The sequence below is a fragment of the Aliiglaciecola lipolytica E3 genome, from assembly GCF_000314975.1.
GTDB lineage: Bacteria > Pseudomonadota > Gammaproteobacteria > Enterobacterales > Alteromonadaceae > Aliiglaciecola > Aliiglaciecola lipolytica.
Genome location: NZ_BAEN01000035.1, coordinates 172045 through 261705, shown reverse-complemented (window position 1 = coordinate 261705; position 89661 = coordinate 172045). Strand labels below are relative to the sequence as shown.

Annotated in this window: 63 protein-coding genes and 1 pseudogene; 26 read left to right on the top strand and 38 right to left on the bottom strand. The window is 40.4% G+C overall.

The window, feature by feature from the left end; genetic code table 11:
- Window positions 1-220: 220 nt before the first annotated feature.
- Window positions 221-1690, bottom strand: coding sequence for a TIGR03503 family protein (locus GLIP_RS08220; RefSeq protein WP_008844148.1), 1470 nt, complete (start codon window positions 1688-1690; stop codon window positions 221-223).
- Entirely contained in the window at window positions 1659-2375 is a 717-nt protein-coding gene (dnaQ, locus tag GLIP_RS08215) for a DNA polymerase III subunit epsilon (protein WP_008844147.1), read from the bottom strand. The genes GLIP_RS08220 and dnaQ overlap by 32 nt, the downstream gene beginning before the upstream one ends.
- Before the next feature lie 78 nt (window positions 2376-2453).
- On the opposite strand from dnaQ, the gene rnhA reads away from it, so the two are divergent.
- Window positions 2454-2912 (top strand): ribonuclease HI, encoded by a 459-nt coding sequence (rnhA, locus tag GLIP_RS08210; protein ID WP_008844146.1) that lies wholly within the window; start codon window positions 2454-2456, stop codon window positions 2910-2912.
- 30 nt (window positions 2913-2942) lie between these two features.
- Here the strand turns inward: rnhA and GLIP_RS08205 are convergent, their stop codons facing one another.
- On the bottom strand, window positions 2943-3917 hold the full coding sequence (locus tag GLIP_RS08205) for an NAD(P)H-quinone oxidoreductase (RefSeq protein WP_040522422.1): 975 nt from the start codon (window positions 3915-3917) through the stop codon (window positions 2943-2945).
- Between the two features lie 132 nt (window positions 3918-4049).
- Here GLIP_RS08205 and GLIP_RS08200 point away from each other — a divergent pair, with 132 nt between their 5' ends.
- Window positions 4050-5237, top strand: coding sequence for a class I SAM-dependent rRNA methyltransferase (locus GLIP_RS08200; protein ID WP_008844144.1), 1188 nt, complete (start codon window positions 4050-4052; stop codon window positions 5235-5237).
- Window positions 5238-5299: 62 nt separating this feature from the next.
- On the opposite strand, the gene GLIP_RS08195 is transcribed toward GLIP_RS08200, so the two are convergent.
- From GLIP_RS08195 to GLIP_RS08185, 3 genes are all read right to left on the bottom strand, one after another.
- Window positions 5300-5602, bottom strand: coding sequence for a PilZ domain-containing protein (locus GLIP_RS08195; protein WP_008844143.1), 303 nt, complete (start codon window positions 5600-5602; stop codon window positions 5300-5302).
- 74 nt (window positions 5603-5676) lie between these two features.
- Window positions 5677-9579 carry an ATP-dependent RNA helicase HrpA gene (gene hrpA, locus GLIP_RS08190; RefSeq protein WP_008844142.1) on the bottom strand — a complete coding sequence of 1301 codons (3903 nt, stop codon included), beginning with the start codon at window positions 9577-9579 and terminating at the stop codon, window positions 5677-5679.
- An 89-nt stretch (window positions 9580-9668) separates the two neighbouring features.
- On the bottom strand, window positions 9669-10085 hold the full coding sequence (locus GLIP_RS08185; RefSeq protein ID WP_008844141.1) for a CBS domain-containing protein: 417 nt from the start codon (window positions 10083-10085) through the stop codon (window positions 9669-9671).
- A 617-nt stretch (window positions 10086-10702) separates the two neighbouring features.
- On the opposite strand from GLIP_RS08185, the gene sbcB reads away from it, so the two are divergent.
- Together sbcB and GLIP_RS08175 are read left to right on the top strand one after the other, a co-directional pair.
- Complete coding sequence (sbcB, locus tag GLIP_RS08180) at window positions 10703-12145, top strand: exodeoxyribonuclease I (protein WP_008844139.1); 1443 nt, start codon at window positions 10703-10705, stop codon at window positions 12143-12145.
- A gap of 202 nt (window positions 12146-12347) precedes the next feature.
- Window positions 12348-14003 carry a DUF342 domain-containing protein gene (locus tag GLIP_RS08175; protein WP_008844138.1) on the top strand — a complete coding sequence of 552 codons (1656 nt, stop codon included), beginning with the start codon at window positions 12348-12350 and terminating at the stop codon, window positions 14001-14003.
- A gap of 280 nt (window positions 14004-14283) precedes the next feature.
- Here the strand turns inward: GLIP_RS08175 and GLIP_RS21900 are convergent, their stop codons facing one another.
- The 4 genes from GLIP_RS21900 to GLIP_RS08160 all read right to left on the bottom strand — a co-directional run bounded on the left by GLIP_RS21900 (window position 14284) and on the right by GLIP_RS08160 (window position 18846).
- Window positions 14284-14421, bottom strand: a complete 138-nt coding sequence (locus GLIP_RS21900) for a hypothetical protein (RefSeq protein ID WP_153886296.1) — start codon at window positions 14419-14421, stop codon at window positions 14284-14286.
- Window positions 14422-14496: 75 nt separating this feature from the next.
- A complete protein-coding gene (locus tag GLIP_RS08170; protein ID WP_040522346.1) occupies window positions 14497-15729 on the bottom strand; it encodes a sensor histidine kinase in 1233 nt (410 codons plus the stop codon).
- 2 nt (window positions 15730-15731) lie between these two features.
- Entirely contained in the window at window positions 15732-16433 is a 702-nt protein-coding gene (locus GLIP_RS08165; RefSeq protein WP_008844136.1) for a response regulator transcription factor, read from the bottom strand.
- A gap of 25 nt (window positions 16434-16458) precedes the next feature.
- Window positions 16459-18846, bottom strand: coding sequence for a carboxypeptidase regulatory-like domain-containing protein (locus tag GLIP_RS08160; RefSeq protein WP_008844135.1), 2388 nt, complete (start codon window positions 18844-18846; stop codon window positions 16459-16461).
- Window positions 18847-19401: 555 nt separating this feature from the next.
- On the opposite strand from GLIP_RS08160, the gene GLIP_RS08155 reads away from it, so the two are divergent.
- Window positions 19402-19884, top strand: coding sequence for a glutathione peroxidase (locus GLIP_RS08155; protein ID WP_040522343.1), 483 nt, complete (start codon window positions 19402-19404; stop codon window positions 19882-19884).
- Between the two features lie 44 nt (window positions 19885-19928).
- Window positions 19929-20918 (top strand): 2-hydroxyacid dehydrogenase, encoded by a 990-nt coding sequence (locus GLIP_RS08150; RefSeq protein ID WP_008844133.1) that lies wholly within the window; start codon window positions 19929-19931, stop codon window positions 20916-20918.
- A 26-nt stretch (window positions 20919-20944) separates the two neighbouring features.
- Here the strand turns inward: GLIP_RS08150 and GLIP_RS08145 are convergent, their stop codons facing one another.
- A complete protein-coding gene (locus tag GLIP_RS08145; protein WP_008844132.1) occupies window positions 20945-21700 on the bottom strand; it encodes a methyltransferase domain-containing protein in 756 nt (251 codons plus the stop codon).
- A gap of 67 nt (window positions 21701-21767) precedes the next feature.
- On the opposite strand from GLIP_RS08145, the gene elyC reads away from it, so the two are divergent.
- A complete protein-coding gene (elyC, locus tag GLIP_RS08140; protein WP_008844131.1) occupies window positions 21768-22526 on the top strand; it encodes an envelope biogenesis factor ElyC in 759 nt (252 codons plus the stop codon).
- On the opposite strand, the gene GLIP_RS08135 is transcribed toward elyC, so the two are convergent.
- Complete coding sequence (locus GLIP_RS08135) at window positions 22523-23284, bottom strand: Nif3-like dinuclear metal center hexameric protein (RefSeq protein ID WP_008844130.1); 762 nt, start codon at window positions 23282-23284, stop codon at window positions 22523-22525. The two genes, elyC and GLIP_RS08135, sit on opposite strands and share 4 nt — an antisense overlap.
- Before the next feature lie 131 nt (window positions 23285-23415).
- Between GLIP_RS08135 and GLIP_RS08130 the strand changes: the two genes are divergently transcribed.
- Window positions 23416-23763 (top strand): hypothetical protein, encoded by a 348-nt coding sequence (locus GLIP_RS08130; protein WP_008844129.1) that lies wholly within the window; start codon window positions 23416-23418, stop codon window positions 23761-23763.
- Window positions 23764-23842: 79 nt separating this feature from the next.
- On the top strand, window positions 23843-25672 hold the full coding sequence (locus GLIP_RS08125) for a M2 family metallopeptidase (RefSeq protein WP_008844128.1): 1830 nt from the start codon (window positions 23843-23845) through the stop codon (window positions 25670-25672).
- 70 nt (window positions 25673-25742) lie between these two features.
- Here GLIP_RS08125 and sohB read toward each other — a convergent pair whose 3' ends face one another.
- Together sohB and GLIP_RS08115 are read right to left on the bottom strand one after the other, a co-directional pair.
- Entirely contained in the window at window positions 25743-26765 is a 1023-nt protein-coding gene (gene sohB, locus GLIP_RS08120) for a protease SohB (protein WP_008844127.1), read from the bottom strand.
- A 249-nt stretch (window positions 26766-27014) separates the two neighbouring features.
- A complete protein-coding gene (locus GLIP_RS08115; RefSeq protein ID WP_008844126.1) occupies window positions 27015-29591 on the bottom strand; it encodes a VolA/Pla-1 family phospholipase in 2577 nt (858 codons plus the stop codon).
- A gap of 334 nt (window positions 29592-29925) precedes the next feature.
- Between GLIP_RS08115 and GLIP_RS08110 the strand changes: the two genes are divergently transcribed.
- A complete protein-coding gene (locus tag GLIP_RS08110; RefSeq protein WP_040522410.1) occupies window positions 29926-30672 on the top strand; it encodes a YciK family oxidoreductase in 747 nt (248 codons plus the stop codon).
- Window positions 30673-30738: 66 nt separating this feature from the next.
- Here GLIP_RS08110 and glnS read toward each other — a convergent pair whose 3' ends face one another.
- The gene (gene glnS / locus GLIP_RS08105; RefSeq protein WP_008844124.1) at window positions 30739-32403 is read right to left on the bottom strand and encodes a glutamine--tRNA ligase; all 1665 of its coding nucleotides are present in this window, start codon (window positions 32401-32403) and stop codon (window positions 30739-30741) included.
- A 189-nt stretch (window positions 32404-32592) separates the two neighbouring features.
- Between glnS and GLIP_RS08100 the strand changes: the two genes are divergently transcribed.
- Window positions 32593-33618 carry a LacI family DNA-binding transcriptional regulator gene (locus GLIP_RS08100; protein WP_008844123.1) on the top strand — a complete coding sequence of 342 codons (1026 nt, stop codon included), beginning with the start codon at window positions 32593-32595 and terminating at the stop codon, window positions 33616-33618.
- A 5-nt stretch (window positions 33619-33623) separates the two neighbouring features.
- Here the strand turns inward: GLIP_RS08100 and GLIP_RS08095 are convergent, their stop codons facing one another.
- Window positions 33624-35507: a glycoside hydrolase family 13 protein gene (locus GLIP_RS08095; protein WP_008844122.1), complete on the bottom strand. Its 1884-nt coding sequence runs from the start codon at window positions 35505-35507 to the stop codon at window positions 33624-33626.
- Window positions 35508-35706: 199 nt separating this feature from the next.
- Between GLIP_RS08095 and GLIP_RS22480 the strand changes: the two are divergent.
- Window positions 35707-37217, top strand: a pseudogene (locus tag GLIP_RS22480) (tryptophan halogenase family protein).
- On the opposite strand, the gene GLIP_RS22460 reads toward GLIP_RS22480, so the two are convergent.
- Genes GLIP_RS22460 through GLIP_RS08080 form a run of 3 tightly spaced genes read right to left on the bottom strand, consistent with a single transcriptional unit; the run spans window position 37188 to window position 39677 of the window.
- Window positions 37188-37340 carry a DUF5989 family protein gene (locus tag GLIP_RS22460; RefSeq protein WP_008844121.1) on the bottom strand — a complete coding sequence of 51 codons (153 nt, stop codon included), beginning with the start codon at window positions 37338-37340 and terminating at the stop codon, window positions 37188-37190. The pseudogene GLIP_RS22480 and the gene GLIP_RS22460 overlap by 30 nt on opposite strands.
- Complete coding sequence (locus GLIP_RS08085; RefSeq protein ID WP_008844120.1) at window positions 37340-37747, bottom strand: SxtJ family membrane protein; 408 nt, start codon at window positions 37745-37747, stop codon at window positions 37340-37342. Before GLIP_RS08085 ends, GLIP_RS22460 begins: the two co-directional genes overlap by 1 nt.
- A 40-nt stretch (window positions 37748-37787) precedes the next feature.
- A complete protein-coding gene (locus GLIP_RS08080) occupies window positions 37788-39677 on the bottom strand; it encodes a carbamoyltransferase family protein (RefSeq protein ID WP_008844119.1) in 1890 nt (629 codons plus the stop codon).
- Between the two features lie 264 nt (window positions 39678-39941).
- Between GLIP_RS08080 and GLIP_RS08075 the strand changes: the two genes are divergently transcribed.
- Entirely contained in the window at window positions 39942-41549 is a 1608-nt protein-coding gene (locus GLIP_RS08075; RefSeq protein WP_052154952.1) for an SGNH/GDSL hydrolase family protein, read from the top strand.
- 5 nt (window positions 41550-41554) lie between these two features.
- Here the strand turns inward: GLIP_RS08075 and GLIP_RS08070 are convergent, their stop codons facing one another.
- From GLIP_RS08070 to sdhC, 12 genes are all read right to left on the bottom strand, one after another.
- The gene (locus GLIP_RS08070) at window positions 41555-43405 is read right to left on the bottom strand and encodes a GSCFA domain-containing protein (protein ID WP_008844117.1); all 1851 of its coding nucleotides are present in this window, start codon (window positions 43403-43405) and stop codon (window positions 41555-41557) included.
- Between the two features lie 103 nt (window positions 43406-43508).
- Entirely contained in the window at window positions 43509-47831 is a 4323-nt protein-coding gene (locus GLIP_RS08065) for an alpha-1,6-glucosidase domain-containing protein (protein ID WP_040522406.1), read from the bottom strand.
- A 65-nt stretch (window positions 47832-47896) separates the two neighbouring features.
- Complete coding sequence (locus tag GLIP_RS08060) at window positions 47897-50989, bottom strand: TonB-dependent receptor (protein WP_008844115.1); 3093 nt, start codon at window positions 50987-50989, stop codon at window positions 47897-47899.
- A gap of 426 nt (window positions 50990-51415) precedes the next feature.
- Window positions 51416-52909 carry a tryptophan halogenase family protein gene (locus tag GLIP_RS08055; protein WP_040522341.1) on the bottom strand — a complete coding sequence of 498 codons (1494 nt, stop codon included), beginning with the start codon at window positions 52907-52909 and terminating at the stop codon, window positions 51416-51418.
- A 171-nt stretch (window positions 52910-53080) separates the two neighbouring features.
- The gene (gene sucD / locus GLIP_RS08050) at window positions 53081-53953 is read right to left on the bottom strand and encodes a succinate--CoA ligase subunit alpha (RefSeq protein ID WP_008844113.1); all 873 of its coding nucleotides are present in this window, start codon (window positions 53951-53953) and stop codon (window positions 53081-53083) included.
- The gene (sucC, locus tag GLIP_RS08045) at window positions 53953-55119 is read right to left on the bottom strand and encodes an ADP-forming succinate--CoA ligase subunit beta (RefSeq protein WP_008844112.1); all 1167 of its coding nucleotides are present in this window, start codon (window positions 55117-55119) and stop codon (window positions 53953-53955) included. The genes sucD and sucC overlap by 1 nt, the downstream gene beginning before the upstream one ends.
- Before the next feature lie 134 nt (window positions 55120-55253).
- Complete coding sequence (odhB, locus tag GLIP_RS08040; RefSeq protein ID WP_008844111.1) at window positions 55254-56741, bottom strand: 2-oxoglutarate dehydrogenase complex dihydrolipoyllysine-residue succinyltransferase; 1488 nt, start codon at window positions 56739-56741, stop codon at window positions 55254-55256.
- Between the two features lie 12 nt (window positions 56742-56753).
- Window positions 56754-59576: a 2-oxoglutarate dehydrogenase E1 component gene (sucA, locus tag GLIP_RS08035; RefSeq protein WP_008844110.1), complete on the bottom strand. Its 2823-nt coding sequence runs from the start codon at window positions 59574-59576 to the stop codon at window positions 56754-56756.
- Between the two features lie 174 nt (window positions 59577-59750).
- Window positions 59751-60461, bottom strand: a complete 711-nt coding sequence (locus tag GLIP_RS08030; RefSeq protein WP_008844109.1) for a succinate dehydrogenase iron-sulfur subunit — start codon at window positions 60459-60461, stop codon at window positions 59751-59753.
- A 14-nt stretch (window positions 60462-60475) separates the two neighbouring features.
- Entirely contained in the window at window positions 60476-62245 is a 1770-nt protein-coding gene (gene sdhA / locus GLIP_RS08025; RefSeq protein WP_008844108.1) for a succinate dehydrogenase flavoprotein subunit, read from the bottom strand.
- Window positions 62242-62592 (bottom strand): succinate dehydrogenase, hydrophobic membrane anchor protein, encoded by a 351-nt coding sequence (gene sdhD, locus GLIP_RS08020; RefSeq protein WP_008844107.1) that lies wholly within the window; start codon window positions 62590-62592, stop codon window positions 62242-62244. Before sdhD ends, sdhA begins: the two co-directional genes overlap by 4 nt.
- Window positions 62586-62960, bottom strand: a complete 375-nt coding sequence (gene sdhC / locus GLIP_RS08015; protein WP_008844106.1) for a succinate dehydrogenase, cytochrome b556 subunit — start codon at window positions 62958-62960, stop codon at window positions 62586-62588. Before sdhC ends, sdhD begins: the two co-directional genes overlap by 7 nt.
- A gap of 398 nt (window positions 62961-63358) precedes the next feature.
- On the opposite strand from sdhC, the gene gltA reads away from it, so the two are divergent.
- Together gltA and GLIP_RS08005 are read left to right on the top strand one after the other, a co-directional pair.
- Complete coding sequence (gltA, locus tag GLIP_RS08010) at window positions 63359-64639, top strand: citrate synthase (RefSeq protein ID WP_008844105.1); 1281 nt, start codon at window positions 63359-63361, stop codon at window positions 64637-64639.
- A gap of 136 nt (window positions 64640-64775) precedes the next feature.
- Window positions 64776-65198 carry a DUF3429 domain-containing protein gene (locus tag GLIP_RS08005; RefSeq protein ID WP_040522339.1) on the top strand — a complete coding sequence of 141 codons (423 nt, stop codon included), beginning with the start codon at window positions 64776-64778 and terminating at the stop codon, window positions 65196-65198.
- Window positions 65199-65294: 96 nt separating this feature from the next.
- On the opposite strand, the gene GLIP_RS08000 is transcribed toward GLIP_RS08005, so the two are convergent.
- Window positions 65295-66746, bottom strand: coding sequence for a phosphohexomutase domain-containing protein (locus GLIP_RS08000; RefSeq protein ID WP_008844103.1), 1452 nt, complete (start codon window positions 66744-66746; stop codon window positions 65295-65297).
- 13 nt (window positions 66747-66759) lie between these two features.
- On the bottom strand, window positions 66760-68178 hold the full coding sequence (locus tag GLIP_RS07995) for a mannose-1-phosphate guanylyltransferase/mannose-6-phosphate isomerase (RefSeq protein WP_008844102.1): 1419 nt from the start codon (window positions 68176-68178) through the stop codon (window positions 66760-66762).
- Between the two features lie 311 nt (window positions 68179-68489).
- Between GLIP_RS07995 and tcdA the strand changes: the two genes are divergently transcribed.
- Window positions 68490-69266, top strand: coding sequence for a tRNA cyclic N6-threonylcarbamoyladenosine(37) synthase TcdA (tcdA, locus tag GLIP_RS07990; protein WP_008844101.1), 777 nt, complete (start codon window positions 68490-68492; stop codon window positions 69264-69266).
- A gap of 29 nt (window positions 69267-69295) precedes the next feature.
- Here the strand turns inward: tcdA and GLIP_RS07985 are convergent, their stop codons facing one another.
- Window positions 69296-69931: a hypothetical protein gene (locus tag GLIP_RS07985; RefSeq protein WP_008844100.1), complete on the bottom strand. Its 636-nt coding sequence runs from the start codon at window positions 69929-69931 to the stop codon at window positions 69296-69298.
- 175 nt (window positions 69932-70106) lie between these two features.
- On the opposite strand from GLIP_RS07985, the gene GLIP_RS07980 reads away from it, so the two are divergent.
- Window positions 70107-70520 carry a hypothetical protein gene (locus GLIP_RS07980; protein ID WP_008844099.1) on the top strand — a complete coding sequence of 138 codons (414 nt, stop codon included), beginning with the start codon at window positions 70107-70109 and terminating at the stop codon, window positions 70518-70520.
- A 14-nt stretch (window positions 70521-70534) separates the two neighbouring features.
- On the opposite strand, the gene GLIP_RS07975 is transcribed toward GLIP_RS07980, so the two are convergent.
- Window positions 70535-71011: a DUF2919 domain-containing protein gene (locus GLIP_RS07975; RefSeq protein ID WP_040522337.1), complete on the bottom strand. Its 477-nt coding sequence runs from the start codon at window positions 71009-71011 to the stop codon at window positions 70535-70537.
- 52 nt (window positions 71012-71063) lie between these two features.
- Window positions 71064-72854, bottom strand: a complete 1791-nt coding sequence (locus GLIP_RS07970; RefSeq protein WP_008844097.1) for a GGDEF domain-containing protein — start codon at window positions 72852-72854, stop codon at window positions 71064-71066.
- Window positions 72855-73232: 378 nt separating this feature from the next.
- Here GLIP_RS07970 and rimO point away from each other — a divergent pair, with 378 nt between their 5' ends.
- The 9 genes from rimO to GLIP_RS07925 all read left to right on the top strand — a co-directional run bounded on the left by rimO (window position 73233) and on the right by GLIP_RS07925 (window position 86451).
- A complete protein-coding gene (gene rimO, locus GLIP_RS07965) occupies window positions 73233-74639 on the top strand; it encodes a 30S ribosomal protein S12 methylthiotransferase RimO (protein ID WP_008844096.1) in 1407 nt (468 codons plus the stop codon).
- Window positions 74640-75111: 472 nt separating this feature from the next.
- Window positions 75112-76740, top strand: coding sequence for a TldD/PmbA family protein (locus GLIP_RS07960; protein WP_008844095.1), 1629 nt, complete (start codon window positions 75112-75114; stop codon window positions 76738-76740).
- Between the two features lie 32 nt (window positions 76741-76772).
- Window positions 76773-78107 (top strand): TldD/PmbA family protein, encoded by a 1335-nt coding sequence (locus GLIP_RS07955; RefSeq protein ID WP_008844094.1) that lies wholly within the window; start codon window positions 76773-76775, stop codon window positions 78105-78107.
- Between the two features lie 135 nt (window positions 78108-78242).
- Entirely contained in the window at window positions 78243-78875 is a 633-nt protein-coding gene (locus GLIP_RS07950) for a DUF4159 domain-containing protein (protein ID WP_226992198.1), read from the top strand.
- Between the two features lie 42 nt (window positions 78876-78917).
- Complete coding sequence (locus tag GLIP_RS07945) at window positions 78918-79931, top strand: AAA family ATPase (protein WP_008844092.1); 1014 nt, start codon at window positions 78918-78920, stop codon at window positions 79929-79931.
- Window positions 79932-79941: 10 nt separating this feature from the next.
- Window positions 79942-80847, top strand: coding sequence for a DUF58 domain-containing protein (locus tag GLIP_RS07940; RefSeq protein WP_008844091.1), 906 nt, complete (start codon window positions 79942-79944; stop codon window positions 80845-80847).
- 43 nt (window positions 80848-80890) lie between these two features.
- Complete coding sequence (locus tag GLIP_RS07935; protein WP_040522333.1) at window positions 80891-82066, top strand: BatA domain-containing protein; 1176 nt, start codon at window positions 80891-80893, stop codon at window positions 82064-82066.
- Complete coding sequence (locus GLIP_RS07930; protein WP_008844088.1) at window positions 82067-84463, top strand: hypothetical protein; 2397 nt, start codon at window positions 82067-82069, stop codon at window positions 84461-84463.
- The gene (locus tag GLIP_RS07925) at window positions 84463-86451 is read left to right on the top strand and encodes a hypothetical protein (RefSeq protein WP_008844087.1); all 1989 of its coding nucleotides are present in this window, start codon (window positions 84463-84465) and stop codon (window positions 86449-86451) included. The genes GLIP_RS07930 and GLIP_RS07925 overlap by 1 nt, the downstream gene beginning before the upstream one ends.
- Before the next feature lie 10 nt (window positions 86452-86461).
- Here GLIP_RS07925 and rmuC read toward each other — a convergent pair whose 3' ends face one another.
- Window positions 86462-87940, bottom strand: coding sequence for a DNA recombination protein RmuC (rmuC, locus tag GLIP_RS07920; RefSeq protein ID WP_008844086.1), 1479 nt, complete (start codon window positions 87938-87940; stop codon window positions 86462-86464).
- A gap of 97 nt (window positions 87941-88037) precedes the next feature.
- Window positions 88038-89570, bottom strand: a complete 1533-nt coding sequence (locus GLIP_RS07915; protein ID WP_008844085.1) for a fumarate hydratase — start codon at window positions 89568-89570, stop codon at window positions 88038-88040.
- Window positions 89571-89661: the final 91 nt, after the last annotated feature.

Here is an 89661-nt window from a genome sequence, read left to right as displayed (position 1 = left end):
TGACCTATTGAAACGCTGCTAACTAGATTGAAATAACCCCCTAGCCAACCGCGGCGCAGATAATAAGGGTTCACTATTGGTGAGTCAACCAGTTTTTTCGTATATCCGAAGCTTATGTATCTATTTGATTTAATTTTGTGCAAATACAGCATTTTTAGCGCGAAAAAAGATGAAATTACTTTTCGTAAAGCGGCTTTGTAAAAAAACCAAAATGAAATATCTATTTCTTTTTCGGCAGTGACAAATCCAGAATACCGTTAACGTCAACCTGATTAACAGACGTATTAATCTCAACTGGCTGGCTAGTTTTTTTTCTAAATAAATCTTTTAGTTTGTCAATTAAACTTGGGGTTTTATCTTTTATTTGAGAAACATCAGATTCTTTAAACTTTTTCGTGGGTTTCAAATACATCCAAAGGGCCAAACTGCCAATCACTAAGATGGCTAAATTAATGCCGATAATTAATCCCCAAAATAAAGTTGAAGACATGGATTCCTTTTCTGGAGGATTAGGGAGGTCCGTACTTAGCGATTCTTCACGCTCAGAATTTAATTGTGTCAGTTGATCATCAACTTCACCTTGTTGCTGAACGAGCGCTACTTCAGGCTCTTCTACCAAATACGTATATTCAGGAACGTCTAAAATAAAATCACGACCGCTTTTTGTATTACCATATGCAGTTAATTTTATTCGGTAAACACCCGATTCATAATTAACTATCAAGTATTCTCTCGCGTCAGCAGTTTGCTCTGTGAGTGAGAAGTTTTGCACATCCCCATTTGGAAAACGCACTTTGCCATCGATTAACAGCGTTTTCATATCTACGTATTCGCGTTGGGCATCAATAATTAATTTGTGATAACCGTCCCCTCCTCCATCTTCGATCATGCTTATCTTAATCGGATTAGGGTACAGCATTAACGGTGGATCAACCTGCTCTCTGGTTAACATAGGCGTATTCACAACAAAAACCGGACGCCATTCACCGTTTGCCACAGACAAATTGAATTGACCTGTAAAGATACCATCCAAAGGGGTTTCATCCATACCCCGACCGTTATCTTCAAAAGTCGCGATGGTTGCTACTTCTGCGCCGAAGTTGTTGTAGTTGGGGTTATTTGTACTGACAAATTTAATTTCTAATGAAACTACATCCCTAAACTCTGCATTGTTTATCGGTGCTCCGCCATTGGTCAGCTTTGCACTTTGCTTGAGTATTTCTCCGGAAAATAAAACCTCAGGTAACGGACTGGCATGCAGTTCAATATCACTGATTACCATCACTCTGCTATCAGGTAATATTTGGCCTACTGCTTGCCAAGGCCCAGGAGTGGGATTTTTTATATTGATAAGATCATAGGTACTTGCGTCATACCAAAAAATATTTTCGCCATCTGCATCAGCTTCAAAAATTTTCGAACCATCCGGTTTCACCAACACCACAGGCGCACTTCCGAACTCACGAAAAAACACCATGGTAATCTCGTCAACTTTGTAGTCTATTCGAAAGCGGTTTTGTAATAATTTAATGCTGTTGTGATACTCATCACCTAATGTTTGAATAGGCTGTTTAGCGTCTTCCAAGGGCGCTTGAGCATAAACAGGGTTTACACTAAGCGAAAACAGCAAAACAAGTGCCGTTAAAATGGTGTTGAAGTTAATGTGGCTGGCGCCAGATGCAAGAACCACTACTGTCCTCTATTAGCTTTAATCGTGCATTATGTTGTTCTAATTCATCGGCAGATGCTTGTATAATCTTGAATGCTTTTCGGTTTGAATCTAAACGTTGTATAGAAGTAGACTGGTCTTCATTATTTTCACTGGCTTTCTTACCGCTCAAATTAAGATCGGTTTGCCCCCCAGTCATTAACAAATAAACATCTGCTAAGATTTCTGAATCCAGTAATGCGCCATGCAGCTCACGATGTGAGTTGTCGATTCCATACCTTTTACACAAAGCATCAAGGTTGTTTTTCTGCCCTGGATGGAGCTCTCTGGCCAAGGTCAGCGTATCTAGTACAGTGCAAATCTCGTGGGTTTTTACCGGGTTGATACTATTTACTAATTGAAATTCATGATCCATAAACCCTACGTCGAATGGTGCATTATGGATAACTAATTGAGCCCCTTTAATAAAATTAATAAAGCCTTCTTGCACTTCTCTAAATTTAGGTTTGTCCGCCAAATACTCATTGGTAATCCCATGCACTTCAATCGCTTCCGCTTCTACTATACGTTCCGGGTTGATGTACACATGAAAGTGATTACCGGTTAGCTTTCTGTTGATTAACTCAACACAACCAATCTCAATTATTCTGTGCCCCTGTTTGGGATCAATTCCGGTAGTTTCCGTATCTAGAACGATTTGACGCATTTAATTTAACTCAACTCAAGTGCAATTAGTATTTGCAATCATTATACTTGCCTACAACATTAAATCACGAATATTTCCATGAAGCATATTACAATTTTTACAGACGGTTCTTGCCTAGGTAATCCGGGGCCCGGTGGCTATGGCGCAGTATTAAAATTTAACCAACATAATAAAGAAATTAGTCAAGGGTTTAAGCACACAACTAACAATAGAATGGAATTGTTGGCCGCAATCGAGGCTTTGAATACCTTAACTGAAGCCTGTCAGGTGACGTTAACAACTGACAGCCAATATGTAAAAAACGGAATTAATCAGTGGATTAAAAACTGGAAGAAAAACGGCTGGCGCACTTCTGATAAAAAAGCCGTGAAAAATGCCGATCTATGGAAACGATTAGATGCATTAGCTGAAAAACACAAAATTGACTGGCAATGGGTTAAAGGTCATTCAGGCCACCCTGAAAATGAACGTTGCGACGAATTAGCCAGAACTGCGGCCGAATCGAAAAATCTACTCGAAGACAGCGGCTTTGTATAACCTATTCCGTAGTTGGTAGTGTTCTTTGAGCTACCAACTACAGATCAATTTACCAATAGTGTCATTTTCTTCCATTCTGGCGTGGGCTTTAGCAACGTCATGCACAGGGTAAACCGTATCAATTACTGCAGTAAGATTTTTTGATTTGAACTCACCTAAAAAACGCGTGGTAAAATTGCTTATAAGTTGGCTTTTATATTCGTCACTTCGGTTTCGCAATGTGGAACCTTGAATTTTTGCCCGCTTTCCTAACAATAATCCCATGTCTAAATTATCACCGTAGCGACCATTTAACATGGCAAGTTGAATTATACATCCATCAATATTAAGCAGTTTAAGACTTCGATTAGTATATTCAGAGCCAATAAAATCGAGCACGACATCAGCTTGAAAACCTTTCGAGGTCAAAAAGTCGGCAAAATCCTGTTGTTGATAATTAACCAGATATTTAGCGCCGCGTTCAGCACACACCTGCAATTTTTGCTGCGAAGATGCTGTAACCGCAATAGTTGCTCCAATCAGATTTGCCAATTGAATAGCTGCAAGTCCAACACCACTTGCTCCCGCATGAATTAACGCCCCCTGCCCTTGCTTAAGTTGCCCTATTTCACACAAACTTTGATACGCAGTTAAAAATACTTCAGCAATGCCAGCCGCTTCAATGCAACTTATATTAGATGGGGTTTTAATAACGTGATGGCTTAGAATTTTCGCGTATTGTGCATATCCACCTCCAGCGACTAACCCAAACACCCTATCACCTTTGTTGATTGATGAAACATTTTCACCAACATCCTCTACAACGCCTGCAATTTCTAACCCTAAAATCTCGCTTTCACCTTTTGGCGGTGGATAACGTCCTTGGCGTTGCAAAGTGTCCGCACGGTTAATACCAAAAGCATTCACTTTTACTAACACTTCATTGGCCGTAATTGAAGGAATTTTCGTTTTACTTAGATTGAGTGATTGAGCAGATTCACCTTTAACAAAATCTACAAATGTCATCGATTGTTGATAGTCCAAATGAAACTCCTAAGCATTTTTGTATTTGAAAAGAAACGCGAGGTAAAAATCCAGTTTAGCTATCATATAGTGACTATTGTACAATCTCAAAATTACTCCCATTTTGGAAAATTCATGAGCGCTTCCGTTATCCTTCACCCAAACCGTGAAAAATCATTATTACGCAAACATCCTTGGATTTTTGCTAGTGCGATAAACGAATGTAAAGGGATTGCGCGCAATGGCGATACCGTTGATATCTTGAGTGATAGCGGAGAATTCTTAGCTAAAGGTGCTTGGTCTGCACAATCTCAAATACAAGTTAGAGTGTGGTCTTTTGAGCAAACTGAAGTTATCGATAATGGCTTCTTTTTACGTAAAATCGATCAAGCAATTGCCCTGCGTCAGCCGATAATTGCCAAACACGGATTGACTGGATTTAGACTTGTTGCCGCAGAGTCCGACGGCTTGCCAGGCATTACTATTGATAAATATGCAAACGTCATCGTTTGCCAATTGCTCTCAGCCGGTGCTGAAAAACATCGCAAAAAAATTGTATGGGCATTAATTAAACGATTTCCTGAGTGCAGTATTTTAGAACGTAGTGATGTTGCAGTTAGAGCGAAAGAAGGGCTGCCAGAAATCGTCCAAACCTTGCATGGAGAGGTTCCCGACGAAGTCGTTATAGAGGAAAACGACGTAAAGATTATTGTCGACTTAAAGCAGGGACACAAAACTGGATTTTATTTAGATCAACGAGATAATCGAGCGGTTGCAGCGAGCTATGCAAAAGGGAATAGTGTTTTAAATTGTTTTAGTTATACCGGTACATTTGCCTGTTATGCACTAAAAGCTGGCGCAGCTAGAGTGGTTAATATGGATGTGTCAGAAAACGCATTGGCAACGGCAAAACGTAATCTTGAAATTAATAATTTAGACGTGGGTAAAGCCGACTTTATAAAGAAAGATGTTTTTGAAGCGCTTAGAGAATACCGAGATAACGGTACAACATTTGACATGATCGTGCTTGATCCACCCAAATTCGTTGATTCAAAGGCATCTCTTAATCGAGCTTGTCGCGGTTATAAAGATATCAATATGCTCGCAATGAAGATTCTAAATCCAGGTGGTACGCTACTGACTTTTAGCTGCTCAGGATTGATGTCGTCTGATTTGTTTCAAAAAGTGGTCGCCGATGCGGCACTGGATGCGAATAAAACCGTGCACTTTCTAGAGAAGTTAGGTCAATCAGCAGATCATCCAGTGGCGAGTAACTACCCCGAAGGATTTTATTTAAAAGGGTTAGTGTGCAAAGTGAGTTAACTTAAAAACAAAGAATCAATAGATACCAAGTTGTTATTCACCACTTGGTATCTATTCTGAGGCTAATTCATTTCGCTAATTTCTACGCCAATAATACAACTGCTGTCCGTACTACTGTCGCATCTAACCACTTTTGCTTTGGCATTTAGAGATGGAATTTGGCTACTCGTTGATTCGATAGCAACATCAACACGCGTTCCAATTTCAACAGACTCTTCTTCTACTTCAAATGACATACCGGTGGCGCTAATATCCTTACAAACAGCAGGTATGGAGCGCGTTGACTCGTCATCATGAACGGTTAATTCACAGGGTGAATTCAACATCATCCGAAAAAAGTTGCGCTTATCATCGTATCCCAACATCTTCTACCTCTTCCTAACAAAAAACACCTATGACTTTTATAGGGTGCATCGCTAATAAAGTCAACGAACATTGTTCAAAATGATAGCAATTGATTATCTATACGCTTAATAGAAATTGGCATTGGGGTACCTAATTGTTGAGCAAAAAAGGAAATACGCAATTCTTCAATCATCCAACGAACTTGGGCAAGCTCAGCCGGTACTGATTTTCCCTCTGGTATTTTATTCAAAGCGGCAACATATTTCGTTTGTACTTTTTCAATATTAATTTGATGCAAACGATCTTTATTGGGATCAATGGGTAACTTTTCTAAACGCCTTGCAATCCCTTTTATATAACGATTCCAATCATCAATTTTAGCAATCCCAAATTGGGCCACAAAACCTGGAAAGACCAACGCATTTAAATGCTGTTTAATATCGCCATGCGCACTAATCATAGTTAATGGAACATTCCCTTTTAACTTTTTCTGAATTTGATGTGCTTGGGTTAAACCCACCTCAACTTTCTTAGCAATTTCTAGTACCACATCATTTATTTCTTTTCTGACGTAATCTCTTGCTTGTTCAAATAACTCGGGCGAACGAATAGTGGTTTTGTGTTCGGCTTCAAAAACGTCGATTAAATGGTCAACCCCTGCCTCGATACAATCATTGATTAATGCTTGTATTTGCCCAAATGGATTAAAATACAAACCTAGCTTAGCTTTATTTGGTAACTTTTCTTTTAAATAACTAAGTGGAGAAGGAATATTTAGCATCAATAATCGTCGAACGCCCAGGCGATGCACACTTTGCGCTTTTTCTGGTGTTTCAAATAATTTTATGGCAACACTTTTTTTATCATCTACCAGCGCTGGATACGCTTTAACTTCATAGCCTTGAGAATTATCGATGTACTCATTTTCAAGAGAATTAAAATCCCATTGTGTCAATCCGGCTTTTTCGATTTCTGGTGTGGCAGCTTTTTGCAAAGTAGAACTAATTTTTTCCTGCAAACCGTACTTTAATACATATAAATCTCTACCCTGCTTAAGTAAATTCCCTTTTCCATCTACCACCTTGAAATTGAACTTCAGATGATCAGGTAAAGATTGCCATTGCCACTCCTGTTCTTCTACTGTGACACCGGTCATTTTTAGCAATTTTTTACTTAAAGCTTCCAGAAATGACAGAGCATTGCCCTTAGTATCTTTAACTGGCATATCTAACATGCAGGCATCTGCAAAATTCGGTGCAGGTACAAAATTACGCCTTAACCGTTTCGGCAGAGACTTTATTAAGGTCACTATCAATTCATGACGAAATCCCGGTATAAGCCAATCAAAACCTGTTTCATCCAGTTGATTCAAAATGGGCAAAGGAATAATCAAGCTCACACCATCATCAACCTGATTGGGTTCAAAACAATAACTAAGTGATAAGTTTAAATTGTTTTGCTGCCAACTATCTGGAAAGTTGAGCTCATTTACTTGTTCAGCTTGGTGTTTTTTAAGCTTTTCAGGATCATACTTTAAACTTTCCTGAACTGTTTTATCTGCCTTGTTCCACCACTTTTTAAAACTACTTTCACTACACACATGAGCAGGTATGATTTGTTCATAAAAAGACACTAACTCTTGTTCATCAACTAACACATCACGACGTCGTGATTTTTCTTCTAGAAGCTGAATATCTTCAATAAGTGATTGGTTATAATGAATAAACTCATAACTTAGTTTAGTGTCTGCGTTAACCAGCGCGTCAGTTATAAAAATTTCACGGCTTATGATTGGGTCAATTTGACTGTAGTTTACCTGTCGATTATTGACGATGCTCAAACCAAAAAGTAACACTTTTTCTAGGGCTTGTACTGCACCACGTTTTTTAGACCAAGTCGGCTCACTGTACTGATATTTGGTTAGGTGTTTGGCTAAGGGTTCAATCCATTCAGGTTCTATTTTTGCTGCAACCCGACCGAATAAACGTGAAGTTTCAACCAACTCAGCGACCATAGTCCACTTAGGTGGTTTTTTAGCAAGGTTGGAACCCGGAAAAATCATAAATTTCGAGCCCCGAGCCCCATCAAACTCACGCTCTTTATCTTTAAAGCCTACATGCGACAATAGACCCGATAATATGGCTTTATGAACATCTTCAAAGCTGGCTTCCTGACTATTCAACCTAAATCCAATTTCAACAATGGATTTTTTAAGTTGACTAACGACGTCTTGCCATTCTCGCATTCTCAAATAGTTAATAAAATGATTGCGACACCATTTACGAAGTTGATTCGCGGTTAACGCTTTTTGTTGCTGCTTAAAGTCTTGCCATAGGTTTAACAAAGCTATGAAATCAGACTGTTTATTCGCATAAATCTCGTGTTGTTGATCTGCTGCAGCACGTTTGTCTTGTGGACGTTCTCTGGGATCTTGAATACTTAAACCAGCAGCAATAATGATTAATTCAGACACACAATTATTGCGACCGCCTTCGACTACCATTCGAGCGTAACGCGGGTCTACTGGTAATTTAGCAATTTGACGTCCTGTCTCGGTTAAGCTGAGTTTACCCTGTTGTTTTTCAACAGCAGTTAATTCTTCCAGTAAACGGAAGCCGTCATTGATAAAGCGATTATCGGGAGGTTGTACAAATGGAAAGTCTTGAATACTGCCTAACTTTAAGGACAACATTTGTAAAATGACAGACGCCAGATTTGTTCTTAAAATTTCCGGATCCGTAAATTCTGGACGACTAAGAAAGTCATCTTCCGAGTACAAGCGAATACAAATCCCTTCTGAGACACGTCCGCAACGACCAGCCCTTTGGTTGGCAGAAGCTTGCGATATTGCTTCTATAGGAAGCCGTTGTACTTTACTTCGATAGCTATAACGAGAAAGCCTAGCAAATCCTGGATCAATAACATATTTAATTCCCGGTACCGTCAACGACGTTTCTGCCACGTTGGTTGCCAATACAATACGCCGACTGCCGTGCGATTGGAAAATACGGTTTTGTTCGGCTACGGATAATCTGGCATAGAGAGGAAGTACTTCCGTCCCCTTAAATTTCTGTTTAATTAACGCATCAGCGGTATCACGAATTTCGCGTTCACCACTTAGAAAAACCAATATATCACCACGTTTTTCACGCTCTAATTCTTTGACCGCGTCGATAATACCTTGTATTTGATCGCTGTCTTCATCACTTTCTTGCAGGGGTTTATAGCGTACCTCTACTGGATAGCTACGGCCACTAACCTGAATAATCGGGGCATTGTTAAAGTGCTTGGAAAACCGTTCCGGATCAATAGTTGCTGAGGTGATGATGAGCTTTAAGTCTGGTCTTTTTGGTAATAATTGCTTTAAATAACCAAGGATAAAATCGATATTGAGGCTGCGTTCGTGGGCTTCATCTATGATCAAAGTGTCATATTGATTTAAGTATCTGTCCGCTTGGATTTCTGCAAGCAGAATGCCGTCTGTCATCAATTTTACGTAGGTATCATCACCTACCTGATCTGAAAACCTGACTTTAAAACCGACTTTTTGCCCTACCGTCGTATCTAGTTCTTCAGCAATACGCCCTGCGACTGTTCTGGCAGCTAAACGCCTTGGTTGAGTGTGCCCAATAAGTCCATCCACACCTCTTCCCAATTGCAAACATATTTTAGGAATTTGGGTCGTTTTACCGGAACCAGTTTCTCCAGCAATAATAACCACCTGATTATTTGCGATAGCGTCTTGTATATCCTGCCGGTGTTCACTGACAGGTAAATCGGGGTAGTTAATTTCAGGAATATTTTGCTGTTTTGTTTGACGCTGCAAAATAGATTGCTCGATCGCTACAGCAATAGATAACCTCTGGGAATCTGAAGCGTCAGCTTTAAGCCGAGTGAGCCGTTTTTGAAGGCGAAACTTATCACTACCAAGGCAATTTTTTAATTGCTTTTGGAGCTCATCACGACTGGGTATTACATTATTCAAGGTGTTAGACAAAATACTCTCTAAAATACGAAGCGTTAAAACGCAACGGATCCTAGAAGAAACGCTAACAAATTTCCAGCAATGTAATAAATTAGGCTATTTTAAGCGCGTTTATAGCCGTCTCGCAGTTGTACATCGATTGCATACAATACATCTGCTCGGCTAATTGTTCCTAAAAAGTAACCGTCATCATCTACCACTGGATACAATTTTGTACCTTCATTTAAAAACCGTTGTGCCACCTCAATAATTGAATCGTACGGCTTCACTGCCATTACATCTGTCTTCATTATATCTTTCACGCGGGCAACTTGCTCTCGATAATAACTAGATGTAATCATGCGTGCGATACAATCTTTTTCTGATAAAAATCCAACGACTTTTTTACGTGGATTTAGAACCGCACCACCAGATTGATTACCGGTTAATAGTCGCTCTACGGCCTCTGCTACCGGCATCTCGTCTGTGAATGTTACGGGTCTCCGATTCATATAATTATTAACTTGTAATGATTCCACCCTTTCTCCTTAGCTTCGAACGTGTATTGCTTTTTTGATTATTTAATAGATACACACAATCGCTTATATTAAAGATAGTCGTAACCAATTAAAAAACATAACTTTTTTAATAAATTTTCTTTATATTTAAAGAGATTAATCAAACTTCCATCATCCGCTCAGCAGAACCTATTGGTTTCTCTATAAAAAATGAGTAAGACGTTGATACGTCATGCTATACAACACGCCTTTATCCAGCGCGTAGAAGTCGCTCTATATATAGGTAAAAGCAACCAGCCGCTTATCAGTGGCTTTTTCGGTATAGTCAAAGTTCACTTTGGTTGCATCCTGTTTTATCAGTTTTAGCAAATGTTTTTATTTACTGAAACGCATACACTGAATGAATCTCGATCTGACAGCTCAAAGGGTTTACTATGTATTTTATTTTTATGCATTTATAAAATGCTATCGTTAAAACCCATATTTAACATTTTCATCATCATTTTTAATAGGCGTAAACTTGTATTCTAAAACCATAACACCGTCAAACTGAGCCAAATAAATTTGAACATTTTTAGACGTTTTCAACACTATTTCATCAACAAAAACAACGCCAAGTGGACAATTAAAAAATAGCTATGAATAATAATAAACACCAATCAATCCTTTGGCATGATTATGAAACTTGGGGAGTGAACCCACAAAAAGATTTTCCTTGTCAATTTGCCGGGATAAGAACGGACCTCGATTTGAATATCATTGAGAAACCAGTGAAATGGTACTCGCAAATTCCAAATGATTACCTGCCTAATCCTTATGCCGCTTTAGTCACTGGCATCACACCACAATTGACTTTGCGAGATGGTTTAGTTGAAGCTGAATTTATCAAAAAAATACTTGAGCAAATGGCAAAACCGGGAACCTGCAGTGCGGGTTACAATAGCATTCGGTTTGACGATGAAGTGACACGAAATACGCTTTATCGCAATTTACATGATCCATATGCGCGTGAATGGCAAAATGGCAATAGCAGATGGGATATTATTGACTTAGTGCGTGCATGCTACGCACTTAGACCCGAAGGAATTAATTGGGTATATAAAGATGATGGAACACCCAGTTTTAAACTTGAAGATCTTACACAAGCGAATCAAATTTCCCACGCTGACGCTCATGACGCGTTATCAGATGTTTATGCCACCATCGCCATTGCAAAATTGGTAAAACAAACGCAACCCAAACTTTATGACTATATCTTTAACCTCAGAACAAAGCGTAATGTAGCTGAACAAATAAATCTCGAAAGTCAGATCCCGTTGGTCCACATTTCGTCAAAACTACCCGCTATTAACGGCTGTTGTACTTGGATTTTACCCATTGCCTATCACCCGATTAACAAAAATGCGGTGATTTGTCTTAACTTGGCTTTAGATCCGCAACCATTATTTGACTTAGATATAGAACAAATAAAAACCAGACTATATCAACCGAATTCTGAATTAGAAGAAGGTCAGCAACGATTACCGATTAAATTACTACATTTAAACAAGTGCCCTATCGTTGCCCCAGCAAAAACCTTAACAGAAGAAAATGCGCAGCGATTAGGAATTGATCGTAATCAATGTTTGCAAAATTTGGCCTTATTGAAGAGCCAAGTCAGCCTAGCCGATAAACTGATTTCACTATATTCACAAGAAAGAAAATCAGAAGATTCTATTGATCCAGATTACGCTCTATATTCTGGCGGTTTTCTTAGTGATTCAGATCGAAGTAAATTAACTCAAATTCATCAGATGGATCCTACTAATTTAGGCAGCAAAGATTGGGGATTTTCTGACCCTAGATTAAATACATTGTTGTTTCGTTATCGTGCCAGAAACTATCCATTAAGTTTAAGTGAAGAAGAAGTTATTAAATGGCAACGACACAGGCAGTATCGATTAACCGATCCAGATTCGCCGGCCAGTATACGGCTTCCCGAATACTTAGGTTTGCTTGAAGAACTGACTTTTGAGTACCAAAACAATCCAGATAAAAGAGCAATTATTAGAGCCTTGCATCAATACGCAGAAAGTCTCTAGCAATAGAAGATAAGGCCGTTAGTATTTGGGTAAATAATGTGACGTCAAACTGGCTTAAATATGATATAAGGTTTATAGCGTACTTACTAACGTAAGCCATTGGTTAGTAAGTAATCTGCTAAGTAATTATTAAATTAATATATTTATCTTTATTGTCGATAAAACAGTAAGCAGTAAATCAGATTAATTTCAGGTGGTAGTAATGAAGGGCATTGATTTTCAACTTGATGAAAGTGGCGTATATTTAAATTTGCTTATTCAACCAAGCGAAGTAGACGCTAAAGTTGATGCAAAAGCATTGATTAGTGAATTTGAAAACAGTCAATTCGCTAACTTATATTTGTCAGATGAAAACGTCATTAATGCCGTCGAACTTTTAGTGAAAGCCCGCAAAGAAAATAGCGAACACGTTATCAAGGAAGTGGTCGCAGAAAAAAAAGACGCGGTTGTAAGGTTTCGTGTCGAAGATAACGACATGGTCGCGTTTATTTCCATCAGTTCAGCATATGGCGGTCACTCCCCTTCCCCAAAAGAATTAATGAATCTAGCCACTGAAAAAGGTGTGACTAGAGGGATCAGCAAAAAAATACTTAAAAAAGTGGCTATTTCAGCTAAGAAATCCCAACCAGGCACCATTGTTGACGATCTATTTGCTAAGGGGCTTCCAGTAAAAAATGGCAAAGATTCCAAATTAAAGCCACTTGTACCTAATGCACTGGAAAGGATTTTAAGGCCGCAAAGTAGCAGTTCAACACGTGTAGATATGCGCAACTTAGGTGATGTTATATGTGTTAAAGCAAATACAGAAGTACTGCGCAGAGAACCACCTACCAAAGGACGCAGTGGTTTTACAGTCAAAGGTGATGTCATTGCCCCAAAACCTGGCAGTTGGATCAAATTCCGACCGGGTGATGGCATTAAAAGCAGTGATAAAGATGAAAATTTATATCTAGCAGCTATTACTGGTATGCCGAAGTTTCAAAATGAAAAAATGTGGGTCGATGACACCTTTATATGCAAGGGCGTAAATGTTGGTACAGGTAATATTAAGTACGATGGCGCGGTACTAGTTAATGGCGATGTAACTGAAAAAATGGAGATCACCGCCAGCGGTGATGTCACTATCAATGGATTTGTTGAGTCGGCCACCATCAAAGCTGGCGGAGACATAATAATCACAGAAGGTGCTATGGGTAAAGTAAACGAACATAGTACAGAGTTCAGCACTAAACTTACCGCCGAAGGCAGCATTCATGTGCAGCATGGACAAGGTCTTAATATTCAATGTAACGGCAACGTAACCATAGGACGGCAGTTAGCTTATAGCAAAATAGTGTGTGGCGGCGGCGTAACAGTAGGTCCGGTTGATAAACCCAACGGCAACCTTTTCGCTTGTGATATACAGTGTAAAGCAAGCATCACCGCAGGCACGTTAGGAGCGGTATCTGGCAGTCATCTCAATATTGACTTTAGTCAGGGCTTCAACAACCTGTTGGAAAGGCGAGATACGGTAGAGGAGTTATTGCAACAGTTACGTAATAACAACTCTCGACACAAAGATAAGTTTGAATTAATTCGTAGCAAAAAAATTCATCCTGAACTTAAACGTAAATTGGCAGAAGCTGAAGAAATGTTTAAAAGTGAGTCTCAGCTCTTAGCTTGGTTGGAAGAAAAAGCAGTCAAACTGAAATTAGCTAAAGAAACATATCAGCAAGAAATTAAGTTAATCGCTAATAAACGTTTATATGCAGGTGTCGTGGTAAAACTGAACAATAGAACTTGGCGAGCTGAACGAGAATACGCAAAAGCTAAAATTCATTATGAAGGCCACCAATGGAATTACGAGCCTCTCATTTAAGATGTAGTAGCTTAAGCTCATGGTCAAATGCTTTAGACCTAATCTGACAGTCAGAAATGTGCCAAACTCGGACGTAAGTGCTTTTTGTAAAAACACTATATTAGAAGAGAAAATATAAAATTAATAGAGAACCATTTCCTCAGCGAATACGTTACCTAGCTATATAACATCCCATATAATAAATTGAATTAGTCTTATAGAAAAATTATATATTTAGCCGTTTTATGGCTCATACGATTTACCTTTAGTAACGCAGTATTAGCACAATAAAAAATCTGTTTTAGTTCCCTTCCACCTGTTGATGATTTAACCAAGGGTGAAGAAGACCGAGAAGAAAGTGACTATGACGATGGCAGGTTAGATGGCCTTGGTAATCAAGAAGAAGGATTTGTACTTGTTTTACAAGCTCGCCGCTCATTAACTCCTGATTGGCGTTATTGGTTAGTTAGTCGTGTCGTTGCTAGTGATGAAGGGGATTAGCTAAGAAAAAAGCTTACCATGATAACTGAGCAACCATACTGCCATCTTCTAAATTCAATGAAAATGACCATTCATTGCGTTCACATAATCTTTGCACAATACCTAATCCTAATCCATACCCCTGAGCTAAAGCTGGCTCAATGAACATATTACTCTCATTATTTTTAATGGTGAGTTGATTAGTGATTAAAAGCTCATTTTCCTTAACCAAAATAGAGATTTTGGCCTGTTCTAATAGTGTGTGCTCAAATGCATTTCGAATGAGGTTATTGACCGTAATAAAAAATGCCGGGGGATGGCCATAAATTTTAGGATTGGCAAGTTTTTCAATATCTAACTCTATACTTTTGCGGTTTAACAAATGACGCTGTTGCTCAACTGCTTTATTTACCAGAGGCATCACAAAAAACAGCTCATTATATAAACCTTCATCTGTTTCACGGGCAAGGCACAAAAACATTTCAATGGTGGTTTTCATATCGAGGTTTGCACGTCTGAGGCGATCTAGTATTTTTTTATCCTCATCTGAGAGCTCAATCAATTCAAGTAATTCTATCGCACCAGTTATTACTGTAATTGGCGTTCGCAACTCATGACTGGCAGCAGCTGTAAAATAGCGCTCTCTTTCAACAAATGCTCCAACCCGCTCTAAAGTTTGCTCTAATGTTCTAGCAAGAACGCCTACCTCATCATCACCAAAATTTTTGGCTTCAATGCGTTTATGGTCTTCATCTGTTAATTGTTCTGGATTTATCTTTGACACAGTTTTTGCAAGTTGTGTCACCGGTGCCACGGCTCTGCGCATCACAATAACGCCAAGCCCAAACCCTAGTGTTCCAAGCGTTCCCACCACAATAGTAATACCAAGTAGCCACAACCAGTCCTCAGATGATTCAGCCTCAATACCTTCAACATCGAAAACAACAAATACATTATGAGAAGAATTGACAGGCTGAATAACAGCGACATGCAACTCAGCGCTTTCAAACTCGTATACGCCGACTTTAGGACGAGCCTGCGCCCACAACTTCAGCGATTCAGGTAAGTTATCGACATTCTCATAAACAACAATATTTGCAGGCATAATTGGATAGCCTTCAACCGCATGTTCAAGTTGACGTGTTAATACACGGTCTTCACTGAGTTTGATTGCTGTAAAAAAAGCAAAGCCCCAAACCACACTGAGCATTGCAACACATACGGCAAATGCAATTGCGACTCGCTTTCGTAAACTGTACCTATACATGACTACACTTCTTCAGTAAGTCGGTAACCAACTCGGTGTATGGTATGAATAAGCGGTTTTTTAAAGGGTTTGTCAATGGCCTGCCTAAGCTTGTACATATGAGATCGAAGCGCATCACCATCAGGGTGTTCATCTGCCCACAGCAAAGTTTCAAGTGTATTACGAGCTACAACAGACGGTGACTCTTCCATTAATCGTTGTAAGAGTTTCATACTTATAGGACTCAAGTCGATACGTTTTCCTGCACGGTGCACTGTTAATGTTGAGCGATTAAGGGTTAATTCGCCAACTTCTAATAGCTTGTCTTTCTTACCAAGGCTACGTTTGTATAGTGCTTGAAGTCGAGCATGAAGCTCTTGCAATGCAAAGGGCTTGATCAAGTAGTCATCAGCCCCTGCTTCAAATCCTTTTAGTTTGTCTTCGAGAGTGTCTTTGGCGGTTAAAATGAGAACAGGCGTTTCAACTTCAGCCTCAGTGCGTAAATTTTGGCAAAAGCGTAAACCATCCATGCCTGGAAGCATTAGGTCTAAAACAATCACATCAAACGTATTCGTTTTTGCTAGATGCATTGCGCTGATACCATCGTAAGCAAAATCTAGAATGAAGCGATACTTTTCAAGGTATGCAGAAATGTTTTCACAAATGTCACGATTGTCTTCTACAATCAATGCTCGAATTGCTGGATAATCAAGCGCTTGTGCCATGCTAACCCCCCTTTAATTTCTGCTCCTACCAAGCGTAATCTAGCCGTAAACCAATAAGCGGCTCAGCTTCGCTGTCATCTTTAACAACAACACCACGACGGTAGTCAAACTCACTTTCATCATTTGAGGAAGCAGCTGTGACATTAATGATATCAAGAAACGCTGTCATATCGATCGGGCCGAAAGCTCTGCGATAATCAACACGTACGTTAAATATTCCAGCGCCACTTTTACGGCTAACATTACGTTCAATGATTTCTTTGGAATAACGTAACGGTTGTCCATCACCCAATACATTTTCGTGAATTATAAACTCATCATCAGGCAAACCAGAAAGGTACTTGTAACGACCAGCAACTTTCCAACGGTCGTTAATTTCCCATGTCAGCCCAACAGTCGCAACGTGCTCCCGACTGAATTCAGCACTAACATCACCACGGCCATCTTTGCGATCAACAACCGCATCATTGTAAGAATAGGTAGTGGTTGCGTAAAGCCCTTCAAAAATAGTGGCATTTACGACAATGTCTACTCCATATGACGTTCCATCCCCGACATTGGCATACGTACCACTAGCTCGGTCAAAGTCAACCACAAGATCATCAAGGCTTTGGTAATAAGCCTCCGTTAACACAGACCAATTACTATTCGAAAAATATTGAAAGCCAATGCTGCTATGGGTGATTTTTTCATTCTTTAAATCATTAGTTTCATTAGCAGCAATATCTAAATAACGTGGTGACTGATGAAAAATCCCCGCCGTGGCAAAATATTTAACGGAGTCATTTGGCATCCAGTTAATGTTAAGTCGAGGTGAAACCAAACTTTCGTCAGCAAAGCCGTCCTGTTCAAAGCGCACCCCCGTTCCAAAGTTCCAGCTATCAAATTCAAATACTTGATTTACATAGCCAGCATAGTTAGTTTCCTTTTGACGTTTTGAAGAATCCATATTTTCCGGTGTTAGTACAATATAATGCTGTGTGGAATCGGGTCTAAAATCATCGTCATCATAAACAAACCGAATCCAATCACCATCTAAAACCGTGCTGTAATCCAATTCAATTTGACTGACTCTAACACCTGTGCTGAACATACCCCATTGATTTTCAGTTTCAAAATCACTTCTCCAGCCAAGTTCTTTTTCACCTTCACTGATGGCAATAATACCTTCACGTACAGGAAAGTCTGAGGCAGGTGTTCCCTCTGGGACGAGATCAGGGAATGCTTCTCCTTCTGAGCTGAGTTTATCACTTTCACGATAGTATACTTTATTAGTCCAAACCGATGCCTCGCCAACAAATGAACGCAAGGTTAAACCATATAAATCACTATCTTGTTCAGCATTTTGAAGAGCAACATCCTCAAAGTTAGGGGATGCAAAAACATGAGTCACATCGCGGGTATAATCTTCATGTGTATCGATTAACAAAACTTCTACGGTGTGCTTCTGATTTATCGGTATTACTGACTTTAAAATGACATCTCTTAAAATTGGGTTACCTATATCTAATTCTTCTATAGTTTCAAATAATTGACCGAAATCTAATCGGCGAGCAGAAAACAGTAAAGTCGCGTCTTCTGTTTTGCCCATAGGGCCATCGTAACCCACTTCGTAGCCTGCGAGATCGTAACGGAAGCTTGCAGATGGACTTGGATTCCCATCGGCAACATCAAGCTTAAGTAATGATGCAGCGCGTCCCCCATATGCTGGTCCCCAACCACCGGGAGAAAACTCAGCACCACCGATAACATTAGGCGCAAATATGGAGAATCGACCACCACCGCCAACATCTTCCTCTTCTCCTAAAGTTGCATCAAAGTGGACAGCCTTATCGAAAGGGAAATCATCCACAAATACCAAATTATCTCTTGGTCCGCGCCCTCGAACACTGAAGCTAGCGAATTCACTTGAAGATGCTAAACCCGGCAATCCATCTAATGAAAGTAAAGGATCAGCACCACCACCGACAGCACCACGTAATGCTTCTCTATCTAGATAGGTGTTTGAACCTGAACCAGCTTTATCTGCTTGTTGTGCTCGTACCTCGATCACCTCAATAATTTGTTCGTTTAGCTCGAGCTCTACTTTCATATTCTTGCGAGTAACTACACGAATACTCGGCTCATAAAGTAGAGCAAAGCCATCTTTCTTTAGTGTTAAGGCGTATAAACCCGGATCTAGCGAATCAACAACAATGCGCCCCTGTTTATCAGTAGTTAGTGTTTGAATTGACGCGGTTTCTCGCTCTTTAAGAATAACTTGTACGTTGGAAAGTGGTCGTTCCGTTTTTTGCGACGTTACGATAATAGTTAGTGCACCAGGAGCCTCTGCTGCGTAGGAAAACAGTGGGACGCTAAAAATGACTACCCACAAAACCAGCAGCCACGATAGTTTATCACCTTGCCAGCTCATAATGACGCTCCTCTATTTGATAGCCATAACACTCGTTTCAATTGCTTGCTCATATCGTCTTCCTCCAACATTCAAGCGAATTTAATTGATGAGATGATGGGATACTAGCAAAACCAATGTGACTAAAATGTCACCAAAATGTGGAAGTCACTAGACCAATAAATAGTAGGATATTAATAGAGGAAATATAATTTAAACACATCGGTTTGGTTAACAATTAGGTGTCATTATCAAGCTAATATGATTTGGACATTTTTATGATCATCAATGTCCTTTCTTCGCTCTTTTGCGACTGTCAGATTTTTTCTAAGCCTAAATAGATTGAGTTAGGAGTCATTCACTTAAGAACCCTTAGATGGTTTACCAACTTATCTACGCCGCCTATTTTTTCAAACCAACTAAATCCTAGGTAAGTATTACCAACACTTATTGACCTCTATCCTGACTAGCCCCATTATGTATCTTTCAATGCGAATAAATTGAACAAGTTTGGTTTTTATCTATAACAATAGAAATCGTTCAATCGCCTTACAACACCTATATCGAGTTTACCCTATGTCGAACACAATTTACGATTTTCAAATGCCTCTAAATAATGGTGAATTAAAACCATTATCGGACTATCAAGGAAAAGTGCTGTTAATTGTCAATACCGCAAGTAAGTGTGGTTTCACTCCACAATATGATGGTTTACAAGCGCTGTATACAAAATACAAGGCGCAAGGACTAGAAGTGCTCGGCTTTCCATGCGATCAATTTGGTCACCAAGAGCCAGGCTCAGATTCTGAAATAGAACAATTTTGTAGTTTAAATTTCAATTTGGATTTTCCTCTTTTCAAAAAATCAGATGTGAACGGTAAAAACGCCTCACCTTTGTATGAATTTTTAAAAAATCAGGCACCTGGGTTACTTGGCAGTAAGAGTGTTAAGTGGAATTTCACAAAATTTCTCGTTAACAAAGAAGGAAAAGTGGTAGGAAGATATGCACCTAAAACTAAACCTGGTGCGATTGAAAAAGATATTGAAGCATTGTTGTAGTGGTTATCCTTATAATCCCAAACTAACATGAAGAGACTAACTCGATGAAAACACTTTTTTTAAGCAGTAAATCTCATGATGTTGAGTACTTCACTAAACAAAATATTCAATATGATTTCAATTTGGATTTCCAGGAAGCCAGATTGTCAGCAGAAACTGTCGCTTTGTGTGAAGGGTATGATGCGATTTGTGTGTTTGTGAATGACTGTGTTGACAGTCAAGTTATTTCACGGCTGAGTGATTTGGGAGTTAAACATATTGCGTTACGATGCGCTGGATTTAACAATGTCGATTTACAACAAGCCAAGCAGTTGGGGATAAAGGTGTCTCGAGTGCCTGCGTATTCACCTGAAGCAGTCGCTGAGCATACGATTGCGTTAATGATGACGTTAAATAGAAAGCTCCACAAAGCTTATAATCGTGTTCGTGAAAACAACTTTAGTCTCGACGGTTTAATCGGGTTCAATTTCTATGCTAAAACGGTTGGTATCGTTGGCTTTGGGAAGATAGGCAAATGTGTTATCAACATCTTGTTGGGACTAGGCTGTAAGGTAATTGTCTATGATCCGATTTGCCAAGACAAAGAAAACTTAGATGTCGAGTTTGTTGAATTTCCTCAACTTTTAGCACAAGCGGATATCATAAGTTTGCATTGTCCATTAACCGAACAAAGCCAACATATGATTAATGACGAAACCATTAGTAAAATGAAATGCGGGGTAATGCTAATTAACACCTCGCGGGGCGGACTAATAGACAGTAAAGCGGTTATTAGAGGCTTAAAAGAGCGTAAAATCGGGCTTTTAGGATTAGATGTGTATGAAATGGAGTCGGAACTATTTTTCGAAGATAAATCCTGGGAGATTATGCAAGACGATATTTTTGACAGATTAGTGGGTTTTCCGAATGTTTTGGTGACCGGTCATCAAGGTTTTTTTACCCATGAAGCGTTACAACAAATCGCCTCGACAACACTCAATAACTTAGCTCTAGCAGAGCAAAGCAAGACCGACCCAAATACGTTTCTAGTTTAGTGATAAACAATAATCCAGTGATAAAGTCAGCACTGAATAACCACTTGGAAATATTTACCTAACCACTTATATGGCTCCAAATGACCATATTTTATTTCTGCCGCTTTAATTTTTTCGTATTCACTGGTTTGTTTAGAAATATCTCGAAGATAATCGTGAAAACAACGGATACCGTAGGTATTTAAAACGTTAACCGGTAGCTCCTCCAGATGTGCTAATACTTGTTTTGGTTCAAGAGCATTATTGGGGTTAAGACGTACGGTATTTTTATTTTTCATATCTGCTTCAACGTAATCGAAGTTTCCATACAATAAATTACCAAAACGATGTGCATCTTTATTAAAAAAGCTAAGCGATATGATTCCACCTGGCTTAACTAAGTCTATCAAGCTAGTAATAGCGTCAAATGGTGAACTTAGCCATTCCAATACTGCATGACATATCACCATATCAAACTGCTTTGAATCATTGAGCGCATTTAGTGAACCACAATGAAACGTCACATTTTGATAATCAGCTAGGTTCTGTTTAGCCATGGTAACCGCATCAGCGGATAAATCGTTAAATGTAAGTGTATGCCCCAACTCCAGCAGAGTTTTACACATTATTCCGGTGCCTCCACCTACATCGATTATTTCAAGCGGTTCACCTTCAGGCTTGATATACTGCCATAAATTATTGACTAATAATTCGTGACGCAATTTTCCTTTGCTAGAACCATAAATATTGTGTGCAAATTTATGCATCAAGGTATCAAAACTTTGATCTGTATTTTTACTCATAATGAAACTAAAAACGGGTGAAGCAAACGCTACCACTTTAGATGACGGTTAATGGAGGTCAGTTTACGTGGATTTATTTGTAATTAAAAAGTTTATTGGTGTGTTTTTAATGCCCATGCCGATAATCATATTTTTCTTGCTAGCTGCGTGCTTTTTTATTTGGCGAAAAAAATATCGTAAGGCAAACATATTTTTAAGCGTTGGGGTTGTTGGGCTATTAGCTGTCTCCTTTGCACCTCTGCCTAGTAACCTATTGTATTCCTTGGAGCGTCAACACCCACAGTTCGATCTTTCTCAAAAAGTAAAATACATTGTAGTGTTGGGATGCAGTCACGTTAATGATAGAGCTGTCCCAGTAACGTCTCAGTTGTCTCCCTGTTCGCTAATCCGGGCAACTGAGGCTATTAGAATATTGCAATATAATCCGCAAGCATCAATTATCACTTCAGGTAATGTGGGTAGACAAACATTTAGTAATGCCTATATGAATGCGCAATTTTTAATTGCTATGGGAATACCAAAACATCGCATTATTGAAGTTTCATTATCTCAGGATACGGAAGAAGAAGCGGAAAATTTACGCGCTACAATAGCAGACCAACCTTTTGCACTAGTGACGTCAGCGTCGCACATGAAGCGAGCTGTTTTGCTATTTGAACAACAGAAATTAAACCCTATCCCCGCACCGACTGAGCATTTGATACGTGACTCGGACGACGAAGGGAGTGGTTATTTTTTACCAAGTTCAAAAAACATTTATCATTTTGAACGTTGGTGGTACGAGTGGATGGGCAATACTTGGGTGAAAATTAAAAGTTGGTTTTAAACTGGATTATCAATATCGATAAACATGACATCTAAATCAAAGTTGCTGGCTAAATGTTCACCTACAGCCTTAGCACCATAGCGCTCAGTCGCATGATGGCCAGCAGCAATATAATGAATCCCCATTTCTCTGGCGGTATGTACCGTTTGTTCCGATATTTCACCACTTATAAACGCATCAATCCCCTGCTCTGCTGCCATTTCAATATAACTTTGACCGCCGCCGGTACACCATGCAACCGTTTTTATCTTATGCTCACCGCCACTTATACAAAGGGGTTTACGACTTAATGTACTTTCAATATTTTGTGCAACTTCAATCAACGTTAAAGGAGATGAGAAATGCCCTTGCATGGCTACACTAAACGGGTTGCTGCGCTCTAAACCACCACTGGTTTCAATTTTCAAAAGCTTTGCCAGTTGCGCGTTATTGCCTAACTCGGGGTGTATATCCAAAGGCAAATGATAGCCAAAAAGATTGATATCATTAGCAATTAAATCCTTTATTCGTTGACGTTTCATGCCGGTAATACAAGGATTTTCACCACGCCAAAAATAACCATGGTGAACGAAAATGGCATCTGCTTTAACTTCTATAGCGCGATTAATTAGTTCCTGGCAGGCAGTTACTCCTGTAACGATTTTTTTAATTTCAGCTTTACCCTCAACTTGTAAACCGTTAGGGCAATAATCCTTAATTTTTTCAGGTTTTAGCAACTGATTTAAATGGCTCAACAATTCTTGATTATTGATAGTCATATACCCTCTTAACAATTTAGTATCAATTTATACACAAAAATGTCGAAATTAGACATTAATCTAAAAACACGGTATAAAAGCTATCGCACTATATCAAACTTTTAATAAATCAATAAGGTGAAGACCAAACGATGAGCACACAGGATAAAGATCAAATTATTGAACAATTTACTAAAGCATACAAATCTGCAAACGGCAAAGAGCCGTCGATTGAAGCTAAAGGTGGTTGGTATAGTATCGATGGTGCTAAAAATGTTCGTTTAGCGGCGCTTGAAGAAATGACGGCTGAGTTAGAAGCCAACGCTGGTGCTAAGTCCAAGACGACAAAGTCTGAAAAGGCAGCCCCTAGCAAGACCAAAAAAGCAGCAGCAAAACCTAAAGCAACTAAAAAGGCTAAAAGCAAAAGCGATTTTTCAGTGAAAGCTTATTGGGAAGAGCAAATTATGGCGAGAAATCCTGGTTCAAAACTGCCTCGTTAATTTGTACAATGCACTGCGATAGACGATTAAAGCGGCTTATTGGCCGCTTTTTTATTTCTGTTTTTATGAGGAAAACAACATGATTTTCAAACGCACTCAAAGTGCACTATTTGTTATTGCTGCCCTTGGCTTGGTTGCATGTGGGGACAAACAAGAAAAAACCACCACGACTGAGCCGCAAGCATTAACTAAAAAAGATGCGCAGCAGTTTGTTGAAAAAGCCCAACAAGATATTGGCGAATTACTTATCCCAGCGGCTCAGGCAGAATGGGCATATCAAACCTATATAAACCAAGACACAGCGGCGTTAAGTGCTTATTTTAATGAAAAATTAACTGCTAAAGCGACTAACTATGCAAAAGAGTCTGCCAAGTTTAATTCAGTTGAAGTAGATGCGGACACGAGACGAAAGCTGAATCTTATGACCAACGGCTTGGTTATGCCTGCCCCGGAAGATCCAGAAAAATCAGCCCGTTTAGCTAAGATTGGTTCAGAGTTAGGTGGTATGTACGGCGCAGGGAAATACTGTCGAAATGAAGATGAGTGTTTTAGCCTAACTGACATGTCTAATATGATGGCCACTGAACGCGACCCTAAACTTTTATTAGAGTTGTGGGAAGGCTGGCGTCAAGTATCTCCTCCTATGAAAGCTCTATATGCAGAACAAACCGAACTTGCGAACTTAGGCGCTCAAGAATTAGGTAAAAAAGATCTGAGTGAAATGTGGCGTGGCAGTTATGATATGGAAGCGGATGCATTTGCACAAGAACTTGACCGGTTATGGGGACAAGTAAAACCGTTTTATGAAGCGTTACACTGTCATGTTCGTGCTGAGTTAGGTGAACAATACGGTGAAGATATCGTACCACAAGACAAACCTATTCCAGCGCACTTACTTGGAAATATGTGGGGGCAATCTTGGGGCAATATCTACGATGTAGTAAAACCCCAACAAGAGATGCAAGTCATCGATGTGACAGAAGCGTTGAAAGTGCATAACTACGATGAAGTTAAGATGGTTAAACAAGCTGAATCATTCTTTTCTTCGTTAGGTTTTGAGCCCCTACCTGATACCTTTTGGGAACGCTCCATGTTCACCAAACCAAGTGAACGAGATGCGGTTTGTCACGCTTCAGCATGGAATCTTGATAACGTTGATGACCTGCGCATAAAAATGTGTATCCAGAAAAATGGAGAGGACTTTGCCACTATCCATCATGAACTTGGTCACAATTATTATCAACGCGCATATAATAAACAACCAACGATATATCAAGGCTCTGCTAACGATGGTTTCCATGAAGCGATAGGCGATACTATTTCACTATCGATTACGCCTAAATATTTAAAAGAAATTGGTTTGGCCGATACCATTCCTGATGCCTCCAACGATATCGGTATGTTATTGAAATTAGCATTAGACAAAATTGCATTTGTGCCGTTTGGTTTGATGGTTGACCAATGGCGTTGGAAAGTATTTTCTGGTGAGATTACACCTGAGCAGTACAATACAGGTTGGTGGGAACTACGTGAAAAATATCAAGGTTTGAGGGCTCCGGTAGACCGTCCAGCTGACGCATTCGATCCAGGCGCTAAGTACCACGTACCCGCAAATACGCCTTATACACGTTATTTCCTAGCACACATATTACAATTCCAGTTCCATAGAACGTTATGTGAAATTGCTGGCGATGAAGGACCTGTCCACCGTTGTTCTATCTACGGCAGCAAAGAAGCAGGTACGGCATTAAATAACATGTTGGAAATGGGTCAAAGTAAACCATGGCAAGAAGCGCTAGAATCTCTTACAGGTAAGCCTGAAATGGATGCCACAGCAATCCTAGATTACTTTGCACCTCTTAAAACTTGGTTAGATGAGCAAAACCAAGGTAGACAATGTGGTTGGTAAAAACTAACTAATAACGATAAAAAAGAGCGACTTAAGTCGCTCTTTTTATTTAATTTATATTCTTAGAAAATTATTTGAACAACGTCTGACTTTTTGACCATAACTTCACAAAAGCAGATTCAATCCCAGTGGATGCCGCTTTACCCAACTTTTCGGCAATGCCTTTTTTCTTACTATATTTAACTGAATAGATTTTATGACTGTCTAATTTACTAAGTAAAAAGTCATCAGAGGTTTGAATAACGTCGACTAAACCTAATTCTTGAGCTCGGCTGCCATACCAATACTCTCCGGTCGCGACTTTATCAATATCCAACTCACTGCGATGGGAAGAAACGAAATCCTTAAACATAACGTGGACTTCTTCTAGTTCTTGTTTAAATTTCTCTCTACCTTGATCGGTATTCTCTCCAAACAAGGTTAATGTGCGCTTAAAATCACCAGCGGTATGCTGCTCAAACTCAATGTCGTTTTTCTTTAATACTTTATTGAAGTTGGGCATTTGTGCAATAACACCGATAGACCCTATGATCGCAAATTTCGCACTTAACACTTTGTCAGCAACACATGCCATCATATAACCACCACTTGCAGCCACTTTATCAACAGCAGCAGTCAAATGAATATTTTTATCTTTTAAGCGTTGTAATTGTGATGCAGCAAGTCCATATCCATGTACTACTCCGCCACCACTTTCCAAGCGAACTAACACTTCATCCTGCTCTTGTGCAGTACATAAAATCGCGGTAATTTCTTCGCGTAAACTATCTACTTCATGGGCATCCATTGAGCCTTTAAAGTCGACCACAAACAGATTAGATTTATCATCTGCTTTGTCTTTCTTTTTATCCGCTTTATCCGCTTTCTTCTGTTCTTTTTGTTTTTTCTTAAGTTGTTCTTTGCTCAAAAGGAGTTGTTGCGCGTGATGCTTTAACTCTTCAAATTGATCAGTCATGGATTTTATTTCTAAATGTCCACTCCCCGGTTTTTGCTTAGATGCAAGCGCAACTATTCCGCCTACTGTTAGCAGAATCGCAATCACAATGGTGACAGCCTTGGCTACAAACAAACCATATTGAAATAAAAATTCCAAGCGTTACTCCTTTATCTTGATACGAATATCAAATTTTATGATTAATTGTTTATGAAAAAAGCTGAAAACTAATCACAGCCTAATCCCTCTATGTGGGGACACTTTGTGAGATTAAAAGCATTTTTACAAGTCAAATCAATAGTTCACGTTAATGTAAAAGACAATTATGAAATAAATTATCTATCTGATGACAAAATTCTAGACAAAAAAAAGCCAAGTCCAAGACTTGGCTTTTTAAAAACTTACAGGTTAGTTTGCCACTACCGTAGAATCCGTTACGACAATTGTGCCACCCGTTGCCAAGAATGCAGCAGCTTGCCTTTGCATTTCTGTGGTGACTGCAGCACTAGGCGAAGGACTCAACAAACTAGAATGTGCTCCAGCTATAAAGCGCACCAATCCATTACCCGGCGTTGTACTTGATACACCCGATAAGCCAGCAAAGCTTGCTAATGGTTCCGTACCAGCAAAGGTAGATGAGTTTTCAGTGGTGTTGGGGATAACTTGATCCGGTAACGCTGTCGAACCGTCATCATTTGTACCACCACCAATTACTTCTTGGAACATAAAGCTAGAATTACTTGCCAACATTGCCGCGAAGTTATTTGGATCAGCAGCATCTGTAATTGTTTGTGCTGCAAATACAAAGCTTGCAAACGTCGCATTAATCGTCGCTAAACCGGCTGCGTCAAGTTGAGCTTCGTACGCAATAAATGCAGGTACAATCGCCTGATCTGCAGGAATTTGATTTTCAGTTGCATAGTTTACCAAGAATGCCTGGAACTCAGCTGAAGAAGAAGCTAACAACGACCCCTTAATCAAATTACTAAAGCTTGGAGATTCGATTAGGAAACCACCTGTTCCGCCACCTGGCACATTGAATACTGCGGTATCGAATGCATACATAGAATCAAATGCAGACAATGGGTTTGTTTCCCCAAATGACTGGTTAGATGTTGCGACCGTAGGAATTCCGGTAATTGAACCTAAGCTCTGACCAATATATGAAACTTTACTAGCGTCTAAATCGACCGAACCGCCAGTTAAATCTACAACTGCGTTAAGGCCAAGACGCAATCCCATAGCATCTACAATACTTTGACGATTGTTGTCACGCGTCGTAAGCAAAGAGGCTAAGTTTAAGTAATCAGTAGTCGAGCCACCAAATCCTGTGGATGTATTCACAATCTGTCCATCAACTGTAAAGCCACGACTTCCATGCAATGGGTGATCGATTGCCACAGTGGCATATCCAGCTACAGACAATGCGCCAGTTACCGCTAAGAAGTCTTCTTTCTTAGAGGTAATTCCGTGCTGCAATATTACAACAGGCCAGCCTCCATCGGGTTTAGTGATAGGAGATACACCTGAACCTGGAAGCGCGGCTAATACAGCAACAACAGCAGGATCTGGCACAGTTACTTGCACAGCTAATGTTTCAGTACCGTCGTCATTAGAACCTTGACGTGCGGGAATCGGACTATAACGGGTTACGTGACGTAAATCGTTAATCCCTAGGTTTGTCAGATCTAAATCAAGCAGTTGGCCGCCAGAAGCCGCCTGACACAGTTCATTATTAGGGCCAGCCGTAATTGTACCGTTAGCTAGTAAAGCTCCAATTTGCTCGCCGCCTATGGTTTGCAATGCTAAACCATTAGTACAAGCTGCCTTCCAACGACCGTTTAACGGATCAACAGGATCACTGTAGTACGGTAAATTGATGGTGCCTGATTTTAAATCGGCAGCGCAAAAGGCTCCGACTTGTGGAAACACACTCGCAGCGGTAGGGAATAGCGGCGATTCAGGATTTGAAATTGCAGCAATCATACCATCACAAGTATTTAAGCCCACTGCCGTAAGCGCAGCTAATTGATCGCTACCTAACAATGACGGTGCCAAAATATCAAAAGAGGTATCTGCAACTCCTTCACTAGCAACAATCGCTGGTAAATATTGAGCAGCGACTTCAGGCGAAGCTCCTGCTTGTAACGCTTGCGCAAATGGTGCGATTTGAAGTTGTTTTACGGTATTAATAATTTGCGTAGTGGATTGAGTTGTAAACGTGTAACTAAAAATAATTTCGTCTTGGCTCAGTCCTGCTTGACTGGTTAATACTGCCTCATAGGAATTAATAATACCTTGAAGCGCCAACTGTGATTCTGTTGCCAATGGTAACGACGTAATATCTTGTCTAACTAACTCGTAAGTCGACGACGGTTTCAACGGTTGTCCGCCAGCAGTCAGTTTGTCCGTCACAACCACATAATACGATGTGGATTCTTTTAGCGGCTTAAGCGGTACTATTGCCACATCATTACCCGAAGCTTGAGTAATAAAATCGACACCAAAGGTTAGCTCAGCCCCTACTTTACACCCACTAATAGGTGGTGCAGTAGTACAGTCAGGATCATTTAAATCGCCACCTATTGCGCCTTCAAAAATACGCACAGCACCGGGTGCTCCGGCAGATGCATCAAGTGTTACACCATCAGGGTGCGATGTTGAAAAGGTAAATGGATGTTGTGTTGACCAACCATCCAATGCCCCCAATGCAGCTGAAGGATTTCCAAAATCTGGTGTACCCCCCCCTGCTTGACCAGCAATTTCATCAGGCATTTCTAAGGTGCCGTCATCACTTTGTTCCACTAAGGCGAAAAATAGGTCACTCGGGACATTCAATAGACCATTGGAGGGGTCAAATACAATACGCGAAGCAGGAACTGTTTTTGTTGTGTCTTGTTGAATTTGTTTCAGTTCGTCGCCACTACCGCAACCAGCGAGCACAAACACTGCAGCGATACTTGTGCTGATTAACAGTTTTTTCATTATTTCTCCCAAATACGGTTAAATCATTGATACACCTGTAAAAAGAGTGTTTTTTAAGCAACCTTTGTGTAAAGGTTAACCACACCCAAATTTAACAAGTATGACCAGTTGTCATTACCTCCATAGTATTGGCTTTGTTACTTTTTTGCAAATAGGTTTGTTAAAATTTTGTTAGGTGGGTTGAATGACAGTTAGAGGTACTTGCTAAATTATAATTAATAATAAAATTCAGTTGGTTAAGTTTAGTGTTAGCAAAATGATTGCAAAAATTAATATATCAGAAAGCGTCTAAATGATAGAATTAGCCATCTTTTTTTCAAAAATAACCTTTAAAATGCTCAAATTTGTTCCCGCTAAAAACGCCCTTCAAAACAAAACAATTTTAATAACTGGTGCCGGATCGGGTATTGGCAAAACGGCTGCTATCGAATTTGCTAAATACGGAGCAACGGTGATTTTACTTGGGCGAACAGTGAAAAAATTGGAGTCTGTATATGATGAAATTGTCAATGCAGGTTTTCCAGAACCCGCTATCGTTCCGTTAGATATGCAAGGTGCAACTAAAAAGCACTACCAAGATATGGCCGATACCATCACTAATCAGTTTGGTAAATTAGATGGGTTATTACAAAATGCCAGTATTCTTGGACATTTAGAACCTTTTAAACAAATAGATGAAGATATTTTTAATCAGGTCATGCAGGTCAATGTCACAAGTCAGTTCTTAATGACTCAAGCCTTATTAAAACCTCTTGAACTAGCCCCAAATGCGTCTGTTATTTTTACAACATCAACGGTTGGTAGCCAAGGCCGTGCGTACTGGGGAAGTTATTCTATTTCTAAGTTTGCAACTGAAGGCATGATGCAAGTTTTGGCAGATGAATACGCTGAAACTTCTATCCGATTTAACTGTATTAACCCCGGCGCAACGCGTACTTCAATGCGCGCTAAAGCGTTTCCTGCGGAAGATGCAAGTACCTTGAAAACCCCTCAAGAAATTATGCCTCTTTACTTATATTTAATGTCAGATGAAAGCAGTAAAGAAAATGGCAATACCTTTGCTGCTCAACCTAAATCATAAACTTTAAAATATAATCTTTTAAGCTTTTAAATGGTAAGTGCGGCTGATTAAAGCCGCACTACATTATTATTCACCCATTTTCGCCCAAGTATCTCTTAATCCAACCGTACGATTAAACACTAAGTTTGAAGCGTCGCTATTTTTGTCTTTACAGAAATATCCTGTACGTTCAAATTGCACCGGCAGATTAACTTCAGCATTTTGTAAACTTGGTTCAACCCACCCGCTCTTCACAACTAGTGAATCAGGATTAATACTTTCAACAAAATTTTCTTCTGCGGCTGGATTAGGTACCGTAAACAAACGATCATAAAGCCTGATCTCTGCTGGCAATCCTTTGGTAGCACTAACCCAGTGAATGACTCCTTTCACTTTACGTCCATCAGCAGGATCTTTACCCAAAGTATCAGCATCGTAACTACAGAAAATGGTGGTAACGTCACCCGCTTCATTTTTCTCAATTCGTTCCGCTTTGATCACGTAAGCATTACGTAAACGAACTTCTTTGCCTAATACTAATCGTTTAAACTTTTTATTAGCTTCTTCTCTAAAGTCTTCAGCTTCAATCCAGATTTCACGCGTAAATGGCAGAATACGTGTACCTTTAGCCTCATCATTAGGATGATTAGCTGCGTTAAGCTCTTCGACTTGGTCTTGAGGGTAATTTTCAATAACGATTTTAACTGGATCTAACACTGCCATTGCGCGATTTGCATTTTCATTTAAATCGTCACGGATACAGGCTTCTAACATGCTCATTTCAACCATGTTATCCATTTTCGTAACGCCAATGCGTTTACAAAATTCACGCACTGAACCTGGGGTGTATCCTCTTCTTCGCAAACCAGCAATGGTAGGCATTCGAGGATCATCCCAACCTTCAACAAACTTTTCGTCTACCAATTGAATCAATTTGCGTTTACTAAGCACAGTATATTCAAGGTTGAGCCTTGAGAATTCGTATTGACGAGGTTGTGATTCAATATCGATATTGTCGATAACCCAATCATACAAGCGACGGTTATCTTGAAACTCTAATGTACATAGAGAATGTGTAATCCCCTCAATTGCATCAGAAATACAATGGGTAAAATCATACATTGGATATACACACCATTTATCGCCTGTTTGATGGTGATGAGCAAATTTAACGCGATAAATGACAGGATCACGCATACACATAAATGCAGAAGTCATATCAATCTTAGCACGTAAGACACAATGCCCTTCGGTGTACTCACCAGCGGTCATTTTGTTAAATTCAGCTATATTCTGCTCCACTGACGTATCGCGATAAGGACTGTTTTGGCCCGGTTGCGTCAAGGTTCCGCGCATTTCACGCATCGCTTCTTGAGTAGAGAAATCGACATAAGCCAATCCTTTCTCTATCAATTGTTTTGCATACGCATGTAACTGATCAAAATAATTTGATGAATAGCGCGCTTCACCTTCCCATTCAAACCCTAACCACTGCACATCATTTTTTATGGAGTTGACGAAGTCGATATCTTCTTTATCAGGATTGGTATCATCAAATCTAAGATTACACGTACCTTGATAATCTTGTGCTATACCAAAATTAAGACAAATCGATTTCGCATGGCCAATATGTAAATATCCATTGGGTTCTGGTGGAAAACGCGTATGTATTCGTTGATGTAGACCTGCTTGCAAGTCTTTATCAATAATTTGACGTATAAAGTTGGTCGGACGAATGTCTGTCTCGGCCATTAATTAAATCCCCTGTAACACGTGTATCTGAAACGAAAAAAGAACGCATTATAGCACTTTGCTCTCGCGGCAAAATGCTTTTAAGCAAATAAAATTATAAAGATTTAAGTCTAAAGCTCGTGTATAAACGTAAGAAAAGTAAGTTCTTTGTCTAAACAAAATCGTTATATAAGCAGTAAAGCCATCATTATGAAAGTAAAAGCGACATCATTTGATATTGCCCACTTAGCCGGAGTGTCTCAATCAACCGTGTCCAGAGCCTTAAGAGACAGCCCTCTGGTTAATCAGGAAACCCGTGATAGAGTCAAAGCAATTGCGGCTGAATTAAATTACAAAGTTGATAAAAATGCGAGTAATTTACGCCAACAACAAAGTAGAACATTAGCCCTCTTGTTGTTTGAAGACTTAACCACAGACGACTCGCTAATAAATCCGTTTTTTTTATCGATGATAGGCAGTATCACCAAAGCCAGTTCTTTAGCGGGATACGATTTGCTAATTTCATTTCAAAATATGAGTGATGATTGGCATGCCGAATTTGAAGATACCAACAAAGCTGATGGCATAATTTTGCTCGGCTACGGTGACTTTGTTGATTATCAGGACAAATTATCCCAATTGGAAGAACAACAAACCCACTTTGTGAGATGGGGAGCGGAAGACAAAAATCATCCGGGCTTATCAATTGGTTGTGATAATTTCCAAGGTGGATTCGATATTACTCAGCATTTAATTAGTACCGGTCGTAAAACCTTTGCTTTCGTAGGGGGAGCTGATGACCATGCGCCTGAATTTCAAGCGCGTTATTTAGGTCATTGCAAAGCCATTTCAGAAGCAGGGCTTAAAATTAATAAGCATTACCAAGTGGAAGCATTTTCCACCGAAAATTCAGGCTATGACGCTGCCAAATCCTTGATAAGCCAACACGCTGAGATTGATGCAATTTGCTGTGCAAGCGATTTAATCGCGATAGGCGTAATGCAAGCATGTAAAGATCTTGGCAAGCGAATCCCTGACGATATAGCGGTTGTGGGTTACGACAACATTCCTGTTTCGCGCTTCACAAATCCAGCGTTAACCACTGTTGCACAAGATACTATTCGTGCCGGTGAATTGCTTGTTACAAGTTTGCTGGCATTGATAAATGGTGAACAAATCACCCACCAATCGATGCAAGTTGAAGTTGTACAACGCCAATCTTGTGGTCATAAATAATCATATTATCGAAGTTCTAATATTGTTGCACTCATCGACTCAAGCTTAACTTTGTCAGTGAGTGCAACTTCAGTTTTGCGCAAAATATCCGTTCCTTGTTTTGCATTACCAAGCATTTCTGAAAAACGACCTAGCGATAACTCCATGGACTTGTCATTTTTGTTTAAAATCACCATGACCGTTTGTTTTTGCGTATAGCGAAAATAGACATAAACACCATTTTGCGGCGCATAGTGTTTTAATTTACCTTCGGTGATCGCTGAACTTGTTTTACGCCAGTTAAGCAGTGTTTTAAATAATGTTTGTATTTCTAATTGCGACTTAGTCAATCCAACTCGGGTAAACGCATTGACCTTATCTCCTTGCCAACCACCGGGAAAATCAGAGCGAATGACACCATGGTCATCTGTGCCTCGATTCGCCATTAATACTTCGGTACCATAAAAAACCTGAGGAATCCCTCTGGTTGTTAATATGTATGTCATCGCCATTTTAAACAGTGCTTCGTTCTCGTTTAATTGAGAATAAATTCGGCTCATGTCATGGTTGTCTGCAAAAACCACTAAGTTATACGGATCGCCATATAGAAAATCATTGGTCAATGTTTCGTATAATTTTAATAGCCCCGTTGACCATGTTTCGAGACCTGTAAGTGCTTTAATCAAGTTTGCTTGCGTAGGGAAATCCATAACGCTGGGTAACCATGATTGATAATCGCTATGACGCTCACTACCTTGCTGCCAAAAAGAAACGATAGCGGGATTGACCGACCACTCTTCGCCGACAATATTCAAATTTGGATATTCAAGCATCACTCTTTTTGTCCAGTCTGACAAAAATGCCATGTCAGAGTATGAATAGGTATCCACTCTTAAACCTGATAAGTTTGCATACTCAATCCACCAAATCGAATTTTGAATTAGATAATTGGCAAGCAATGGATTTTTTTGATTTAAATCTGGCATGGTCGGCACAAACCAACCGTCATTAAAACCTGTTACATCGCTTTCAACGGCGTGAGGATCGTGTAACGCTTCGCGACGATGGCTAGTTGGTGAAAATTTTCCATCGTTGTTTATCCAATCTTGACTAGGTTTATCATTCATCCACCAATGTTCAGAACCGATATGATTTAGTATCACATCTTGAATGATGCCAATTCCTCGTTTTGCTGCACGTTGAGACAACTCAGCATATAACGCATTAGATCCGAAGCGTGGATCAACTTGATAATAATCTGTGGTTGAATAACCATGATAAGAATAGTTTGGCATGTCATTGAGCATGATTGGCATGGTCCAAATCTGGGTAAATCCCATGTCTTCAATGTAATCTAAATTCGCAAGAATGCCCTGCAAGTCACCGCCATGTCGGCCTCCTACTTTGTTTCTATTCTGCTGTTCTTTTAATGTTGTTATTGAATCGTTGTTTGGATCGCCGTTGGCAAACCTGTCAGGCGTTATTAAATAAATTACGTCTTTACTGCCAAACCCTTCACGCTTAGCAGAATTTGCTTTTCGTGACTTGAGTTGATACTGGAAACTTGTCAGTAACCTATTTTCCGCAAAGAACTGAATATCAAACCTTCCCGCTTCGGTGTTTTTGGCTATGCTGAGGTTAATGAATAGGTAGTTAGGGTTATCTGTACGCTCAACGCTTTTCACACTAATCCCAGGATATTGAATTTGCGGACGTGTTAAGCCAAGATTGTCACCATGAACGAGTATTTGTAATTCAGGGTGATGCATTCCAACCCACCAAAATGCCGGCTCTAAATGCTCAATCAAATCCGTTTTTTTGGTCTCGGCAGCATGAGCATCCGACTGGCCAGTTAAAAACTCGAATACCATTAACGTGTAGAATAAAGCAAAACTCAAGCGTTTAATCATAAATAGTCCTTGAATACATATACTTGGAAGCTGATTGTTTCCATTTTCGTATGTATCATTTTTCCGAGCTCTGATATTAATCCCAGTAGATATTGTTAACAAATTGTTGCATACGTATTCAGCATAACTTCTTATTTCGCTAGCGCTTGCACGCTTTGTTAATCGTTGCAGCAGTGATAGCATTCTTTTTGTGATTTAGATGCAACTTGGCAAATGTAAAATAGTGAATAAATCTATAATAATTTTAGGTGGCGGAACGGCCGGTTGGATGTGCGCCAATTTACTACAGCACGCATTAGGTAAGTTCGGATTTAATATTACCCTGATCGAATCACCTGAAATCGGCATTATTGGTGTAGGGGAAGGTTCGACGCCCCACCTGCGTAATTTTTTTAGTATTTTGGGAATTTCAGAATCTCAATGGATGCCTAAATGTAATGCCACTTATAAAAACGGAATCAGTTTCGATGGTTGGTCACAACAGCAAGGATACGATAATTATTTCCACCCTTTTCCTTCTTTGCCTGACCGACAAACAGCAGGTGGCTTTTTAATTAATTGCCACCTTAGACGCCAAGGTCATCAGGTCGACAGTCACCCTAACCAGTACTTTCTTGCGGCACATTTATCAAAAAATAATTTGAGTCCTAAACCTAAGGGTCATTCTCCTATTAGAATAAATTATGGCTATCATTTTGATTCAGCCCTACTTGGGAGTTTTCTTAAAGATTTCGCGATAAAACAAGGTGTGACTCATGTAACAGCTAAAATTGAACATGTTGAACAACATTTAAGTGGTGATATTGCGCACCTTATGTCCGATCAGGGTGAAACGTTTAGTGCCAACTGGTTTGTTGATTGTTCAGGATTTACTAGCAAACTTTTACAACAGACTCTAAAGAGTTTACAAGTAACTTGTTTAACAATGCCGCAGTAGCCATGCCTAGCAAGCAAAGTGAAGTAATCGCCGTGCAAACCAAAGCCTCCGCATTATCCAATGGCTGGAAATGGCAAATACCACTCACTAACCGCATCGGTAACGGCTACGTGTATAGTAACGACTATATCAACAGCGAACAGGCAGAAACAGAACTCAGACGTAATTTAGGTTTACTTGATAGTGATATACAAGCGAAGCATTTGAAAATGCGGGTTGGACAAGTAAGCGAACATTGGCATAAAAACTGTCTTGCTGTGGGCTTATCACAAGGTTTTATTGAGCCTTTAGAAGCCACTGCCCTGCATTTAGTACAAGACACCATTGAAAGCTTTATATCGGCTTTTGAAGCAGGCAGATTTACAACCCAACATCAACACGAATTTAATCAACGGATTAGCGCTAAATTCGAGGGAATTCGTGACTATATTGTCTGTCATTACAAAGTTAGCTCCCGCACCGACAGTCAATATTGGCTGGACAACGCAGAAAATAACCACCTATCCGATTCATTACAATTAATTTTAGACTGTTGGGATAAAGGTGCTGATTTAAGTCAAGAAATTCAACGGCAGAATATTCAGCATTATTATCCAGCTGTCTCTTGGCATTGTTTGCTTGCAGGCTACGGTCGTTTTGGAAATTTAGGCGCAGTTAATGCGCCTAGCCATGAAGTGAATACTCAAGAAATTAGCCGCTACATTAAGCAATGTGCAAACCAATTTTTAACTCACAATAAAGCATTAGAACAAAGTATAAATAAAAGTCGCTAATGAAGATTGTTGTGTTGCCACAACCAGTGCACCCAATAAAGCCAACACTAAAATAATCGGCATTAACCATATTTTTTTACGGACTCTTAAAAAAGCCCATAAATCTTGTAGAAACTCGACCACTAAAATGGCTCCTCTAAATTTTTTGCTGTTTTGCCATCATGGCTTTTTTGCCAAAAGCTTTTATTTTTATCCGGCTTTGTTTGATATTGAAGCTTTCCAAATAACCGCAGCACTAGTCCAATTGGCAAAATTAAAGCAAAAAATGCTAAGCCTAAAATCAGACGGGTGTTTACCCAACCCAAAACGCCTGCGATCGCCATCCACCCACGATAAGGGAAATACAAACCTTTTGGATAAACAAAATATAAAATAGCCAAACAGCCTGAAAAAGCGGCTGGCCACCAAGGTATTGAACGCTCGAATACCCACGGCAAAAATAACATAAATACCAATGGAAAAACCCACATCATAGTCACAGAGAACTCTCTTAAGCCGTGAATGTCTTTTCTTTTTAGCAATTTAAGCATGGTCAAGAACCTGAGTATTCAATACAAAAAGCCTCTAAATTTAATCTTTTGCAAACGTTATTTTTTTCGCATTTTGAATATGCTTTTGCTGTTGTTGTGATTTATATAACACGCAATTTTCAATCACTAACATATCCATATCGGTAGCCCAAAAACATCTCAACGCATCGGCGGGTGTGCAAACTGGCGGTTCTCCTCGTACATTAAACGACGTATTGATCAGCACAGATGTGCCTGTTAGCGCTTTAAATTGGCTGATTAATTTATGCAATCGTGGATTCGTTTGTTGTTCTACGGTTTGTACCCTAGCGGAATAATCTACATGGGTCACAGCCGGAATAGTAGAGCGTGCTTGATTTAATTTGTCTAAACCGAAAGTGTTGGACTGCCCTTGTTGAATGCGAATATCTTTTTTGACCTGAGCAACCAACAACATGTATGGACTTGCCACCTCAAGGTCAAAATAGTCATCCACATCTTCAAACAAAACAACGGGGGCAAATGGCCTAAACGATTCCCGTTGTTTAATTTTCAAATTCATGACACTTTGCATAGTCTGATTGCGCGGATCACCCAAAATAGATCGGTTTCCTAAGGCCCTTGGGCCAAATTCCATCGCCCCCTGGAACCAACCTATCACATTCCCCTGATCTAGTTTTTTGGCAACCAAATCAAATAAATTTTCATCAGTACATTGCTCGAAAGAGATATTTTCTTGCTGTAGATAGGATTGTACGTCTTTATCGTCAAACTTCGGACCTAAATAAGTCCCAGACATGCCATCTAGATTAGGGCTAACTTTACGAGGTTCGTCAAAATACTCATGATAGGCAATTAAGCCACATCCAAGTGCACCGCCCGCATCACCAGCGGCTGGTTGAATCCAAATCTGCTTGAAAGGCCCTTCACGCAAAATACGACCATTCGCCACACAATTGAGTGCAACCCCTCCCGCTAAACACAGGTTTTCACACTTCGTTTGCGCATAGGCGTAATGTGCGATTTTTAATACAATTTTTTCCGTTACTTCTTGGATAGAACGGGCTAAATCCATTTCTTTTTGGGTAATCTGAGTATCAGCGTCTTTTGCAGGGCCGCCAAATAAGGCATCAAACTTAGCGTTTGTCATGCGCTCACCTGCTGGATAATCAAAATACGTCATATTTAAGGCGAAGCTACCATCTTCATTTACTTCAACTAAATGCTCTAAGATTTGCTCGACATATTTAGGCTCACCATAGGGTGCTAACCCCATGAGTTTGTATTCTCCAGAATTGACCTTAAAACCACAATAATAGGTAAACGCTGAATATAGGAGTCCTAATGAGTGGGGAAATTGAATTTCCCACAAGGGTTTTAAACTTGCGTTTTCCCCTAACCAAGCTGAAGACGTGGCCCACTCTCCCACACCATCTAGACATAACACCACAGCCTTATCAAAAGGACTAGGGTAGAACGCCGAAGCTGCATGAGAGTGATGATGTTCACTAAAGAGTAATTGCGGTAATTTAGGGCGTTTTTCTTGCTTTCTTTCGTACCCTATTGTCGTAGCATTTACTTCACTACGTCGTGCAAAGATTAAATCTCGTAACTCCTGTCGTAGCACGCTTTTTAAATACAGCTTTTCTTTCAACCAAATTGGCATAGCGTTTAAAAACGATAAGAATCCTCGTGGAGCGTGAGCTAAATAGGTTTCTAACAAACGCTCAAATTTAAGCATAGGTTTGTCATAAAATATTATCGCGTCTAGCTCTTCTAATTGGCAATTCGCTGTCTTTAAGCAAAACTGAATAGCGAGTTTTGGAAAACTTGGATCGTGCTTAATACGAGTAAAACGTTCTTCTTGCGCAGCAGCAATGACTTTACCATCAATAATCAGTGCAGCCGCACTGTCGTGATAGTAAGCAGATATACCAAGAATTCGTTTCATTAAGTGACGACATCCTAACGTTTAAAATTAAAAACAATCCAGTTGAATCGATTCTAACAAATAAGTCATTAAACCGTTAAACAGCCTAAAAATCAGTATTTTTAATCAATGAATACGAATGCAAACTTGAACGCATGGTAGCCTTACTATAGGTTAACAAGGTTGTATTTTGATTGTTTCAAAAGGTGAAAAATGAAGGTTTGGCTGTTTAGAATAATTGCGCTGTGTATCCCAATTCTATTTTTCGTCATATTGGAGTATTCGTTGAGACTAGCCAATTACGGCCAAAGCTATCCTTTGTTCATCGAAAACCCCGCAGATACTGCCTATAAACTGCCTCGTCCTGATATTGTAAAACGCTATTTCCCCAGGAATGGAGATGTTCCTTCTGTCAGTATTGAAGCTAACTTTTTCCGTGCTCAAAAACCGCAAAATGGTATAAGGTTTGTCGTTCAAGGTGGCTCAACCGCTGCCGGATTCCCGTATGGTTTTGGTGCATCCATTGCCGGTATGTTAGATCCACGACTAAAACAAACCTTTCCTAACCATTATGTTGAAACCGTTAATACCTCATTAGCGGCTGTAAATTCTTATACTAATCTTGATATGGTTGATGAAATTATCGAGCAGCAACCAGATGCCGTGCTTATTTACATGGGCCACAATGAATTTTTAGGCATTTTAGGTGTTGGCTCAAATTATACTGCCGCAAATTCTCGGTCATCGACTCTACTATTCTTAACCCTTAAAAATTTGCGTATCTTCCAATTAATGCAAAATATTTATCACGACGTTAAACATACTGATCGTGATGAAACCTCAAATAGCCAACAAGGTCATTCGAATACTTTTATGGCCAAAGTTGCAAAACATAAATCTATTCCGTTCGAATCTGATTTATACCATGCAGGACTCGACCAGTTCTCTGGTAATTTAGACCTCATATTGGAAAAATATCGCTGGGCAAACATACCTGTCTTTATCTCGACATTAACCAGTAATCTATTAGATCAAGCCCCATTTTCCAGTGCTCCCATGCCAGAGAATATTCGCTTGTCACTCGAGCAGCTTATCGAAAGTATTAAGCAGGGAAAACAAGTTCAACAACGTCTGTTACAAGTGTCAAAAACAGTGGAAGAAAGTCAAAATGCCTTTGCTAATTTCCAGCTCGGCCGGATTTTTTATTCTCTGAATGACGCAAAAAACGCTAAAAAACATTTATTACTTGCCAAAGATCATGACCTTCTGCGATTTAGAGCCCCCGAAGCGATAAACAAAATAATACTCGCCAAAGCGTTAAAATATGACGCCGTTATCATTGATGCCCAGAAAAGATTTGAACTGCGCTCAAAACACGGCATCGTTGGCAACAATCTCATGTTGGAACATTTGCATCCCAATGTAGAGGGGTACTTCTTATTGTCTGATGCTTTTTATCAAGGCATAAAAAACGCGAAAATATTTTCCGAGTGGCAAAATGTCGAACCTCAACAAGCATGGCAACAAAAGTTATTATTACCCGCCGAAGAGTATTTTGGATTCGCTAAAATACTGCAATTAAAAACGGATTTTCCATTTGTTAAAAATCGTACACAGTTAACACTTCCTGCGCCACAAAATTGGGAGCAACAATTAGGACTTGATCTATTTGAAAAGAAAAATGACTGGCTGAACATGGTTCAAAAAAGCCAGCAAGGTTATATGAATGAAAATAACATACAACAATTACTCAAAACCCAACTCATAATTGCAGATGCCCTTCCCTACAATTTCGAAGCAAATAATAAAGCAGCTGAATTACTTGAAACATTAGGACAAAAAAAGCGCGCTTCAACATATCATCAGCGGCAAAAATGGGCGTTACAAAATTGATAACTTCATTGATTTTGCTGCGACACTTTCAACTGCGAGACTAAATGCAAAAACCGGTCAACATCCGGATGATTAGGCGCAATTCGTTTCACTGCATTCAATTGGTTAAGACTTTTTTCAGGCTGTTGAGTTAAATAATAATTCTGCGCTAACGATAATCTGGCTTGAATATTATTCGGCTCTAGATTAATTGCTCGATGTAAATGGTGAATTGACAGAGGAAGGTCATTTTTCCGTTTAAATAACATACCTGCAATGAAGGTTAGTTGTGGGTTATTAGGAATTGCATCTGCCATTAATCCTGCAACTAAGGCTGCCTGCTCAACGTTGTTTTGTTGTTGATAACCTTCAAACAGCGTTTGATTCACTGACAACCAATCTTTGCCCTTAACGCGCTCAACCAAAGCTTGATTTTCCAATGAATTGGCAGAGGGTAATTCGACTTTTATAGGACTTAAAGTAAACGGATAATCAGCCACAAGGTTAGCGATTTTAAATTCTCCATAAGCAGCATCTGCTAAACTAACAGGCTGCGATGCCCAGCTATCTTGTATATATAAATTTGTCAGGCCAGGAAGTAAGTTGTTATCAAGCAACGCTTGCAAATAAGCGGTCGATAAAACGAAATACCCACGGACTGTGGGATGCAAATGTTCCAACATGTGCTGGTTTCCTATGATCCCATTCTCGCTGTCTTTTGCGAACGCGTCTTGCACACTGGCCAAATAAACACCTTGCTGTTGGCTCAACTGAGCAATTACCCGATTAAATTCTGAAGGTGCTCGAAAACGCAAAGCGTCAAAGTCTGTTGCTTGCACAAACGCGGATTGTGCTAATTTAAATTGTTTATTTTTAAGTAAGTTTTGGCCCAATAAAAAATTGCGCCCTGCCAGCTTATCAGCAGGTCCCGCCTTGATATCTTTTTGGAGCTTAATGATATTGCTCTGCCATTGTGAAAAAGGGGCATTTTCAATTTCCTGTAGCATGCTAGGACTGACATCGTTTAACGCACTAAAAGGAATTAAATCTTTTTGGTTACTGACCAAATCGCCAAGTATGACTGGAATATTCGCGTGACGATATTTATCCAGAATCAGCTCCATATTGCCTTCAAACTGCTCAATTCCTAACTGATACGCTTCACTATTGAATGGAATATTTTTGTTTTTTGCCATCTGAGCCATCAAGGTACGATCATCAAGCTGTGATGTATCTTTTTCCTCTGCGTCTTGCGTAAATAAAGCATAATAAATGGATTCAACTAAGCGATATATTTTTAGATCCTTGAACTTTAAATATACTAGGTTTGCTGCCCTTCCTCCTCGTGAAGCATAGGCCGAACCTACTCCCATAATGCCTAAATATTCATTATGTCCTGCATAAATTAGAACTATGTCAGGTTTAATCGCAATAATTTCATCTACAAAATCCAACAAGGTGTAAGAGTTTACCGACGCCATTGCCGTGTTGATGACTTCGATGTGTTTTTCTGGATATAAACGCTTAAATTGTTGCTGCAGCATTCCAGATAATGAGCCCCATCTCCCATAGGGAAATCCTGCGGCGGTCGATCCCCCTTGCACAACTATACGTAAGGTGTCTTTAGGAGGCTGTTGCAAAAAGTATTGACTATCAGGACTTACATTGGGTGCCATTTCAGCAGATGGAAAAAAACGCTGAACAACGTCCAGATTAGGTTTCATGTAGCCCGGCATTTCATCGGCTTGAATAAATAATTCAGGTTCCGGATGATAATTTATCGCACGCAGTCCCCATTCAAGCCCCAATAAAACAACTAAAGGTATTGTTAGTGCAATGAAATAGAAACTAAGTTTTCTATAGGGATGTTTAAACATAGGTGAAATCAACGTTTACGATGATGGTTATTAAATTGTGGCTACGACTGTAGCACAAATAAAAAAGCCGCTCTAAAAGAGCGGCTAAGTTCAAGATATTAAATTATTCAACTGCAGTAACTGTGACTTCCGCCTCATTCGGGTTTGGTCCGGTTACTTTGAATTCATACGTTCCCGTAGCAGGAATATCTAACAGTAAATTACTACCATTTTGTACCATGCCAACAGGAGTATCTAATTCGGCAGTCACGCCATCTTCGGCTCCACCAAGGTTAAAGGTAGACCAATCAGCTGAGGCAACTTTGAATTCGTAACTTCCAGCATCGATACTAATTTGCGTCGAATACTCTCCACCACCATCATAGTTAACTTCATCTACCTCTCCCCAACCGTTCATTCCGCCACGAATAAACACGGGAGTATCGCCAAAGAACTGGGCGGAGAACACAGAAACTGTAGGTTCATCTAGATTGCCCGCATTGAAGATAAAGCTATACTCACCATCAGTCGCAATATCGATGGCTAGATTACCGCCTCCGGAGGTCACAAACTTCTCTTCACCTACCGAGATTGAATTATCCGCATCTGCGCTACCATAATCGACAGTCGACCAGTCAGCTGAAGCCACTTTGAACTCGTAAGAACCGGCAGTCACGTCTAATTTAGCTGTGTATATGCCTCCCACTTCATATGACATTGGATCCGCTTCACCCCAGCCATTCATACCGCCGCGTACGAATACTGTTGTACCAAAGAAAGGTTCTTCGTTGTCTACACTAAATATCGGCGCTTCTGTATCACTTGCGTCGATCACAAACTTCAGGGTTGCATCTTCAGTAAGGGTTAATTGTAGATTTGAACCGCCTCTGCTTAAGGTTTTCTCTTCGTCCAATACAACCACTTGATCTGCAGAGCCAAAGTCAACTGTCGACCAATCTGCTGAAGCCACTTTAAACTCATATGAACCAGCGGATACTTCGATAACCGCTTCGTAAATGCCATCACCGGCATATTCCATCGCGTTGCTTTCACCCCAATCGTTAAAGCCACCACGTACAAATACTGTGGTACTTCCGTAAGGCACTACATCGGGCGCACCAGACGTTGCATACGCTGATAGACCTTCACCTTGTGCTCCCATTTGAGGTTTCACAAACACAGCCGTTGTTAGTGCAGGCACAGTGAATGTCCCCTCGCCTTCACCGGCAGTGAAATAAGCCCCTCTAACGACCGGATCGGTAGAAGACATTTGAGTACTATGTAATTCAAAACCTGCTGCAGTTGGTACTGAATGGCTCTGTTCTTCATAGCTTGTGTTGATCACGACAACCAATGCATCAAGCATCGGATCCAAATCCGCTCTAGGCATTTCAGCATCCGCTGAGACACCATCATCGATACTCATCACTATTAAACCATTAGTTTGACGGCGACCAATGTTATGGAAACCTAAGCGGTCAATAATCTGCTCAGCAGTAGTCAGTCGAAACAACGGACTAGCCGTACGTATTAACAGCATTTCATCAAAAATAGCTGAAGCGAATTCGATTTCAGTCATGCTTGCTGCGCGCTCAGGTGCAGTGAAATAAGCATGAATCAATTCCCAGTTACCTTGATTATCTTGCGCTAGTGGCAATCCAACATTCCAATTATTGGTCTGCATAGTAAAATCAACGTAATTAAACCAATCACCTGCATCATAGGTATTACGATCCATTGATTTTGAGCGTAAGAAATCCCCGCCCATCTGCAAGAAAGGAATACCTTGTGACATTAATGGTATGGTTGCACCGACGTTTTGAGCACGTACGCGCTGCGCTAAAGTAAGATCTACCGGCAACGTGTATTGGAATTGATCCCACAAGGATTCATTATCATGTTTTGACACGTAGTTAATGATATCCGCAGGATCTTGGGCATAACCACCAATACTACTCGTAGTTGAAGCAACACCGTTAAAATCCTCTAAAACATAATCAGTTAACGTTCCAGCCAACGACATTTTCACACGATCCTGATCGCTCATTGATGCATTGCTGGCTTCACGAGCAAAGATATTACCCTGACGCACCGCTTCGCGAATTCGGTCATTGAATGTACCGATTTCGGTGCCTGCCATATTGGACTGATTTGCTTGCTCGTAGCCTCGGTCTTCTTTTGTCCAACCTTCACCATAGAAATAGGTATCTTCATCAACAGCTTTAACTGCTTCAAATAAACGCACCATTGAATCTTTTGTTGCCTGACTCATGATATCGAAACGGAATGAATCAAATTTATATTCAGATGCCCACAACGTAAGCGAATCTTTCATTAATTTTTCCATCATCACATTACGTGGTTCAGTATCATCGCAACAGGTTTCGCGAATAATTGCACCAGTATCAACTGCATATCTGTGATAGTAACCGGGTACCACTTTATCCAGCACTGACTTAGTACTTAATTCGGATGCATTGGTATGGTTGTAAACAACGTCAAGTGCAACTCGCAGCCCTAAACCATGCAAAGCCATATTCATTGCACGCATTTCTTTAATTCGCGCGACACCTTCAGCATCAGAAGAATAACTTCCTTCAGGAGCATTGAAATGGAATGGATCGTAACCCCAATTAAATTGGTCATGGTTACGCATTGCTTGCAACAACTCTTGAGCTTTAACCTCTTCACCAACACCATAGCTTTGATACAAGGCTAACAGGGTCATATCATCACTAATAGAGTTGTCCTGACAAATATCGTCATTTGCATTCAATTTACAAAGATCAGCAAATGTGCTGTTTAAATCAACCACTTTACTGGTATCTTCTTCGATTGAAGCTATATCGTTAGCAGGTAGAATATGAAAGTGAGTAACACCTGTTTCTGCTAATTTACGCAGATGTTCTACAGGCACACTACCGTCTTCTGTAAAGGCAAGATACTTCCCACGATTCGCTGCTGAGGTACTTTCATCGCGCACACTAAAATCACGTATGTGACCTTCGTAAATCACTGCGTCTTCAAAATTTTCGATAGTAGGTATATCGTGTGAATCCCAACCTTCAGGTTTAAGATCTTCATCCATTAGATTCACAAACTGTGAGAATCGACTGTTAGTGGAAAGACTAACAGAATACGGGTCTGTCACATTTAGAACCTGTATACCATCTGCCTTAGGATGATAAACCGTTACTTCAAAACGATACAATTGACGGTCTAGTTCCATACCCCCAGTGTAAGACCAAACACCAGAATCGGCATTGACTGTCATAGGAATAGTAGACGCTAACGTTTTGTCAGTATTGTAAAGTTTAAGCTGCACATTTTGCGCGGTTGGTGCCCAAACAGCTGCAGTGATAGAATCGCCATCATAGATAGGACCCAGCATAGCTTCATCGGCATCATCTTCACCTGTGGTATAGACTTGGTCAATCGCATTGGCCATTTGAATGCCTGTGGCAGCGACTAATAAACCATCTGCGTTATATCCCGCTAAAACGGCTTGCGTTTTAAACACGGCTTTCGCGTCGTCTACAGTCCAATCACCATAAAAGGCAGTTAAACCAGAAAGATGAGGCGCAATCGCCATTTGTTCATCAGTTAGGTCGGTTTCCATTAAATCTAAAGCAGTACCATTAAGTCCGTCTTCTAAAGAAGCGACCAAATCAGCGTCGGCAGAATAATGTAATTTAACCGTAGCAACTGCATCACCCGCATCCCAGAGCAACGTATTCATATCTAACCAATGTGCTGCTTGTCCTTCAATTTTAACTGGCTGTGGACCGAGAGAAACAATTGGGAATTCAAATACGGTTTCTTCGCCTGAAAAGGTAAAGTTCATACGAGCGAAATCAGGGTCATCTTGAGACAGTGGCATTCTTTTGTCACCACCGCCCATTTCTTTTCCAGCATCGTCAGTGCCAATGTGGATAATGAAATTTCCGCAAGCTCCCGGAGTACCTGCATAACCTGCAATTAAATCAACAATCCAGTAAGCGCCATAGTTTGGATCAACACCATCATGTACTCGACCGTTTGCCCAATCTGTATCTGAGTCGGCGTAAGCGCTACATGCATCGTTATTCCATGTATGCAAACGATAACCTTCATAAGACGGGTCATTTGAGGAGTTATCCGCTCCCACTGCCGCGCGGTTGTAATACAACACGGCTTGATCAGCGGTTGGTGTGACGACAGGTGCAGGAGCCGTAGGATCAGCGCCTACTACACAGGCATCATTGGTTTCATTTGGTACTGTAGGCGCATCACATTGAATTGGAGGCGGCGCCACACATTCAGTTCCTGTTGAATTCGGCACATTAGGTACACTACAGGTTAACAATTTATTGTTACCAGATTTCACGTCTGCGCCACCGCAACCGGCAAGTACCAGTGCGATAGTAACAAGCATCATTTTTAATAATGCTCTTGGATAATTAAACATAGGTAAATACTCCAATGTTATTTTTTCTTGAGAGCGACGATTCGTTGTAAAAAAATTCATTATTTTCATAGCGAGTACGTCACCCCAAGGAAGTATTGGGTTCCAAAGTATTGAATTGTGCCCGTTTGAGATTCGCGACCAAAATAGCTCTTGGTAGGCGCATCGGTCAGGTTATTAATCTGAAACAACACACCTAAATTGTCGTTAATGTCATAAGACGCTTGATAATCAATAATCATCTCGTCATCAAAGTTAACGATCTGTTCATTAACCGCCACTTGTTTAGACACAAACGCATCTCGCCAACGCACATTGACACGGGTTTCAAAATCTTCGTATTCCCAGAAAAGCGTACCGTTGATAACGGTTTCAGATAAACCAGGTAATTGTTGTGGAACACTTGTTCCGCCCAAATTCGTCTGGAATTGAATTTCACTTTCGGTATATGAATAACTGGCACTTACGCCCAAACCATCCCAAGGAGCAGGTAAAAAGCTATAGACTTGGGTATAAGCCAACTCTATCCCGCGAATGTAACCACCTTCGCGATTGTTTACTGCGGTTGTGTAAGGTCCATTCGTAGTAGGAACAGTGATAAATAACGGATCTCCGTTATCGTCTGTTGCCTGAACAGCTTCTGCACCAGGATCATCAGAATCTAGGAACACAGGCACATCTATTGAAGATGGAGTCTGGAAGCCGTTACCAGCAAAATCAAATGGATCGATAGTAAAATCATTTATAAACGATTTGATATCTTTATAGAAAAGCGCAACAACTATCGCTCCATCAGTTTCATCAAAATAACGTTCGTAAGAAATATCATATTGATTAGCATAAAACGGGCGTAAATATGGACTGTTGGTTGAACTACCCGACAATTCAGCTTCTCGGTCGACAGTTATCTCTCCAGAGTCTGGATTCATAGTGGCATTGACGTCAGCAACGCGCACATTTGAATTCGCAAACAACCGGTTAATTGGTGGTCTACCCATAACTTTAGCCGCAGCAAAACGTAATTGGTCTTGGTCGGTTAACTTAAAGTTTAAGTTTAAAGAAGGTAGATAATCAGTGTATTTATCCACTAACAGTTCTGGACGGAAAAAGTTGTTGATTAATCCAGCGTCGTCAGTAATCAACTGCGCTCCTAGTTCAGGATCTCCCATTATCACTTCTACCACGGTGGTTTCACCTGTTTCAGGATCAACGCCTTCGACTTCTACGGTTCGACTTACATCTTGTAAAAATGTAGACGCTTGCTCTGTTTCCACACGACGTACACCAATATTACCGGTAATAGGTAAACCGCCAATTTCAGTGTCGATATTTGCCATAATATAAGCAGACAACACTTTTTCGTAAACTTCGCCACTTTCTAATACAGACCAAGCGGTATTAGTCGTGCCACCAGGACTATTAACTACACCCGGGTGACCTGCTCCCCAAGTCTGTACTGGTTGTGGTGTTCCTTCTGGAAACCAAGCAGATAAAGCGCTATCAAGATCAATTGATAAATAACTTGGGAAATAACCGAAATCACCTTCCCAGTTAACTACTGATGCCATTTGATCGTTTAAAGCCAGAGGCGGTTGACTGGACGAAAATGAAGAATCGCTACCATATTCAAACACTGAACGATCATTTGAGTATTCGCGGTCTGAATAACGTACGCCAAATTCAAATGAAGAAATAAATGGGTTATCTACTTCGTATTTCAAATCAAGGCGATAAGCAAATAATTCATCCTCATTTTCAAAAGGATAAATGCCGTACTTAGTCACATAAACATTGTTTATATCCGAAAAATCGTCGAATTGGCTAAATCCGATATCCGGTAAGTCTAAGCCATTTAATAAATAGGATACTGACACATCAGTATCAAAACGCGGTGTACCGTTTTCATCTTCCGCACCAACTAGCGACCAAAGCAATCCATTTCTAAATTCACTCTTGGCTTTAGAGTAGGAAAAATCAGCCTTGATGCTTAACATATCTGTCGCTTGCCAATCGGCATTGATACCAAAATTCTGAATTTCATCAAAATCTTGGTTATCATCATTAACCAGTTCAACTCGCGTAAACGAGTCTGGTCCACGACTGAATGTTCCGCCAATGACAGTGTTATTATCTACCACTGGATTTGAGATAACTGCAGTGCCCGGTTCTAATTTAACCCGAAAGCCCCTAGCAAACTCTTTTGAATCAAAGCGAGAGTAAAACGCATCTGTTTTCAATACGAAATTATCGGTAGGTGCCCACTCGAGTGCAGCCATGTAACCGTCTCGAGTTTCTTCCCCGCCTTTGTGCTGCATTTCGAAGCCTTCGCTGACGAATTCACACTCAATACATTGCTGGTCTTTTGGAACATCAGAGGTCGGATCGTAGTTGTCTTCATCCCCTTCAAGGAAGTCTACGTCTCTTTCGGTATTGTAAGCTAAACCAATAAACTGAGTAGATACACTGGGTTGAAACAAACGTGCATAACCTAGTGCTAAGCCCAACGTATCATCTAGCATTTTAGTTTGAAATGAGAAGCTTATACGATGTCCGTATTCTTCCGCATCTGACACTTCACCCGCTCGATCGTTGTACATTCCGCGAACATTCATATTGAATTTATAGTCTTCGGAAATAGATAGCGGGCTGGCCGTTTGGAGTTCAACCGTACCGGCAACACCACCTTCAATCAAAGATGCTTTAGGTGATTTATAGACCGCCGCGGAAGAAATCAATTCAGAGGGATATTGATCAAACTCAATTGAACGAGATCCACTTGTGGAAACTTGTTCTCTACCGTTAAGTGTTGAAAATACGAAGTCTCCGGATAAACCACGAATGTTAATTTCCGCTGCTTGTCCACCGGTTCTTACTGCGGATATACCGGGTAGTCGTGTCAATGCATCTGCCATTGAAACGTCTGGTAAACCGCCTAAGTCATCAGCAGATAATTGTTCAGAGACTGTATCGCTGAAACGTTTTTGATTAAGGGATTTAATTAAACTGGTTCTAAATCCTTTAACCTCGATTTTTTCAATTTGATCTTTAGCGGTTTCAGTCTGCTCTTCGGCAGTTTCTTGTGCATAGGAATTTGTTCCTATTAACGCCATCCCACTTGCCAAAAAGGCAGCTGTGATCAAACTGGGTCTGAATTTTTTCATGTGTATGTCCCGTTCCCGTTTGTAGTTTTAATTTGGAAATCTTATCGGTAACCCTTCCTTTGATAACCAACAATACAAAAAATTAACGATCATCCAATGTTACATCTGTGTTAACACTTCACTCAATGCTGTGCATACGTATTCAAAGCAAGGTTTAACGAAATATTAGAAAGAAAAGACAAAAATACATAATTCATGGCAGTCCATGTTTACATATATAGCGTAATCATTAGAACAAGGTAATTAAACGAGGAGTTAGGTTATATAGCTGCAATCTTGTCGTTGCGAATACGTGGGCCGACAACAAACCAATAACAACATAATTTACAAATGGCTTACAAGTATCACTATCATAACCGTTGAAATGTTATTAAGTTGTTACCCACAGAACTGAAGATTAGAGCGTGCAATAGTCAAAAATACCGGTTACGACTGTAACCTTTGTAGATTAATTTTGTGGCTAGAAAAGTTTAATCCGCAGCGTCGGTTAAACTCTGCGATACCTTGTTCTTTATATAAATCTCCGGTACCAGGCTGCTTTTCAGCAAGAGGCGGAAAGGCACCATAGCCGGCTAACAGACAATGCCAAGACAAACTATCGAAATGGTGATTAATTTGTTGACGGTGAATTTCTGCATTTAGATCGTTACGTTGATACCAACAATTTAGCAATTGAATTAGCGAATCAGATAAATGTTCGTTGTTACGATTAGCACGCCAGTATTCGCTATCGTCACGCGTATTCAATTTATAATGCGCGACAATATAATCCCGTACCTTTTCAAACCTTTCACTTATCAAGCGATTAAATGACTGTTGATGTTGATTACTGAATTGGCCTTTTTCGAACTCAGTAATGAACATTTCTATGCAGACTTGCACAAGATGCAGTGCCGTTGCCTCCAACGGTTCAATAAATCCTTGTGACAAGCCGAGACCTAAACAGTTTTTATGCCAATGCTTTTCCAACTGCCCTACTCGCATTTTTAAATGACGACCAGACTCGGCACTTTCTTGTAAACCTAAATGCTGACGTAATTCGATTTCCGCTTCTTCTGGACTGATAAAGTCAGAGCTATATACATAACCGTTACCATAGCGATTGGTTAACGGAATTTTCCATGCCCAGCCATTTGACAGTGCCGTGGATGTGGTTTCTACCGGAATATTTTCATCGTGCATTGGCGTTGGCATAACAACAGCAGCATCGTTAAATAAGTTTTGATTAAAGTTAGTAAATGACACGCCTAATGTTTTTTGCATCAACACGCTTGCAAAACCAGTGCAATCGACAAAAAAATCACCGTGAATACTATCCCCATTACTCGCAACTAATGATGCAATTTCACCATTATTGTGAGTAATGACATCCTGTATTTTTACTTGCTGGTGCTCTACTCCTAACGTTTTAGCATGCTCGCTCAAAAACGAACCTAAGAGATGAGAGTCAAAGTGATATCCGTATTCCATCGTAAAAGGAAAGTTTTCTGTCGCGATGGGTCCTTTACCTTGCGCTGCCAAAAGTCCGTTTATAAAAAAGTCTTCAGGGGTTACGTGAGTATCTAATCCTAGCCTACGAGTTTGGCAATTTACCAAGAACGACTTTTGCGTAAAAGTATCTGTTTGACAGCTAAAAGGATGACTGTAGTGCTCAATCCCCGACCTTGGACTCCAACCAGCAAAACGAATATTCGTTTTATAAGTCGCGTTGCAACGAGGCATCCAACTGGATTCAGGTATATTTAAAATGTTAAAAAAACGTTTTAGTGTAGGAGTAGATCCCTCGCCCACACCAACAATCCCAATTTCTGGAGACTCAACTAAGGTGATTTTAATCCCTTTGTTTGACCACTGATTAGCAAACAAATTAGCCGCCATCCAGCCAGCGGTGCCACCACCTAAAATAACAATATGCTTAATAACAAGTTCTCCTTGGTAAACTTCACTGACCTAACCGCTAAAAAGATACGCAAATAAGATTAGAATTCAATAACAAATGATAAGATTATTAAAGCGTTTTGCAGAAGTTAAATTAGCTTGCATAAAAAAACCCGCCTTTCGGCGGGTTTAATCTAGTAATAACTAAACGAATTACCAACCAGTAATTTCGCGTAATCCTTTACCGATATCAGCTAGTGAACGAACTGTTTTAACACCTGCATCTTCAAGTGCTTTGAACTTCTCATCCGCAGTTCCTTTACCGCCGGCGATAATCGCACCAGCGTGACCCATGCGCTTACCTGGAGGAGCAGTAACACCTGCAATATAAGACACAACAGGCTTAGTCACGTTAGCTTTGATAAATTCTGCCGCTTCTTCTTCTGCAGAACCACCAATTTCACCGATCATGACAATCGCTTCAGTTTCAGGATCGTCTTGGAACAAACGCAAGATATCAATGAAGTTTGAGCCAGGGATTGGATCACCACCAATACCAACACAAGTAGATTGACCAAAACCTTCATCTGTAGTTTGTTTAACCGCTTCGTAGGTTAATGTACCTGAGCGAGAAACAATACCAACTTTACCAGGCTTATGAATATGACCAGGCATGATTCCGATTTTACACTCACCCGGAGTGATAACACCTGGGCAGTTTGGACCAATCATACGAACGCCTTTCACATTCAAGTATTCTTTAACAAACAACATGTCGATTGTTGGAATACCTTCAGTGATACAAATGATAAGTTCAATTCCCGCATCAGCGGCTTCAACAATTGAATCTTTACAAAATGCTGCAGGTACATAAATGACAGAAGCAGTTGCTCCTGTTGCTTCAACAGCTTCACGTACTGTGTTAAATACAGGCAAATCTAAGTGAGTAGTACCACCTTTACCAGGTGTAACACCGCCCACCATTTGCGTACCATAGGCAATGGCTTGTTCAGAGTGGAAAGTACCTTGACCACCAGTAAAACCTTGGCAGATAACTTTGGTATGCTTATTAATTAATACAGACATTATTTGCCCTCCGCAGCTTTAACAACTTGCTGAGCAGCATCAGTCAGACTGCTTGCAGCTATGATATCTAGGCCAGAAGCAGCTAATACTTCACGTCCTAATTCAGCGTTTGTACCTTCAAGACGCACAACAACAGGTACGTTTACACCGACTTCTTTAACTGCGCCGATAATACCTTCCGCGATCATGTCACAACGTACAATTCCACCAAAAATATTAACTAAAACTGCACTAACGTTACTGTCAGAAAGGATGATTTTGAATGCTTCTGCTACGCGTTCTTTAGTTGCACCGCCACCAACGTCTAGGAAGTTAGCTGGTTTACCACCATGCAGGTTAACTATATCCATAGTTCCCATTGCAAGACCGGCACCGTTAACCATACAACCTACGTTACCGTCTAGAGCAACATAGTTCAGTTCCCACTTAGCCGCTTCTGCTTCACGAGCATCATCTTGAGATGGATCGTGCATCGCTTTTACTTTAGGTTGACGATATGCCGCGTTACCATCGATAGCAACTTTAGCATCAAGACAATGAATATCACCGTCTTCTTTGATTACTAGAGGATTGATTTCGATAAGAGCGATATCAAGGTCAACAAACATTTTTGCTAAACCTAAGAATATTTGCGTGAATTGTTTAATTTGCACGCCTTTAAGGCCCAATTTAAACGCCATTTCACGAGCTTGGTAAGGCTGTGCGCCTACGATAGGATCAATTTCTGCTTTTAAAATCTTTTCAGGTGTTTCTTCAGCAACAGTTTCAATCTCAACGCCACCTTCTGTAGACGCCATGAAAACGATACGGCGAGAAGTACGATCTACAACAGCACCCAAATAAAGCTCATCAGCAATATCAGTACAAGATTCTACTAAAATCTTACTTACTGGTTGGCCATTTTCGTCGGTTTGGAAAGTAACTAAGTTTTTACCTAACCATTTTTCAGCGAAAGCTTTAATTTCATCTTTAGATTTAACTAATTTAACACCGCCGGCTTTACCTCGACCACCTGCGTGTACTTGGCATTTAACCACCCACTCGCTTCCGCCAATTTTATCAGCCGCTGCTGCAGCTTCTTCTGGAGAATCTGTAGCAAACCCTTCAGACACTGGCAAGCCATATTCTTTGAATAATTGCTTGCCTTGATATTCATGCAAATTCATGGTGTTTCTATCCGTTTAATTTAATTTAAAAGCCGCATTTTTTAGCGACTTGATTTAAGGTGCCGATAAGATATCGACATTCGAATAGGTGATAACCTGAGCTATCACCTATCAATTCGATTTAGACCTAGGAATTACACATCTAATAATAAACGTGTTGGGTCTTCTAGCATTTCTTTTACTGTGACCAAGAAGCCAACAGATTCTTTACCATCGACTATGCGGTGATCATAAGACAATGCTAAATACATCATAGGTAAAATTTCTACCTTTCCATTGACCGCCATAGGACGATCTTGGATTTTGTGCATACCGAGAATTGCACTTTGCGGAGGATTAATGATTGGCGTTGACAACAACGAACCAAAAACACCACCATTGGTAATCGTGAAATTACCACCTTGTAAGTCATCCATGGCTAACTTTCCATCGCGACCTTTCAATGCTAGAGATTTAATACCACTTTCAATCCCAGCCATACCCAACGCATCACAATCTCTCAAAACAGGTGTAACTAATCCACGAGGAGTAGATACCGCAATAGAGATATCGAAGTAGTTGTGATAAACGATGTCATCGCCATCGATAGACGCATTTACTTCTGGGAAACGTTTTAAGGCTTCAGTCACAGCTTTTACATAAAACGACATGAAACCTAAACGGATACCATGACGTTTTTCGAAGCTTTCTTGATATTGCTTGCGCAAATCCATTATTGGCTTCATGTTGATTTCATTAAATGTGGTCAACATCGCCGTCGAGTTTTTGGCTTCTAGCAAACGCGTTGCAATGGTTTTACGTAAACGTGTCATAGGTACACGTTTTTCAGTACGCTCACCCACTAGAGCCGCAGGTGCTTCAGGCGCTTCTTTAGAAGCAGGCTTAGCGTCACCACCTTTAAGGTGTTTTTCAACATCTTCTTTGGTGATTCTTCCGCCTTTACCAGAACCTTTAATATTCGCAGCATCAACGCCTTTTTCAGCTAATAAGCGTCTTACTGAAGGGCTCAGAGCGTCATTTTCATCCGCTGAATCTGTATCAGAAGCTTCTTTTTCTGCCGGTGCAGCAGCGCCTGCGCCTTCTGAAAAATTAGCGATAACTTGTTCAGCTGTTACCGTATCACCTTCTTGAGCCAACAGTTCACTAATCGAACCATCAGCAGGTGCAACGACTTCTAACACAACTTTGTCAGTTTCGATGTCCACTAGATTCTGATCCCGAGAAACGGCTTCTCCAGGTTGTACGTGCCATGTTGCGATTGTTGCGTCAGCTACCGATTCTGGCAGCACAGGAACTTTAATTTCCACTGATTTACCCTTTGTACTTGAAGTAGATGGTTGACTAGGTGCTTTGGTAGCGGTTTCTTTGCTACTACTTGCGCCATCGCCTTGTTCTAATTTTGCGATTATTTGTTCACCAAGGACTGTATCACCCTCAGCATCCATAATTTCTGTAATTGTACCTTCTTCAGGTGATACAACTTCTAACACTACTTTATCAGTTTCGATATCAACAAGATTTTGATCTCGACTGACTTTGTCACCAACTTTGACATGCCATGTGGCAATCGAAGCATCTGCTACTGATTCTGGTAGCACCGGTACTTTAATTTCTATTGTCATACTGGTTCCTAATTATAGAGTGAGTGCATCATCAACCAGCGCTTTTTGCTGCTGATTGTGAACTGCGTTATAACCAACTGCAGGAGAAGCAGATGCAGTTCTACCCGCATAGGTTAGTTTTGCGCCATCTGGAATCGATCCCCAGAAATGATGCTGGCTACAATACCAAGCGCCCTGATTTTGAGGCTCTTCCTGACACCATACCCAATCTTTTACATGTTTATATTTATTAGTAATGTTTGCGGCCATTTCCTCATGTGGGAACGGATACAATTGTTCAATTCTAATAATAGCAATGTCAGATTGTTCATTTTTACGACGTTGTTCTAGCAAATCGTAGTACACTTTACCTGAACACATAATAACGCGTTTAACATCTTCGCTCTTAATATCATCGATTTCATCAATCACATTATGGAAGATACCGTCAGTTAATTCATCAAAACTTGATATTGCTAAAGGATGACGAAGTAATGATTTAGGCGACATTACGATTAGCGGTTTACGCATTGGACGTATAGCCTGACGTCTAATCATATTGTAAACCTGTGCCGGAGTAGACGGCACACATACTTGCCAATTATGATCTGCACACAACTGCAAGAAACGCTCTAATCTGGCTGAACTGTGCTCAGGACCTTGTCCTTCATAACCATGTGGAAGTAACAAGGTTAAACCACATAAACGCCCCCATTTTGCTTCACCAGAACTTAAAAATTGGTCAATTACAACTTGCGCGCCGTTAGCGAAATCACCAAATTGCGCTTCCCAAATCGTCAAAGTACCGGGCTCTGCTGTTGCATAACCAAATTCAAATGCTACCACTGCGGCTTCAGACAACACCGAGTCGTAAATTTCCATTCTCCCTTGGTTTTCACTGACGTGTTGTAACGGCATATACTCCGCACCATCAGATTGACTATGTAAAACCGCATGGCGATGGAAAAAGGTACCACGTCCGGAATCTTGACCGGTCAGGCGAATACTCGTTCCTCTAGATACAATATCAGCATAGGCTAGGTTCTCTGCCATCCCCCAATCCAGTAGTTTTTCTTCTGCAAGCATCGCTTCGCGATCGCCGTAGAGCTTTTTAACTCGCGATTGCAGTTTCACGCTTTCAGGGTAATTAACAATTGAGCGCCCAAGCTCGATTAGCTTATCTTTCTCAATCGTGCCGTCATATTCAGCATCCCAATCATGACCAAGATAAGGTGTCCAATCTACAGAATGTTCTGTCATAGGACGCCACTCTGGCACCACACAAGCGCCATGGTCTAAGGCTGCTCGATATTCACTCACCAATTTTTCGATTTCGTGAGCATCGATTGTCCCTTCTGCGGTAAGTTGGTCAGCATATATAAGACGAGGCACCGGATGTTTTTTAATTTTCTGATACATCAGTGGCTGAGTTGCATTTGGCTCGTCAGCTTCATTGTGACCATGACGTCTGTAGCAGACTAGATCAATCATAACATCGCGTTTGAAAGTGTTGCGGTAATCAAGTGCTAGTTTGGTTACAAATAGTACTGCTTCAGGATCGTCAGCATTGACGTGGAAAATAGGCGCCTGAACCATTTTTGCGATATCAGTACAATATTGTGTCGAACGGGTATCTTCGGTTTTTGAAGTAGTGAAACCAACTTGGTTGTTGATAACGATGCGAACCGTCCCACCTACTTGGAAACCGCGTGTCTGAGACATATTAAATGTCTCTTGCACAACACCTTGACCAGCAATAGCAGAATCACCATGAATGGTAATAGGCAATACTGCTGAACCATCACTACAATTTCTACGGTCTAATCGCGCTCTAACCGAACCAATGACCACAGGGTTTACAATTTCTAAATGTGAAGGGTTAAATGCCAACGCCAAATGTACGTTACCACCACCAGTCGCGAAGTCAGAAGAGAAACCAGCGTGATATTTCACATCACCTGCACCTAATGATTCATCGTGTTTTCCTGAGAATTCATCAAACAACACTGACGGGTTTTTACCTAACACGTTAACCAGAACATTTAATCGTCCACGGTGAGCCATACCGATAACCACTTCTTTGGCACCGCTCTCACCTGCATGATTAATAAGCCCTTTGAGCATAGGCACGAGCGAGTCACCACCTTCTAATGAAAATCGTTTAGCGCCAGGGAATTTAGAGCCTAGGTATTTTTCCATACCATCAGCTGCGACTAACCCTTTAAGAATGTGTATTTTCTCTTCTCGGCTAATCTCAGGTTTTGCCTGAACTGATTCAATACGTTGTTGCAACCAACGCTTTTGTTCAGTATCAGTAATATGCATATATTCTGACCCAATAGAACCACAATATGTTCTATTAAGTGAAGTAAACAGATCTTTCAAGGTCATCGTTTCTTGACCGATTGCATAAGATCCCACATTAAAATGGGTATCAAAATCTTTTTCAGTCAAATTATGATGTGATAACTCTAAATCGCGAACTCGTGGTTGTTTCCACAAATCTAACGGATCAAGATTTGCGTGCTGATGCCCCCTAAAACGGTACGCATTAATCAGCTGAAGAACTTTAACCTGCTTATCATCGCTAGTTGATGTTTTTGAAGGAGCATTACTTGTTGCTCTTGCTGCAGGACCTAAAGCAGCTAAGGCTTTAAATTGTTCTCTTATTGTTGAATGACTGGTATCTAATTCAACACCATCAACTTTGGGAAGACCTTCAAAGATACTTCGCCATTGATCTGACACATTATTGGGGTCTTCCAAAAATGCTTCGTAGAGTTCTTCTATGTAAGCAGCGTTGCCGCCAGCCATGTGAGAAGAGTCCCACCATGCTTTCATCACGCTTTGTTGCATTATTGTCCCTTTAAAAAGTAAGGCTCACAACCGGATATCTAGTGTAAATAAATATCCAAATATTAAATGTAATAAACCCGAAGGTTTGATTTTTTAAGCAAAAAAGCCATCCCGCAGAGGATGGCTATTTAGACTTGCTGTCACGAATAACACCACTGGTGTTATATGACTAAACTAAACAGCCCGCTGCAACAACATCGACTTTATCTGGCCGATGGCTTTAGTTGGGTTAAGTCCTTTCGGGCAAACGCTGACACAATTCATAATTCCGTGACAACGAAACACGCTAAATGCGTCGTCAAGGTCATTAAGTCTAGCATCAGTTGCTGTATCACGACTATCTATCAAAAAACGATAGGCATGTAGTAAACCAGCAGGACCAACAAACTTGTCTGGATTCCACCAAAATGATGGACAAGATGTTGAACAACAAGCACACAGAATACATTCGTACAAACCGTCAAGCTTAGCGCGCTCTTCTGGTGATTGAAGGTGTTCCCGTGCTGGAGGATGTTTATCATCGTTGATTAAGAACGGTTTGATCTTTTCATACTGAGTATAAAACTGGCTCATATCAACGACCAAGTCGCGTACAACCGGTAGCCCTGGCAACGGTCTAACCACTATCTTGCCTTTTCCTAATGCAGAAAGAGGTGTGATACAGGCTAGTCCATTTTTACCATTCATGTTTACGCCGTCAGAGCCGCAAACACCTTCACGACACGAACGACGGAATGACAACGTTGGATCTTGCTCTTTAAGGGCTATTAGTGCATCAAGCACCATCATATCTTGCCCTTCTTCTACTTCCAGCGCGTAATCTTGCATACGTGGCGCGTTATCAACATCCGGGTTGTAACGATAAATTGAGAAATTAAGTTTCATTTTCGTTACTCCAATTAATAAGTTCTAGCTTTAGGTGGAAACGCTTCGCGTAATTTTGGTGTCATATTTACATCACGTTTAATCATTGACTCTGACTCAGGTAAATAAACAGAGTGACATAACCACTGTGAATCATCACGGTCTGGGAAATCGAAACGACTGTGTGCGCCGCGACTTTCGGTTCTAAAGTTTGCAGCTACTGCTGTGCTGTAAGCTGTTTCCATTAGATTGTCTAACTCTAAACATTCGATTCGTTGTGTATTGAAATCGCTGCTCTTGTCATCTAAACGAGCATACTTCAATCTTTCTCTGATTTCTTTCAATTCAGACAGACCTTCGGCCATAGCATCGCCTTCACGGAATACAGAGAAATTAAGTTGCATACATTTTTGCAAATCTTTCTTAATTTGAACTGGGTCTTCACCCTTTCCAACATCCGAGCTTTCCCAACGATTAAATCTGACCAAAGCTTCGTCAACATCAGTTTTAGATGCTTCTTTGGATTCAATTTTATCTATCGCTTCACCAAGGTGTAGGCCTGTCGCACGACCAAATACAACTAAGTCTAACAGTGAGTTTCCACCAAGACGGTTTGCACCATGAACAGATACGCACGCAATTTCACCACATGCGAATAATCCACCGATCGGCTTTTCATTACCATCTTTATCGATGCTAATCGCTTGACCGTCTACATTAGTAGGAATACCGCCCATCATATAGTGACAGGTTGGAATAACAGGAATAGGTTCTTTTACTGGATCAACGTGAGCAAATGTACGCGACAGTTCAAGAATCCCAGGTAATCTAGACTCTAAAACATCTTTACCAAGATGGTCTAGTTTCAATTTAATGTGTGTTCCCCAAGGACCTTCACAACCACGACCTTCACGAATTTCAGTCATCATTGAACGGGCTACCACATCACGACCAGCCAAATCTTTAGCATTAGGAGCGTAACGTTCCATGAAGCGTTCACCATCTTTATTTAAAAGATAGCCACCTTCACCACGACACCCTTCAGTTACTAGGGTACCGGCGCCTGCAATACCTGTTGGATGGAATTGCCACATTTCCATATCTTGTACTGGTGCTCCAGCACGCAATGCCATACCAACACCGTCACCAGTATTAATATGCGCATTAGTAGTAGATGCATAAATTCGCCCTGCACCACCAGTAGCAAGTACAACAGCTTTAGATTTAAAGTAAACGACTTCACCGCTTTCAATGTCTATTGCGGTACATCCGACCACATCACCATCTTGATTTTTTACCAAATCAAGCGCGTACCATTCACTAAACACTTTGGTTTTATTTTTAACATTTTGTTGATACAACAAATGCAATAAAGCATGACCTGTACGGTCAGCAGCCGCAGCAGTACGCGCGCCTTGTTCACCACCAAAATTTTGCGATTGGCCACCAAATGGACGTTGATAAATTTTTCCATTTTCAAATCGAGAGAATGGTAATCCCATATTTTCCATTTCAATAATGGCTTCGGGACCCGTTTTACACATATATTCGATTGCGTCTTGGTCACCGATATAATCGGAACCTTTGACCGTATCGTACATGTGCCATTCCCAATTATCTTCATGTGCATTACCCAATGCTACAGTGATGCCACCTTGTGCAGAAACTGTATGCGAGCGTGTTGGAAACACTTTTGATAGTAACGCACAGGATTTGCCAGATTGAGAAATTTGTAGCGCTGCTCGCATTCCTGCACCGCCAGCGCCAATTACCACCGCGTCGAACTCATGAACCGGAATACTCACTTCACACCCCACAATACAAACAAACCAACCACAACATAAACAAATGCAATAATATTCAATACATATTGAATCGTTGCTCTTAAACCTGGCGCTTTAACGTAGTCAGTTAAAACTTGCCAAAGACCAATTTTCACATGGTACATAATCGCTACCAAGGTAATGAAGGTAAAGACCTTCATAAATATACCTGAAAACAGTGATACCCAGACGTCATAGGTTATTACTGGAGTCGCAATAAAAAAGTACGCCATGTAAAAAGAAAACAGTGTGATGATAAGCGCTGTTGCGCGCAGAGTAACAAAGTCTTGAACTCCATTACGTTTTAAACTTGCCTGTTCAGTTACCACAATATGACTCCTATAACGATAGTTGCCAGTATCCATAAGCCGATAGTTGCTTGCGCACTGACGTTACCTGATTGAATTTCTTCCCAATGTCCCATGTCCATTATCACATGGCGAATTCCGCCAAGAATATGATAAGTCAGTGCCGATAAGGTACCGATTGCTACAAACTTACCAAGTGGTCCTGCCATGACTTCTTTAACCGTATTAAAGCCATCCAGAGATGATACGGAAACAGCCCAAGCCCAGATCACGAAGATAAGAGCAAAGAACATGGCTACACCGGTTATTCGATGTAAAATAGAAACTATAGCGGAAGGTGGAAAACTAATCGTATTGAGTTGCAGATTGACTGGTCTTTGTTTTTTCACTTTATGTGCCTGTAATCATCGTTGAGGTTTGACGCATTTATTTATAGTCATTTTGTTGTATAGTGCATAAACGAAAACTGAGGTGGAAAGCTAACTTGTTAATAAATAGTTAATTAATCTTTAAACCTTTAACAAGTAAGCGTTTTTTCATTTAGTGGCACAAAGTATATCCAGCGTTTTGATTAATTACAATTTTTGTATTCGATTAAAAAACAGATAATTCGTAGTTTTCATTTTTACCATGTATCCTAAAATACCGAATATGAATAAATATTAAACGTCCTTGCATTAAAATTGACTTGCACCAACTTTATAAGTACAAATAGCACACTTTTTTTTCATGGCTGTTTACAATTTAAACGTAACAGCTAACGAACTTAGTCTGAGGAGAACATCTTATGGCAGAAAAGACAGCCATTTTGAAGGTAGGCGACAAAGAAGTAGAACTTCCGATTTTATCGGGCTCTGCTGGGAACGACGTAATAGATGTTCGAGCGTTAGGCTCAAGCGGTTATTTCACTTTTGACCCTGGTTTTATGGCTACCGGTTCTTGCGAATCTTCCATCACGTTCATTGATGGCGCTAAAGGCGTATTGTTGCACAGAGGGTATTCGATAGAAGATTTGGCACGAGACGCCGATTATATCGAAGTCTGTTACATGCTACTGCACAATAAAACTCCAACGTCTGAAGAGTACGCAGATTTTAAAAATACCATCACTCGTCACACCTTAGTACATGACCAACTGACCAATTTCTTTAGAGGCTTCCGCAGAGATGCGCACCCAATGGCCATGCTATGTGGAACGGTAGGGGCATTGTCTAGCTTCTATCATGACGACCTAGATATTTCTGATCCTGAACAACGCTTACGTAGCGCCTATAGATTGGTAGCTAAAATGCCAACGTTGGTTGCGATGTGTTACAAATACAACGTTGGCCAACCGTTTGTTTATCCGCGAAATGATCTAAGTTATGCAGAAAACTTCTTAAATATGATGTTCTCTGTGCCTGCTGAAGACTACGAAATAAGCCCAGCGGTAGCTAGAGCTATGGACCGTATCTTTACTTTACATGCGGATCACGAACAAAATGCGTCAACTTCAACAGTTAGATTAGCCGGCTCTTCAGGTGCTAATCCTTATGCATGTATCGCTGCTGGCGTTGCGTCATTGTGGGGACCTGCTCACGGTGGTGCAAACGAAGCCTGTCTGAACATGTTGGAAGAAATTGGTAGCGTTGACCGTATTCCTGAATTTATTGCCCGTGCAAAAGACAAAAACGACCCATTTAGATTGATGGGATTCGGTCATCGTGTATATAAAAATCACGACCCACGAGCGACAGTAATGCGCGAAAGTTGCCACGAGGTACTTGAGGAAATGAATATCGATGATCCATTGCTAAATGTAGCAATGGAACTGGAAAAAATTGCCTTAAACGACCCGTATTTTGCTGAAAAGAAACTGTTTCCAAATGTAGATTTCTATTCAGGAATTATTCTTAAAGCAATAGGCATCCCAACTAACATGTTTACCTGTATTTTTGCGTTGGCAAGAACGGTAGGTTGGATTTCTCACTGGCATGAAATGCTTAGTCAGCCAGGTCAGAAAATTGGACGTCCTCGTCAATTGTATACCGGTGAAACCTTGAGAAAATACACACCAATTAAGAAATAACAAAATTGTGTTGTACAAAAATAGCGCCTATTGGCGCTATTTTTTTAACTTAATTTGATTGAAAACAGTTTAAAGGCTGTCGCTAACACAGCAAATTTTTACAGCGCGATAACCCAAACCACCGTAAGTGAGCAAAATGCTTAAATTTCACGCCAGATTATTAGGATACATAGGTTTAATGCCTTTTATCATGTTGCCGTTTTTGATGTTATGGGAAACCGTTTCATACTTTGAGGGGATTAGTTTTTTTATTCAATATTCCGCCATTATCTTATCTTTTTTAGGCGGGGTTTTATGGTTTGATGGGATACACAATAACCGAACGCCGCTGTTCTTATATTTATCAATGATACCTTTACTAACAGCTTGGTTAGGTGTCATTTGGCTACCCCCGCTACTATCACTGATTATATTGGCAGCAGCGTTTATTGTGCTTATTGTGTATGAATTTACTCTGTCATCGTTAGCGATTTGGTATCGCTCACTTAGAATAAGGTTAACTGCAATCACAATTGGCTGCCATTTAATGATTATTTGGCTCATTTGTTCGACAAATTAACAGCAAACGCGCCCATTTAGCCAAAAAAATAGCCCATATTAGGGCTATTTTTCTGTTTTTTTATTCACATGTGAAACTAAAAAAGGAGGCTTGATGCTATTTTGCGCGAATAACCTCAAGCAACTCTTCAGTTTTTTGCTCCATGAGTGCAATATCACCCGAAGATTCAACATTTAATCGAATAACCGGCTCTGTATTTGACTTACGTAAGTTAAAACGCCAGTTACCAAACTCTAAGCCGACACCATCAGTATCGTCAACAACTTCAGCAAATGGCTGATACTTTGCAATCACTCTTTCTAACGCCGCATCTGCATCTTCTAACACACTATTGATTTCACCTGAGGATGGAAACGCCGCAATACGTTGTTTTACTAGCTCAGAAAGCGCTTGATCGCTTGTACAAAGTAGCTCAGCAACCAACAACCAAGGGATCATGCCGGAATCACAATAAGCAAAATCGCGGAAATAATGATGAGCACTCATTTCGCCACCGTAAACCGCATCTTCTTTGCGCATTCTTTCTTTGATGAAAGCATGCCCGGTTTTACTCTTAATTGGCGTTCCACCTGCCGTTTTTACGATGTCTTCAGTATTCCAGTAAACTCGTGGATCATAAATTATTTTGCTATCAGCATCTTTGTCTAGAAATGCTTTCGCTAACAAACCAACGATGTAATAACCTTCGACAAATTCACCTTTTTCATCAAACATAAAACAACGATCGAAATCACCGTCCCATGCTATGCCCATATCGGCCTTATTGGCAATCACGGCATCGGCAGTATCTGCTCGACTTTCAGGTAGCAACGGATTAGGAATACCATTTGGAAAATCACCATCAGGTTGGTGATGAACTTTGATAAATTCAATCGGCACATTTAACGCTTTAAAACGTTCCTCAATATTATCAAGTGCATCACCTGCAGCGCCATTTCCTGCATTTACCACAAGTTTTAACGGTTTAATGTTATTTAACTCAATGTAAGAAAGCATATGATCAACATAGTCTTGCATACAGGACTTTTGACTGTATTTTTCTGACTCAGCCAACTTTTGAGAAGTTACGCTACCCTTCCCTTTCAAAAACGCCTCATCTGTGGCCCTTTCTTCCGAGTAATGAGCTAATCGCTGATCGACAATTTCTTGTTCATAACACTCAGCAAGATCTTTAATCGCAAATAATCCGGTATCGCCACTAATTGGACGAGACTCGCTTTTCACTAATTTCATCCCATTATAATCAATCGGATTATGACTAGCTGTTACTTCAATACCGCCATCTACGCCTAAATGTTTTGTGGCAAAATAAATTTCTTCTGTGCCTGTCATACCTAAATCGATAACGTTGGCTCCGCCATCAATTAATCCAGCACTTAGGGCAAGTTTAAGTGGCGCTGACGTATGACGAACATCGCCACCCACTACGACATTTTCGGCATTTAAAAATTCAGCGTATGCGCGTCCGATACGATACGCGACATTTTCATCTAATTGCTCGAGTAACTTGCCGCGAATATCGTACGCTTTAAAACAGCTAATTTGCATTATACGTCCTTAATTATTTCTCAATTCGTCCATATCTATCTGAAAAACGAACGATATCATCTTCGCCTAAATAGCTTCCTGACTGTACTTCAATAAGCTCCAAAGGAACTTTGCCTGGATTTTCTAAGGCATGCACAATACCAATAGGAATATAGGTTGATTCATTTTCTGTTACTAAGAATGTTTCATCGCCATTTGTGACTTTTGCTGTACCAGACACCACTATCCAATGCTCCGCTCGATGATGATGCATTTGAACTGATAGTTTTTCACCTGGATTGACAGTAATTCGTTTGACTTGGAATCTTTCGCCATTATCAATTGAATCGTAACTACCCCATGGACGATACACTTCTCGATGGAACTCAAACTCAGGTCGGTGTTGCGCTTTAAGTTCATTCACCACTTTTTTGATATCTTGAACTTTATGCTTGTTCGCCACCAAGATAGCATCTTTAGTTTCTACCACAACCACATCATCTAATCCCACAACAGCAATTAAACGTTGCTCTGAATTCACATAGCTATTCGTTGTGTTGGTAAGCATTACATCGCCTACACATACATTGCCTGATTCATCTTTGTTGTCAGACGTTTCCCAAAGAGACGACCAGCTACCTACATCATTCCAGCCTGCGTCTAATGGCACCATAGCGGCATCATCTGTTTTTTCCATAACTGCATAATCAACTGAATCATCTGGGCAGGTCGCAAATATTTCCGCATCAACTCTAACAAAATCTAAATCTTTGCTTTCGGTCGAAATCGCTTCTTTACACACCTTAAGCATCTCAGGCGCAAATTTTTCCAGCTCCTGCAAATAACGACTTGCTTTAAACATAAACATGCCGCTATTCCAGAAATAGTCGCCATTGGCAACGTATTTTTCAGCCGTTTCCAGATCAGGCTTTTCAACGAATTGGGATACGGCAAATCCAGTTTCGGCGTGATTGAGCTGCTCACCTCGACGAATATAACCGTAGCCAGTATGAGGGCTATCGGGAACTATCCCAAATGTGACTAGTTTACCCTGCTCCGCTAAAGCATTAGCATGCTGGATTGCTTTGTGAAATGCTTTGTTGTCTTTTATAAGATGATCTGCAGCTAAGACCAAAAGCACAGGATCTTCGCCTTCGGTATGCGCTTGCAATGCAGCTAAGGCAATAGCCGGTGCCGTGTTACGGCCAACAGGTTCAAGTAAGATCCCACCATGTTTTCTACCTTGTTGACGCAATTGTTCGGCAACTAAAAACCGATGAGCTTCATTACATATGTAAATCGCTGGCTCAGACTGTAATCCATCCAGTCTACCGATTGTATTTTGCAACATGGTGTTCTCATCTGTTAACGCCAAAAATTGCTTAGGCAGTGCCGCTCGAGATTTCGGCCACAATCTGCTACCAGACCCGCCTGCTAGTACAACTGGTTTCATGTATTTTTCCTTTTTTATATTTTAATGACTTTACCGACAGATCAAATCCTTGTAAGGATGCTTACAGGTCCGATCAGAACTGGCAATCACACGTTCCACAAATATACCTGACTGCATGCTATAAAAGCTAAGCGTAGTAATCAACAACTGAATACGTATTAAGTAATATTCAGTAATTCAGGCTAAAAAAATCGACATTAATTAACCTCTTATTCGCATTTTATTAACCATTGAACATGTCATAAATTAGCAATATTTTGGGTTATTGATATACTGCGCGCCAGACAATAAATCCCGAAAAAAATTAGGCTATGGCTGAACAAAAATCCCGCTTTGGCGGCACACAAAGACTTTATGGAGTGGACGAAACAAAACGCTTAAATACAGCGCACTTTTGTGTGGTCGGCATAGGCGGAGTTGGCACTTGGGCAGCAGAGGCACTTGCCCGTACAGCGATCGGCAATATTACGCTTATTGACTTGGATGACATCTGTACTACAAATACCAATCGACAAATACACGCCATGACAGACACTGTGGGACAAGCGAAAGTCGACGTAATGGCGCAGCGTATCAAACTCATCAATCCGGATTGCAATGTACATTGCATTGAAGATTTTGTAACGCCAGAAAATTTAGACCAATACATACACGATGGATTTCATTATGTTATTGACGCTATCGATAGTGTTCCCGCTAAAGCGGCTTTAATCGCCCATTGCAAACGCAAAAAAATAAAAATAATCACTACAGGTGGTGCGGGTGGGCAAATTGATCCAAGCAAAATTACCATCGCCGATTTAAGCAAAACTATTCAAGATCCCTTAGCCGCAAAACTAAGAAATCAACTCCGGCGTTTTCATGGGTTTAGTCAAAACCCCAAAAGAAGGTTTGCAGTGGATTGTGTATACTCAACAGAGCAATTGCGTTATCCACAATTTGATGGCAGTGTCGCATGTCAAAAACCTGCTTCTCAGCAAAGTAGTAAGTTGGATTGTAATACCGGTTTTGGCGCTTCAGTATCGGTAACTGCGTGTTTTGGTTTTTTTGCAGCCTCTAGAGCTATTAATAAATTTTTAAATAAGTGAATATTGCAGAGAAACCAGATTAGCTAGGCTTATTCGTTATTTTGACGATACTGTTTAATGTCAAGCAATATGGCAATCACCAACCAAATAGACACAAGAATGAGCATTAACCAGGTGCTTTCTGCAACTTGCATTATCTCCTCACTCAGTAAAGCAGTAGCGGTTATTAGCGCTAAGTAATAGGGTAAATTGAGTAGTCCAGCTAGCCAAATCACTGAAACCGACCTGCTGTTTGCGCCTTGATTAAACATATAAAAGGCTAATGAGTTGATGTGAATCATTGCTAGCAATAAGCTTCCCACCCTAACTTTTTTATTCTTATCGTGTTGTTTTGCAGTCAACTTTCCTAGGTAAAAATTGATTAGTGAGCCGGTTGTAGCGGCAAACACCATTGCAACAGTTAACCACAGGATGTCTTCAGAGGTTGGGTTTGACAATACGACCAAAACCACAGCAAAAAATTGTCCCGGAAAATAGAACCCTATGTAAATAACTGATTCAAGTAAAATAATGCAAAAAATCAGTACAAAAAAGTAATCACCAAATCCTGCTTTTAAGTTCTCAAGAATGCTTATTCCGGGCGGAAGAATTGCATAGTGTACTAGCACTGAAATCAAACTCAGAGCGAACAGCGCGGTAGCAGGTAACATAGAATAATATTTCATATAAACTCTACGTTGTGAATTTGATGAAAGATCAAATAACCAGTAATTAACTTACAATTACAGAGACTTTTGCATTTTTCCCTATGCTTCATCAGCTTAGAAAATTAGACAAACTAGAATTAAGTCGCCACAATCTAATTAATCCGTGAAAAAAATAGATACTAAAGGAAATGCCATGCGCATGACACAAGATGAACTCGACCAATTAATGGCTGACAGTGCCCAAAATGCTATTGAAACAACCTTGGATGAATTCAAGCTTGAATTAGATGGTTCTGTGGAAAGTATTGCATTAGTCGATGATGTTATTTTAGCTTGGATAGATAAATACAAAGATCAGGCTTTAGAAAACGATGCTGTATTTACCATATCCAATATATATGGCGCTTATTTAGGCGAAATATTTAAACAACTAGTTGGCGGTAACTGGCGTTATGATGAATCCGATAAAGATGCACCCTATGTGGTAATGGAATATTCTGGAAAGTCTTATGCGTTTGCCGGTATCTGTTACCAAAGAATGGTTAACGATAGTCAAATTAGTGTGCAAAATTATTTTCAACAGGCTGTAAGCAATAGCGTTCAATAATAAGCTCTAGGTTTTTAGGGCTGTTTATCAGCCCAGTCAGCAATCATGTAACGTAAATGTCGACTTTTTAGAACCCAGTAGAAAATAACAAAATCAAATAAAATTAAAATGGCGGTTGCCCACGAAAAGCGCCAATGCTGGCCTATCAAAATTTGTGATTGATGGAATAAATCTAATAACACAGTTAAAACCAAACAAGGTTTGATTAACCAGCGCAAAAACTGCCACGAACTATCCCACCATTTTTCACGGTATGCGACGAGTGTAATTGCTAATAATGCTCCTGCGCCTATCCCAAAACCTATATACAATTCAGATTGTCGCGGATAAAAAATTTCTAACAACCCATCAGCATCTCGAAAATTACTTAACGACAAAACAAAAATCACGTAGCTTTTGGCTAAAAATAGACAACACCACCAAAAAAAACGCGGCGGTTTAATCCGTCCGGCTTCATCGTAATGATTAAGTGGCAATAGTAATTTTGCCACGTTAAAAACTTGTCTGAAAATAATGATTGTCTACTGCAGATAACCACATAAGTTAGTCGTTCTCGCTCCGGATGCCCAAAGACAATTGCATGTCGTCTAGTACCTCGTCTAAATCGTCAAATGTGCCACTGGCGATATAAATACTCATACTGGAACGAATACTTACTTGTTGACCTTGCTGTTTACCCAAAATGGTATTTTCCAATGCAAAACGCATACGTTCAAAGAATGATTTTGCAGAATCTTCCTCAATATCAGTTAAACAGACAATAAACTGCTCAGGTGCGAACCGTCCTAGAATATCGCGATCACGCGTTACCTGACTCAGCGTCGATGAAATTTGCTGCAAAGCCAAATCACTGTTAGTTGCTCCAATTTGTCGGTTCACATCACGGAAGTTTCCTAAGTCAAATAATGCTAAAGCGTTTGTACGCCCTAGAGAGGGTTCAGGCACTTGACGGATTTTATTTAATGCTGTTTTGCTATTTAATAAATTCGTGACTGAATCATAAGAAAGGCTATTCAGGTATTTGCGACGTACCCAATAATACAATATCCCTAATGTTAAAATCGTAATAACGATTATTAACATAATTATATTGGTACGGTTGCTTTTGGATTCGAGAAGACTGGATTCCAAACTTAGTATTTGACTGTGTAAATTTGCCACGCCAAGAACTTTACCAGAAGCCTGTTGTTCTATGGCTTTATTTATCATTACATCAGCGAAAGCATCAAATGCAACTTCGGCATTATCAACATCCCCTAAAAACAAATAAATTTGCACAATAAACTTCAAATAGTCCTTATTTCGATTGACTAGCAGCTTATAGCCCTCACTGGTATTTTCTTCTTCAGCTAAAAACTGTCGTAAACAAATCGCATCTTGTTCTGCATAACACACGACCGCGCTGTACCAACGATATAAACTGCTGTAGGTGGAGCTATTCATCTCGTCAAGATAGATTTTCCATTTCGCCAGACTATTACGAAGCTGTTCAATATTACCCGTTCGGTAGTGAAAGCCTGCTTCAGCAAAATATAGCCATACATTAGATAACGCCGTATCTACAGAACTATTTACCTTTTTAAATTCTTGAATTGCTTGCTCTGCCTTTTCAAAGTCACCAGCGGCCATATGTGAAGAAATAACACTAATCAAAGTAGCCAATAAGTTAGAGCTAGTATAATGATTCAAACCTAACTCATAAGATTTCTGAAATTGTTCGGCAGCCAAAACTTGTTGACCAAGTGAACCGTAAAGCAAGCCAATATTGTTGTGAATATGAGCAAGCGCTGCTTGATCATTTTGCAAAGCATACTTTTCAAGTAAAGCGTACATTTTTCCGAGTTTAACGCCTTCGTCGACGTCAGCATTACATACTGTAATCAAACCTAACTGGGCACTCAAACTAATATCTTTATATTTATTTTCTGCCAGCTTTTCGGCGCGTTTGTACAATGTGCACCTTTCTAAATTTTCCTGCACATCGTAAATAAATCCTAACTGATACGTTGCTGAAGCGAAGTATTCCAATTGTTCGTCAACTTCATTACTGCCCAAAACCTCAATTAATGTCTGTTTTGCATCTTCATGATTACCCATGCAAATTTGCCAATGTGTTTTCATTACCGTTAATTGCAAACGTTGGGTTTGATTAATAGAAGATTTGTTTAAATGGAGATCTATAGCGACGTTTGCATCGTCGCGGGGACAATCATAGGTTTTAACTTTTGAAGATTGAATAAATTTAGCGACTTGTTCATCTTCTTCAGCAAACACTGCCGAAGTGTTTAGCAACATAAAACTGAATGACAAAAAGTGGAGCAGCTTAATATTCAATGGCGCTTCCACCTATTAGAGATTTAGAAAGGGATTTACACATGTTTCAATTATTCTTATTTCATTCATTGGTGAATGATTATTTGTATGAAATCAATAGTGCCAGTGTAAATCTTTCTACTTTCACGCACAAGATAGAAAAATTTAGGTTAGACAATAAGCCACGCTTTAAATACTACAATTCCGTTAAGATAATAAAAGTCAGGCGTCCCCCTCTTACTTAAGATGCTATCACGCCACCGGACATTCCTGTATAATCTCACGAATCAGTCAACTAGCAAGCAGCGGCTTTTAACATGCCCGGAGTATGTTACAAGCAAGCTAACAATCGAATTTATTGCGCTTTAACATTACCCTGTTAAAGCCACAAGGCAGCACATGAGCGTAGAAATCTTTAATCCCAATAAAACCACCACTTTAGAAACGCCAGTTAAGGTGCTTGAATCAAACTCCACGAACAGCTCCAAAATTGGATCGCGAATTGGATTTGTCAGCCTTGGATGTCCTAAAAATCTAGTCGACTCTGAACGTATTTTGACCCAATTACGCACCGAAGGATACGACGTAGTACCTACATACAATGACGCGGAGTTAGTTATCGTCAACACCTGTGGTTTTATCGACTCCGCTGTACAGGAATCTCTCGATACGATCGGTGAAGCTTTAGCTGAAAATGGTAAAGTCATTGTAACCGGTTGTTTGGGTATAAAAGAAGATGAGATCCGCGAAGTACACCCAAATGTTTTGGCAATAACCGGGCCTCATGCATATGAAAGTGTGGTTGAACAAGTGCACGAACACTTACCTAAACCGCAACATGACCCATTTTTACAGCTTGTTCCTGATCACGGCATCAAGTTAACCCCTAAACATTATGCATATTTAAAGATATCTGAAGGTTGCAATCACAGATGTACTTTTTGCATCATTCCATCCATGCGCGGCGATTTAGTTAGTCGTCCGGTGGGAGAAGTGTTAGATGAAGCTACCCGTTTAAAAAACGCAGGAGTAAAAGAACTGTTGGTCATTTCCCAGGACACCAGTGCCTACGGTGTAGATGTTAAATATCAAACCGGATTTTGGGATGGTATGCCAGTAAAAACCGATATGCTTGGCCTGTGTAAAAAATTAGCGGAAATGGGGATCTGGGTACGTTTACACTATGTATATCCCTACCCTTCTGTAGACAAAGTGATTCCACTGATGGCGGAAGGAAAAATTCTGCCATATTTAGATATCCCTTTTCAACATGCTAACCCCAGAATATTAAAGCTAATGAAGCGTCCAGCTGCAGCAGAAAAAACGCTCGAACGTATTCAAGCTTGGCGCGCGATTTGTCCTCAACTGATTATTCGTTCCACCTTTATAGTCGGTTTTCCTGGTGAAACCGAGGACGAGTTTCAGCAGTTGTTAGATTTCCTTACAGTCGCTCAATTAGATCGTGTTGGCTGTTTTAAGTACTCAGATGTAGAAGGTGCAAAAGCAAATGATTTACCTGATCCGGTACCTGAATCTGTTAAACAAGAAAGATTTGAACGCTTTATGGCGTTGCAATCAAAAATAAGTGCCGAAAAATTACAGCAAAAGATTGGCTTGGAATATCAAATCCTGATTGATGAAGTCACCAGTGAAGGTGCAGTTGGGCGCTGTTTTGCGGATGCTCCTGAAATTGACGGCCAGGTTTACTTAACCGACGAGTTTGATGTAAATCCAGGCGATTTAATTTGGGGACAAATAATACACGCTGATGAACATGATATGTGGGCTGTGAAAGTAGAAGATTAACAAATTCAGAGCTTGTAACATTCTGTTACTAACAAAATATAGAATTTAGTTTAAGGGCGTATCAACCGCCCTTAATTTTAATCACGTTTCAACTTAAGCTTATTAACTTCACCGCAAGACAACTCTATCTTATTGAAATTTAAATATTTAATTACAACCACCAATTTTTAAACACCCATTCAGTTGAGTTTATCCAAGCCTATCAAATTCAGCGAAGTAACTGATAAGTTTACACTTATAACTAAAAGTGACTTAAAAGCACATTCGGAAATATTGAAACCCCGCGCGAAATAGTTCAAGTTATACCTTGTGTTTTTTCGAATCTACTGACCAAGCAGTAATTAGTTCACCAACGATAAAGTCTGATATGGCCTAAATACATCGGATTTTGGCGAAATTGTGCTTGATTGATAAATATATCGAAATATTAAAATTACAATAAATAACGCACCGACTTCAGAGGAAAATTCAAATGGAAAGACGTGATTTTATTAAGCTGGGTGGCGTTGGTATGGGTTCTTTGATGTTACCAATATCCGGTATTGCCGTATCTGCAGAACAGATGCTAGACAAACCAATGGATGTTGCTTACAAAAAGAAACTTGCTGATATCGCCTTAAATGCAGCTAAAGCAAAAGGTGCCACCTATGCAGATGCAAGGATTGGTCGCTACTTAAATCAGTTTGTTACCACGCGCGAAAAAAACGTAGATAACATTGTGAATACAGAATCAGCGGGCATCGGTGTTCGTGTTATCGCGAATGGCACCTGGGGTTTTGCTTCCACTTCAAATATGACACCTGATAGCGTGGCAAAAGCTGCAGAAAAAGCCGTTGCCGTAGCGCTAGCTAACTCGAAGTTTCAAACGAGTCCAGTGCAATTAGCGCCTGTAAAAGGTACTGGTGAAGTGAGCTGGCAAACACCGATTCAAAAAAATGCCATGGAAGTTCCGATTAAAGAGAAGGCGGAATTATTGCTAGAAGCTAACAATGCAGCAATGAGCAATGGTGCAAATTACATCACTTCAGTGTTATTTCTGGTTAATGAACAAAAGTATTTTGCTTCTACCGAAGGCTCATATATTGATCAAGACATACACCGTCTTTGGGCCCCCTTCTTCGCGACAGCAATTGGCGAGAACGGATTTAAGCAACGTAATGGTTTAGGCAATCCAGTAGGAATGGGATTTGAATACTTAGACGGTCTTGAGAAAGACAAAATCAAAATTAAAGGCGCTAACGTAGGATATAACAATTCTTACGACATCGTTGAAGATGCAGCCGCAGCGGGTAAACAATTGCAAGCGAAGTTAAAAGCAAAATCGGTTGAGCCAGGTAAATATGACCTAGTGCTGGATCCGGCTCACTTGATGCTAACCATTCACGAATCCGTTGGGCATCCTTTAGAACTCGATCGAGTACTAGGTTATGAAGCCAACTTTGCCGGCACCAGTTTTGCCACTTTGGATAAGTGGAAAAGTGGCAAGTTCCAATATGGTTCTGAAATCGTTAATTTATTTGCAGATAAAACCCAACCCTATTCACTAGGCAATGTTGCTTACGATGATGAAGGGGTTAAAACCAAAGAGTGGGATTTGATTAAAGACGGCATATTAGTCAACTATCAAGCTACCCGTGATCAAGTGCATATGATTGACCAAAAAGAGTCTCATGGGTGCTGCTATTCGCAAAGCTGGCGCGATGTGCAATTCCAACGCATGCCTAACGTTTCACTTAAACCCAACAAAAAAGATATTTCTGCTGAAGATGTCATCAAAGATGTTGAAAAAGGTATCTATATCGCTGGGCGAGGTTCTTACTCCATTGATCAACAACGTTATAACTTCCAATTTGGCGGACAACTTTTTTATGAGATTAAAGACGGTGAAATTGTCGATCAAATTGAAGATGTTGCATACCAGTCGAACACTCAACAGTTTTGGAATAGCTGCGTGCAAACGGCAGGAAAATCGGATTATCGATTAGGTGGTTCATTCTTTGACGGAAAGGGTCAACCTTCACAAGCAAGTGCGGTTTCTCACGGTTGTTCAACCACGAGATTCAATGACATAAATGTCATCAACACTGCGCGAAATGTGTAATCAGGTAACGAATTAGAAGGAAGACAAAGATCATGACAATGATTAATCAAGAAACAGCCAAAAAGTTACTATCTAAAGTGATTGCACTTTCTAAAGCCGATGAGTGTGAATGTAATCTTGATGGCAGAACAGCTGGCAACATTCGCTACGCGCGAAATACCGTGTCCACTGCAGGAGAAGAATCCGATGTTGTGTTGGTTGTGCAATCTACGTTTGGTAAAAAGATGGGCGTAGCCACGATCAATGAGTTTGACGATGTTTCATTAGAAAAGGTCGTTAGACGGTCCGAAGAACTGGCTAAACTAGCGCCAGATAACGAAGAGTTAATGCCGGTTTTTGGACCACAAAAGTACTTAGAATCCAGAACTTATGTAGAATCTACAGCTAATGTAACACCAGATGATCGAGCAAACGCGGCGGAAGCCAGTATTGCCCCCTCTAAAAAAGGTAAGCTGGTCGCTTCTGGATTTTTAGAAGAAGAAGTAACGTTCAACGCAATCATGAACAACAAAGGCTTGTTTGCCTATAACACTGCAACGAACGTGGACTTCTCCGTCACCATTCGAACAGAAGATGGTAAAGGCTCAGGTTGGGCAACCCGTAATTATAGCGATTATAAAATGCTAGATACCGGTAAAGCTTCACAAATAGCAATTCAAAAAGCTAAAGGCTCGGTAGATGCTAAAGAAATGGAGCCCGGCAAATACACCGTTATTCTAGAGCCAGCCGCAGGTGTGCAGTTAATTGAAAATATGATTAATAATTTTGATCAACGCAGTGCTGATGAAGGTCGCAGCTTTTTGAGCAAAAAGAAATCAGAGGGTAAAGATGCGCCATTGAATAAACTGGGCGAAAAAATGTTCGATGAACGCGTACATATTTATTCTGATCCATCAAACCCTATTGCACCTGCTGCACCATTTGAACAAAACGGCTTCCCACGTGAAAAGGTCGATTGGATCAAAGACGGTATTGTTAAAAATATGCCGAACACGCCTTATTGGGCCAAACACAGTAAAACAGCCTATATACCAGGCGGCGGCAATATTATTATGGCTGGTGGTAATGAATCATTAGAAGATATGATTAAAAATACGCGTAGAGGTGTATTAGTCACTCGACTTTGGTACATCCGTACGCTAGATCCACAAACACTGTTATATACAGGTCTAACTCGCGACGGTACTTTTTATATTGAAAATGGTGAAATTAAATATCCGATTAAGAACTTCCGTTTTAACGAAAGTCCAATTGTGATGTTAAACAATATTGAAGGTTTAGGTAAACCAGAACGAATCGATGGCAATTTGATCCCGCCAATGAAAATTCGTGACTTTACCTTTAGCAGCCTCTCCGACGCTGTGTAATTATGTGTATTTGCCAGACAGCCAAGCTGTCTGGCTTTTTAATCATTCGAAGTATCTTTTATGGCGCTTAACAGACGTGCTTTTCTGGCGAAATCGGGGTTATTCCTATCTGCTTTGGCGTTGCCAAACACAGGAATGGCGTTGCAGCGGCCCCAATATGACTTTTATTTTACCCGACTTAGTTACGAGTCTGGAGATTGGGAAGTTGACGAAAGAATGCCCGCAAATGTACTTAATTCGTTGATTGAGTACACCAGTTTACGAGTCGATTTAAAAGAACACATTGTACCGCTTTCCGACCCGGCAATGTTATCTGCGCCGTTTTGTTATATGGCAGGACATAGACTCGTACAGTTTAATCTCCAAGAGCGAAAACACTTTAAACAATACGTCGAAAACGGCGGCTTTATATTTGTCGATGATTGTAATCACGATATTGATGGCATGTTTGCACGCACATTTGAAGCCCAAATGGCAGATATTTTTGGGCCTGACGCCCTGCAAAAAATTCCGAATGATCACCCTATCTATTCTTCCTTTTTTGAATTCGATGGTCCACCGCGCACTTCAATCGAACTCAATGGTTATGGTGATGATCTAGTACACAACTACCTCAAAGCTATCGTGATTAATGGCCGAATTGGCGTGTTGTACAGTAATAAAGATTTAGGCTGTGAGTGGGACTATGACTTTCGCAATAAGCGTTGGTTAAAAGTCGATAACACCAAGTTTGCAGTGAATATCGTCGTTTATGCAATGACTGCATAATAAGCTTTAGAACAACGCTTACACGTTAAGGAATAGTACGTTTTGGAAAATCTATCAGAACAACAATTAAAAGACACTCTAAGCGCAATTGCCAAGGTAACTGATGAAGTTGGCAAAGTGATAGTTGGTCAACAACAGGTTATTCGTCAGCTTTTAGTCAGTATATTAGCCGGAGGACATTGTTTGCTTGAAGGAGTACCTGGGCTTGCAAAAACCTTGATGGTCAGTTCCCTAGCAAAAACCTTAGAGCTTGAATTTAATCGCGTACAATTCACACCAGATTTAATGCCAAGTGACATTGTCGGTACTGAAATATTAGAAACGGATCACGATAGTGGAAAACGATTTTTTAAATTTCAAAGAGGTCCGGTCTTTACCAACATTTTGTTAGCTGATGAAATCAATCGTACACCGCCTAAGACCCAAGCGGCTTTATTAGAAGCAATGCAAGAACGCAGTATTAGCTATGCTGGAAGTCAATATCCACTACCAAAGCCATTTTTCGTATTAGCCACCCAAAATCCAGTTGAACAAGCTGGTACCTACCCTTTACCAGAAGCGCAACTGGACCGTTTTTTGATGTTTGTTAGAGTGGGATATCCTAGTGAGCAGGATGAAGTCGAAATTTTACGTCGCACAACCGGCTCAGTAACCACAACGCTAAATGAAGTATTAAAAGGTGACGATATTATACTGCTACAGCAGCTTGTTCGTGATGTAGAAATTTCAGAACCTTTATTACAGTATGTCAGTCGCTTAGCACGTAACACTCGCCCTACAGCTCAAGAGCATAACTGTATTAGCCAAACCGTAGATTCTTATGTGCAATGGGGAGCCGGTCCGCGCGCTGGTCAAGCATTGGTGTTATGTGCAAAAGCCAATGCTTTACTAGATGGTCGATTTGCGATTACGCTAACAGACATAGATGCGATTGCCTATCCAGTCTTACGGCATAGAATACTGCTCAATTTTCAAGCACAAGCACAAAGTATCAGCTCTGATGATGTTATTCGTGCTCTGCTAGAAGATGTGCCTAAGCCTCAAAGTCCACTCTAGGGCTTTCAATATGATCCAGCAATATATTGATCCTCTCACGTTATCACGGGTAAAAGACCTCCCGCTAATAGCAAAGACCGTGGCGCAAGGCTTTTTACATGGCTTACACAATAGCACGCAACGTGGATCTGGCGTTGAGTTTAGCCAGTACCGTGTCTACGAACCCGGTGATGCGCTGGGGAAAATAGACTGGAAACTATTCGCGCGTTCCGATAAATATTTTGTACGTGAAGCTGAAAGAGAAAGTGACATCAACGTATGGCTATTATTAGATACGAGTAACTCAATGTTGCAAGGCGCGAGTAACACCAACAACCAAATGAGTTGGAACAAGTTGGATTATGGCCGCTATTTGCTAGCTACCCTAGCCTATCTTGCTCAACAACAAGGTGATGCTACCGGGATGCTCAGTTTGTCAAATCAGCACATAGATTTTCTGCCCGCTCGCTCAGGGCAACCACACTTGCAAAAAATCTTGCTGCAGCTCGCGAGAATTAAAGCAGGCGGAGAGTTTCCCAGTAGCCACGGCATACAAACACAAATAAATAGCATTGGCGGACATGGTCTGGTATTTGTGGTCAGCGATTTTTATCAAAAAAACCAAGAAATTACACACATGATAAGTAGCTTGGTCAGCCCGAAAACGGATGTTATTGCGGTTCAATTAGAATCAGATGATGAAATAACCTTCCCCTACAAAGGGCAAATTAGATTTGAAGATCTAGAAAGTCAGCAACAACTGCTAGTTTCTGCCAAACGCGCTAAACAACACTATTTACAAAACAGGGCGGAGTTTAATCAACAATTAGATGCGCAAATGGAAAGGCAGAAAGTCCAATTATTACGCGCGAATATTGATAAACCACTTGATCAAACGTTGTTCGATTTCTTAGTCGCACGGAAACAACTGGCTTGAGAATGCAAAACGTTTCAAATACAGCATCGCAAAGGGTGCAAACGTGAATCCGTTGGCTAACTTGAGTGTAGCTTCAAACATCGGGTTGCTAACGTTGTTAGCCTTAGCCATTCCACTTACAATCCATTTGTTCAGCAGAACAAAAGGAAAGTTGATTAAGTTTGCTGACATTTCACTCATTGGCAAGGTACAGCAAAAACCTGTCGCACAACTTTATTTAACTCAACGAAAATTGCTGCTACTTAGACTACTTTTATTGGTTTTGCTGAGCATGATTCTGAGTCAATGTGTATGGCAAGCATCAACCACAAACAGTACTGAAGAATCTGCCACCTTAGTTAGCCCATTATGGATAAAGATGGCCAGCACAGAACAAAAGCGTTCTTTGGCCGATGAACTGAGCAAGTCGTCAGAAGAACAAAATGTTTTTTTGCTAACTGAATCGTATCCTACTTTATCGAGGGAACAACTGCTAAGTCCAACATTTGCAACGAGTTTACAACCGCAAACCACGAATCTCTGGATGCGTGCTCACCATTTTTCATTGCTCAATCCATACATTACCCGAGCCCACATTTATGTGACTAATTCGTTACAGCAGTTCATTGGTTCTAAAATTGCCACTTCAATGATATATGAGTGGCACGTTCTTCCGCAGACACAGCAGAGTTCAACCGAATTGAATGTTGAAATTATCAAGCCGATAAACGTACTTTTGATTTTGGACCAAGATAAACAAGGGGATGAATTGGTATCTGAAAGCAAATGGCGTCATGCTTTATCTATAATTCAACACCAGGTCTCTAACAAACTTGAAATATATGATGTCTCCGCTGCTGAATATTCACAACAGGGCAACTATGACTGGATAATCGACTTAAGCCAACAACACAACATCTCTGAGTTACATTCGCTGGATTCGTTAGTCAAATATGAAGATCTCCCCCACTTTCCTTTATTGTTGGCCGAGAAGTTATTATCAAAACAGCAATTCAATTTAGATTTACAGTTTTTAAAAGTGACTGAAGAGCAACTTATTAATAAAAGTGAAAAGGCCTTACCAAGCCAGTCATCAACACAAAGATCTGCATTTAATACTCATTCCTCGCCGACAAAGTGGCTGTATATTTTATTACTTGTCTGTTTTTGTATTGAGCGAATTTACAGTGAGCGCACTAATTTGAGAAATGCTTCCTTTGCACAAAAGGACGTCAATTAGATGCAAAAAGACGGAACTGACATACTTTTAAACCAACTAGCGGTTCAACTAAAAACGGCTAAAACACGTTTTATATATCACTATATATGGCAAAGTATTCCGCTACTTATTACCCTCAGTGGTTTGGTATTTCTGTTTACTAACAATGTATATTTCACTTGTTTTACCGCGCTGTGTGTCACCATTGTTAGGGTAACTTCACTTTTCGTTTTAAAATTATTAAAACGATTTAATCTAGATAACTATCTACTTTATCTGAATCAACAATTTAGTGAACTGGAACACAGTGCACAGCTACTCTCGCGACACGCTCAATTAAACCCATTGCAGCAACTACAAAAAGACAAAATACAGTCAAAACTACAAACGCTTTTTCAGTATAAATCGCCTAATTTGACCCCCATGTATTCGAATAATCGCAGTATATTGGCAAGTTTGTTAGTGAGTTTAATTATTGTCGGTTTGGTGTTTGTTGACCCAGTTAGCAGATTATCATCGACGTTCGCCAATCATGACGACACGAGTACTACAAAACCTGATGCTAAAACGGCGATAATTTGGCAAGAAACTACCATCACGCCACCTAGCTACACGGGATTGGCAAGTCAAACCCAAAACAATTTGGATTTAGCTACGATAGCTAATTCAAAAATAACCTGGCAATTTAAGTTTAATCATTCAGCGGGTGATAAATATATTCACATATCAACGTCACAGGCCGTAAACACAGCTGAAGACGTTGCTATCGACGCTAAAAATAAAGGCATAAAATTAGAAAAGCGACAAGACGGTGTGTTTTCAATCACACACACCTTTTTACATTCCAGCGTATATTATATTCGTGATGACAACGGTCTAATTGGTGGTGTGCATAGTGTGATGATAACTCAAGATATTGCACCCAAAATTAGAATATTGACGCCAAAACAAACCATCAGTACCTTTGCAAAGTCATCTTCCCCTGTGCTTGAAGCAGAGGTTCACATCAGTGATGATTTTGGCATTTCCAATGTTGATATATTGGCGTCTGTGGCGAAAGGTTCAGGTGAAGCGGTAAAATTTAGAGATCAGGTGTTTAGTTTCGATGAGGTTGAAATGGACAACTCAAGTAACAAAACATCTGGCGTACATAAAAAAACGTGGAATCTAATTGAGCTTGGCATGGAGCCCGGTGATGAACTGTATTTCACCATCCGCGCCCAAGACAATAAATTACCCATTAACCAAACCGCACGCTCCGAGACCAAGATAATTAAATGGTTGGAAGATGAACAAGATTTGCTAATGAGCGAGGGAATGTTAATTGATTTCATACCAGAATATTTTAAAAGCCAACGGCAAATAATTATTGAAACTCAACAACTTATTGCTGACACCTCGTTTTTAAGCGAAGAGCAATTTACTCTCACGTCAAGATCACTCGGTCATGCCCAAAGTGACTTGAAGACAAAGTATGGGCAGTATTTAGGCGATGAATTTGATGATGGTAGCGGTAATCATGGCGGTGATTCAGACGCTGGCGTACCAGAAGTTCATGTCAAAGATGGCGACCATAACGACGATTTAGATAAACATGATGACACGCCACAGCGTGCCTTAGGTTCACACGAAAATAATCAGGCTAACTCGCACGTTGCGGATCGTGCTTCTCCCCACACCGACGACCATCATGATCCACATCATGCAGACAATGATAGCGGACACGATGATAAGTCTGGTTATCAACAAGCCATCGAAACCTTCGGCCACAATCATGCCGATACCGATGTGGGTGTTATGGGGACACAAAGTCCAAAAGCACTAATGAAACAAGCTATCGCCCATATGTGGGAGGCCGAGCTATATTTACAATTAAGTGATCCTATAAAAGCACTACCCTATGAAGAGCTCGCTCTAAAATACTTAAACCAAGCAAAAAAAGCCGAGCGTATCTATGTTAAAAGGCTAGGATTTGAACCCCCACCGGTTACCGAATCACGTCGATATCAAGGGGACTTAAGTGACATTTTAACTTATGAACAACAGCAAACGGTTCCCAAAAATGATCAAGAAATAGAAAATATCAGGTTGTTGCTTTCTCGATTAAACAATCTCAGCCAGCCAGTTACCAATGCCGATAACGAATTGCTGGAAAGTATAAAACAGCAGTTTAACCGAGAAGCGGCGTCTCGGCCTGCACTCATGGTTTTTAACGCGACGATTGAACGGATTCAACTCAGTAAGAGTTTTGAATTAGCTGACTGTCAGGCATGTATACCAGAACTACAAAGCGAATTATGGCGACAACTTCCTGCTCCTGTAGCAGAGCCTAATCTACCCCAACAGAAGTATCGTGGTAATAATCCAATTATGCAGCGTTATGCAGATTTTCTAAATCAACAAACGAGGCCGCAATAGTGAGTGTCGAGTTGTTTAGTCAGGTTCATATCAACTTTTTACCTGGGTTCCCCGTTTGGGTCAGCTATTTTGGATTAATTTTATTAATCCTCACCTTTGGCTACTGTTTACCGCTTATATTTAAGCGAGTTAGCAAACAAGGTGCTTTTCGGAAATGGCTAGTCGTCATCCTAAATTTAGTTTTATTCGTGAATGTAATAGCGCTATTGAGTGACATTCAAGTTAAGCGAACACATGTTTCTTCAGCCACACTAATTACCGTGGGTGCTGATCTAGCCTTAGTAGAGAAACAACTTACTGAACATGATTCTAAGCTACACTCCACGTTTGTACTTGCAAATTCTGACCTGATTAATTCTGCCAATGAGAGTACTATCGAAAACAACTGGCAGGTTATACATCAACCTGAACAATTATTGTTCGCTAAACCACAATTACAACAACTCACCGTCATCGGCGATGGATTAAGCGAGCAACAATGGAATGCGCTACAAGCCCTTAGCCAAGAACAAAGTCGCGTTCCTTTAGAAATACACTTTGCACCTTCTACTCTGCGCAGCGGGCCAATTGAAATGCGCTGGATCAAACGTCTTGTCATCGGCGAATATCAAAAGATATCTGGCAAACTACGTATTGCCAATGTGGATGACACAGCATCTTTACGTAAACAAATTTATCAAGTGTCACTTTTGCAACCTGACGGCGAAATACTCGAAACAAAAAATCTAAGAGATGGTGAAGCATTCCAGTTTTCATTTCCAGTAAGTGTTCGTGGGCAATGGCTTTACACTTTAACCGTGACAAATACAGGAACATCTGCGCCAGAGATGAGTGAAAATATTGCCTTTAGCGTTGAGCAAAATACACCACCCAACATACTTATTGTGCAGTCAGCTCCATCATTTGAAACCAAACACTTTAAAAACTGGGCCAGTCAATTCAATACAAAATTAACTAGTCAAACCCAAATTAGCCAAAACAAATACATTACTCAATATCTGAATACTTCAAAAAAAGAGTCAGAAGAACAAGGCTTAGATTCCTTATCTTCCTATGATCTTTTATTAATCGATGGCCGCGCATTATTAGGATTGTCAGAGGAATATCGAAACGCAATATCCAGAGCAATAAATGCTGGATTAGGCATATTGATAATTGCCGATCAGTCATTAATAACGGATAACCAAAATCATCAGTTCACCATACTATCAAACATCGAAATTTCAACAGAAGCAAATGATAGCAATACAATAAGTAACTTATTACGCTGGTCACAAATACAGACAGCACAACCGATAAGTTATTTAAACGCGAATTTAACCAGTAAACACCCTCGATTGAAAAACTATCAAGCACTGGTAACGGATACTCAAAATAAACCTGTTGTACTGAACCAAAATGTTGGTCTTGGCAATGTAGCCATTTCACTTGTTAATAACAGTTACCAATGGCAACTCTCGGGAGAAGAACAAACTTACAGTCAATATTGGCAGTATTTGATAGGGCAAATAAGCCGCCCTTCTTCTGAGGTGAATTGGTTGCCAATCGATGAGGAAGAAGTAGCGTATGTTAATGATCCATTGAGGATATGTGCATTAGGCAACAACAATGTACATAGTGCCTATTATCAGGGCCCGATTAACTCAAGTACGGAAAATCTAAAGCGAACACTTTTGCTTGCTCCTTCGTCACCAATTACTGAAAAACAATGCAGCGTTATCTGGCCAGAATCGCAAGGCTGGTATACACGTTCTCTCAACCCTGCCGACGCCAATCAGACGATTGTCAGTCAGTCTAGTTTTTATGTGTATTCCAAACAACAATGGTCTAGCTGGCAACAATCCGGTAAACATGCAGCAAGTCAACGTCAAGTTCAACAAAGCACAGCGGCAATTCCCAAGGAATACTTAGAATACGTATCTAAGTATCCATTTTGGTGGATGTTTATTGTGGTGGTGACACTATTGTGGATAGAAAGAAAGTATTAAACGCCAATTCTTAAGTTTCATCGTCTTCAATTTGGTCTTCCGCCTGTTCTACCAATTCTTGCTTAAGACGCTTATTGGTTTGCACACCTAAATGACGGAACTGTTCAATCTGACGGACAAGATTTCCCTTTCCTGACACCAGCTTATTGGACGCGGCATCCACATGTTTTTGTACGCTTTCAACAGACTTGCTAATTTTCTCCATGTCGTCGACAAATCCATGAAACTTGTCATAGAGCTTACCGGCCTGCGTGGCAATTTTTTGGGCGTTCTGATTTTGATATTCGTACTGCCAAATATTATTGATGGTTCGCAGAGCCACTAGCAGATTGGTGGGACTAACTAACATGATATTATTATCTAATGCCAATTTAACCAATTCTGGCGCTTGATCGATGGCCACCAGAAAAGCCGATTCAATGGGAATAAACATCAGCACATAATCTAATGTGCGAATACCTTTTAAATCTTGATAATCCTTTTTACCCAATTCTCTAATATGATTTCGAATTGAATTGGTATGTGCTTGAATAAATTGCTTTTTGGCTACTTCATCATCTTGGCAGTTAAAGTAACGCTCGTAATCTGCCAAAGACACTTTTGAGTCAATAACGATATCTTTATCATTTGGCAAATGGACTACAACATCTGGCTGATATTGTTTTCCTGATTCATTTTTCAGGCTAACTTGAGTATCAAATTCATGCCCTTCACGCAATCCTGACTCGGTCAAAATCCTCTCTAAAACAACTTCTCCCCAATTACCTTGCTGTTTATTATCCCCTTTCAACGCTTTTGTCAGCGCAGCGGCGTCTTGCGTGATTTGCTGATTAAGCTCTTTAAGGCCTAAAATTTCTGTTTTAAGGGAAGCTCGTTCTTGGCCTTCTTTGACGTATTGATCGGTTACTTGACGCTTAAAACCTTCTATTTGTTCTTTAAGTGGCGATAGTAATGCATCTAAACCGGCTTTACTGGACTGGGTGAATTTTTCTTGTTTTTGTTCGAATATTTTATTCGCTAAATTTTCAAATTGTTCTTGTAAGCGCTTTTCTGCACTGGCGAGTAATGCAAGCTTGTCTTCTAGAGAAATGCGTTCTTGGTTAAAACTAGCGGCTTGCGATTCCAATTGTGAGTAATACTGATTCGCCTTTTCTGTGGCCTGTCGGGCGTTGTTCTGCCAAGTTTCTAATTGTGATGATAGTTGTGTAATTTGCAGATTCTTTTGTTCTAGTTCCCCAAATTTACGTTGCGCAACAAGTTGTTCCTGGTGTGCAGCTTCCAATCGTTCCTGTAATTTTACCAGTTCATCATGTTGCTGCAGTATCTGATTTTCAAGTTGGCTACGATGCATTTCATGCTGTACGTCTAGTTGTTTTTTTTCTTCTGCATGCTTTTGGCGACCAATAGCGCTGGCCAAAAGTACACCGATAAGCAAACTCACAACAGCGGTAGCAATTAACAGTAAAATGGTAGTTTGATCTAAATTCATAGGATGAGGTTCTAATTATTTTTTGAATAGATTTAAGATGAAATAGCGACGAGACAAGTAAAGTGCACCTTTTTAGAGGTGCACTCTTTACGCTACTTTAAGATGTTTCTAGCTTTTTATTCAAATCTTCAATTTTTACTTTCCAAATAGCAGGACCCGTTTGGTGGGCGTTAGCTCCTGTGCTATCCACCGCAACTGTCACTGGCATATCTTCAACATCAAACTCATAAATAGCTTCCATGCCTAAATCTTCGAAAGCTACGACTCGCGATTTTTTAATGGCTTTAGAAACAAGATACGCAGCACCACCCACAGCCATTAGATACACAGCTTTGTGTTTCGCGATACTATCGACTGTTGCAGGCCCACGTTCGGCCTTACCAATCATGCCTATCAAACCGGTTTTTTCCAGCATCATGTCGGTAAACTTATCCATACGCGTTGCCGTTGTTGGTCCAGCAGGTCCAACTGCCTCATCACCAACCGCATCGACAGGCCCTACGTAATAAATAAAGCGGTTAGTCAAATCAACGCCTTCAGGTAATCCTTCGCCATTGTCTAACATAGTTTGAATTCGTTTATGGGCAGCATCACGACCGGTCAACATTTTGCCAGACAACAGAACCGTCTCGCCTACTTTCCAATCCAATATATCTTCTTTGGTCACTGTATCTAAATTTACTCGGCGGGTGTTTTCACCCACTTCCCAAGTAATATCAGGCCAATCTTCAAGCTTTGGTGGTGTTAGCTCAGCAGGACCACTTCCGTCTAAGTGGAAATGCGCATGACGAGTGGCTGCACAGTTAGGGATCATGGCAATAGGTTTCGAAGCTGCATGGGTTGGAACCGACTTAATCTTTATATCTACCACGGTAGTTAAACCACCTAGTCCCTGCGCGCCAATTCCCAAATCATTGACTTTTTTAAATATATCAAGACGCAATTTTTCTTCGGTCGTTTGCGCTCCGCGCTCCATAAGCTCTTGAATATCTACCGGGTCCATCAAACTTTCTTTGGCTAAAACAGCTGCTTTTTCAGCGGTTCCACCTATGCCTATACCTAGCATGCCAGGTGGACACCACCCTGCTCCCATAGTGGGTAACGTTTTAACTACCCAATCTGCTATATCATCACTGGGGTTAAGCATAACCATTTTAGATTTATTTTCAGAACCGCCCCCTTTGGCCGCAATCATTACTTCAATACCTTCACCCGGAACCATATCGATATGCACAACTGCCGGTGTATTGTCTTTGGTATTTTTGCGTGCGCCGGCTGGGTCTGAAACGATAGAGGCTCTCAAAGGGTTATCAGGATTAAGATATGCTCTGCGCGTTCCTTCATCAACCATTTGCTGGACAGTCATATCGGTCTTATCCCACTGCACGCCCATTCCAACCTTTACAAAACAGGTTACGATTCCCGTATCTTGGCAAAGAGGACGTTTACCTTCTGCCGACATACGTGAATTTATCAATATTTGCGCCATTGCATCTTTGGCTGCCTGGCTTTGCTCTTTGTGGTAGGCCGCTTCAACTGCTTTTACGTAGTCTAATGGGTGATAATAAGAAATGAACTGCAATGCATCTTCAATGCTATCAATTAAATCTTGCTGACGTATGACTGCCATAGGTGCCTCTAAATCAATTATAGGGAAGTTTTTTGTGTCGTTAGATATCTAGCAATATGATACCCTCTTGGGAACAATTGCTCCATCGCAA

Bases quoted from the DNA above. Each gene is read 5' to 3' on its own strand.
- gltA (WP_008844105.1), top strand. From the start codon at position 63,359: ATGGCAGAAAAGACAGCCATTTTGAAGGTAGGCGACAAAGAAGTAGAA.
- GLIP_RS08085 (WP_008844120.1), bottom strand. From the start codon at position 37,747: ATGCTTAAATTGCTAAAAAGAAAAGACATTCACGGCTTAAGAGAGTTC.
- glnS (WP_008844124.1), bottom strand. From the start codon at position 32,403: ATGGCCGAGACAGACATTCGTCCGACCAACTTTATACGTCAAATTATT.
- GLIP_RS08065 (WP_040522406.1), bottom strand. From the start codon at position 47,831: ATGTTTAATTATCCAAGAGCATTATTAAAAATGATGCTTGTTACTATC.
- GLIP_RS08005 (WP_040522339.1), top strand. From the start codon at position 64,776: ATGCTTAAATTTCACGCCAGATTATTAGGATACATAGGTTTAATGCCT.
- GLIP_RS08070 (WP_008844117.1), bottom strand. From the start codon at position 43,405: ATGTTTAAACATCCCTATAGAAAACTTAGTTTCTATTTCATTGCACTA.
- GLIP_RS08170 (WP_040522346.1), bottom strand. From the start codon at position 15,729: ATGTATAGGTACAGTTTACGAAAGCGAGTCGCAATTGCATTTGCCGTA.
- GLIP_RS08125 (WP_008844128.1), top strand. From the start codon at position 23,843: ATGATTTTCAAACGCACTCAAAGTGCACTATTTGTTATTGCTGCCCTT.
- GLIP_RS07980 (WP_008844099.1), top strand. From the start codon at position 70,107: ATGCGCATGACACAAGATGAACTCGACCAATTAATGGCTGACAGTGCC.
- GLIP_RS08095 (WP_008844122.1), bottom strand. From the start codon at position 35,507: ATGATTAAACGCTTGAGTTTTGCTTTATTCTACACGTTAATGGTATTC.
- sucD (WP_008844113.1), bottom strand. From the start codon at position 53,953: ATGTCTGTATTAATTAATAAGCATACCAAAGTTATCTGCCAAGGTTTT.
- GLIP_RS08150 (WP_008844133.1), top strand. From the start codon at position 19,929: ATGAAAACACTTTTTTTAAGCAGTAAATCTCATGATGTTGAGTACTTC.
- GLIP_RS08155 (WP_040522343.1), top strand. From the start codon at position 19,402: ATGTCGAACACAATTTACGATTTTCAAATGCCTCTAAATAATGGTGAA.
- GLIP_RS08060 (WP_008844115.1), bottom strand. From the start codon at position 50,989: ATGAAAAAATTCAGACCCAGTTTGATCACAGCTGCCTTTTTGGCAAGT.
- odhB (WP_008844111.1), bottom strand. From the start codon at position 56,741: ATGACAATAGAAATTAAAGTACCGGTGCTACCAGAATCAGTAGCAGAT.
- GLIP_RS08200 (WP_008844144.1), top strand. From the start codon at position 4,050: ATGAGCGCTTCCGTTATCCTTCACCCAAACCGTGAAAAATCATTATTA.
- tcdA (WP_008844101.1), top strand. From the start codon at position 68,490: ATGGCTGAACAAAAATCCCGCTTTGGCGGCACACAAAGACTTTATGGA.
- GLIP_RS07950 (WP_226992198.1), top strand. From the start codon at position 78,243: ATGGCGTTGCAGCGGCCCCAATATGACTTTTATTTTACCCGACTTAGT.
- GLIP_RS08195 (WP_008844143.1), bottom strand. From the start codon at position 5,602: ATGTTGGGATACGATGATAAGCGCAACTTTTTTCGGATGATGTTGAAT.
- GLIP_RS07960 (WP_008844095.1), top strand. From the start codon at position 75,112: ATGGAAAGACGTGATTTTATTAAGCTGGGTGGCGTTGGTATGGGTTCT.
- sucA (WP_008844110.1), bottom strand. From the start codon at position 59,576: ATGCAACAAAGCGTGATGAAAGCATGGTGGGACTCTTCTCACATGGCT.
- GLIP_RS08145 (WP_008844132.1), bottom strand. From the start codon at position 21,700: ATGAGTAAAAATACAGATCAAAGTTTTGATACCTTGATGCATAAATTT.
- GLIP_RS08100 (WP_008844123.1), top strand. From the start codon at position 32,593: ATGAAAGTAAAAGCGACATCATTTGATATTGCCCACTTAGCCGGAGTG.
- GLIP_RS07940 (WP_008844091.1), top strand. From the start codon at position 79,942: ATGATCCAGCAATATATTGATCCTCTCACGTTATCACGGGTAAAAGAC.
- GLIP_RS07955 (WP_008844094.1), top strand. From the start codon at position 76,773: ATGACAATGATTAATCAAGAAACAGCCAAAAAGTTACTATCTAAAGTG.
- GLIP_RS07985 (WP_008844100.1), bottom strand. From the start codon at position 69,931: ATGAAATATTATTCTATGTTACCTGCTACCGCGCTGTTCGCTCTGAGT.
- GLIP_RS08130 (WP_008844129.1), top strand. From the start codon at position 23,416: ATGAGCACACAGGATAAAGATCAAATTATTGAACAATTTACTAAAGCA.
- rimO (WP_008844096.1), top strand. From the start codon at position 73,233: ATGAGCGTAGAAATCTTTAATCCCAATAAAACCACCACTTTAGAAACG.
- dnaQ (WP_008844147.1), bottom strand. From the start codon at position 2,375: ATGCGTCAAATCGTTCTAGATACGGAAACTACCGGAATTGATCCCAAA.
- GLIP_RS08175 (WP_008844138.1), top strand. From the start codon at position 12,348: ATGAAGGGCATTGATTTTCAACTTGATGAAAGTGGCGTATATTTAAAT.
- rnhA (WP_008844146.1), top strand. From the start codon at position 2,454: ATGAAGCATATTACAATTTTTACAGACGGTTCTTGCCTAGGTAATCCG.
- GLIP_RS08080 (WP_008844119.1), bottom strand. From the start codon at position 39,677: ATGAAACGAATTCTTGGTATATCTGCTTACTATCACGACAGTGCGGCT.
- GLIP_RS07915 (WP_008844085.1), bottom strand. From the start codon at position 89,570: ATGGCAGTCATACGTCAGCAAGATTTAATTGATAGCATTGAAGATGCA.
- GLIP_RS08000 (WP_008844103.1), bottom strand. From the start codon at position 66,746: ATGCAAATTAGCTGTTTTAAAGCGTACGATATTCGCGGCAAGTTACTC.
- sucC (WP_008844112.1), bottom strand. From the start codon at position 55,119: ATGAATTTGCATGAATATCAAGGCAAGCAATTATTCAAAGAATATGGC.
- GLIP_RS07930 (WP_008844088.1), top strand. From the start codon at position 82,067: ATGCAAAAAGACGGAACTGACATACTTTTAAACCAACTAGCGGTTCAA.
- GLIP_RS07995 (WP_008844102.1), bottom strand. From the start codon at position 68,178: ATGAAACCAGTTGTACTAGCAGGCGGGTCTGGTAGCAGATTGTGGCCG.
- GLIP_RS08160 (WP_008844135.1), bottom strand. From the start codon at position 18,846: ATGAGCTGGCAAGGTGATAAACTATCGTGGCTGCTGGTTTTGTGGGTA.
- GLIP_RS08205 (WP_040522422.1), bottom strand. From the start codon at position 3,917: ATGACATTTGTAGATTTTGTTAAAGGTGAATCTGCTCAATCACTCAAT.
- sbcB (WP_008844139.1), top strand. From the start codon at position 10,703: ATGAATAATAATAAACACCAATCAATCCTTTGGCATGATTATGAAACT.
- GLIP_RS08110 (WP_040522410.1), top strand. From the start codon at position 29,926: ATGCTCAAATTTGTTCCCGCTAAAAACGCCCTTCAAAACAAAACAATT.
- GLIP_RS08135 (WP_008844130.1), bottom strand. From the start codon at position 23,284: ATGACTATCAATAATCAAGAATTGTTGAGCCATTTAAATCAGTTGCTA.
- GLIP_RS21900 (WP_153886296.1), bottom strand. From the start codon at position 14,421: ATGAGCGGCGAGCTTGTAAAACAAGTACAAATCCTTCTTCTTGATTAC.
- GLIP_RS08115 (WP_008844126.1), bottom strand. From the start codon at position 29,591: ATGAAAAAACTGTTAATCAGCACAAGTATCGCTGCAGTGTTTGTGCTC.
- rmuC (WP_008844086.1), bottom strand. From the start codon at position 87,940: ATGAATTTAGATCAAACTACCATTTTACTGTTAATTGCTACCGCTGTT.
- GLIP_RS08030 (WP_008844109.1), bottom strand. From the start codon at position 60,461: ATGAAACTTAATTTCTCAATTTATCGTTACAACCCGGATGTTGATAAC.
- GLIP_RS08165 (WP_008844136.1), bottom strand. From the start codon at position 16,433: ATGGCACAAGCGCTTGATTATCCAGCAATTCGAGCATTGATTGTAGAA.